Origin of the sequence: Sulfitobacter sp. AS92, assembly GCF_038900015.1 — a bacterium.
In the GTDB taxonomy this organism is placed as follows: domain Bacteria; phylum Pseudomonadota; class Alphaproteobacteria; order Rhodobacterales; family Rhodobacteraceae; genus Sulfitobacter.
Map to the genome: position 1 here is coordinate 282,300 of NZ_JBBMQL010000001.1, position 114,784 is coordinate 397,083.

Below are 114,784 nucleotides of genomic sequence, written 5' to 3' on the forward strand. Positions count from 1 at the left end.
AGACTACGGTCGCGCTTGGGCGGCGTGGGAGAATGCGCTGGCCTCGGTCCAGTCTGACGGTGTGTCACATGGCGGTCCTTCGGCCTATGCGCGGGCATTTTCACGGTTGGAGAACCATTATTTCACCAACAACGGCTTTCTGGAGTTCGACGGTCAGATCCTCGAACATATGGGCCGCATCGCGCATATCCCCGGCGTTATTGTGCAGGGGCGCTATGACATGATCTGCCCCCCTGCAGGCGCTTATGCGCTGGCCGAACGCTGGCCGAATGCTGACCTGCGTATGATCCGCGACGCGGGTCATGCGCTGTCAGAGCCGGGGATCAGCGCGGAGTTGGTGCGCACGATGGACAGGATTGGTCAGCGATGAGCGCGCGTAACTCTCTTCTGGATCGCCGGGCGCTGTTCACCACCGGTGCAGCGGCGGCATTGCTGGCCGCAACGGGCGCTGGCGCGGGAGAGCCGCCGCGACGTGGTGGCCGTCTGCGGCTCGCGCTTTCCGGCGCGACGCGGCAGGACGATTGGCTGCAAGGTGCCGGGCTTTTCATGCAGGTCGCGCGGCAGGGGCTGATCTTTGACACACTGACCGAAGTAGCGGGCAACGGCATTCTGAAGGGTGAGTTGGCGTCGGGCTGGCAAGCAAGCGAGGGCGCGCGGCAGTGGCAGTTTGATCTACGGCCCGATGTGCGGTTTCACGACGGCAGCGCGCTGACCGCAAGCGATGTGGTGGCGAGTCTGCAAAGAGTACTGCCTCAAGCTGAGATTTCCGCGCGCGGTGCCCTTCAAGTGCAGATCACATTACTTCAAGCGAATCCTGGTCTGCCGCTGCTGTTGTCAGAGCCGCATTTTGTGATCCGCCCTGCCCATGCACCCGAGGCAGGGATCGGCACCGGGCTCTACCGTCTGCGGCGCTTTTCCGCCGGGCGTCAGGTTTTGGCCGAGCGGGTAGAGACGCATTACAAAGACGGCACCGCCGGATGGTTCGATACGGTTGAGCTCGTCTCGATCCCGGCACGGGAGGTGCGCGCGCAGGCGTTGAGCGAAGGGCTTGTGGATGCAGCGGATTTGCCCGCGCGGCCCCGCTATCGCGAGCGGGGCGATGTGACGCTTCAGGCCGATAGCGCCGGTGGGGTCAGTGCCCTGTCGGGCGATCTGCGTCAGCCACCCAACACCGGACGCCAAGCCCCGATGGATAACCTGCGCGCGCCCGAGCGGTGGTGGTTCGGCTAACAGGGGTTGCAGTTTCAGGCTTTCCGGCCTATATCCCCTTTCAACAGCGGCGCTTTCGGGTCCAAACCGAAGGCTCCACCGATCTTGAACACGGGCCGCGCGCCCGTTTTTTTATGCCTGAGCGAAATTGCCAGATTCAAATTGGATGTCTCATGTCGAATGACCTGATTGCCAAAGCCGCCATTGACCGCCGTCTGGCCGAGATCATCACCCCGGTGATCGAGGACATGGGGTTTGAATTGGTGCGCGTCCGCCTGATGTCGGGCAAATCCACCATCCTGCAAGTCATGGCCGACCGGCCCGACGGCGGGATTGAAGTGGACGAATGCGCCAAGATCTCGCAGGCCATTGGCGCGGTCTTGGATGTCGAAGACCCGATCCTCGACGAATACGCGCTCGAAGTTTCCAGCCCGGGCATCGACCGCCCTTTGACACGGCTTAAGGATTTTGATGCTTTCGAAGGCTATGAGGCCAAGATCGAAACGACCGAGCTGATCGACGGCCGCCGCCGCTTTAAGGGCGAACTGGCTGGTGTCGAAGGCGGTGAAGTGTTGATCAACGTCGAAGAGGGCACCATCGGCCTGCAGTTCGACTGGCTCAGCGATGCCAAGCTGTTGCTGACCGACGACCTGATCAAAGAAATGCTCCGTCAGCGCAAAGCGTCTGGCGCGATCGACGAAAACGAATTTGATGATATCGAGACTGAAGAGTCTGCTGAGGGAGACACCTAATGGCCATTACATCTGCAAACCAGCTTGAGCTGTTGCAAACCGCCGAGGCAGTTGCGCGCGAAAAGATGATCGACCCCGGTCTGGTCGTCGAAGCGATGGAAGAATCCCTCGCCCGCGCCGCCAAGTCCCGCTACGGCGCCGAGATGGACATCCGGGTTGATATCAACCGCAAGACCGGCAAGGCGACATTCACCCGCGTCCGCACCGTGGTCGAGGATGAAGACCTTGAGAACTATCAGGCTGAGTTCACCGTGGACCAAGCCAAACAATACATGGCCGAGCCTAAGGTCGGTGATACCTACGTCGAAGAAGTTCCCCCAGTTGAGATGGGCCGGATCGCGGCGCAGTCGGCCAAGCAGGTGATTCTGCAGAAGGTCCGCGAAGCTGAGCGTGACCGCCAGTTCGAAGAGTTCAAAGACCGCGCCGGCACGATCATCAACGGTCTGGTCAAGCGCGAAGAATATGGCAACGTCATCGTCGATGTAGGCGCTGGCGAAGCGATCCTGCGTCGGAACGAGAAGATCGGCCGCGAAAGCTATCGCCCGAACGACCGTATCCGCGTTTACATCAAAGATGTGCGCCGCGAGCAGCGCGGCCCGCAGATTTTCCTGAGCCGTACCGCGCCCGAATTCATGGCCGAGCTGTTCAAGATGGAAGTGCCGGAGATCTATGACGGCATCATCGAGATCAAAGCGGTCGCCCGTGACCCGGGTTCGCGCGCCAAGATCGCTGTGATTTCCCATGACGGCTCCATCGACCCTGTCGGTGCCTGCGTTGGTATGCGCGGTAGCCGCGTGCAGGCCGTCGTGAACGAGCTTCAGGGCGAAAAGATCGACATCATTCCGTGGAATGAAGACCAGCCGACGTTCCTTGTGAACGCGCTGCAGCCTGCTGAAGTGTCGAAAGTGGTTCTGGACGAAGAAGCCGGCAAGATCGAAGTGGTCGTGCCCGAAGAGCAGCTGTCGCTGGCGATTGGCCGTCGTGGTCAAAACGTGCGTTTGGCCAGCCAGCTGACCGGCCTCGATATCGACATCATGACAGAAGAGCAGGAAAGCCAGCGCCGTCAGGCCGAGTTTGAACTGCGCACAAAGCTGTTCATGGACAACCTTGATCTGGACGAATTCTTCGCCCAGCTTCTGGTTTCCGAAGGCTTCTCCAACCTCGAAGAAGTTGCCTATGTCGAAGTCGACGAGCTGCTGGTCATCGACGGTGTGGACGAAGACACCGCTGGCGAGTTGCAGGCCCGTGCCCGTGACGTGCTTGAAGCGCAGAACAAAGCGGCGCTTGATAATGCCCGTGCCTTGGGTGTCGAAGACAGCTTGGTTGAATTTGAGGGTCTGACCCCCCAAATGTTAGAAGCGCTGGCCAAAGACGACGTAAAGACCCTGGAAGATTTTGCCACCTGTGCCGATTGGGAACTGGCTGGCGGTTGGACCACGGTCAACGGTGAGCGTGTTAAGGACGATGGCGCGCTTGAGCCCTTTGAGGTCAGCCTTGAAGATGCGCAGGCTATGATCATGACCGCCCGCGTCATGCTGGGCTGGGTCGACCCGACCGAGCTTGAAGGCGGCGCGGATGAAGACGACGTAGAAACAGACGGCGAGACCGCCGAGGAGGCCGAGGCCTAATCGGGCCTCGGGGGTTGCACATGGGACGCGGTGGCGCTTCGAACGACCAGCAAGATGGTCCAGAACGCAAGTGCATTGCCACGGGCGATGTGCAGCCAAAACACGGGTTGATCCGCTTTGTGATCGGTCCGGACAATCAAGTTTACCCCGATATTCTGGGTAAACTGCCGGGCCGGGGCATCTATGTCTCGGCTGACCGTGCCGCGCTGGAACTTGCGGTAAAGAAAAAGGCCTTTGCTCGGTCGGCGAAACAGCCGGTCACGCTGCCAGACGGGTTGGTCGACGAAGTCGAACAGCAATTGGCGCGCCGGGTGGTGGACTTGATCTCGCTCCAGCGCAAAGCAGGCAAGGCGGTCGCCGGCTACGAAAAGGTCAAGGGTTGGTTGCAATCCGAAGAGGCCGAAGTATTGATACAGGCTGTAGACGGGTCAGGGCGCGGTAAGTCCAAGCTGAGCACCCCACACTATGGTCATTACATCGGCTGGTTAACCGCCGATGAATTGGGTTTGGCATTCGGTCGCCAAACTGTGATACATGGGGCGCTCGCCTCTGGCGGACTCACGCAACGTGTTGTAGAGGAAGCCGGACGACTTAAAGGCGTGCGCGTAAACGAGGGTGGCAGCGGCCATCCGAAAGGATAGACGAGCTTCATGAGCGATAGTGACGGCAAGAAAACATTGGGTCTGCGCGGCGGCGCACGTCCGGGGAATGTAAAGCAAAGCTTTAGCCACGGGCGGACCAAAAACGTTGTGGTCGAAACCAAGCGCAAGCGTGTTGTGGTGCCCAAGCCGGGTGGCCAGAAACCAACCGGGCCGGGTGCCGGGCCGATTGGAGATCCTAAGAAACGTCCCGCAGGCATCACCGATGCCGAGATGGAGCGTCGTCTGAAGGCTGTTCAGGCCGCCAAAGCCCGCGAGGTTGAGGAAGCCGCAGCACGTGAGGCCGAAGAAAAGGCCCGCGCAGAAGATCGTGAGCGCCGTCGGGCCGAGATCGAAGCCAAAGAACGCGAAGAGCGTGAGCGCGAGGAAAGCCTCAAGGCGAAAGCCGAGGAAGACGCGCGCCGCAAGGCCGAGAAAGCAGAAGCCGAAGCGGCTGCTGCTGCCCCCGCGCCTGAGCCTGCCGCCGCGCGCGAGCAGAGCAATAAGCCTTTGCCCGCCGCAACGCCGCGCAAAACGACAGATCGTGACCGCGACGAGACCAAAAAGCGCAGCAAGGGTGGCGATAGCCGCCGTTCTGGCAAGCTGACCGTGAACCAAGCCCTCACCGGTGGTGAAGGTGGCCGTCAGCGTTCCATGGCGCAGATGAAGCGTAAGCAGGAGCGTGCGCGTCAAAAGGCGATGGGTGGTCAGGTCGAGCGTGAAAAGATCGTGCGCAACGTCAATCTGCCCCCGGCGATTGTCGTGTCCGAGCTTGCCAACCGTATGGCCGAAAAGACCGGCGCCGTTGTGAAAGCGTTGATGCAAAGCGGCCTGATGGTTACGCAGAACGAATCCATCGACGCGGATACTGCAGAACTCATCATCGAAGAGTTCGGCCACAAGGTTGTGCGCGTCAGCGACTCTGACGTTGAAGACGTGATTAAAGAGATCGTAGATAAGCCCGAAGATCTGCAGGGTCGTCCGCCCGTCATCACGATCATGGGCCACGTTGACCACGGTAAAACATCGCTGCTTGATGCGATCCGGAATGCGAAAGTTGTTGCTGGCGAAGCCGGTGGCATCACCCAGCACATCGGTGCCTATCAGGTCACGACCGACACTGGCGCGGTTCTGTCCTTCCTCGACACACCCGGCCACGCGGCCTTTACCTCCATGCGTTCGCGCGGTGCTCAGGTAACGGATATTGTGGTTCTGGTGGTCGCGGCGGATGACGCCGTGATGCCGCAGACGATCGAAGCGATCGCCCACGCGAAAGCGGCGAAAGTGCCGATGATCGTGGCGATCAACAAGATCGATAAACCTGCTGCGAACCCTGATAAGGTCCGTACAGACTTGCTGCAGCACGAAGTTATCGTCGAAAAGATGTCTGGCGATGTGCAGGACGTCGAAGTTTCGGCGGCCACGGGCCAAGGTCTCGACGAACTGCTCGAAGCGATTGCGCTGCAGTCTGAAATCCTCGAACTGAAAGCGAACCCAGATCGGGCCGCTATTGGTGCGGTGATCGAAGCGCAGCTTGACGTGGGCCGCGGTCCTGTTGCGACTGTTCTGGTTCAGAACGGCACGCTGCGTCAGGGCGATATCTTTGTTGTGGGTGAGCAGTACGGTAAGGTTCGTGCGCTGATCAACGACCAAGGCGAGCGCGTCAAAGAAGCCGGGCCATCGGTGCCGGTTGAGGTGCTTGGCATCAACGGCACGCCAGAGGCCGGGGACGTATTGAACGTGACCGAAACCGAAGCGCAGGCCCGTGAGATCGCTGAATATCGCGCCAATGCCGCCAAGGACAAACGTGCTGCTGCCGGTGCTGCCACGACGCTGGAACAGCTTATGGCCAACGCCAAAGCGAACGAAGACGTCAGCGAGCTGCCGATCTTGGTCAAAGCCGACGTGCAAGGTTCTGCCGAAGCGATCGTTCAGGCGATGGAGAAAATCGGCAACGACGAAGTCCGCGTTCGGGTTCTGCACTCCGGTGTGGGCGCGATCACCGAGACGGATGTCGGTCTGGCAGAAGCCTCCGGCGCCCCGATCATGGGCTTCAACGTGCGTGCCAATGCTTCGGCGCGGAACACTGCGAACCAAAAGGGCGTGGAAATCCGCTACTACTCGGTCATCTATGACCTTGTGGATGACGTGAAAGCGGCTGCTTCCGGTCTGCTCAGCAACGAGATCAAAGAGAACTTCATCGGGTATGCGAATATCAAGGAAGTCTTCAAGGTCACGGGCGTTGGCAAGGTTGCGGGCTGCTTGGTTACCGAAGGTGTGGCACGCCGCTCCGCCGGTGTCCGTCTGCTGCGCGACAACGTGGTGATCCACGAAGGCACGCTGAAAACGCTCAAGCGCTTCAAAGACGAAGTGCCCGAGGTTCAGTCCGGTCAGGAATGCGGTATGGCGTTTGAAAACTACGATGACATCCGTCCTGACGATGTGATCGAGATTTTCGAGCGCGAAGAAGTGACCCGCACCTTGGCCTAAGCCAATCGCTTAGACTACGAATTCCCCAGAGGCCCGGTCAAATTGCCGGGCCTCTGCTTTTGTGAAAGCTCCTTTTGCATCGTCAAAGCTGATCCGGGAAAGATTGACGTGGAGGGGCGAAATATCGATCAAGTTGAAATCATTCGGTTCCCCCCTCTGGCGGGAGGAAAGGCTGGTGCCCGCGTGCAACTGAATCGCGAGATGCCCGTCATGCTCAGGCGCTGGATGTGCGAAGGTCCCTGCGTGCCAAATGTGCAAATGACCCGATAAAATGAGATCAGCACCGCAGTCGAGCAGGCGGCGCAATGCGCGCTTGGCACCGGGAATAGGGCGTTTCTGTGTTTCCGTGGGGTGGTCCAAAGGGTGATGACAGACCGCAATCCGCAATGTGCTCTCGCCACCTCCTGAAAGGGCGCGGCATGCGCGCCGTAAACGGCGAAGACCCAGTTTGCCTGTCTGCCATTTAAATCGGTCCACCGTGTTTATCCCGACAGCGATAAAATCCGGACCCTTGTGGACTGGGGTCAGATCACGATCAATCCAGTGCCGATAATAGCGCCACGGCGTCAGAAACCGCGTAAAAGGCCGATGCAGTGGGATGTCATGGTTGCCTGGGACGCTAAGAACCGGCGCATTGATCCGGTCAATAAACGCCCGCGCCGCGCGGTATTCTTTCTCACGTGCGCGTTGAGTGAGATCGCCTGAAATGATCACCAGATCAGGGTCATAGCCGTTCACAGCACTGAGTAGAGGAGCCAGAAGATCAGGCCGGTCTTTACCAAAGTGGAGGTCAGAAAGGTGGATTAAACGGCTCATCTCACGTTCTCCTTCGCAGCATCCGGTACGAAAATATGGATGGGAGATGTTGCACGGGAAAGCCGGTAGGGGCCGGCCATCACGGCAACTTCTCCGTCCCGTGCGACATAGCGTTTACGCTGTTTCATACGGATCTCGATTTCGGACCCACAGAGCATTTCGTAGTCGGTATGAGGTTTGGCCGTGCCGATCGCCAGTGCCACGGCATGGCGCAGCAAGCCAAAACGGTAGGTGTCAGGGGCGACAAGCAACACCATGTCGCCACGGGCGATGCAGTCTTGCCCATCCAAGCCCATCTGGTCGAGTTGAAAGGCATTGTTCACCGCAAAGACGAGCGGCGTATGTAAGGTGCTTACTTTACCATCCACCGCGATGGTCAGCTTGAGTGTCGTCCGAAACCCAATGAGCGCTTTGATGACGGACCAATAGGCCGCAATCCTGCTGCGGCCCCAACGTCGATAGATCCCTTCGCGTGTTTTCAAGATCGCGGGATACGCGCCAATGCTTGCGTTATTGAGAAACGTCTCACCGTTGATGGTGGCCACATGTATCGGACGGCTTTGGCCCGTAGCGATCAGGTCTACCGCCTTTTCAAGGTCCTCGGGGATGCCCATTGAACGCGCGAAGTAATTAAAAGTGCCCTGAGGGATAATCCCAAGCGGCCGATCTTGGCCTACCATAGCCGAAGACACTCCCGAGATCGTGCCATCTCCGCCAGCCACAGCAATTAGGCCATCGCCCGCCGACAAGGCCTCCCGCGCGGCATTTGCGGGGTCATTGCGTTTGTCGATGTAAATAAATTTTGCCGTTACCCCGTGCCGCGCAAAGGCGTTTCGGATGGTGGCTTCAGCTTGTTCACCGTCTTGGCGGCCTGAACCATGGTTCAGGATGACGATTGCGCGTTTCGGTGACATAATATTCCCTACCAAATGGTATGGGAAAACGCGCCGGAACGCCTAATTGTTCACATAAATAGGCGTTCCGCCAAGATTTTCTTAGACTGGTTTGCCTTCGAAAATCTTACCGTCAACTTGAACGGCCATGCGGCCACCGGCCAACATTTTTACAAAAATACCCTGAACGTAGATGGAACTTCCGATCGTGATGGTTCTCAGCATGTCGGCACCCTTTCATACAGATGTTACAACTCTGCCTCAGGATGATGCGCTAATGGTTAAATTATACGCAAGATGCTGAGCGTTTGCCGATAACTAGTGCAGTTTTGCCACTGTGCGCTAGAGCCAATCACGTAAAATTGAAATGAGTGGCACATCTGCTTCGGGCATCGGATAGGCGCGCATTTCGTTTGGACGCACCCATTTCAGCGTCTGCCTCTCACGCGACACCGGGGTGCCGCCCCATTTGCGACAGGCGAAGAGCGGCATCAGCAGATGAAAATCGCTGTAGCTGTGGCTGGCAAAGGTCAGTGGGGCGAGACAGGATTCCCATGTCTCGATCCCCAGCTCTTCGTGCAGCTCACGGATCAACGCCTGCTCTGGCGTTTCTCCGGGTTCGATTTTGCCGCCCGGAAATTCCCATAGGCCAGCCATTGCCTTGCCCTCTGGCCGCTGCGCCAGAAGTACGCGACCGTCGATATCGATCAACGCAGCGGCAGACACGAGCACTGTCTTCATAAGATCAGGACCGATAGTCGGCGTTGATGTCGATGTAGCCGTGGGTGAGGTCACAGGTCCAAACCGTGCATGCGCCGTCACCGAGGCCAAGATCAACACCAATGACGATGTTCTGGCCTTTCATATGCGCGGCTGCGGCGTCCTCAGAATAGTCCGGGCTGCGCCAGCCATCGCGGGCAACTTCGACATCGCCAAACCGGATCGACAGGCGGTCTCGGTCTGCTGCGGCGCCGGATTTGCCGATCGCCATAACGACGCGGCCCCAGTTCGGGTCTTGGCCTGCGATGGCGGTTTTGATCAGTGGCGAATTGGCGATAGCCATGGCATGAACCTTGGCTTCGGTATCGTTTGAGGCACCAGTCACCGCTACTTCGACGAATTTCTGTGCGCCTTCGCCGTCTTTGACGACCTGATGCGCCAGATCGAGCATGAGATCGCGCAGGGCTTCGTCGAAGGCTTCGTTGTCGGACACATCGACCCCAGAGGCACCCGTCGCGGCCATGATCAGCGCGTCCGAGGTGGAAGTGTCGCTATCCACGGTAATGCAGTTGAACGTCGTCTCTGTATGGGTCGACAGGCGCTGCTGCAGCTTGTCTTGCGCAATGACGGCATCGGTGAAGATATAGACCAGCATCGTCGCCATATCAGGTGCGATCATGCCGGACCCTTTGGCGATACCGGCGATAGAGACGGTTTTGCCGTCGATTTCCACCGTCGCGCTGGCGCCTTTGGGAAAGGTGTCCGTCGTCATGATCGCCCGTGCGGCGTCTTCGATGCCCGCAGGGTCTAGCTTTCCGTTTAAATCGCCAAGTACAGCGGTGATGCGCTCATGGGGCAGCGGTTCGCCGATAACCCCAGTGGAGGAGGTGAACACCCGCGACTGTGGCACGCCGCAGGTCTCGGCAGCGGCGGCGGTGATTGCCTCAACCGCGTCGGTGCCGCCACGCCCAGTAAAGGCGTTGGCATTGCCGGAGTTCACGACAATGGCGGCGCCCTCATCCGAGGCGCCGCCGATTTTTGCCTGGCAGTCCAGCACCGGGGCCGCGCGGGTGGCAGAGCGTGTGAACGCCCCCGCCACAGCGCTGCCCGGTGCCAGCTTCGCCAACATCACGTCAGTGCGGCCTTGATAGCGCACACCAGCGGCGATGGTGGCGAATGTCACGCCGTCGATAACCGGAAGGTCGGGAAAACGGGCCGGGGCGAGCGGCGAGACAGCCAGTGATTTACCCATAGATCAGTTCAGCCATTCGGTGTTTTTGAGAACAGTTGGGTCGATGCCTTCGGCGGCGCTGCGGTCAACCTTGGCGGCCTCTGTCAGGCTTTCGATGGCTGTCTGCACCTTGGTTTGGCGCACTTGGGTCTCAAGCTCTTCGCGCACGTCTTCAAGCGCGGGCGCTTCGCCGGTGCGGGTCTCGTTCAGCTTGATAACATGCCAACCGAACTGAGTTTCCACCGGCTCAGACACGCCACCTGCTTCCATGCCGGCGACGGCTTCTTCAAACTCGGGGACCATCATGCCGGGGCCAAACCAACCCAAGGAACCGCCACCGGGGCCGGAGGGGCCGGTCGATTTTTCTTTGGCAACTTCGGCAAAGTCCGCACCGCCGTCGAGTTCAACCTTGATCGCGTCGGCCTCTTCCTTGGTCTCAACAAGGATATGCGAGGCGTTAAATTCCTGCTCAGGCTCGGCGTCTTTGTACTGCGCGTCATAGGCGGCTTGCAGCTCTTTATCGCTGACATCTTCAGCCATAACGCCTTCGATCGCTTCACCCGCGGTGAGCGAGCGTGTTTCGTTTTCGATCGACAGTGTCACGCGCGGCGGCAATTCGCCGGTAAAGCTGTCAGCTAGGGCAGTCTGCTGCACAAGCTGATCAAGGATGCCTTGGAACAGCACGTCATCTGGCAATTGCTGGTACTGCTGAGGCAGGGTGGCACGCGCCACGAGCATATGCCCAAGCGTAATTTCAGTGTCGTTGACTGTGGCAACAACCGTGTCGACACCCGGTTCGTCTTGGGCAGTTACAGGCAGCGCCACAGCGGCGGCAAGCGCCAAAGACGACAGAAATGTGAGGGGTTTTTGCATGGTTGGGGTCCAATCGCTTCGTTCGTAGCAAGGCTGCTACATTGACAGTGTATGGCACGCCCCTTACATCGCCTTATGGCGCTAAGAGGCGCGGGCTCATCCACTATCTATGGGCTGCTATGGCGCTCGGCAAGCAGGTCGGCGCAAGACATCATAACTTCGGCGGGAGATTACATGCTGGGTATCGGAACAATCGCCAAAAAGGTCTTTGGCACGCCAAACGACCGGAAGATCAAGGCGACCCGTCCACTTGTGGCACAGATCAATGCGCTGGAGCCCGAGTTCGAAAAGCTGAGCGATGACGAGATCAAGATGCGCACTGCCGAGCTTGGCAAGCGCGCCGATGCGGGCGAAAGCCTTGATGATCTGCTGCCCGAAGCTTTTGCAAACTGCCGCGAAGCTGCGCGCCGAACATTGGGCCTGCGGGCCTTTGACACGCAGCTATTGGGCGGGATTTTCCTGCATCAGGGCAATATCGCCGAACAGAAAACCGGTGAGGGCAAGACGCTGACCGCGACCTTTGCCGCCTATCTGAATGGGCTGACGCATAAGGGCGTGCATATTGTCACTGTCAACGAATACCTCGCCCAGCGTGACGCTGAGTGGATGGGCAAAGTCTTTGGCGCTTTGGGTCTGACCACCGGCGTTGCCTATTCCGGCATGCCCGAAGACCAAAAACGCGCGGCATATGCTTGCGACATCACCTATGCCACCAACAACGAGTTGGGTTTCGACTATCTGCGCGACAACATGAAGTCGAGCCTGTCGGATATGCTGCAACGCGGGCATAACTTTGCAGTTGTGGACGAAGTTGACAGCATCCTGATCGATGAGGCGCGGACGCCGTTGATCATCTCCGGTCCGTCGCAGGACCGTTCCGAGATGTATCAGATCATCGACACGCTGATCCCCTCGTTGACCGAAGAGCATTACGAGCTCGACGAGAAGACCCGCAACGTCACCTTCACCGATGACGGCAACGAGTTCCTTGAAGAGCAGTTGCGCGCCCGTGATCTGATCGAAGAGGGCATGACCCTTTATGATCCCGAAAGCACGACCATCGTGCACCACGTCAACCAAGGTCTGCGCGCACATAAGCTGTTCCAGCGCGACAAGGATTACATCGTTCGCGATGGTTCCGTCACGTTGATTGACGAATTTACGGGCCGCATGATGCCGGGCCGCCGTCTTTCGGACGGCCTGCACCAGGCGATCGAGGCCAAAGAAGGCGTCGAGATCCAGCCAGAGAACATCACGCTCGCCTCTGTCACCTTCCAAAACTACTTCCGCCTTTACGACAAGCTGGGCGGCATGACCGGCACGGCCCTGACCGAAGCCGAAGAGTTTGCCGAGATTTACGGCCTTGGCGTGGTCGAAGTGCCAACCAACGTGCCAATTGCCCGTGTGGACGAGGACGATGCCGTCTACCGCACCGCGCGTGAAAAATACGAGGCGATGATCGAAAAGGTGAAGGAAGCCCACGCCAAGGGCCAGCCTTGCCTTGTCGGCACCACTTCAATCGAAAAGTCCGAACAGCTGAGCACCATGCTGAACGCCGATGGGGTCGCGCATAACGTGCTCAACGCCCGTCAGCACGAGCAAGAAGCCCAGATCATCGCCGATGCTGGCAAGTTGGGTGCCGTGACCATCGCCACCAACATGGCGGGCCGTGGCACCGACATTCAGCTGGGCGGCAATGTTGAGTTGAAAGTGCTTGAAGCACTGGACGCCGACCCAGATGCAGACCCGGCGAACATCCGTGCGCAGATCGAAGCACAGCACGCCGAGGAAAAGCAAAAGGTGCTAGAGGCCGGTGGTCTTTATGTTCTGGCGTCTGAGCGTCACGAGAGCCGCCGGATCGACAACCAGCTGCGCGGCCGTTCGGGCCGTCAGGGTGATCCGGGGCGCACCTCTTTCTTCCTGTCGCTTGAAGACGACCTGATGCGCATCTTTGGCTCTGAACGGCTGGAAAAGGTGCTGACTACGCTGGGCCTGAAGGAAGGCGAAGCGATTGTGCACCCTTGGGTGAATAAGTCGCTGGAGCGCGCGCAGGCGAAGGTCGAGGGCCGTAACTTTGACATTCGTAAGCAGCTGTTGAAATTCGACGACGTGATGAATGAGCAGCGCAAAGTGATCTTTGGCCAGCGCCGCGAGATCATGGAAGCCGACAACCTTAATGAGATCGTCACCGACATGCGCGAGCAGGTGATCGACGATCTAATCGACACCTACATGCCGCCCAAGACCTATGCCGATCAGTGGGACACCCAAGGGTTTTATGCTGCGGTGATTGAGCAGTTGAACGTCGACGTGCCGATCATCGCGTGGTGCGAAGAAGACGGCGTGGATGATGAGGTAGTCCGCGAACGTCTGATGAAGGCCACGGATGAGCTTATGGCCAAAAAGGCCGCGGCTTTCGGCGAAGAGAACATGCGCAACATCGAAAAGCAGCTGTTGTTGCAGGCCATCGATACCAAATGGCGCGACCACCTGCTGACGTTGGAACATCTGCGGTCGGTCGTCGGGTTCCGCAGCTACGCGCAGCGTGATCCGCTGAACGAGTACAAGAACGAAGCCTTCCAGCTTTTTGAGACAATGCTTGATAGCCTGCGGCAGGACGTGACCCAAAAGCTGGGCCAGATCCAACCGATGAGCGAAGAGCAGCGCCGCGAGATGATGCAGGAAATGGCCGACCGTCAGGCCGCCATGCAAGCTGCTGCGACCGAGGCTGCCGATGAGGCCTCTGAGCAGGCCGAAGCCGCTGCGCCGGGCTTTGATGAGAACGACCCCGCCACTTGGGGCAACCCAGGGCGGAACGATCTCTGCCCCTGTGGCTCTGGCAAAAAGTTCAAACATTGCCACGGCGAGATCAAATAAGCGGCGCCACCTTTTCGCCCATAACTTGGCTTTTCAGGGCCATACCCCGGCCCTGATCTCCGCGCATAAAGTCTCCAACGAATCCGTTGAAGGGGACTTGTCATGCGGCGCACTAAAGAAATTCTGACGGCTGTCGGCACTTTGGCCTGTGCCGTGGGCATCGGCTTTGTCATGCAAAGCTCTAACTCGGCGCAACAACGCTATGGATCGGCTGAGGCGAGACACCCCGTGGCCGACAACGGCGCTTTGTTGGAGGTTGAGGGCATCACCCTGACCTCGGCAGCATTCGACAGTCCCATTGCACTTCCCGCGCTGGATAATCAGGTGATCAAGGCCGCGGCGCCACAAAGCCTGCCGCCCGCGCCAGATAGCCACAGCGTCGCAATCACCGCGGCTTGCGATATCACTGCCGAGGCCGAAGCCGTGGCTGCAGCGATGGTAAAACTGACGCTAGACGCCGCGTGCCTGCCCAACGAGCGGCTGACCGTGCATCATAACGGGATGATCTTTACCGAAGTGACCGACGACAAAGGCCAGTTGCGTGTCACCGTGCCCGCCTTGTCAGAAGAAGCTGTCTTCATCCTTGCCTTTGGCAACGGCGACGGCGCTGTGGCGCAAACTTCGGTGTCAGAATTGTCTGGCTTCAACCGTATCGTGCTGCAGTGGAAAGGCGCGGCGGGCTTTGAGCTTCATGCCCGTGAATTCGGCGCGGATTACGGGGATGCGGGCCATGTCTGGTCCGGCGCGCCGCGCGATATGACCGCGGCTGTGCTTGGCGAGGGTGGCTTCATGACGCGTAACGGCGACACCAACACCTCCGACCCTCTGATGGCCGAGGTCTATAGCTTCCCGGTCGCCACAGCGGCGCAGGAAGGCGATGTCGCGTTGAGTGTTGAGGCTGAGGTCAGCGAGGCCAATTGCGGCCTTGAGATCGAAGCGCAAGCGCTGGAATTGCGCGGCAGCGACCAGGTGAAAACCCAAAACCTGACCTTCGCCGTGCCGGACTGTGATGCGGTTGGCAACTTTCTGGTGTTGAATAATTTGCTCCAAGACCTGAAAGTCGCGCAGAACTAACGCAACCGGGTAGGTCTTGATGAACGGGTTAAAACGTGCGGCGATCAGCGCCGCACTTTTGCTTTTTACTGCGGGAACGCTGGCGGCACAGGATGTCGCACTCACCTCACGCGATGGCAGTGTCGAGATTAGCGGCACTATGCTGGGCTTTGATGGCGAATTCTATCGGGTCGACACCGACTATGGCGAGCTAACCGTCGACAGCAGTGGCGTGTCCTGCACCGGGCCGGGATGCCCCAACCTCGAGGACTTCGTCGCCGAAGTACGCTTTTCGGGCTCTGCCACCATGGGGGCCCTGTTGATGCCCGCGCTGATCGACGCCTTCGCAGAGCGGCAGGGCTATGCAGTCGGCCGCGAAGAGGGTGAAGGCGGGCGTTTCGCGCTGCTGCTTACGCGTAAGGACGACAGCAAGCTGGCTGCACGTTTTGATTTTCGGGCGACCAACACCAACGAGGGTTTTGCCGATCTTTTGGCGGACGAAGCTGATGTGGTTATGGCCTTGCGCGAGGTGCGCCGGGAAGAGCGGATCAACGCGCGTGAGGCTGGTTTGGGCGATTTGACAGGGGCCAACCGCAGCCGGGTTCTGGCCTTGGATGCCGTGGTACCCGTGGTGGCACCGTCCAATCCGGTAAAACAAATTTCCCCGCTCACTTTGGCGCGGGTGTTTGCGGGGGAGATTAAGAATTGGCAGCGCCTTGGTGGGCCGGATGCCCCTATTGAGCTACACATGCCGACAGCGAATGGCGGGCTCAGCCAAGCCATCGTTGATCAGGTGTTGACCCCTGCGGGACTGGAACTGAGCGCCGATGTAATCCGTCATGCGATGCCCGAAAGCCTTGCCGATGCCGTGGCGCGGGATGTCTTTGCCCTAGGCATCACCAGCTATGCCGAGCAGGGCGGGACAGAGGTGCTGACCCTCGGCGGCAACTGCGGCTTTGCGCTCGATGCCGCCCGGCGTACGATCAAGACCGAAGATTACCCGCTGACCGCGCCGATGTTCCTTTACTTCCCCGCCCGCCGATTGCCCCTCATCACGCGAGAGTTTCTGGCCTTTACCCGCAGTCCTTCGGCCCAGATCGTTATTCGGCGTGCCGGTTTTGTGGATCAAACACCTGAAGAAATACCGGTTGAGGAACAGGGCAACCGCTTTGCCAATGCGATTATCACCGCCGGTATCGAAACGCCGTTAGGAGAGTTGCAGCGCATGACGGCGACGTTGGTGCCCATGGCGCGGCTAACGACTTCGTTTCGGTTCGAGGCAGGCTCTATCCGGCTGGATGCGCAGTCACGGTCCAACGTCCAGCAGTTGGCGCGGGCGATGGAGCAGGGGCAGTATGACGCACGGCGGTTGATGTTTGTGGGCTTTAGCGATGGTGAAGGCGCAGCAAGGACCAATCGCGAGATCGCCCTGCGCCGGGCTGAGGCTGTGCAACGCGCTGTCAGCGCAGCAGCAGTTACCGCCAATCTGTCGCGCATCGATCTGCGGGTGGATGCCTTTGGTGAGGCCATGCCGATTGCCTGTGATGACAGTGAGTGGGGCCGCCAGGCCAACCGTCGGGTAGAGGTTTGGGTGCGATAAGGGGATGCAGCGCGCCGTCCTAAAGATGACCCTCGTTCCGGAAACTCAATTCGCGTGATTTGCCGATGATTAGGTGATCATGCAAGGTCAGCCCCAGTGCGTCGCAGGCGGTGGCGACCTGATTTGTCATGTCGATATCCGAACGTGACGGGCTGGGATCCCCAGACGGGTGGTTGTGCACGAGGATAATCGCGCTGGCATTCAATTCTAGCGCGCGTTTGGCAACTTCGCGGGGGTAGACCGGCACATGGTCGACCGTGCCTTTGGCTTGTTCTTCATCCGCGATGAGAATGTTTTTCCGGTCGAGATATAGAACGCGAAACTGCTCTGTTTCCAGATGGGCCATGGTGGTGTGACAGTAGTCCAGCAAGGCGTCCCAAGAGGCCACGACATGCCGCTTGAGAACCTTGGCGCGGGCCAGCCTTTGGGCTGCTGCCTCAACGATCTTAAGCTCGACGATTACCGCTTCTCCGATGCCTTTGACATCGCGCAAGCGGGCGGCGGGGGCTGTGATAACGCGGTTAAAATCGCCGAATCTGTCCAGCAATTCGCGCGCCAGCGGTTTGACGTCCCGGCGCGGAATCGCGCGGAAAAGAACGAGTTCCAGCATCTCATAATCCGGCATAGCCGCTGCGCCGCCGTCGATGAAACGGCTGCGCAAACGCTGTCGGTGATCTGCGATATAAGAGGGTTGCTTGCCCGTGTTGGACGGCGGTTTGCGCGCTTCGTCCATGAGGAAGGGAAGGGGCTGATCAGCAAGGGTTCTCGGGATACGGGTCATGCCCAGAATTTTGCGCGAAGGTGGTTAGGATTCGGTTAACAGCGTTTTCACGTGCTATTTAACTTCTACATCTAGGGTTGCGGGCAAGGCGCGACACGCCTCGCCCGACAGATTTAACCCTTCATCGAATCCCAAAAGGATTTGACAGAAGAGAAGAAATTGCTGCTTTCGGGATTGTTGTTCTGGGCTTCGCCCGCAAACTCCTGAAGCAGTTCTTTCTGACGGCTGGTCAAGTTGACTGGGGTTTCAACCGCAAGTTCGATGATCATATCACCGACGCCACCGCCCCTCAGCGGGGGCATGCCCTTGCCACGCAGGCGCATCTGGCGACCCGATTGGCTGCCTGCCGGGATCTGCACGCGGCCACGGCCACCGTCGATGGTGGGCACTTCGATATTACCCCCCAAAGCGGCGGTGCTCATCGACACGGGGACACGGCAGAACAGGTTCGGCCCGTCACGCTCAAAGAGCTCATGATCGGCCACCTCGATAAAGATATAGAGGTCACCCGACGGTCCGCCGCGCATGCCCGCTTCGCCCTCACCGGCAAGCCGGATACGGGTGCCGGTTTCAACGCCTGCGGGGATGTTGACCGAGAGCGTGCGCTCTTTCTCAACACGGCCCGCGCCGCGGCATTTCTTGCAAGGATTCTTGACGATCTGACCCATGCCGGAACAGGTGGGACAGGTGCGTTCAACAGTGAAGAAACCCTGTTGTGCGCGCACCTTGCCCATGCCCGAACAGGTCGGACAGGTCGAAGGCTCTGCGCCGCCCTCGGCACCGCTGCCGTCACATGAATCGCACTGGACAGAGGCCGGAACGGTGATCGACTTTTGCATGCCCGAAAAGGCATCTTCGAGCGAGATGCGCAGATTATAGCGCAAATCGGCCCCGCGCGCGGCGCGACGGCCACCGCCGCCACCCCCACGCTGACCCATAAAGTCACCGAAGAGATCGTCGAATACATCGGAAAAGGCCGAAGAGAAGTCGCCCTGACCGCCGCCCATGCCGCCGCCGGGACGACCGCCACCCATGCCACCTTCAAAGGCGGCGTGGCCGTAGCGATCATAGGCCGCTTTCTTGTCGTCGGTTTTCAGCACGTCATACGCTTCGCCCACTTCTTTGAACTGGGCTTCGGCGTTTGGGTTGTCTTTGTTGCGGTCGGGGTGAAGGTCTTTGACCTTGCTGCGGTAGGCCTTCTTGATCTCGTCGGCAGAGGCCCCTTTGGCAACGCCAAGCACCTCGTAGTAGTCACGTTTTGCCATGGGTTATCATGCTCCTGCGCTGGAACGTGATGGGCCGGCCCGTCTGACGGACCGGCCCTTTCACAGGTTCCGTTTCACGCTTACGCGCGCTTGTCGTCGTCCAGATCTTCGAACTCGGCGTCAAGGATGTCGTCGTCGCCACCCTGCGATTGCTGAGCGTCCGAAGGCCGTGCGGTGTCGTCGTTGCCTTCTTCCTGAGCGTTTTTGTAGATCGCTTCGCCCAGTTTCATGGCCGCTTCGGTGACGTTCTGGATGCCGGATTTGATCTTGTCGGCGTTGTCTGTCTCCAGCTCGTCCTTCAGCGCGGCAATGGCCAGCTCGATCGCTTCGACGGTGGTTGGGTCAACCTTGTCGGAATGCTCTTCCAGCGACTTTTCGGTCGAGTGGATCAGCGATTCCGCCTGGTTTTTCGCTTCGATCAGCTCGCGACGGGACTTGTCCGCCTCGGCATTCTCTTCCGCGTCCTTGACCATCTTGTCGATATCCGCATCCGACAGACCACCCGACGCTTGGATCGTGATCTTTTGCTCTTTGCCGGTGCCTTTGTCGAGCGCGCCCACTGACACGATGCCGTTGGCGTCGATGTCAAAGGTCACTTCGATCTGCGGCATGCCGCGTGGGGCAGGCGGGATGTTTTCAAGGTTGAAGGCACCGAGCATCTTGTTGTCGGCTGCCATCTCACGCTCACCTTGGAAAACCCGAATGGTCACAGCGTTCTGGTTGTCTTCGGCGGTCGAGAAGACCTGAGACTTCTTCGTCGGGATCGTGGTGTTACGGTCGATCAGGCGGGTGAAGACGCCACCAAGGGTTTCAATGCCCAAGGACAGCGGGGTCACGTCCAGCAGAACCACGTCCTTGACGTCGCCTTGCAGAACACCGGCCTGAATGGCGGCACCAAGGGCCACAACTTCGTCAGGGTTCACACCCTTGTGCGGCTCTTTACCGAAGAACTTCGTCACTTCTTCTGCGACTTTCGGCATACGGGTCATACCACCGACCAGCACGACTTCGTCGATGTCGGAAGCCGAGAGGCCCGCATCCTTCAGCGCTGCGGCGCAGGGCTTCATCGACGCTTTGATCAGGTCGCCAACGAGGCTTTCCAGCTTGGCGCGGGTCAGCTTCATGACCATGTGCAGCGGCGAGCCGTCCTTGCCCATCGAGATGAAGGGCTGGTTGATCTCGGTCTGGCTGGAGGAGGAAAGCTCAATCTTGGCTTTCTCGGCAGCTTCTTTCAGACGCTGCAGCGCCATCTTGTCTTGCGTCAGGTCAACGCCGTTGGCCTTTTTGAACTCATCCGCAAGGTAGTTGACGATGCGCATGTCAAAGTCTTCACCGCCGAGGAACGTGTCGCCGTTGGTGGATTTCACTTCGAACAGGCCGTCGTCGATCTCAAGGATGGTCACGTCGAATGTACCGCCGCCAAGGTCATAGACCGCGATGGTTTGCGTGTTCTCTTTGTCGAGGCCGTAGGCCAGCGCGGCTGCTGTCGGCTCGTTAATGATCCGCAGCACTTCGAGACCGGCAATTTTACCGGCGTCTTTGGTTGCCTGACGCTGGGCGTCGTTGAAGTAAGCGGGCACGGTGATAACGGCCTGCGTGACTTCCTCACCCAGATAGCTCTCTGCGGTTTCTTTCATCTTACCAAGGATGAAGGCCGAGATTTGGCTGGGGGAGTATTTCTCACCACGGGCTTGCACCCATGCGTCGCCGTTGCCGCCATCGATGACGTTGAACGGCATGTTCTTTTTGTCTTTGGCCAGATCCGCATCGTCGTTGCGGCGGCCGATCAGGCGCTTGACGCCGAAGACAGTGTTTTCTGGGTTGGTGACCGCCTGGCGCTTCGCCGGCTGGCCGACAAGGCGCTCATCGTCGGTGAAGGCAACGATGGACGGCGTGGTGCGCGCGCCTTCAGCGTTTTCGATCACACGAGGCTGACTGCCATCCATGATGGCGATACAGCTGTTGGTGGTGCCAAGGTCAATACCGATTACTTTGGACATGTTTCGATCCCTCTTTGAATCTAAGGCGATGACACGAGGCGCGGACCCGTTTCGGCATCCTGCCCCGATCTGATGACATCGAAGACCACGTGCCTTCGACGGTTCGGAGCGTATATAGGGAGGGTATTTGCACCCTGCAACCATTGGCTGGTCAGGATGGTCGCGATTCCGTGATGTTTTTGCCAAACGAGTGAGGAAGAACGAAGAATGACTGCTTTGCGCCTGCGCGGCTTTGATATTCACAAGGAGTTTCTGGGAAGGGCCGCCCAGCAGGAGGTGCTGGAGGCGGTGCGCGGCGTGGTGCGTCAAGCGCCGTTCTTTCGCCCTGAGGTGCCGCGCGGTGGGCGTATGTCTGTCCGTATGACAGCCGCCGGGCGCTATGGCTGGTTTTCGGACCGGCGCGGCTATCGCTATGTTACCGAACACCCGGACGGTCAGGCTTGGCCAGAGATCCCCGCGCCGATACTGGCAATCTGGGATCAATTGACGGGGCTAGAGCGGCGGCCTGAATGTTGCTTGATAAACTACTATGACGCAGATGCGCGCATGGGGCTGCATCAGGACCGGGATGAGGCCGATTTTCAGTGGCCCGTGGTGTCGGTGTCGTTAGGGGACGACGGGCTGTTCCGCATTGGCAACCTAACGCGCGGCGGCAAGACGGAATCGATCTGGCTGCAATCGGGGGATGTGGTGGTGATGGGCGGTGACGCGCGGCTGACCTATCATGGGGTGGACCGGATCAAGCCCGGCACATCGACGCTGCTGCCCAAAGGCGGGCGGATCAATCTGACGCTGCGGGTGGTGGAGTGACGTTTTCTTTAAAAGAAAACGGTTACGGACTTTTTTAAAAAGTCCGGGCATTAGCGGCCGAGCGAACAGCACCCCGTCTGATGTTGCCAACCGTCACCCCCCTGCAAAAGGAGATCGACCGCCAACCCATAGGCTCGGTCTGACATGCCATCGCTACAGGCGCGGGCCGACACTGTGGCGATGGCCGTGCCGTTTGGTCCCTCTGCAATCAAGTGAAAACTGTCCCGCCGCCCTTGTGCGGGACCGGATTGCGTAAGGCGATAGTCTCGCGCACTATCAGAAATCGCGGTATAGATCAGCGCCTCACCCTCCACGTTCAGCGACCAAAACGGCTCTGTCCCGGCGCATCGTGCCACTGCAGGCATCGCGCCCTGCCATTGGCCGGGGGCCCGCGCCAGATAACGCAGAGAGACCCATCCGCTGCCCTTACCGGTGTTCACCAGTCCCCAGACATGACGGTCATCAGGGCGGATCACTTCGATGTCTTCGGCATCAGGCGCAAGGCTGCCAATGATTGGCGCGCCGGCATCGGGGGCTTGGCGAATGTTCAGTACATCATCAGTCGCCACATTGCTTACGTCATAAAGTGCGGGCCATGCATCCTGTGTCGCGAAAGCGGGAAGCGCCCAGAAACAAAAAAGGACTGCCAGCAGCCTCAACGCCGAGCATTCCAACTGATAGAGGCATGACGGCGGGTATAGAATTCACCCATCAGCCCGATCATCAGCAGGACAAGCCCCACCCAAAGTGGATACTCCCAATTGCTGTAGCGTGGGTTGTAGTTGATGAAGGCAAAGCCGCGCGCTTGGTCAATGCTGTGAAACAGCGGATTCCAGTCGAACATCGCCAGCATGTAGCCCGGCAGTGAGTTGGCCAGAAACATCTTGCCCGAGGCGATCATATTGGCCCGCTGATAGATTGTCGAAAAAATCGTCACGAAAGAGGGAAACCACGGTTTAATCGCCAGCATCACCAGCCCAAGCGCGCAACCGGTAAACCACGCCGTCAGCAACATGCCAAAGGCAGCAATTGGCTGGTCAATGGTTATCGGGGTGACAGCGACATGGTAGATGAAAAGGATCGCAAAGAGCGACAGCACCTGAATATAAAGCGACCCAACCGCTGCCGAGGCGATGGCGATGATCGTATTCATAGGCGCGTGCTGCATCATCGGGCTTGCCGGCCCTTCTGAAGCTGCAACCGCGCCCAGGGCTTTCACATGCGTCAGATAGAGGAAGATCCCCGACATCAGATAAACAAGGAAATCACCCCGTACGGCAGACCCGCGCATACCAAGGATTGAAAACATCACATAGAAAGCGACCACAAACATCACCGTCTGCAACATGTTCATGGCGATGGCGATAAGAGCATTGTTGTGCTGCTTGCGCACATTGCGCACGACGGAGTGATAGATAAGCTCCGCCATAGCAATGGCGGTCCCGATGCCGGATTTCGGTTTTCTATTAGATTGGAACATGCGCGCGTCCTCGACGAAGCCCTAACGTGGCACGGAATTCTTGCTGTTCCGTTAGCTGCAAAGCATAAGGGAAATGATTAATCGAAGCAACGACAGCCCGCAGGGCCGGAGGCGAAATGAATTACGAGAACTTGGTCGTAGAAATGCGGCGGCTGGCATTGGAAGCCGGGGACAAGATCATGGAGATCTACGGTCAGGACGATTTTGAGGTGAAATCAAAGTCTGACGACAGCCCCGTTACTGCTGCTGACGAAGCTGCCGACGCGATCATTTCCGAAGGACTTCGCGCCGCATTCCCCGACATGATGTTGGTGACAGAAGAACAATCTGCGACCCATTCTGCCAAGGGCGACACATTCCTGATCGTCGATCCGTTGGACGGGACGAAAGAGTTTGTCCACCGCCGGGGTGATTTCACGGTGAACATTGCGCTAATTGAGAAGGGCATACCGACCCGCGGTGTTGTCTACGCACCGGCCAAATCGCGGATGTTCTTTACCCAAGCCGATGGTCAATCGGTCGAAGAAATTGGCAATTTCGCCAAGGATCAGCTGGGTGAGACTAAGACGATTTCTGTCTCTAACCCAGACAATTCAGCCCTTATGGTTGTCGCCTCCAAATCGCACCGCGATCAGGCGACCGACGATTACATTGGCAAATACGGCGTCCGCGACATGACCTCCGCAGGGTCTTCGCTGAAGTTCTGTCTTGTGGCCACGGGCGAGGCTGATCTCTACCCGCGTCTGGGCCGCACGATGGAATGGGACACTGCCGCAGGTCATGCCGTATTGAATGGCGCTGGGGGCGCGGTGGTGCGTTTTGACGACCTTACACCGCTGACCTACGGCAAAGAAGATTTCGCCAATCCTTTCTTTATCGCCCATGCGCCCGGCGTTGATCTGAAGGTGGGCTGATGTCTGTCCTCATCGTCATCCCCGCCCGCTACGCCTCGACCCGCTATCCGGGCAAACCGCTCGTTGCACTCACTGGTGCCTCGGGTAAAAAACAGTCTCTGATTGAGCGAAGCTGGCGCGCGGCCTGCGCCGTATCTGGCGTGGACCGCGTTGTTGTGGCCACCGATGACGCCCGCATCCGCGAAGCCGCCGAAGGTTTTGGCGCCGAGGTGGTGATGACTTCGGAAGCCTGCGCCAATGGCACAGAGCGCTGCGCTGAGGCTCATGCCGCGCTGGGCGGGGGGTATGACATTGTGGTGAACCTGCAAGGCGACGCACCGCTGACACCGCATTGGTTTGTCGAAGGGTTGGTACAGGGGCTAAATGACATGCCCGAAGCCGAGATCGCCACCCCGGTGCTGCGCTGCGATGGTGCTACGCTGAACAGTCTGTTGGGCGACCGCAAAGCGGGCCGGGTCGGTGGCACAACGGCGGTCTTCGGTGCCGACAATCAGGCGCTCTATTTCTCGAAAGAGGTCGTTCCCTACACTGGCAAGGCCTATGCAGAAACAGATGCGACCCCGGTTTTCCACCACGTCGGTGTCTATGCCTATCGCCCCGAAGCCTTGGCGCAATATCCAAGCTGGCCTGTGGGCCCGCTGGAGCAGCTAGAAGGATTGGAGCAGCTGCGCTTCCTTGAGAATGGCCGTTCGGTTCTCTGTGCCGAAGTTGAAGCCAAGGGGCGCGAATTCTGGGAGCTGAACAACCCCGAAGACGTTCCAAAGCTCGAAGCTATGATGGCGAAAATGGGATTGGAATGACAGCCACCCCCGATAGTGCGGCACCGCAAAGCGCTGCACTGGAAAGCGGCGTGCCTGTAAGCATCGTGATTGTCAGCCGAAATCGGCCTGAAGCATTGCGGCGTTGCCTGACGGGGGTGGGACAGCTTCAATATGCACCCTTTGAGGTCATCGTCGTGGCCGATCCTGCGGGGGCTACTGTGGCGCGCGACTTGCCTTTTGCGAATGCATTGAAATTGGTGGCGTTTGACAGGCCCAATATCTCTGCCGCGCGCAACCTTGGGGTCGCTCAGGCTGCGGGAGAGGTGGTGGCCTTCATCGACGATGATGCGGTGCCAGAGCCGCAGTGGTTGCGCCATTTAACGGCGCCAGCGCGGCAGCCCGAAGTCGCCGCCATGACCGGTTTTGTCCGGGGGCGGAACGGAATATCCTTCCAGTATCGCGCGCGTCAACTAAACGCACAAGGTACGCCGGAAGAGTTGGACGTTGACCCAGAAAACTTCAGCGTTCTGCTGCCCCCGCAAGGCGGAGCGATCAAGACTGAAGGCACGAACATGGCCTTTCGCCGTGAGGTCTTGGTCGCTCTAGGCGGCTTTGATCCTGCCTTTCACTACTACTTAGACGAGACCGATTTAAACATGCGTCTCGCGCGGGCGGGCCATGCTACCGCGATTGCCCCCTTGGCCGAGGTCCACCATGGCTTTGCCGCCAACCACATGCGCAGTGCCAACCGGATCCCCCGTGACCTTTTTGACATCGGCGCCAGTTGGGCGGTGTTTCACCGCAAACATTTGCCCCAGTCAGAGCGCGCTTCCCAGTGGGCGCGTTTGCGCGCAGATGAACGCCGACGGTTATTGCGTCATATGGTGAGTGGCGGACTGGAGCCGCGTGATGTTGCCCGGCTGCTGCACAGGCTAGATCAGGGGCATACAGAAGGGGTTGAGCGCCCCATCAGCGCTGGAATGATCGCGCAAGAACCTGCCAGTGCATTTCGCATATTTCCGGCCCGTCCGCGCCGCAGCGTGGCGATGTTCACGCGGCCCATAAAGCTGGCCAAAGACCGCGCCATTGCTGCAAAGCGCGTCGATTCCGGCGAAATCGTAACTTTAATCAGTCTTTCGCCTACGGCTTTGTATCACCATGTTGCCTTCGACCCCGCTGACGCTATCTGGCTGCAAACCGGTGGAATATATGGAAAATCTGCGCGGAATGAGGCGGTTTTTCGCTTAAATCGGCGGCGGGATAGGCTGAAAAACGAAGTCAGGCGAGTTGCCAGTCAGCGTGGTTTCAGCGATGATCGTTAGCGGTAGAAAAGCGTCGGTAAGATTGACCGTGGCGCTCTGTATATTTCGAATAAGTTGTAAGGATTAACATGCGCAAGAAGGTAACAAAGGCGATCTTCCCCGTTGCTGGAATGGGAACACGCTTTCTGCCTGCCACCAAGTCGGTGCCGAAGGAGATTATGACCCTCGTAGATCGGCCGCTGGTTCAATATGCAATTGACGAAGCGCGGGCCGCTGGGATCAAAGAATTCATTTTTGTGACCTCACGCGGCAAAGGCGCGTTGGAGGATTATTTCGACCATGCGCCGCAGCTTGAACAGGAGTTGCGCAAGAAGGGGAAAACCGAGCTTCTTCAGATCCTACAAGACACCAATATGGACAGTGGTGCGATTGCCTATATCCGTCAGCACAAAGCACTTGGACTTGGCCACGCAGTTTGGTGCGCCCGCCGTCTAATCGGCAACGAACCCTTTGCGGTGATGCTGCCTGATGACGTTATCGCGGCTGAGAAACCCTGCTTGCAGCAGATGGTCGAAGCCTATGAGGAAACCGGCGGCAGCATGGTCGCCGCGATGGAGGTTGAACCGTCTCGTGCCTCCTCCTACGGCATCCTCGATACAAGTGAAGAGCGCGGCGATCTGGTGAAGGTTAAAGGCATGGTTGAGAAACCCGCCGCTGATGAGGCACCTTCGAACCTTGCGGTGATCGGGCGTTATATTCTGTCGCCAAATGTTCTGAAAAATCTCAATAAGCTGAAATCTGGCTCCGGTGGAGAGATCCAGCTGACCGATGCGATTGCCCAAGAAATTGAGCAAGACCGCGAGGTTTATGGATTCCGCTTCCGTGGTCAACGGTTTGATTGCGGCTCTAAAGCTGGATTTTTGCAGGCGACTGTGGCCTTCGGTCTTGCCCGTGAGGACCTGCGTGACGACCTATCGGCCTACCTGCAAAGCATCGCTCAAATCGATCGGGCGGCGCAGTAAGTTCAGGAAGGCGCGACATGGAAAACGTACTGGTAACCGGGGGTGCGGGCTATATCGGCTCGCATGCCTGTAAGGCGTTGAAAGCGGCGGGGTTCACACCCGTGACTTTCGATAATCTTGCGACCGGCTGGCGCGATGCGGTTAAATTCGGCCCATTTGAGCAAGGCGATTTGCAAGATCGGGCGCGGCTTGATGAGGTCTTTGACAAATATCGTCCCATCGCCGTCATGCATTTCGCGGCGCTCAGCCAAGTGGGTGAGAGCATGGCAGAGCCTGGTCTCTACTGGCGCAACAACGTCGGCGGTTCACTTACCCTCATTGAGGCGGCGGTGGATGCAGGCTGCAAGCGGTTCGTCTTCTCGTCCACCTGCGCGACCTACGGTGATCAGGACAATGTTGTTTTAGACGAGAGCAGCGCGCAATATCCAATCAATGCCTATGGGGCATCCAAGCGTGCGATCGAAGACATTCTGCGCGATTTCGAAGCAGCGCACGGTCTGCAGCACGTCATTTTCCGCTATTTCAACGTGGCTGGTGCAGATCCTGAAGGCGAGGTGGGCGAATTCCATCAACCAGAAACGCATTTGATCCCCCTCATGCTTGACGCCATATCCGGGAAACGGGCGGCGCTGACCGTCTTTGGCGATGACTATGACACGCCCGATGGCACCTGTATTCGTGACTATGTGCATGTATGTGACTTGGTCGATGCCCACGTCTTGGGCCTAAAATGGCTTCAAGATGGTAAAGGGAGCCGAGTGTTCAATCTTGGCACAGGGAGCGGCTTTTCGGTGCGTGAAGTGTTGGATCATAGCCGCGCGGTAACCAATCAGACCGTGCCACATCAGATCGGCGCGCGCCGTCCGGGGGACTGCACCAAGCTGGTTTCCGGCTCTTCCCGCGCGATTGAGGAATTGGGCTGGCAGCCCGAACGCTCGACCTTGGACAAGATGATTTCGGATGCCTGGCATTGGCACCAAACCGGACATTACGATGCCTGAACCCGCTGCACGGTTGCTTGACCTGACGCGCTCTTTGCGCCGGGTTGGGCGGACCGCTACAGGGGTTGATCGGGTTGAGCTTGCGTATCTCTCAGAACTGTTAAGGCGAGACGCGCCGCTCTTTGGAATGGCGCGAACCGCTTTGGGCTATGTCCTGCTGGATCGCGCGGGGATGCAAGCGTTTCATGATCGGCTCATGGGGCATGTGCCATGGGGGCGGGCTAACCTAATGTCGCGGCTGCCACGGGGTCGCAATGTGGCCCTAATACAGGCGGAAAGCGATTTGCGGCGCTTGGCGTTGACGCGATGCCTGCCCGCTTTCTTGCCGCGCATGCTCAGGCGCAATCTGCCGCCGGGCTTTGCTTATCTTAACGTAGGTCATAGTAATCTTACCGATCGCGTTTTCGGGGCAATGAAAGAAGCGAAGGCACAGGTTGCGGTTCTAATCCACGACGTGATCCCGCTGGAGTATCCCGCCTATCAACGTCCCGGCACGGTTGCGCCCTTTCGGGCCAAGATTGACCGGGTAAGCGCGCAAGCCGATCTGGTGATCTATAATTCGCAAGACACACAACGCCGCAGCGAAGCGCAGATGCGCGGGCGGATACCGCCTGCCGTGGTTGCGCATCTGGGGGTCGATGCGCCCTCCCCCGATGTCGGGGAACTGCCTGCCGGACTGCTCCCCAAGCGAGCCTATTTCGTCATCGTGGGCACGATAGAGCCGCGCAAGAATCACGGTTTCTTACTCGACCTATGGCAATCCAAGGGCCCGACCGCCCCACCGCTGCTGATTTGCGGCAGCCGGGGGTGGAACAACTCTGCCGTTTTCGACCGGCTTGACCAATTGCCACCCGATGGCGCCGTGCAGGAAATAGCAGGCCTTAGCGACAATGCGCTCGCGGCCTTGGTGCAGGGGGCGGCGGGGATGCTCTTTCCAAGCTACGCCGAAGGCTTTGGCCTGCCCCCGGCCGAGGCGCTAAGCCTTGGAACGCGTGTTTTATGCAACGATTTACCGGTCTTGCACGAGGTCTTGGGCGACAAAGCCGTTTACGCGGCCCTGACCGAGCCCTATTCATGGATCAGAACAATCGAAGATTGGGCCGAAACTCCGCCAGACCAGCGCCCTGCGACGACTTTTATCGCGCCAACTTGGGCCGAGCACTTCAAGACCGTGTTAAAGTCGACGTGATAGCGCAGTAAAAGAGCGGTCAGGTCCGAGAGGTAAGGGGCGGTTTGGGCTTAATTCAGTCATATCGGTTACGGCTGCAACGCAAGCGCTGGCGCATCCGCGCCTTCCGTAAGCGGCGTGAGCTGGCCCGCGTGGCGAACCGTACCGCACAGATCAAACGCGACGACATCCTTGTTTTCTGCACGCAGCGCAACGAACGCATCCGGTTGCCCTATTTCCTGAAATACTACCGCGAGATGGGCGTGGGGCATTTCTTCTTCGTCGATAATGACAGCACGGATGGCTCGCTTGAATACCTTGCCGACCAACCTGATGTATCGGTCTGGAGCGCCGAGGCCAGCTATAAGCGTTCGCGTTTTGGGGTGGATTGGCTGAATTGGCTGCAGACGAAATATGCCCATGGCCATTGGGCGCTGACGGTCGATCCGGATGAGTTTCTGGTCTACCCATTCTGTGACACCCGGCCTTTGCGGGCGTTGACCGATTGGCTTGATGCGTCGTCGATCAAAAGCTTTTCCGCGATGTTGCTGGACATGTACCCCAAAGGGCGGCTGGACGAGGAACCTTACCAAGCGGGGCAGAACCCGATTGAGATTGCCTCGTGGTTCGACAGTGGCAATTACACCATTTCGCGCAATCGGCGGTTTGGGAACCTCTGGATACAGGGCGGCCCACGGGCGCGGGTATTTTTCCCCGACATGCCTGCAAAGGCACCGGCGCTGAACAAGGTGCCGCTGGTCAAATGGGACCGGCGCTATGCCTATGTCAGCTCGACCCATATGCTGCTGCCGCGCGGGTTAAATCAGGTCTATGATGAATGGGGCGGAGAGAAAGCCTCAGGCGTGCTGCTGCATGCCAAGTTCCTCGACACTTTTGGCGCAAAAGCGGCAGAGGAGTTGGAGCGCAGTGAGCATTACGCGGCTTCAGTTGAATACAAAGCCTATGCTGACCGGTTAAAGGACGACCCCCAACTGTGGTGCAAATGGTCGGAGCGGTACATCAACTGGCGCCAGCTTGAGATTCTCGGGCTTATGTCCAAGGGGAACTGGGCATGAGCATCGGGATCGTCATGTTGGTTCACAACGCATGGGACCGCGCCGAGCAGGTCGCCCGGCATTGGGCCGCGGCGGGCTGCCCGGTGGTGATCCATATCGACAAGGCCGTGCCCCGGCGCGCGCATGACGCTTTCGTGGCGGCACTCTCTGACCTGAAGGATGTGCATTTCAGCCCGCGCAAGCGTTGCGAGTGGGGCACTTGGGGCATAGTCGCCGCCTCACAAGGCGCGGCGGAGGTAATGCTGTCGAGCTTTCCCAAAGTGCGCCATGTCTATTTGGCCTCCGGCTCTTGTCTGCCGCTGCGCCCGGTGCAGGAATTGATCGATTATCTTGAGGCGCGCCCCCAGACCGATTTCATCGAAAGCGCCACCACGGGAGATGTACCTTGGACCGTAGGCGGGCTGGATGAAGAGCGGTTCACCCTGCGCTTCCCTTTCTCGTGGCGGCGCAATCGCTATTTGTTTGACCGCGCGGTAGAGGTACAGCGCCTGCTGCCCCTTAAACGCCGAATGCCGCGGGGAATTGTGCCGCATATGGGGTCGCAGTGGTGGTGCCTGACCCGGCGCACCCTGTCGGCAATCCTGCAAGACCCTGACCGGCCAACATATGACAAGTTCTTTCGCCGTGTCTGGATTCCTGATGAGAGCTATTTCCAGACCCTTGCGCGGCTCTATTCCAGCAAGATCGAAAGCCGGTCGCTGACCCTATCGAAGTTCGATTTTCAAGGTAAACCGCATATCTTTTACGACGACCACCTCCAGGTTTTGCGCCGCTCAGACTGTTTTGTGGCACGCAAGATTTGGCCGCATGCAGACCGGCTTTATCATGCGTTTTTGACTGACTCTGCCGGTGCGATGAAAAGGACCGAACCGAACCCCGGTAAGATCGACCGCATCTTTTCCAAGGCGGTGGAACGGCGGACCCGTGGCCGGGCTGGGCTCTATATGCAAAGCCGCTTTCCCAATGAAGATTGGGAGAATGGTGTCACCGCCGCGCCCTATTCGATGTTTCAGGGCTTTGCCGAGATTTTTGAAGATTTCGAGCATTGGCTGAGCCGCGCCACCGAGGCGCGGGTGCATGGCCATCTCTTTGCGTCCGATCGTGCGCATTTCGCTGATGGGCAGACGGCGTTGAGCGGGGCGCTGTCGGATAATCCGGTGCTGCGGGATCATAATAGCAGCGCATTTCTGGCCAATCTGATCTGGAACACGCGCGGCGAGCGTCAGTGTTTTCAATTCGGCCCGATGGACAATCAAGACATCAACTGGCGTGTCGCCAAAGACCCTAATGCGCAGATTTCGGTCATCACTGGCGCTTGGGCGGTGCCGCTGTTCCGCTCAAACCTCGATTTTGCCGATATCCGCCGCCGGGCCGCAAAACTGCAGCAGGTTGAAAGCAAGCATATGGATATTCTGCGGTCACCCTTTGCCAAGGCGCGGGTGCGGATCTGGTCCATGGCCGAATTTATCGAAGCACCGATGGAGCCTTTGCAGTTAATATTGGATGAGATTGGCCGCACCCGCCTGCGCCGCCTGTCAGAGGCGCCGCGCATGGTGGACCTGAACGGGTTCGGCCAATTTCTGCAAAACCTCAAGAACCAAGGCATGCATCCCTATCTGATGGGTGATTTTCCGGTCGCCCAAGGTGTGACTGGTGATGCCAAGCCTTCCCCGAAACCCTATCTGGTAAAATAACCCATGAGCGATAAATTCGACAGTTTCGTGGTCTTCGCCGAGATGCGGACCGGGTCTAACTTTCTTGAAGCGAACCTGAATGCTTTCGCGGGGATCGCCTGTCATGGAGAGGCGTTTAACCCCTTCTTCATGGGCTACCCCAAGAGCGAACCGATCCTTGGCGTCGATCAGGCGACGCGGGACGAAAACCCCAAAAAGCTGCTGTCTGCAATCCGGGGGCAGCGGGATGCCTTGGGCGGTTTTCGCTATTTCCACGATCATGATCCGCGCGTTTTTGATACCATCATCAAGGACCAGCGCTGCGCCAAGATCGTGCTCACGCGTAATCCGGTCGACAGCTACGTCAGCTGGAAAATCGCGCAGGCGACGGGCCAGTGGAAGCTGACCGATATGAAAGCGCAGAAAGTGGCGCAGGCGGTTTTTAACGCTGATGAGTTTAGCGCGCATTTGGACGCCTTGCAGCGCTTTCAGATCACCCTGCTTAACCGTTTACAGACCTCGGGCCAGACGGCATTTTATGTGGCTTACGAAGACCTGCAAAGCGTTGAGGTGATGAACGGCCTTGCGCGCTATCTTGGTGTGGATGAGCAGTTAGAGGCGCTGGATAAGAACCTTAAGAAACAGAACCCCAGCCCGATCTCGGCCAAAGTCAGCAACTATGACGAGATGTTGGAGGCGCTGGCCCGGCTGGACCGCTTCGACCTGACCCGAACCCCTAATTTTGAGCCGCGGCGCGGGCCGAATGTGCCCTCCTATGTGGCCGCCGCGACGAGTGGCTTAATCTATCTACCGATCAAATCCGGGCCGCAGGATCAGGTGCTGGATTGGCTCGCCGCCCTCGATGGGGTGCCACGCGAAGCCCTGCGCGATAAGATGACCCAAAAGGAATTGCGGCAGTGGAAACGCAAAGCGCCCGGCCATCGCGGCTTTACCGTGCTGCGCCATCCGGTGTTGCGGGCGCATGACGCTTTCTGCCGCCATATCCTAACGACGGGCGAGGGCAGCTATCGTCAGTTGCGCAACACGCTGATCCGCCGTTACAAGATGCCGCTGCCGAAGGACGGGCCCGACGCGGGGTATGACCGTGCCGCGCATCGCACCGCCTTTGTGGCCTTTCTGAAGTTTCTCAAAGGCAACCTGGCCGGCCAAACCTCAATCCGGGTGGATGCGGCATGGTGTTCTCAGGCACAAGCGATCGCGGGGTTTGGAGAGTTCTGCCTGCCGGATCGCATCATCCGCGAAGAGGATTTGTCCGCTGAGTTGACTGCACTGGCCGCGACCCAAGGGCACGCAACCAGCCCTGCTGTGTCAGCGGGCTCAGAACCCGGGCCTTTCACGCTCAACGAGATTTATGACGATGAGATCGAAGCCCTCGCCGCGGATGCCTATCAGAAAGATTACATGACTTTCGGTTTCTCCCGTTGGCGCTGAGCCTGTGGGTGGATTGACCTTGCCGGGTCTGGCGTAAACTGGAACAACAACACATCTAGATTGCATTGCCAGAGGTCGCGCCCCGTGAGTTTTCTGTCTGTCACCTCTGTCCCCACTCTGCGGTGGAGTTCGCCCAAGGCGTTCACCCTCAAGCCGCCCTTTGCTTCGATGATGTTTTTGATCCTCGGGTTGGTCATGTTCGGCTTGGGCGAAGCGCTTTTGGTCAATGCTGGCGTGGGTGTCAGCCCTTGGACCGTCTTTGCCGAAGGCGTGACCAAGATCACAGGGTGGAGCCTTGGGCTTGCGACTTTTCTGATCAGTGCGACGGTGCTGCTGCTGTGGATCCCGCTGCGCCAGACGCCGGGTATTGGCACCATCCTCAACGCGGTGATCGTGGCGCTGGTGCTGGAATACGCATTGCCGATCCTGCCACGGTTTGACAGCTATCTGGCGAATGCCCTGCTGGCGTTGACAGGAGTCTTCGTGACAGGTTTTGGCGGCGCGATCTATCTTGTGGCAAACCTCGGCCCCGGCCCGCGGGATGGGCTGATGACGGGGCTGCAGCGGGTCACGGGCAAACCCATCGCGCTGGTGCGTATGAGCATTGAGTTGACCGTGGTCGCGATTGGCTGGGCGTTGGGGGGCACCTTGGGCCTTGGCACGTTATTGTTCGCGGTGGGCATTGGCCCGGCCATGGCAATTGGGATGCAGATTCTACAACTGCGCAGCGTGACCCGCTAAAGAAAGCGCTGCCCTTCCCGGTCGCACCGCCTGCCCGAAGGCTAAAATCCGCTAGATCACTACATTTTCCCGGGCCGACCCCACCGCATACTGCGGTATACCGTCGACCTTCGCTGTCTCTTCAGCTATCAGGGCAGCAAATGCAGCAATTTGGAGCATATCATGTCCGACATCATTTACACTAAAGTTGACGAAGCGCCGGAGCTGGCCTCTGCGTCCGTGTTGCCGATCATCCAGAAATTCGCCAAAGCCGCTGGTGTGAGCGTTGGTACGAAAGACATCAGCCTTGCCGGACGTATTCTGGCAACCTTCCCGGAGCACCTGAGCGCAGATCAGCGCCAGTCCGACGATCTGGCCGAGCTGGGCCGTCTGGTAAAGACGCCCGAGGCGAATGTGATCAAGCTGCCCAACATCTCAGCCTCTGTGCCGCAATTGGTCGGTGCCATCAAAGAACTGCAATCCCAAGGCTTTGCCCTGCCTGATTATCCAGATTCCCCCAGCACCGACGAAGAGAAAGCCGTTCGTGCCAAGTATGACACCATCAAAGGCTCGGCTGTGAACCCGGTTCTGCGCGAAGGCAACTCTGACCGCCGCGCCGCGAAAGCCGTGAAAAGCTTTGCGCAATCGAACCCGCACCGCATGGGCGATTGGGCATCCGACAGCAAGACGCATGTGTCGTCAATGTCTGGCAACGACTTCTTCTCGAACGAAGTTTCGGCCACGCTCGACAAAGCTTCTGGCGCGAAAATCGTGGTAGAGACCGCAGATGGTGAAAAAGTGCTGAAAGACGGCCTTGATTACCCCGCAGGCACTGTCGTTGACGCGACCTTCATGAGCGCTGCGGCCCTTAAAGAATTCCTCGCCACTCAGATCGAAAAGAGCAAAGAAGACGGCATCCTCTTCTCGCTGCACCTCAAAGCGACGATGATGAAGGTCTCTGACCCGATCCTTTTTGGCCACGCGGTCGAAGCCTTCCTGCAGCCCGTATTTGAAAAGCACGGTGAGACGCTGAAAGAGCTGGGTGTGAACCCCAACTCCGGCCTCGGCGATCTGCTGGAGCGTGTGAAGGGCAATGACGAGATCATGGCCGACATCAACGCCTGCATGGACGCGCGTCCGCCGATGTATATGGTCGATTCCGACAAGGGCATCACCAACCTGCATGTTTCCTCGGACGTGATCATCGACGCCTCTATGCCCGCGCTGATCCGCGCTGGCGGCAAGGGCTGGGGGCCGGATGGCAAAGAGCATGACGCGAATTGCGTGATCCCCGATAATTCCTATGCGCCGGTTTATGACGAGGCGATTAACTTCTTCAAAGAGAACGGCAAGTTGAACCCGGCGACCGCAGGCACCGTGCAAAACATCGGTCTGATGGCGCAAAAGGCCGAGGAATACGGCTCCCACCCGACTACATTTGAAATGTCGCAGGCGGGCACCGTTAAGATGATCCTCGACGACGGGACCGTGCTCCACCAGCACAAGGTCGAAGCCGGCGATATCTGGCGGTCGTCCTCAGCGCGCAAAGCGCCGATTGAGGATTGGGTCAACCTCGCCATCTCGCGTCAAAAGGCCGAAGGCTGCCGCGCGATTTTCTGGCTCGACGAAACCCGCGCCCATGACGCCGAGCTGATCTCTTATGTGAAGCCGATTTTGGAGGCCGAAGGCGTGGCCGACAAGTTCGAGATCATGGCCCCCCGCGAAGCTACACGCGCCTCGCTAGAGACCATCACCAAGGGCGAGAACACCATCGCCATCACCGGCAACGTGCTGCGCGATTATCTCACCGATCTTTTCCCGATTCTCGAACTGGCGACCTCTGCCAAAATGCTGTCGATCGTCAAGCTGATGAACGGCGGCGGTCTTTTTGAAACAGGTGCGGGCGGTTCGGCGCCAAAGCACGTGCAGCAGCTGGTCGAGCAGAACCACCTGCGGTGGGACAGCCTTGGGGAATTCTGCGCGCTTGGGGAAAGCCTGATGTTCTTGGCCGATGCCAAGGGCAACGAAAAGGCCCGTATCTTGGGCGAAGCGGTTGAGGTGGCAACGCAGGGCATTCTCGACAATGGCCGTTCCCCCTCGCGTAAAGTGAGTGAGCCGGACAACCGCGACAGCCACTATTGGTTCGCGCGCTATTGGGCCGAAGCGGTCGCCGCTCAAGGCAAAGATGCAGAGCTTGCCGCTCAGTTTGCCCCGATTGCAGAAGCACTGGCGACCAACGAAGCGGACATCCTTGCCGAGCTTGCTGCGGTTCAGGGCCCTGCGGCTGATCTGGGCGGTTACTATCGCACGGATGAGGCCAAGACAGACGCCGTGATGCGCCCGTCTAAAACGCTGAATAGCATTATTGGCTAAACTGCCGAATATGCATCGATACGCCGCGTAGGTATTCCAGCTACGCGGCGTATTTTGTCCTGCGTATTGGGGCGATCAAACCAGCGCAGAAGCGGAATAGTTCGCGACCTCTTGAGGTTTAGTTGGTGGCGATCAAAAGGCTTTGGCATTCCAGAACCCGTCTCGACAAGCGGAGGGAAGCTGAATGCAGAAACGTCTTCAGGTTGATACAAAGACCGACGCGCGGCGAATGCTTCGCGTCACGGCCGTCTGGCAGTTAAGCGCTCAATCGCGTGATGACCCGCACCCCGTCCAACAACCTTGGGCGTGGCGCTCACTGCCCCTCGCGTCATAAACTGCTGTTGGTCTCGTCCTTTGCAATTAAGGTGCGCAGATCGTCTATGATCAAACTCGTCGCATAGGGCTTGGCATAGAATTTCGATCCTTCGGGCATTTCCTCATCCCCGACACCGATTACACCTGATGCGATCAATATTTTCACCGAAGGCCACCCGGTGCGCACATATTCGGCAAGCTTTAGTCCGTCCATCGATCCCGGCATGTCGATGTCAGTAAATAGAATGCCGATGTCATCATGAGAGCCGATGATTTCTATCGCGGCATCGGCAGAGGGGGCGTCGTAGGTCTTGAACCCAGCGTCTTGTATCATGTCGACAGCATCCATGCGCAACAACGGCTCGTCTTCGACGATCAGAACGGCGGGCCTTTTGGTGTCTTTGGCGTGCATATCAATGCGCTTTCATTGAATAAAAGAGAGGGTGTCAGGCCGTTTCAAAGCAGACCGGACATGGGTGCATTAAGTGTGAAACACAAACCTTTCGGCTTGAACGATAGCTCTACGTTCCCGTGGAAATAGCTGGCCAGTGCCTGTTCGATCATTCGACTGCCAAATCCACGCCTTGTGGGGGCATCGACCGGAGGACCGCCGGTTTCCTCCCATGTGAAAGTAAAGGTATCGTCGGTGACACCCCAGCGGATGCGAACCTTTCCCGCATTGTTCGATAACGCACCGTATTTCGCGGCGTTTGTCGACAACTCATGAAGGGCCATCGTGACCGCGAGGGCCTGTTTCGATCCCACCTCTACCTTTGGCCCATCAATGATAAAACGGCTCTCGCCAGTGCGGTGCGGCGCCAGTGCAGCGTCAACCACAGCCGGCATTTGGGCCTCGGCCCAAGATGCCGCGATCAGCCGATCATGGGCTTGCGCCATCATAGCAATGCGCGATTGCAGCGCGGTTTGTGCGTCAGGCAGATTGTCTGCCAGTCGCAGCGTTTGCGAGACCATGACGTTCACCATAGCCAGCGTGTTCTTTACCCGGTGGTTCATTTCGCCCAGCATCAGCTGGCGCTGTTCTTGGGCAACTTTGATCTCGTGGATATCCGTGCAACTGCCATACCAGCGCAGAATGGTGCCAGACCTGTCCAGCACCGGCTGTGCCCGCCCCAAGACCCATCTGTAGTCGCCCGAATGATGACGCAGACGGTATTCAATTTCGTAAATTTCGCCGGTCGTAAGGCTGTGAGACCAGAGCTCCCAAGCCCGTGCTTGATCATCTGGATGGAACACACCGTTCCACGATTCACCATCGGTGCTGCCGTGCGGCACGCCGGTAAACTCGTACCAGCGGTTGTTGTAATAATCGTGGTACCCATCTGGCAAAGTCGACCAGATCATCTGATCCACCGAATTCGCGATTGCCTGAAACTTCGCTTCGCTTTCGAACAACTGCCGTTCCCGCCGCTGAAGTTCCTCAAGCTGCTTGCGGGCTTCATGCTGCCGAACGCGGGCAGCAAGGGCTGATCGGACCGCGCGGATAAGCTCTTCGGCGTGCAGGGGGCGCGAGAGCAAGACGGCGTTGCTCAGCGTATCGATCTTCTGGGTGGCGCGCTCGCTGCGGTCGCGTGACGTGCCATTTGCCAAGACGATGAACGGCACGTCCGACCAAGCCGCCTGAGACGCCAGCACATGAGCGAGTTCTTGGGACCCCGCGCTGTTCAGCGCTTCTTCGGTAATGAGCACGGCCCCGACATGCTGCGCGATGAGGTCCGATAGTGTCTTGAGCGTTGGCGCGGAAACAGTCGCGATCCCGTCCTTCGCCAAAAGCTGACGTGCGACTGCGTCGTCGCGCCCACGCGGTGCCACCACTGCGACGGCTGACAAGATATCTGTCCCAGGTCCTGTCGTGGTGTCAGCAAGTGCGGCGAGGCCAGTCACGATTGGCGATCCTCAGCAGGATCCGCGGACAATGGCATCAGATCACCGTTAGACGGCGTATAAATCGGACTGCCCGAAAGAATAGCAGAGAAATTGCGAATTGGCTCGCCGACAGTCAAGCCGTCCCGATCAATCTTGAACTCGCGAATGCTGCGCTCGTGGTCAGAGGTCCGTGTTTTAATGACCGAGATGGATTTGCGGATTTCCCCTTCGGCTTCAAAGAACCGAAGCATCATCACGGTATCTGCGAGGTAACTGATGTCGATGTCTGAACGCAGCTCGCCGGTGATGCCGTGCTGACCGAGGACCATCATCGAAATCACACCCTGCTGTGACAGGTAGCTAAGCAACTCATGCATTTGCAGCACAAGGAAGTTGTCGCTGGGCATGGCGTGCAGATAAGCGTTTAGGCTGTCGATCACCACGACGCTTGCATCATCGTCCTCAACCGCATTGCGTACAGCATAGGCGAATTGACCGGGCGAGAGCTCGGCCGGGTCGATCTGGCGGATATGCAAAGAGCCATCGTCGATATAGGGTTGCAGGTCCATCCCAAGCGCCTTGGAGCGGATCATCAACGTCGCGAGCCGTTCGTCAAACAAGAAATACGCGGCTTTCTGACCCCGCTCGAGCGCTGCAATCATGCAACGTACCGCCGTCGTGGTTTTGCCCACGCCAGCGGGGCCAGCAAGCAGTGCGTTGGTTCCTGGGAACAGCCCATTGCCCAAAAGAGCGTCCAATTCCTTTAGGCCGGTGGTCACAGGTTCGGTGGAATGCACACGGTGATGCTCTGCCGCGATCAGGCGCGGGTAAACACAAATGCCGCCCTTTTCAATGGAAAAGTCATGATAGCCCCCGTGGTATTTCAAACCACGCATCTTGATCACCCTCAAACGCCGTCGCTCCGAACCGAAGTCATTCGCCAGATGCTCCAGAGAAATGACGCCATGCGCAATGGAATGGAGCTGCAGATCACCAGGCTCGGCGGTGCGGTCGTCCAGCATCAGCACAGTGCATTTGCGCCGCGCAAAAAAGTGTTTCAGGGCTAGGATCTGGCGGCGGTAGCGCAGGGGGTTCTGGGCCAAGAGGCGCAGTTCGGAGAGGCTGTCGAGCACGACCCGGTCGGGATTGGTTTTATCAACAAGCTCAATGATGCCGCGCACCGTTTCGCCCAGCTCAACCTCGCTGGGGTGTAGAAGGGACTGTTCGTGGTCGGCACTGAAATCGTCTTCGGCGACCATTTCGTACAAAGCGATGTCATTCAACGTCCAACCATGGGACTGGGCGACGGCGGTTAGCTCATTCACCGTCTCGGAAAGAGTGATGTAGAGCCCTTTGCTCCCTGCGGCGCGACCATCCATAAGGAACTTTAAAGCAAGCGTTGTCTTGCCCGAACCCGGCGTGCCTTCGACCAAATAAAGCCTTTCCGGCGTCAGGCCGCCACAGAGCACAGAGTCTAGACCTGATGTTCCGGTGGATATTCTTTGCGTTGCTTCAGTCGTGTTTGTTATATTCATTCTGGTTTCTTCGCTCGAAAAATCGTCGTTGAGGTAGTCCGAACGCAGAAGAAGTAAACGAGGTGCTTGGGATTTTCTTACCACGACGCAGGGTAGAATGCGGCGTCGAATATCAGCCGCAAGGGCTTTCGTATCACGAAACCTATCACACTATTCGCGGCACTAATGCCGCGAATAGTAGGCTAAAGGCAGCCGAACAAACCTTTAAAAATCGAGGTTCTCGACGCTCAATGCGTTTTGTTGGATGAACTCGCGCCGTGGTTCAACGACATCGCCCATCAGCTTGGTAAAGAGGTCATCCGCCTCGGCCATGTCCTCAACCCGGACCTGCAGCAGGGTACGCGCGTCGGGGTCGAGAGTGGTTTCCCAAAGCTGATCGGGGTTCATTTCTCCCAGACCTTTGTAGCGTTGCAACGACAGACCCTTTTCGCCTTCTGCAAATATCGCATCAAGCAGGTCCATTGGACCGTGGATCAGCTGGCTGCGGTCCTTGCGCACGAGGGTCGCGGGCTGGTCATAGACCTCTTGCAGGTGTTTGGTGAAGCTGCCGGATTTCCTGGCTTCGCCCGAACGCATCATGCGGCCATCCAGCGTGCGCACCTCTTCGACACCGCGCAGGATGCGGGCAAGGCGGATGCCGTGGTCTTGGGTGATGCGGCCCTGCCAACCGCGCTCATATTCCAGCGCGATCAAGTTCAGACGGTCGGCCACCTTGTCGGCCACGCCCTGCAGATCACTGTCCACCACGCCATCGACAAAGGCGCCAGCGATAGCGGCCTGCTCAACGATGTGGCGCGGGTAATGGGTCGGGAATGCCTCCAACACGCGGCGCAATTGACGGGCCATATCGACCACACGGGTCAGGTCTTGGCCGCTGATCTCTTCGCCGTTGCCTTGGCGCAGCATCGCGCCGTCGACACCCTGCTGAATCAGGTAGTCTTCCATCGCAGCTTGGTCTTTGAGGTAAACCTCGGACTTGCCACGCGACACTTTGTAGAGCGGCGGCTGTGCGATGTAGAGGTGCCCGTGCTCAATCAGCTCGGGCATCTGGCGGAAGAAGAAGGTCAGCAGCAGGGTACGGATGTGCGCCCCGTCGACGTCAGCGTCGGTCATGATGACGATCTTGTGGTAGCGCAGTTTGGAGAGATTGAATTCATCCCGCCCAATCCCGGTGCCAAGCGCCATAACGAGGTTGCCGATCTCTTGGCTTCCCAGCATCCGGTCAAACCGCGCGCGCTCGACGTTGAGGATCTTACCCTTCAGCGGCAAGATCGCCTGCGTCTGACGGTCGCGGCCCGTCTGGGCAGAGCCGCCAGCGCTGTCACCCTCGACGAGGAAGACTTCGGTCTTGGATGGGTCTTTTTCCGAGCAATCCTTAAGCTTACCAGCAAGGAAGTTCACATCCATCGCGGATTTGCGGCGGGTCAATTCCCGTGCCTTGCGGGCCGCTTCGCGGGCCTGCGCGGCCTCGACGATCTTGCCGACGATCTGCTTGGCCTCGGCGGGGTTCTCTTCGAACCATTCGGCTAGCTTCTCGTTCACCAGACCTTCGACTGCGGGGCGCACCTCTGAAGACACCAATTTGTCTTTGGTCTGCGAGGAGAACTTCGGATCCGGCACTTTGACCGAGAGCACGCAGGTCAGACCCTCACGGGCGTCATCCCCGGTGAAGTTGATCTTTTCCCGCTTCGCGATGCCGCTGGATTGCGCATAGCCGTTGATCGTGCGGGTCAGCGCGCCGCGGAAACCCGCCATATGGGTGCCGCCATCGCGCTGCGGGATGTTGTTGGTGAAGGGCAGTACGTTCTCGTGGTAGCTGTCGTTCCACCACATCGCCACTTCGATGCCGATATCATCACGTTCGCCGGTGATGAAGATCGGCTCGGGCATGACAGAGGTCTTGTGACGGTCGAGGTATTTGACGAATTCCTTCACCCCGCCGTCGTAGTAAAGCTCGGTCCGCAGCGGCTCAACAGGGCGTTCGTCAGTCAGGATGATCCGTACACCGGAGTTCAAGAAGGCCAGTTCGCGCAGGCGCTTCTCCAGCGTCTCAAAGATATATTCGCGGTTGGAAAAAGTGTCGGTTGAGGCCATGAAGCGGACCTCGGTGCCCGTGCGGTCAGTGTCGCCCAGCACTTCGAGGTGCTTGGTCGTAAAGCCGCCCTCAAACCGTGCGATATGCTCTTTCCCCTCGCGCCAGATGCGTAGTTCCAGCCAGTCAGACAGCGCGTTCACGACTGAAACGCCAACCCCGTGCAGACCGCCGGAGACCTTGTAGGAGTTGCTGTCGAACTTACCGCCCGCGTGTAGTTGGGTCATGATGACCTCGGCGGCAGAGACGCCCTCTTCCTCGTGGATGCCAACCGGAATCCCACGGCCATTGTCACTCACAGAAACTGAGGAATCTTCGTGGATCGTGACCGTAACCGCGTCAGCATGACCGGCCAGTGCCTCGTCAATGCCGTTGTCCACAACCTCATAGACCATATGGTGCAAGCCAGAGCCATCATCGGTGTCCCCGATATACATGCCGGGGCGTTTGCGAACAGCCTCCAACCCTTTGAGAACCTTGATGGAATCGGCACCGTATTCCTGTGGTGTCTGCGCGGTATCGGACATGCGGAAAAAACCCTTCTCGTTTGCCCGATTTATAGTGTTTTCGACCAGCATTGTCACGCGAATGACACAAGATTTTGTGTCAGGCGAAGGGGATCACAAGACCCACGAAAATCAGCAAGGCGCCAGAGATCAGATTGATCCGTCGCAGGGTGCGCGGGGCAGTGAGAAGGCCGCGGATATGGCCTACCAAAACTGCGATTGTGAGGTTCCCGATCAGTGGAACGATAACCGAGGCCGCAAGGATCAAGCCAATGTCAGGAGCGGTGACGGTACGCAGATCAAAGAACCCTGGTAGCACGCCGATATAGAACAGTACCGCTTTCGGATTGCCGAGGATCGCGATGATCCCTGCCGCGAAACCGGACCACATGCCGGGGCGGGTCAGGCGGCTGTCGGTGTTGATCTTCTCGTCCGCCTGCCGGATCAGAGCTACGCCCATCAGAATAAAAACCCCGCTGGCAATCCAGCGCAGCACCTCCATCATCGTGTCAAAGACCGAGAGGATCCATGTGATCCCCAGCACCGCCACGAGGGGCCAGAGCATATCCCCGATCGCCACGCCCAAGGCCAGCGGCCACGCGGCCTGAAACCCGCCCGACAGCGCGCGGGCCATCATCGCAAGCCAGACCGGGCCGGGGGTAAGGAACAAGATCAGCAAAGCGCCGCAGTAGAGCAGTAGATCGGCAGCGGTGATGGTCATGCGCTGGCCTTCACGCACGAAAGGCCGTCTTCTTCGGTCACTTCGACATATTGCGCGCGGTCGCCGAGGCTTTCAAACAGCTCTGGCCCGGTCCCGGTCATCCAAGCCTGCGCGCCAAGGGCGCAGATTTCATCGTAAAGCGCCGCGCGGCGGGTGGCATCAAGATGCGCTGCAACCTCGTCGAGCAGTAGCAGCGGCGGCGCCCCGAAATCTGCGGCAATGGCGCGGGCATTGGCGAGGATCAGTGAGACAAGAAGCGCCTTTTGCTCACCCGTAGAGCAGTCCCGCGCAGCCACGCCTTTGGCGGCGTAGGTGCCTTCCAGATCCGCGCGGTGTGGACCGATCAGCGTGCGCCCCGCGGAAAGGTCGCGCATGCGGTTGTCCGACAGCGCGCGGCGTAGGGCTTCGGCGTCACTCGGCATATCGCATTGCAATGCAAGCGTGGCGATGGGGAAGGCGGTCTGCGCCTCTTCCTGTGCGGCCGCCAGCGCCGCCAACGCCTGGATGCGGTTGGCGTGAATCTGCGCTCCGGTCTCGGCCATGCGGGCCTCTAATGCGGCGTACCACGCAGGTTCGCGCACCATATCCTTGAGCAGCCGATTGCGCTCGCGCATTGCTTTTTCATAGCTCAGCGACAGTTCGGCGTGGTCGGGCAACATGCTGAGCGTCACACGGTCCAGAAACCGCCGCCGCCCTTCGGCCCCCTCGATCCACAGCCTGTCCATCGCCGGGATCAGCCAGAGTACCCGCGCAATCCGGCCGAGCGCGGTCTGCGCCGTGGCCTTGCTGTCGATCTTCGTTTGCCGCGCGGCGCCTGCTTCGGACCAGATGTCGACTTCATGCAGCACCGACGGGCCGTGCAGTAGGCCGGTTACCTTCCAGCCCAAGGCTTCGGGCCTGCGCGCCATGTCCTGCGCGCTGGTGCGGCGCAGCCCACGGCCCGGAGAGAGCAACGAGATGGCTTCGATGATGTTGGTTTTGCCCGCGCCGTTCGGCCCATAGAGCGCCACAGGCCGCGCATCAACGTCAATCACCGCCCGCCTGTGCGAGCGGAAATGCGATAGGCCGAGGTTGGACAGATACAGCTGCGTCATGAAAAGTCGTTTTCTTTAAAAGAAAACGGTCCGGGAATTTTAAAAATTCCCGGCTGCGTCACACGCGCATCGGCATGACGACATAGACCGCCGAAGTGTCATTGCCTTCGCGCATCAGGGTCGGGTCGCCCGAGGAATTAAACAGGAACACAGCGTTCTCGCGGTCCACCTGGCTGGCAATCTCCAGCAGGTATTTCGCGTTAAAGCCGATCTCCAGCCGCTCATCGGCATAGGCCACGGCAAGCTCTTCTTCCGCTGCACCGCTGTCAGGCGCGTTGACCGACAGCACCAGACGGTCTTCGTCCAGTTGCAGTTTCACGGCGCGCGAACGCTCCGAAGAAACGGTCGCCACACGGTCCACTGCGCGGGCGAAATCGGCGGCGTCGACTTCCATTCTGCGGGTGTTTCCCTGCGGAATCACGCGGGTGTAGTCAGGGAAGGTGCCATCAATCACCTTTGAGGTCAGCGTGATGCCGGGGGTGGCGAAGCGGATTTTGGTTTCCGACACCGACACCGCAATTTCCATCTCGTCATCGTCCAACAGCTTGCGCAACTCGCCCACGGTTTTGCGCGGGACGATTACGCCGGGCATCTCGGCCGCGCCTTCGGGCATCTCGGCGTCGATCCGGGCGAGGCGGTGGCCATCTGTCGCAACGCAGCGCAGCGCCTTGCCGCCTTCGGCATCCGCGATATGCAGATAGACACCGTTGAGGTAATAGCGCGTCTCTTCTGTAGAAATCGCAAACTTCGACTTGTCGAACAAGCGGCGCAGCACCGGGGCAGGGGCCGAGAAGTTCGAGGCATATTCCGACGACGCCATTACCGGGAAGTCTTCCCGCGGCAGGGTCGCCAGCGAAAAGTTCGACCGGCCCGCTTCAACCGCGAGGCGGCCCGCGGCGGTGTCGGCGGTGAGGTTGATCAGCGCGCCATCGGGCAGCTTGCGCACAATCTCGTGCAGCAGCATGGCTGAAACGGTGGTGGCACCAGCGCGCTCAACCTGAGCGGCGACCTTGTCGACCACTTCGATATCCAGATCGGTCGCGCGGAAGGAGACATCGCTGCCTTCGGCCTCAATCAACACGTTGGCGAGGATCGGAATGGTGTTGCGGCGCTCGACCACGGATTGGGCTTGCGAAACGGCCTTGAGCAGTGCCGCGCGTTCGATGCTGAATTTCATATGCCTTCTCCCAATACCGATTGCCGGGAGAGGCAAACTACCCGGTTCCCACGCTTACACAAGAACTTTTGTGGCTTTGTTGCTGCGATTGCAAGAGGGGCGCAGGCCGCGCCCCTGATCGCTGTTTAACCGTGTCCTAAGGACAACCCTCAGGCGGTTATGCTTAGGATTCGAGCGCCCGGCGCAGCAGTTCCAGATCCTCGGCAATCTGACCGTCCGAAACCTTGAGCTCTTCGATCCGGCGCACGCCATGCATGACAGTGGTGTGGTCGCGCCCGCCAAAGCGGCGGCCGATTTCCGGCAAAGAGCGGCTGGTCATCTGCTTGCACAGATACATCGCCACCTGACGCGGGCGGGCATAGCTGCGCAAACGCTTGGGGCCGATCATATCGCTCAAGCGGATGTTGTAGTGATCCGACACTTTCCGCTGGATTTCCTCGACCGAGATCTTGCGTTCAGAGGCGCGCAGCACGTCCGCCAGACAGTCTTGCGTCAGACCCATGTCGATCTCACGGCCCACGAGAGAGGCGAAAGCGAATAGACGGGTCAGCGCGCCTTCGAGAACACGAACGTTCGAGGTGATGCGATGAGCGAGGAATTCCAGCACGCCATCGGCGACTTCAAGGTCGGGATAGGTCTTGCGCTGCACTTCGACTTTACTTTGTAGAATGCCGAGGCGGAGTTCATAGTCGGTCGGGTGCAGGTCGACGATCAACCCGCATTGCAGACGCGACTTCACGCGGTCTTCGAGATCCTTGATCTCGCCCGGCGCGCGGTCGGCAGAGATGATGATCTGTTTGTGCTGATCAACCAGCGCGTTGAATGTGTGGAAGAACTCTTCTTGGGTGGAATCCTTGCCCGCGATGAACTGAACGTCATCAACCATCAGCACGTCGACCGAACGGAAGATCTCTTTGAAGTCCATCATCTTGCGGTCGCGCAGGGCTTGGACGAAACGGTACATGAACTGCTCTGCCGAGAGGTAGAGCACATTCATCTCAGGCTTGCGCGCGTGCAGCTCACGCGCAATTGCGTGCATCAAGTGGGTCTTACCCAAACCAACGCCACCATAAAGGAACAGCGGGTTAAAGGTGACCGGACCACCTTCGGCGACACGGCGCGCGGCGGCATGGGCCAGTTCGTTGGGCTTACCAACGACGAAATTGTCAAAGCTAAAGCGCGGGTCGAGCGGGGCGGTGCTTAGCTGGCTGTTGGCGGTGGGTTTCACGGCAGCCGTGGTCTGACGCGCAGCCGGGGCGGGCTTGTCGGCGCCACTGGCTGGCTGCTGGTTCAGCGCAAAGTTCAGCCGCGTGGCATCGGTGCCGGCCGCGTTGATCTCATGCAGGATCAGATCCGAGAAATTCTGACTGACGTAATTGCCGAAGAAGTTCGTGGGCACTTTGAGTGTCATGATTCCGTCTTCGACATCGCCGGGCACAAGCGGCTCAATCCAGGTGGTGTAGTTGTTCTGCCCCACTGTTTTCAACAGCCGCTCTTTGATCTCGCCCCAGTGATCTAATGTCATCGTGCCTAACGTCCCGCTTTGCTTTTCGCACAGGGGCCGAGTGAATCCCGGCCCTAAATATTCGTTTCACCCGGCAACAGATCATCCACCCGGTCCCACGCGGGTAACCGACCTGTGTCCTTCGGACTTTCAAAGAATGGCCTGCCCATGAGCCTATCGCACCGTAAACCGGCGCAAGAGGCGCTGAACGAACCGTTCGTGTTCTCATCGACAGGGTAAACGTGCTGGCAGCAGCATTCACGACAGTGCTTCGGGCCGTATCTCAACGGTCATCCGCACCCCCCTGAAGTTGGCATTCTGCCAATTGGCTGACGCCGCGTTCAGGGCCTGTCCCCCCAAGCGAAGTGAATCGCTGGACCTTTGGTAGCAACTGTTTCAGGTCCGCTTCAACACATCTTCAATCTTGACTCATGTATTGTCTGAAAAGAATCTTAGCCGTGGTTTTCCCGCTGCACTTGCACGAAAAAAGGCGCCGCAGTGCGGCGCCTCTTGTCTTTCAAAGGGTTGGCTGTGGAGCCAGATTAACCCAGTGCTTTAACCCGTGCGGACAGGCGCGACATCTTACGCGAAGCAGTGTTTTTGTGGAATACGCCTTTGGTAACACCGCGCATCAGCTCGGGCTGGGCGGTCTTTAGCGCAGCAGTTGCCGCTTCTTTGTCACCGGAGGCAATCGCCTCTTCGACCTTACGGATGTAGGTACGGATGCGCGAACGGCGTGCTTTGTTGATCGCAAAACGCTTTTCGTTTTGACGTGCGCGCTTTGCGGATTGTGTTGTATTTGCCATGAGTATCAGCCTTCGGGTTCATTTTGTTGCGTAGCAATGCGTGACGCCAACCCTACCGGAAATCCGGGCCCCCAAAGGGCAGGTGATTCTAGCCAGAGCGGGCTGCACGCGCATGTATTGGGGCTGCCTATAAGACAGCAGGCGCGGCAATGCAAGCCGCGCCCCTAGAATCGCTTACTTGTCGCGGAACTGCGCTTCGCGTTTCTCGATAAAGGCAGACATACCTTCTTTCTGGTCTTCGGTGTTGAACAGCGAATGGAACATGCGGCGTTCAAACAGCAGGCCTTCGCTCAGCGGCACCTCATAGGCGCGGTTCACACATTCCTTGACCACGGTGGCCGAAATCATCGATTTCTCGGCAATCTTGCCAGCGGCGGCCATGGCTTCTTCCATCAGCTTTTTCACCGGCACCACGCGGGACACGAGGCCCGAGCGTTCGGCTTCGTCGGCGTCCATGAAACGGCCCGTCAGGTTCATATCCATCGCTTTGGACTTGCCCACCAGACGCGTCAAACGCTGGGTGCCGCCGATACCAGCCACAACGCCAAGGTTGATCTCGGGCTGGCCGAACTTGGCGCTTTCCGAACAGATGATGAAGTCGCACATCATCGCCAGTTCGCAGCCGCCGCCCAAGGCGTAGCCTGACACGGCAGCGATGATCGGCTTGCGGACGCGCAAAATCTGATCGGTTTCCGGTGTGAAGAGATCGCCCATGAAGACGTCGACAAAGCTTTTGTCGCGCATCATTGCGATGTCAGCCCCGGCGGCGAATGCCTTTTCCGACCCGGTGATGACGATGCAGCGCACCTTGTCGTTTTCCTGCGCGCCCTTCAGCGCTTTGGCCAACTCACCCAGCAACGCATCGTTGAGCGCATTCAGCGCATCCGGGCGGTTGAGGGTGATCAGGGCTACATGGTTGTCCACGTCCACGGTGATCGTTTCGTAAGCCATCAAGAATGCTCTTTGTTGTTGCGCTCAGGGGACTGTGCATACCACGGCCCCCCTATGTTTCAAGTTATCTTTGGCAGCGCGGGCAATAGAAGGAAGACCGCCCGCCCTGAACAATGCGGCCAATGGTGCCGTCACAACCCGGCCGGCGGCAGGCTTTGCCCTCTCGGCCATAGACATCAAAGCTGTGTTGGAAGTAGCCCAATTCGCCGTCGGCTTGGCGGAAGTCCTTAAGCGACGATCCCCCCGCTGTGATGGCATCGGCCAGCACCTGACGGATGATCGGCACCAGCCCGGCAATGCGGCTTGCAGAGATGCGCCCGGCCTTGCGCGCCGGATGGATGCCCGCCCGGTAAAGCGCTTCACAGACATAGATATTTCCCAAACCCGCGACGATCCGTTGATCCAGCAGCGCCGATTTGATTGGCATGTTGCGTCCCTTCAGCGCGGCCACCAGATGCGCTTCGTGAAAGTCGTTTCCCAAGGGTTCCGGTCCAAGCGAGGCAAGCAGCTTATGCGCCTTGGCGCTCGCGGTGTTCAGCAGGTCCATCGCACCAAAGCGGCGCGGGTCGTTAAAGGTGATCCGCGCACCGTTACCCATATGCAACACGACATGATCATGTTTCTCGGGCGCCGGGTGGTTGTGCTGAAACTGCCCCAATGGGTCGCCCGAAACCAGCATCCGCCCAGACATCCCCAGATGCACCAGCAGCGATTCCCCACCTTCCAGATCAGCCAAAATGTACTTTGACCGCCGCCGCAGCAGCGATACCCGCTGCCCGGTCAACCGCTCAGCCATGCGGTCGGGGAAGGGCCAGCGCAGGTCGGGGCGGTTTACCTCGGCGCGGGCGATCACCTGTCCTTCCATCGCGGGGGCCAGCCCCCGGCGGACGGTTTCGACCTCTGGCAGTTCCGGCATCTCGGTTTCCCCTCTCGCTTGCCTGTGACAAAAGGCACGCATTGTCCCCAGCCTACGGCACCCTATAACAAGGGACTGAACCAGAGGATCGCAAGAGCAGATGACCCAGGACGCCGACAAAACCACCCATTTCGGGTTCGAGACCGTTCCCGAACATGAAAAAGCAGGTCGCGTGCAGGGTGTGTTCAACTCCGTCGCCAGTAAATACGACATCATGAACGATGTGATGAGCATGGGCATCCACCGCGTCTGGAAAGAAGCGATGATGGATTGGCTCGCCCCACGCCCCGGTCAGAAGTTGCTGGACGTGGCGGGCGGCACTGGCGATGTGTCATTCAAATTTCTAGGCCGCGCGGGCCATGGTCATGCCACCGTGCTTGACCTGACCGAGCCGATGTTGGTCGAAGGCCGCAAGCGTGCGGAGGCCGACAGCCTGACCGGCAGCCTCGATTGGGTGGTGGGTGACGCGATGGCGCTGCCGTTTCCTGACAATACCTTTGATGTCTACACGATCAGCTTCGGCATCCGAAACGTGACCCGCCCCCAAGAAGCGCTGAACGAGGCTTACCGCGTTCTGCGCCCCGGTGGCCGTCTGATGGTGCTGGAGTTCAGCCAGCTGCCCAACCCCGCGATGCAGAAAGCCTATGACCTCTACAGCTTCAACGTGATTCCGCGCATGGGCCAAGCCATTGCCGGGGACCGCGACAGCTATCAATATCTGGTCGAATCGATCCGTAACTTCCCTGATCAGGAAACCTTCTTGTCGATGGTGCGGGCGGCTGGCTTCGGGCAGGCGAAATACCGCAACCTCACCATGGGGATCGCGGCGCTGCATTCGGGCTGGAAAATCTGATGCGCGGACCTCACAACATTTGGCGGCTGATCCGCACCGGCGCGACGTTGGAGCGCGCGGGCGCGATGAATGTGGTGCTGGATGCTTTTGATGCCTCCCCGCCGCTGCGTTTCGTGGCCCGGGCGCTTGGCCTGCCGTTCAAATGGCTGGGCTACAAAGGCGACCCGACCATGCCCCCCGCCACCCGCGCGCTGACGGCGCTTGGCCCCGCCTACATTAAATTCGGTCAGGTGCTGTCGACCCGGCCCGACGTGGTGGGCGATGATCTGGCCGTGCAACTGCGCGTGTTGCAGGACAAACTGCCGCCTTTTGATACTGCCCTTGCGCGCAAGGCGGTTGAGCAGGAACTGGGCCAGCCCGTCAGCGCTATTTTCTCGGAATTCAGCGAACCCGTCGCCGCCGCCTCCATCGCGCAGGTTCACTACGCGCGCATGGTTGAAACAGGCGAAGAGGTTGCCGTTAAAGTGCTGCGCCCGGGGATCGAAAAGGCGTTCCGCAAGGATATCGACGCTTTCTACCTCGCCGCGCGCATGGCCGAAATCTTCTCTCCCGGATCGCGCCGCTTGCGCCCGATGGAGGTGATTGAGCATTTCGACGGCGTCGTGCGCGGTGAATTGGACCTGCGGTTGGAAAGCTCTGCCGCGTCGGAATTCGCGGCCAATACCAAGGACGATGCCGGTTTCCAACTGCCTGAGATCAAGTGGAATTATTCGGCCCGTCGCGTGATGACGCTGGGCTGGGCCGATGGCCTGCCGCTGGGGGATAACGCCGCGCTCGACGCCGCTGGCCATGACCGCGTGGCGCTGTCAGAGCGGGTGCTGCAACTCTTTTTGCAACACGCCCTGCGGGATGGCTATTTCCACGCCGACATGCACCAAGGCAACCTAAAGGTCGCCGCCAATGGCGATATCATCGCCTATGACTTCGGCATCATGGGCCATATCGACAGCTATACCCGACGGGTCTACGCCGAGATCCTCTACGGCTTCATTCGCCGCGATTACCTGCGCGTGGCCAAAGTGCATTTCGAGGCCGGCTACGTGCCTGCCGACAAAGATGTCGATGAATTTGCCCGCGCCCTGCGCGCGGTGGGGGAGCCGATTTTTGGTATGGACGCTACCGGCATTTCCATGGCGCGGCTGCTGACTTACCTGTTCGAAGTGACTGAGCGTTTCGGCATGGAAACCCGGACCGAGCTGATCTTGCTGCAACGTACCATGGTTGTGGTCGAAGGGGTCGCACGGTCACTCAACCCGCATATAAACATCTGGGAAGTCGCGAGCCCGATTGTGACGGATTACATCACCAAATCGCTCGGCCCGCGTGCCATGCTGTCGGACCTGCGCGATACCGCTATGGTCATGGCCCGCTTTGGCCCGCGTCTGCCGGGGTTGGTCGAACAAGCATTGAACCGTCAGACCGAAGAACAGCCGCTGCGCCGCCCGCGCTTCTGGCGCTATATCGCGGCGACAGCGGTAATGTCGGGTATCGCGGGGGCGACGACAATCGCCCTGATTGGCGCGCTGCTTTAAGGTAAGGGGGCCACGCGGCCCCCTGTCTTTCCTTAGGCGATACGTTCAATCGCAAGCGCGATGCCCTGTCCGCCGCCGATGCACATAGTGATCAACGCCTTCGAACCGCCGATCCGTTCTAGCTCGTGAAGTGCCTTCACGGTGATGATCGCGCCCGTCGCGCCGACAGGGTGGCCAAGCGCAATTGCTCCACCATTCGGGTTCACCTTCGCGGGGTCGAAGCCCAGTTCCTTGCTCACGGCCAGCGCTTGGCTGGCGAAGGCTTCGTTGCTCTCGATCACGTCGAAATCACTGACCTTCAACCCCGTGCGCTTCAGCAGGTTCTGCACGGCAGGGATCGGCCCGATGCCCATCACCTCAGGCCGCACACCGGCATGGGCATAGCCCAAAATCCGCGCGCGGGGTTTCAACCCGGCGGCCTCAGCCGCTTCGGCACGGGCCAAGACCAGCGCCGCAGCACCATCGTTGATGCCGCTGGCATTGCCTGCCGTGACGCGCCCGTCCTTCTGGAAAACGGGGCGCAGCCCGGCCAGCGCTTCGGCGGTGGTCGCCTTGGGGTGCTCATCGGTGTCAAACGGCACCATGTCGCGCTTTACCTTCACCTCGACCGGCACGATCTGATCTTTGAAATGTCCCGCCGCAATCGCCGCCGCTGCGCGCTCTTGGCTTTGCAGGGCAAAGGCGTCCATTTCCTCGCGCGTGATGGTATGTTCATCGGCCACGTTTTCCGCCGTCACGCCCATGTGGCCCGTTCCAAAGGGGCAATTCAGGGTGCCGAGCAGCATATCAAGGCTGCGTACATCGCCCATTTTCTGGCCCCAGCGGGCATCAGGCAGGATGTAAGGCGCGCGGGACATGCTCTCGGCACCCCCGGCAAGGGCGAAATCCGCGTCGCCCAGCATCAGGCTCTGCGCTGCCGAAACCAACGCTTGCACGCCCGACCCGCACAGGCGGTTCACGTTCATCGCGGGCACCTCATCTGGCACGCCAGCCTCCCGCGCGGCGACGCGGCTGAGGTACATGTCGCGCGGTTCAGTGTTGATGACATTGCCGAACATCACATGGCCGATCTGGGCCGGATCGACGCCTGCACGCTCCATCGCGGCGCGTGCGACGATGCTGCCCAATGTGCTGGGCGGGGTCGCGGCCAATGCGCCGCCGAAGGTGCCGATGGCAGTGCGGGCGCCGCCCAAGATGACGATATCGTTTGACATGAAGCTCTCCTCTATCCGTTGGCGGCACTATGAGGCGAAGATGACCCATTGTCAGGCGAAACGTCCCGTCAAAGCGCCGCTTGACAGGGGCAGTGCGCCGCGCGACATATCCGCCATGACGGAAAATAATGACAAGATCCTGACGCAACTGCCCGCCCGCCTGAAAGAAGCGCGGCAGGGGCAGGGGCTGTCGCTTGATGCCGTGGCCAAGCTATCGGGCGTGTCACGCTCTATGGTGAGCCAGATTGAGCGCGGGGAATCGAGCCCGACCATCGCCACGCTGTGGAACCTGACCCGGGCCTTGCAGGTGGATTTCGCGGGGCTTTTAGATGGCGCGCCAACCGAAGCGCAGATTGAAGTGCTGCGCAGTGCGGCAGTGCCAACGATCAACAACCTTGGCTCCGGCTGTCGCATCCGCATTCTATCCCCGCCCGAAGAAGCCGGGCATCATGAGGTGTATGAACTGCTCATCGCCGAGGGCGGCATGTTGGACAGCGCCCCGCATACCCGTGGTGCCCGCGAGCATCTGAGCGTTTTTGAAGGGGCTGTCGAGGTCACCAGCGGCGCGGGGACCGAGCAATTGCAGGCCGGAGACACCGCGCGCTACGCCGCCGACGTGCCCCACGCCATCCGCGCTACGGCAGGGCAGGTGCGGGCCTTCTTGGTCGTGCAGGACGCCTGATATCCGGTATACCGGAAAAAATCCGCTATTCAAGAAATCCTCTATTTCGGAATAGCTTCCGCTATGGTAGATGAGCCTCAAAATGGAGAGACTCATGACCAAAGCATTTCTGGACCACATCACCGACACCCTGGCCGAGATCGACGCCGAGGGCATGATGAAACGCGAGCGGCTGATTACCACGCCGCAGGGCGGGGAGATTGAGGTCGGCACTCGCGAGGTGATTAACCTTTGCGCCAACAACTATCTCGGGCTGGCCGACCATCCCGACCTGATTGCGACGGCAAAACAGGCGATGGACGACAAGGGCTTCGGCATGGCCTCAGTCCGCTTCATCTGCGGCACGCAGGACATTCACCGCGAGCTTGAGCAGAAGCTGGCGAACTTCCTAGGCCATGACGATTCGATCCTCTTCGCCGCCTGTTTTGATGCCAATGGCGGGCTGTTCGAGCCGCTGCTGGGGCCGGAGGATGCGGTGATCTCGGACGCGCTGAACCATGCGTCGATCATCGATGGCATTCGTCTGTGCAAGGCAAAGCGCTATCGCTACGCCAACAGCGACATGGACGATCTTGAGGCCAAGCTGAAACAGGCCCGCGAGGACGGCGCGCGGTTCATCATGATCGCCACGGACGGCGTATTCTCTATGGATGGCTACCTCGCCAACCTGCCCGATATCGTGGCGCTGGCCGAGAAATACGAGGCGCTGGTCATGGTGGATGATTGCCATTCCACCGGCTTTATGGGGCCGAAGGGTGAAGGCACGCCGGCGCACCACGGGGTAAAGGTCGATATCGTGACCGGCACGCTGGGCAAGGCGCTTGGCGGGGCGATCGGCGGCTATATCGCCGGGCCGCAGGCGGTGATCGACCTGCTGCGCCAACGCGCGCGCCCCTATCTGTTTTCCAATTCGCTGCCTTCGTCGATCGTGATGGCAGGCATGCGCGCGCTGGAACTGGTTGAGCAGGGCGACGACCTGCGCGCCCGCCTGTTTGAGAACACCACCTATTGGCGCGCGGGGCTGGAAAAGTTGGGTTTTGATCTGCTGCCCGGTGAGCATCCCATCGTTCCGGTCATGTTGGGCGAGGCGCAACTGGCGCAGAACATGGCGGCGAAGCTTTTTGACGAGGGGGTCTATGTCTCCGGTTTCTTCTTCCCGGTGGTGCCACGCGGGCAGGCGCGGATTCGCACGCAGATGAATGCAGCCCTTACCCGCGAGCAGCTGGACCGGGCGCTGAAAGCCTTTGAATTGGCGGGCAAAGCCTGTGGGGTGCTGAAATGACCACCAATGAAATGAAGGCGCTTTCCAAGCTGCATGCCCGCGAGGGGCTGTGGATGACCCACGCCCCGGTGCCGGAAATCGGCCCCGATGACGTGCTGATTAAGATCAACAAAACTGGCATCTGCGGCACCGATATTCACATCTGGAACTGGGACGATTGGGCCGCGCAGACCGTGCCGGTGCCGATGATAACCGGGCATGAGTTCGCGGGCGAGATTGTGGAACTGGGCCGCAATGTCGAAGGGCTGGAGATCGGTCAGCGCTGCTCTGGCGAGGGGCATCTGATCGGCAAACAGTCGCGGCAAAGCCGGGCAGGCAAGTTCCACCTCGATCCCGCAACGCGGGGCATCGGGGTGAATGAGCAGGGGGCTTTTGCGCAATATCTCAAGCTGCCCGCCTTTAACGTGGTGCCGCTGCCGGATGAGATTTCTGACGACATCGGCGTGATCCTCGACCCTTTGGGTAACGCGGTGCATACGGCGCTTAGTTTTGATCTGGTGGGGGAGGATGTGCTCATCACGGGCGCCGGCCCCATCGGCATCATGGCCGCCGCCGTGGCGCGGCATGTGGGCGCGCGGCATGTTGTGATCACGGATGTGAACCCCGCGAGGCTGGCGCTGGCTGAAAAGGTCGCTGATGTGGTGCCAGTCAACGTCGCCAAGGAGGATCTGGCCGATGTGATTCCGCGTCTAAAGATGAAGCAAGGCTTCGACGTGGGGCTAGAGATGTCTGGCAACCAGCAGGCGCTGGATCAGATGGTCGAGGCGATGACCATGGGGGGGCGGATCGCGATGCTGGGCATCCCCCCGGGCAAGTCTCCGGTCGATTGGAGCCGCATCGTCTTTAAGGCGATCACCATCAAAGGCGTCTATGGCCGAGAGATATTCGAGACCTGGTACAAAATGATTGCCATGCTGGAAAACGGGCTCGATGTGTCAGGCATCATCACCCATCGCTTTGGGGTGGACGACTTCGAGCAGGGCTTTGCCGCGATGAAGTCGGGGCAGTCGGGTAAGGTGGTGCTCGACTGGACCTGAACCAATCAGGGGCGCAGGCGATTGCGCCCTTGTTGCGTTAGCACCCAAGCCTGGTCGCCCTCAAACACCGCGGCGCAAAGCGGCTTGCCGTAGCCCGCCCCGGTATCGAGGTTCACGCGGTTGCCGTAATGCGTGGCGCTGTCCACGGGCGTGTGGCCATGCACGATCAGCTTTGGGTGTGCTGCGGTGAACTCATGAAACCCTTTGCGGATCCACAGCAAATCATCCTCGCGCTGCGCGTCCAGTGGTACACCGGGGCGGACGCCTGCATGGGCAAAGAAGTGCTCAGGCGTTTGATGGGACAGCCCGAGGCTTTTTAAGAAGTCTACATGCGCCTGCGGCACCGCTTCACGGGCTTTCGCATGAATGTCTGACATCCGGTCGCGCCCGCTAACCGATACCCCGTAGGAGCCGAGCGTCGTGTCGCCCCCCAAACGCGGGTTCAGCCAATTAAGCTCAACCAGCAGAAGCGGATCGTGGCGGGGGAAATCCTCCATAAACCAGCTGAACATGCGGTCATGGTTGCCCATCAAGAAGGTCCAGTTGCGGCCCTCGGCCTTGCCGCTTGCCAGCCGCTCAATCACCGCGCTGCTGTCGGGGCCGCGGTCGGTGTAATCGCCGAGGAAGACGATGCGCGCGTCATGCCCGCCGTCTTCTTCGATCAAAACCAACACGCGCTCAAGCTCGGCGGCGTAACCGTGGATGTCTCCGATGGCATAGATGGGGCTGGGCATAATCTTTTTTGTCCTTCTGCGCCCCCACGTGATGCCGCAATGCGACGCGAAAGGGAAGGCTCAGCCGGGCAGGCCGGCTTCATCTGTGTTCAGGGGCAACATCAGCGTGGCAATCTGCTCACGCAGCCAGCGGTGCGCGGGGGCGTTGGTGGCGCGCTTGTGCCAATACATACCGATCAGGGGCGTGGGCATCGGGAAAGGCGTGGCATAGACGTCGATCTGCAATTTGCCTGCCAAGCGGTGCGCCATTTGTTGCGGCACGAAAGCCACATGGTCACTGCCCGCCACCGCGCTGAAGACCCCGTAGAAGACCGGCAGGGTCATAACCACGCGACGTTGCCGGCCCACGCGCGCCAGTGCTGCGTCACCCATTGCGGCAGTCTGGCCTTCGGGAGAGAATAGGATGTGGCCCAGATCGCATAGCAGATCGAGCGGGATCGCATTGCCCGGCGCAAGGCCCGCGGCGGTGAGGCGGGGATGCCCACGGCGGGCAATAACGGCGAAGCTGGAGTTGAACAGCGGCTGATAATCGACCCACCCGGGGTACTCCAATTGCGGGATTAGGGCCAAATCAACTTCGTGGGTTCTCAGCGGCGCGATGTAGTTATCCGGCACCAGATCGACCAGTTGCAACAGAATGCCGGGGGCCAGTTTAGCCAGATGGTCGCCCAAGGGCGGCATCAGCATTTCTGCAAAGAAATCACTGCCAGAAAGAACGAACCGGTCCACCGCGGAGGCGGGATCGAACTGCGGTGGGCCAGCAAGCAGGAATTCCACCTCATCCAGCGCCCGACGCAGAGGCTCTGCCAGACCTATGGCGAATTGGGTTGGCTCCAACCGTTGCCCTACGCGCACGAATAGCGGATCGGCTAGTGCCACGCGCAGCCGTCCCAGTGCGGCAGAGACAGCCGGTTGGGACAACCCGATGCGCCGGCCCGCTGCGACGGTCGAATTCTCACGCAGCAGCGCGTCCAGCACCCGTAAGAGATTGAGGTCGAAGCCGGATAAATTCATGCCATCAATAGTAGGAATAAGATCTATGAGTTTCCAGAATTAAACGCGGCATGAGACCCTTACTGTCATAGCGCAAACAGATGGAGGGTCAGAAATGAAGAGCAATGCAAAGGAGATGGCGCCGGTTGAATGGCTTGGTACGACCTATGAAATCATTCTCTCGAAAGAGGCCAGCGGCGGGGCAATGTCCATTGTCCGCGCGGAAGCACCCCCCGATAGCGGCCCGCCGTTGCATGTGCATCAGGACGCGGATGAGACCTTTGTAATTCTGAGCGGGAGGTCGGAATTCCTGCTTAACGGCAATCGGTCGATCTTAGGCGCGGGCGAGACAGTCTTTGTCCCGCGCGGGTCTGAGCATACCTTTCGCGTGGTGGGGGATGAACCGGCCCTGCATCTGGTGATCCTGACGCCCGGCGGTTTCGAGGGCTTCTTTGTCGAGATGGGGCGCGATCAATTGGCGATCCCAGATGACATGGAAGAGATTACCAAGCGCGCCGCGCAGTACCATCTGGCCTTTACCGGCCCACCATTGGCAGCAGCCTAAGAGGGAGAAGAACAGTGCGTGGACTTTCATTCGCATTTTTGATCTGCGGTACGGTGGCTGTGCTGACCGGCATGGCTTGGGGCATTCAGATGTCGGCAAGCGGGGACCATTCCCTATCACCGGCCCATGCGCACCTTAACCTGTTGGGCTGGGTCACTTTTGCAATCTACGGATTTTATTACCACCTCGTGCCGCGCGCCGCGGCGAGCCGTCTAGCGTGGCCGCATTTCGGTGTGGCGGTGGTGGGGTTGGTAATCCTTGTCCCTGGGATCGTCATGGCCCTGACCGGCGCAGGGGAGACGTTGGCCAAACTGGGGTCACTGCTGACCATTCTGTCTGCTTTGATTTTCATTGTGGTTCTCATTCGGAGCCGAGAACCGTCACCGTAACGAAAAAAGCGCCCCCGCGAGGGAGCGCTTTTACGTGTACTGGCCAAAGCTTAAATCAGGCGACGTCGAATTGCAGCGGCTTGATCTGGCGGAACATGCCGGTGTCGCGCAGCTTGCCGATCACCGCCTCGGGCACCTGATCATCGACATAGAGCAGGGCAATCGCCTCGCCCTTCGCCGTGTGGCGGCCAAGGGTAAAGTTAGCGATGTTCACGCCGTTCTCGCCCATTGTCTGACCCAAGGTGCCGATAATGCCCGGCACGTCTTCGTTGGTGGTGTAGAGCATATGCTCACCGATCTCGGCGTCGATGGTGATGCCTTTGATCTGGATGAAGCGCGGCTTGCCATCAGAGAAGACGGTGCCCGCGATGGAGCGTTCGCGTTTCTCGGTCACCACGGTCACTTTGACATAGCCGTCGAACACGCCGGATTTGTCTTGGTTGGTGGTGCTGATCTGGATGCCTTTTTCGCGGGCAACCACGGGGGCGGAGACCATGTTCACATCCGGGTTGGCGCGTTTCATGATGCCCGCCACGACACCACAGTTCAGCGCCTTGAGGTTCATCTGGCCGACGGAACCGTCATAGAGGATGTTGATCGCCTTGATCGGCTCATCGGTCATCTGACCGATAAATGCGCCAAGATGCCCGGCCAGCTTGACCCATGGGCCCATGACTTTGGCTTCTTCGGCGGTGACCGATGGCATGTTCAGCGCGTTGGTCACGGCACCGGTCAGCAGGTAATCTGACATCTGCTCGGCCACTTGAAGCGCCACGTTTTCTTGCGCTTCGGTGGTGGCGGCGCCGAGGTGGGGCGTGCAGACAACGTTGGGCAGGTTGAACAGCGGGTTTTCCTTTGCCGGTTCTTCGGCGAAGACGTCAAAGGCAGCGCCAGCCACATGGCCGGATTTCAGCATTTCGGCCAGTGCTTCTTCGTCAACCAGACCGCCACGGGCGCAGTTGATGATGCGCACGCCGGGCTTGGTTTTGGCAAGGTTTTCGCGGCCCAGAATGTTTGCCGTTTGATCGGTGTAGGGCACATGCAGCGTGATGAAATCAGCGCGCTTGAGCAGATCTTCGAGCTCAACCTTCTCAACGCCCATCTCTTCGGCTTTTTCTTCGCCCAAGAAGGGGTCATAGGCCACGACTTTCATCTTCAGCCCGCGCGCACGGTCGCAAACGATGCCACCGATGTTGCCCGCGCCGATCACGCCCAAGGTCTTGCCGGTCAGCTCAACGCCCATGAACTTGGACTTTTCCCATTTGCCGGCGTGGGTGGAGGCCGACGCTTCGGGGATTTGACGCGCCACGGCGAACATCATTGCGATGGCATGTTCGGCGGTGGTGATCATGTTGCCGAAGGGTGTGTTCATTACGATCACACCCTGTTTCGACGCGGCTTCTTTGTCGATGTTGTCGGTGCCGATGCCCGCGCGACCAATGACCTTGAGGTTCGGCGCAGCGGCGAGGATCTTTTCGGTCACCTTGGTCGCAGAGCGGATTGCGAGGCCATCGTAGTTGCCGATGATTTCGGCGAGCTTGTCTTTGTCCTTGCCCAAATCAGGCTGGAAATCGACATCGATGCCACGGTCGCGGAAGATTTGAACAGCGGCTTCGCTGAGGCTGTCGGAGATGAGTACTTTGGGAGCCATGTTTGTGGTCCTTTTTAAAAATATGGGGCAGGGGCGGCGCGTGGGGGTACGCGCCTGCCGGAATGCTTTAGGCGTTGATTTCAGTCTCGAAAGCCCATTCGAGCCACGGCAGCATCGCTTCGATATCGGCCGTCTCAACCGTGCCGCCACACCAGATGCGCAGGCCCGGAGGGGCATCGCGGTAGGCGCCAATGTCGAGTGCTGCGCCCTCGGTTTCCAACCGCTTGGCCACGGCCTTGGCAAAGGCTGCGCCGTCCTGAATGCGGTCATCGGTGAACTTCAGGCAGACCGACGTGTTGGACCGTGTCGCCGGATCGGTGGCGAGGAAATCAATCCAGTCATGCGCGTCAACGAAATCGGCAATCGCCTTGGTATTGGCATCGGCCCGCGCGATCAGCCCTTTGAGGCCACCCACGGATTTCGCCCAGTCCAGCGCCAGCAGGTAATCTTCGACGCAAAGCATGGAAGGCGTGTTGATTGTCTCGCCCTTGAAGATGCCCTCATTCAACTTACCGCCCTTGGTCAGGCGGAAGATTTTCGGCAGGGGCCATGCGGGGGTGTAATTCTCCAGCCGCTTAACAGCGCGGGGTGACAGGATCAGCATGCCGTGCGCCGCTTCGCCGCCCAGCACCTTCTGCCAAGAGAAGGTCGTCACATCCAGCTTGTCCCACGGCAGGTCCATTGCAAAGGCCGACGAAGTGGCATCGCAAAGCGTCAGACCCGCGCGGTCCGCGGGGATCGCGTCGCCGTTCGCCATCCGCACGCCGGAGGTGGTGCCGTTCCAAGTGAAGCAGACGTCATTGTCATAATTCAGCGCGGCCATGTCTACGATCTCGCCATACTCGGCGGTGTGAACCTGCGCTTCGATTTTCAGCTGTTTGACGACATCGGTAACCCAGCCTGCGCCGAAGCTTTCCCATGCGACCATCTCAGCCGGGCGTTCGCCCAAGAGCGACCACATGGCCATCTCGAATGCGCCGGTGTCAGAGGCGGGCACGATGCCGATGCGGTAGTCCGCAGGCACGCCGAGTACTTCGCGGGTGGTCTCGATTGCCTCCAGCAGTTTGGCCTTGCCGGGTGCTGCACGGTGGCTGCGGCCCAGCGGTGCGTCCGCCAGCTTGGTCAGGTCGAATGTGGGGATTTTGGCGCAGGGGCCGGATGAGAAACGTGGGTTCGCCGGTACGGCAACGGGTTTCGTGTCCGGGCGCGATGCCGGTTGTGTAATAGCCATTTATGCTACCCTCTCAGATAATCGCCCTTCGTTGGGGAAGGGTGTCCCACTTGTCGGCATACGCGGGGAAGCCGGACTGGCGCAAGTCGCAAAATGGCGCTAGGACGCCGGTCATGTCGCTTTGCGCGGCGCGAATGATGCGGATCGGAAACTTATGTTCACGGCAATCTTGTTGACCTCCCCCACCAATCCCACGCTTGACCCGGCGCTGGTGGAAAGCCTGCGCAACGCTTGGGGCGGAGGCGATGTGATCTGGCTCGCGCCGGATGAGGCGGCGGAATTCCCGCTTGGACAGATGCCTGAAAATCGTTGGGATGTTTGGGAAAACTGCCAGTCGATGGGGGTCGATCTGGTGATCGTGCCCACCGAGGGGCGGCGCAAGAAGATGCTGCTGGCCGATATGGACAGCACGATGATTCAGCAAGAATGTATCGACGAATTGGCCGAAGAAGCAGGCGTTGGCGCGCATGTGAAAGAGATCACCGCCCGCGCCATGAACGGCGAGTTGGACTTTGACGGCGCGCTGCGCGAACGGGTCGGGCTGTTGAAAGGGTTAGAGGCCAGCGTAATCGACAAGGTGCTGGCCGAGCGCATCACCCTAATGCCCGGCGGCGGTGCGCTGCTGGGCACGATGAAGACCAATGGCGGCTATGCGGCGCTGGTCTCAGGCGGGTTCACGGCCTTCACCGCCAAAGTGGCCAAAATGCTGGGCTTTGACGAGAATCGCGCCAATACGCTGCTCGTCGACCAGGCCGCGCTGACTGGCGAAGTTGGCCTGCCAATCTTGGGGCGCGAGGCCAAGGTCACCGCGCTGGAAGAGATCACCGCGAAGCTGGGAATCACCGAAGATCAGGTTATCGCCGTTGGCGACGGGGCCAATGATCTGGGCATGTTAGGCCGCGCGGGCATGGGGGTGGCACTGCATGCGAAACCCTCAGTCGCGGCGGAGTGTGACATCCGAATTAACTATGGTGATCTGACTGCGCTGCTCTTTGTGCAGGGCTATGCGCGCACCGAATTTGCGGGCTGACACAAAAGCCTGATTTGACCTGACACAAAAGCCTGATTTGACTCGCAGCGCAGAAGTGGCGGTAATAGGGCATGGCACAGCTGGCCCGGCCCTGCCGCGCTGTTCGACATTTTGCCGTATGGTGGCATTCTCCTTGGCAGAGCCTGAGCACAGTTTTCCTGTGCCGCATTGCAATAGGGAGAAGAACGATGCCGGATTTTATTTTTGCGTATCACGGGGGCAAGACCCCGGAATCTCAGGAAGAGGGCGAGAAAGCCATGGCGGCATGGGGCGCTTGGTTTGAGGAAATGGGGGAGCATATCGTGAACCCCGGCAACCCAGTCGGCATGTCCAAAACGGTGAGTGCACAGGGCACGGCGGACGATGGCGGGGCCAATCCACTCTCGGGCTTCACGGTGGTACGGGCCGCCGACATGGATAGCGCCTGCAAGATGGCCCTGGGCTGTCCGATGGTCGCCGATGGCAGCGGGTCGGTTGAAGTCGCGCCTGTGATGGAAATGTAGGCGCGACCTCTGGGCGGGTCTATCTGGCCAGTTCAGCCGCTGGTTTCAGCATCCCGGTTTGAAGCCCGCGCCAGTTGGTGATCGGCGCGTTCATCCGCTTGAGCGCGGCGGGGTGGTTTGCATCCAATGCGCCCAGTTTGACCAGCAGCGCGGTGATCGCGCATTCGGCGGCGCGGGTCGTGCCGCAGGCGGCTTTGAGCGCGATGCCGAGTTTGCGTTCAGGCCAGATGGCGATGAAGAAACCTTCAGCCCCGGTTTTCAGCGCGACCTTACCGTCCATTGCGCGCATCAACTCGGTGCAAGCCCGGCCTTCGCCCGCCACAAGTTCGGGGTGCAGGCGCATGGCTTCGTGTAGGCGTGCTTCGGCGGAACCTTCGGGGGCGGCGGCGAAATGCGCCATCGCGCGCGCCATGCCGTGCAGGGTGCAAGCCGGGTTGGGGGCCGAACAGCCGTCGATGCCATAGCCGGGTGAGGTTTCCTGCGTGACCGTCTCAAACGCCTCAAGGCAGGCTTTTTGCACCGCGTGGTCGGGCTTTTCATAATCCGGCCCGGTGCCGAGATGTTTGTTCAGCGTCAGGAAGCCCGAGTGTTTGCCGGAGCAGTTGTTGTGGATCTGGCAGGGTTTCTCATGGGCGCGGATCAGCGCCTCCATGGCGTCGCGGTCATTGGGTTCCTGCGCGCCGCAGCGGAAATCACCGTCATTCAGCCCCAGTGTGTCGAGCCAGACGCCAACACGATCTGTGTGGATCGCTGCCCCTTGATGCGAGGCACAGGCGAGGGCGAGCTGTTCGGTGCTAAGGCCTGCCGCATCGGCAGCGCCGGAGTTGATCAGCGGCAGCGCTTGGATCATCTTGGACGAAGAGCGCGGCAGGATCACTTTCTCAGGATCGCCCCAAGCCTCAACAATCTGGCCGCTGTCGTCGCAGATCACCGCATGCCCGGAATGAACACTTTCCAGAAAGGGACCGCGCCAAATTTCTGCGAAGGGGGCTGCTTTGCTCATGGGAACTTCCTGATTCTGGGCGAAAACCTGCCAATCAGGGTTTCGTCGGTCGCGCGTTTGCCGTTTTTGTGGTTGGTGTCGAACAGATAGCAGACGCCCGCAAGAGAGCAACCCGCCCGAGGTTGCCTGATCGGGGTCTGTGGATGCGTTGAGGTCAAGGACGGCTGGAGGCTGGACAGATGGAAATGATGAAGACTTGTGGTCTTGCACTTGGGGCGCTCGCCCTTGTGGCAAGCGGCGCAGTGGCGCAGGAGCAGAGCACCAATCGGGTGGCTGCCAAGACCGACTGGAGCGTCTTTGTAGAAGATAACCCGACGGAATGCTGGGGTGTATCAACCCCGAAGGAAGTCGTGAACACCCGCGATGGTCGGGTTGTTGCGGTGAACCGGGGCCAGACGTTGTTGATGGTATTCTACCGACCGTCGGCTGAGGCCAAGGGTCAAGTTGCCTTTACCGGCGGTTATCCTTTTGCATCCGGCTCGACCGTGACGATGGATATCTCGGGCAATGTGTTTGAGTTGTTCACCGAAGGGGAGTGGGCATGGCCTGCGACCACGGCGGACGATGCCAAGATCATCGCGGCGATGAAACGTGGCGCGGACGCAAAGTTGATTGGTAGTTCTTCGCGCGGGACTCAGACGAGCGATTCTTTCTCGCTGCTGGGGTTCACAGCGGCGGTTGAGGATGCGGCGAAGCGCTGCGGCGGCTGATCTGCTACGGATTTGAATAGAAACGGCCTCGCGATTGCGGGGCCGTTTTTCGTTTGCGGGTCAGGGTGGCGGCCAAGCCCGGAATCAAGCCGCAGGCGCCGGGCCATCGTCTGCCCGCGCGTCATGCCAAAGGCATGCCTTATGCAGATTGGGCGCACCTTTGGTGCGACCGGGTAGGCGATTTGGCAAGGCTGGGAGCGACATTGCGAAGGCGCATCATTTTTGAGCCATAAAGTGGCATGAACCACGCTTAGATCGCCGACCCGCGGGCAGGCGCTGGCCCTCATTGTCAAACTTATATGGAAACAAAAAATCGCGGCCCCCTTTCGGAGGCCGCGACCTAATTTTGGTTTTATCTCAGGCAGCCCGCGATAGTGGCGTAGCGGCCTCTTCGATGAACGCTCCGTGAAGCGCCTTGATCACCGGCTGTAGCGACTCGCGTTCAACGATGAACTGCACATCCACACTGCGCGGCCCTTGGCTCGCCCCGATCGCCGTCTGACCGGCATCTGCGATGGCCACCAAGCCACGCTGGAGAACCGACAGACCGTTCAGGTCACGCCCAATGACCGAGGCCATCGATAGCGTGCGGGTTGTGATCTCAGCCGCAGGGTAAATCTGCGCCAGATCCTTCTCTACCCGGCGCATCGTCTTGAGCGAGGCATCCAGATAGTGTGTGATCGTGTTCGCATTCGAGACCTTGGAAACGATCCGAACATTGTGGCGCGTGAGCACCTCCAAAATCGCAGTGTCATAGCCTTTGACGCCGACCATATCCTGCTCGAACAACTCAAATGCCACGATATCTAGGCCGGTGACGATCTCCACCGCAGGCGTCTCTGCCTTGCGGTCGTCGATCAGCGTGCCGGGGTCTTCGGGCTCAAAGGCGTTGGTCACGCGCAACGGCACATCGGCCTGACGCAGGGTCTTAGCCGCTTTGGGGTGGATTGCTTCCATCCCCATGTTCGACAGCTGATCCGCCACGTCATAGTTCGTGCGGCCGATCTTTTTGACGGCATGTTCGCCGACCAGTTTTGGGTCGCAGGACGACAGATGAAATTCCTTGTGAATGATCGCCTCACGCGCGCCAGTGAGGGCGGCGAGCTTAGAGAAGGTCACCTCGGAATAGCCACGATCAAACTCACGCATCAGCCCTTCGGCGCATTGCGCATAGCCGGTTACGATGGGCATTTCGGTGTGCGGGTCGATGCCGTCCATCGCCTGCTCAATGCGCTCATCCAGCGTGACATTGCCCTCATCACGCCAACCCGAGAGGTCAACGAAACGGGCATTCACACCAGCGCGTTGCAGCATGATCGTGGTGACGAAAGCGGAATGCGCCTCGCCCAGACCGGAGAGCAACTCACGGATCTGCAACATGTGTTCCGACAGGCGGAAGTGGCCGTAGGCGCAAAGGCGTTGCAGGTCGATCAGGCAATTGCGAGCGCCATGGGTGCGCTCAGACACAAAGGCGTCGGCCTGCTCAATATCACCGGGATGCTCAAGCACTTCGCGGTGCACGCGCTGCATCTCGGCGGACACGCGGGTCAGCGCTTCGTGCCAGCCGTGATCATTGCTGGCGTTGGCCAGATGGGCATAGACGCCCGGCTCGCCGGATTTTTTATGCTCCAGCAGCAGGTTCGTGATCCCGCCAAAGGCGGAGACCACGAAGACGCGCCCGTAGATGTCCGCGCCCTTGCGGTCACTGACAAAGAGCGTATCCTTGAGCTGGTTCACGCGGGACATGGACGTCCCGCCGATTTTTTCGACAGTGTGGGACGGTTGGGTCATATAAGTTACGCTACCTCCTCGGCAGGCGCATAGGAGCCGTCTTCACGGTGCACTTCGTTGCCAGTGACTGGCGGGTTGAAGCAGCACGCCATGTGCAGTTCTTCCTCTGCGCGCAGGGTGTGTTTGTCGTTCAGGTCCAGCGCGTACATCACGCCGGGGGTGATCTCGTGGGTCTCGCCGGTGGCGAGATCGGTGATCGACCCCTTGCCCTTCATGCAATAGACGCTCTCAAAGTGGTGCTTGTAGTGGAACGTGTGTTCCGACCCGGCCTCAAGAACGGTGATGTGGAAAGAGAATCCCATCTTGTCATCAGCCAAAAGCAAGCGTGTGGACGTCCATTGAGCGTCACCAACGTGACGGTCTGTGCCCTGAAGTTTGTTAAAATCGCGTACAATCATCGGTATTACTCCGCTGCCAGTTTCATGTTGCCCGTCACATCGCGGGTCGCCTGCAGAAGGATATCAAACCCTTCGCGCATGACATTCTCTGGCGTGGTGAGCGGGGCAAGATATTTGACGATTTCGTCGTTCGCGCCCGATGTTTCGATCACGAGGCCCAATTCATAGGCACGCGCACAGATTGCACCGGCCAGTTCGCCCGAGCCTACGTCGACGCCCTGCATCAGGCCGCGGCCTTTCAGCGTGGCACCTTCGACCAGATCAGCGACATCCTTGAGCGCGGTGGTCAACACGACAGCTTTCTCGGCCAACGACTTTTCGAATTTGTCGTCGGACCAAAATTTCTCGATCGCGACGCGGGCGGTGACAAAGGCGTGGGTGTTGCCACGGAAGGTGCCGTTGTGCTCGGCTGGCTTCCAGATGTCATGCTCAGGCGCGATCAGCAGGGCCGCGAAAGGCAGGCCGAAACCGGAAAGCGATTTCGCTTGGGTGACCATGTCGGGCTTGATGCCGGACGCCTCAAACGAAAAGAAGCTGCCCGAACGGCCACAGCCCGCCTGAATGTCGTCGATGATCAGCAGCGCGCCATGCTTGCGGGCGATTTTCTCGATGCCCTGCATCCATGCGTCGGAGGCCGCGTTCAGACCGCCTTCGCCTTGGATCGGCTCAAAGATGAATGCCGCAGGCGCGTCGATGCCCGACGACGGGTTCGACAACATCGCATCGATCATTTCAAGCGTGTTGACGTTCTCGCCGAGCGATCCCTCGAAGGGCATATGCGTCACGTCGGCCAGCGAGCCACCGCCCGCGCCGCCGCGTTTGCCTTTGTTGCCGGTCAGCGCCAGCGCGCCCATGGTCATGCCATGGAAACCGTTGGTGAAGGAGATCACATTCGTGCGCCCCGTCACCTTGCGTGCAAGCTTGATCGCAGCCTCAACGGCGTTGGTGCCAGTCGGGCCGGTCATCATGATTTTATAGTCCATGCCGCGCGGCTTGAGGATGTTTTCCTCATAGGCGTTCAGGAAAGCGGCCTTGGTGTCACTGTGAAAGTCGAGACCATGGGCAATACCGTCCGCCGTGATGTGATCCACCAGCGCCGACTTCATATCAGGGTCGTTGTGGCCATAGTTCAACGAGGAACAGCCGGCGAGGAAGTCGATGTAGCGGTTGCCGTCTTCGTCAAACATCTCGGACCCGCTTGCGCGGGTGAAAACGGCGTTCATGCCACGGCAATAGGAGCGCGCTTCGCTCTCGCGGCGGGTAAAGATCGTTGTGTTCTGTGCCATGTCTTTGGGCATAGGAATATCCTTTCTCTTCAAGAGAGTCTGTCGTGTGAATTGTCAGCTGCGGTTTACGCGGCGCGTTTTAGCGGCGCAGTCTCGGGCAGCGTGATCGTCACCATATGTTCGGTGTCGTGCGCGCCATCGAAATGGGCGTCTTTGGTAAAGTGGGGCGCATCCGAAAGGTCGCCGCCGACGTGGTTCGCAAAGCTGCGGAACAGCCCCCAGGAGGCGTCATTGTCCCGGGTGATCGTAGTCTTGAGGGTTTTGGCGTCCTCAGTTTCATCGCGGTTCACGAGTTCCATCAGCATGGTTTTACCCAGACCAAGGCCACGGGCCTTGGGGCTAACGGCAACCTGCCAGACAAAGAAGGCGTCTTGCGCAGGGATCATATGGCCGGAGATCCAGCCAACGATGTCGCCGTCCATCTCAGCCACAACACAAGTGTCGCGGAAGTGGTCGGCCTGGATCAGGTTCGCGTAAAGCGAGTTCTCGTCGAGCGGCTTGCAGTCGCGAATCAACTGCCAAATGGCAGCTCCGTCCTCGGCATTGGGCTTGCGCAGTTTGGGTGTGCGGGCTTTTTTCATGTCGAGTTCATTCTGCATCCGTTCGGGGCTCCCTTATTGTTTCGATAAGCTAAGTAGGGCATGTGCAGTCATACTTCAACATTCAAAGCAAAATACCTCAAAATACGCTTATAGCGTTGTTTCAGGGCCATGCTCATGTGCATATTTGTTTCGTAAGGCTAACGAAATTGGCGCGTTTCGCTTAGCTATACTAAGCGTTCAGGGCAGTTGAGAGCGATTGCTGAAATCGTCCCCATTGTGCAATGATGCACCATGACGCAAAAACATCCCGACCGGGTCGACGAGAGTCTGATCGCTTTACGCCGCATTTTGCGCGCTACCGAACTCTATGCCCGCGATTTGGCGCAGGCCGCAGGGGTCACCCCGGCGCAACTGCGGGTTTTGCAGATCGTCGGAGAGAAGAAAGACCCCACAGCCAAGACCCTCGCCAATCAGATGGGCGTCAGCCAAGCGACCGTGACCGCGTTAGTCGATAAGTTGGTGGCGCGCAGTTTGGTCTCGCGGCAGCCCTCGGCGCAGGACCGTCGGCAAACCAACATCACCCTGACCACCCAAGGTGAGGATGTGTTGGAGGAAGCCCCCGATGCGTTGCAACAGCGCTACGTCCGCGCCTTTGCCGATCTCGCCGATTGGGAGCAGGCGCAGTTGGTGTCTTCGTTGGAGCGTGTGGCGGCGATGCTGAATGTAGACAGTTTGGATGCCGCGCCGGTTCTGGCGACCGGTGAATTGCGGATGAGCAAAAAGACCTATTAAGGTTGACCTCAAAAGCGCGGGCAGCCAAACCCTTTTGCAAATCGCGTCATTCCCTATATAGAGACCCATCCCTAGCCTGTGAGTCTTTAAAATGTCCGCTTCCGCGCCCATCACCCAAGACGTGATGACCCTTCCCCGCAAGTTGCCCGAGGGGCCGATCAACCTTGTCGGTCTGACCCGTGACGCTATGCGTGACGTGTTGATCGCAAACGGCACGCCCGAGAAACAGGCAAAGATGCGTGTGGGGCAAATCTGGCAGTGGATTTATCAGTGGGGTGTGCGTGATTTCGACTCCATGACCAATCTTGCCAAAGGCTACCGCGCTGAACTGGCAGAGAAATTCGTGATCGAAGTGCCTGAGGTCGTGACCCGGCAGGAAAGCGAAGACGGCACGCGAAAGTATCTGGTGCGGATCGCAGGCGGCCATGAAGTTGAGGTGGTCTATATCCCTGAAGAGGGCCGTGGCACGCTATGTGTGTCCAGCCAAGTGGGCTGCACGCTGACCTGTTCCTTCTGCCACACCGGCACGCAGAAACTGGTGCGTAACCTCACCGCCGCTGAGATCATTGGTCAGGTTATGGTGGCGCGCGACGATCTGGATGAATGGCCCGAGACCGGCACTCGGACCGAAGAGGCCCGTCTTTTGAGCAATATCGTGCTGATGGGCATGGGTGAGCCGCTTTATAACTTCGAGAACGTGCGCGATGCGATGAAGATCGCGATGGACCCTGAGGGGATTCAACTGTCGCGCCGTCGGATTACGCTCTCGACCTCTGGCGTCGTGCCCGAGATTCACCGCACCGCCGCCGAAATCGGCTGCCAGTTGGCCGTGTCGTTCCACGCCACCACCGATGAGGTGCGCAACAAGCTGGTGCCGATCAACAAGCGTTGGAATATCGAAGAACTGCTCGACGCCCTACGCGCCTATCCCAAGGTCAGCAATTCCGAGCGGATCACCTTTGAATATGTGATGCTGAAGGGCGTGAACGACAGCGACGAAGACGCGCATCGTTTGGTTGAACTGATCAAGGGCATCCCGGCCAAGATCAACCTGATCCCTTTCAACGAATGGCCCGGTTCGCCCTATGAGCGGTCGTCGAACAACCGCATTCGCGCGTTTGCGGATATTGTCTATAACGCGGGCTATGCCTCGCCCGTGCGTAAACCGCGTGGCGAAGACATCATGGCCGCCTGCGGTCAGCTGAAATCAGCGACAGAACGCGCGCGCAAGTCGCGCAAGCAGATCGAAGCCGAAGCTGGAATGGGCGGCTAAGCCAGCCCGGCCCGGCCCCTTGCAAGGGCGGACACAGTAACCCCCTCGGCGGCGATGTCGCCGGGGATATCTTCGCCCCGCACCAAAGCGGCGGCAGCGCGGGCCAGAGCAGGCGCGGTTTGAATGCCATAACCGCCTTGCCCCGCCAGCCAAAAGAACCCTTCTCCTTTAGGATCAAACCCCGCGACCGGGTCGCCATCGGGCACAAAGCTGCGCAGCCCCGCCCAACGGCTCTCAATCCGCCGCAGGCTGAGGTCAAAGGCAGTTTCGATCCGGTCAATACAGATCGCCACATCCAATTCCTCGGGCTGCGCGTCGCAGGGCGCGGAGGGGGTCGCGTCCGCTGGAGAGATCAGCAGCTTGCCCGCATCGGCCTTAAGGTAGAACTGCTCATCAATATCCACCACCATTGGCCAGCGGTCGGGCACCACGCCCTCGGGCGGGGCCACGGTCAGCGCAGTGCGGCGTTTGGGGGTAAGGCCCACGGGGGTAAGGCCTGCCATCGTCGCAATTTCATCCGCCCATGCGCCTGCGGCGTTGACGATGACAGGGGCGTGAAACTGGCCCTGCGGGGTATCAACCTGCCAATCGCCGTCTTTGCGCAGTGACAGCACCTCGGCCTTGGTCTGCAAGACGCCGCCTGCTGCACGAAAGGTCTTGAGGTAATGTTGGTGCAGCCCATTCACGTCGATATCTGCCGCCGACCCATCGCGCAGTCCGGCTGCGGCATAATCCTTGCGCAGCAGTGGCACGAGGGTTTCGATCTCCGCCCCGGTGAGCGGGGTGACATGCGGTCCTAACTCTTCGGCCATACGGGCGAGTGAGGCTCTCTGATCCTGCCGCGCGACAAAAACCGCCCCGCGCGGCTCCAACAGCGGGTGGTCCAGATACGGGCTGGTGGGATTTTTGAAGAACGCGGCAGAGGCACGAGACAAAGCACGGATCACCTCAGGCCCATAGGTCACGGTAAACAGCGCGGCGGACCGGCCCGTGGTGTGATAGCCGGGCTGGCTTTCCCGCTCCAGCAGCAACACGCGCCGATCACTGGCCAGTTCCGCCGCGACAGAGGCGCCAGCAATGCCCGCGCCGATGACAATGCAGTCAAAACCGGTGGTGGAGGTGTTCATAGTCGTCCCCTTTGCGCAAAGGCTAGCACCGCCCGCAACTGGGCAAAAGGGTGGATACAGGCGAATTCAAGGTTGGAAGCAGCAGCGGGAAAACCTGCCAGTATGTTGCAATTGCATGAAGTTTTCCGCCCGAGCCGCAAAGCCGTTGACCGGATGCCCTCGCCCGGCGCAGTCTGTTAAAAAGGGGCGCCCGGTCTGCCGGTTCGATTGATGCTCCTGCCAACAGGAGTGCTGCCCCATGTTTGACCTGCCCCTTACCAAAACCCTTCCCGCGCTGACACTGGCCTTTGGCCTCATGGCATCCGCCTCTGCCGCTGCTGAACTTGTCGTCGGCATGCAGCAAGAGCCGACCTCGCTTGATCCAACGGCGGATGCGACCGCCTCCATCGACAGTATGATGACGCAAAACGTCTTTGAATCGCTGACCACGGTGGCCGAGAATGGCGAAGTGCAGCCCAACCTTGCGACTAAGTGGGACGTGTCCGAAGACGGGCTGACCTATACTTTCCATCTGGCCGAGGGCGTGATGTTTCACGATGGCAGCGCACTGGACGCGGAGGATGTGGTCTTCTCCTTCGACCGCGCCATGGCCGAGGAGAGCGTGAACCCCTCCAAGGATATTTTCGAGCCGATCACGAGCGTCGAAGCCATTGATCCGCAAACAGTTGAGATCACGCTCAGCGGCAAGGATGCGTTTTTCCTGTTCAACATGGGGCAGGGCGACAGCGCCATCGTCGCTTCCGAAACTGCAGAGGGCAACAATGCCAACCCGGTGGGCTCCGGCCCCTTCAAGTTTGACAGCTGGACCCGTGGCGACCGCCTGACCTTGGTCAAGAACCCCGATCACCGCGATGCGGCTGATGTGGCGCTGGATAAGGTGGTGTTCCGCTTCATCTCTGACCCCGCTGCCGCCACCGCTGCGATGATGGCCGAAGAACTCGACGCCTTCCCTGGCTTCCCCGCGCCCGAGCTGCTGCCGCAATTCGAAGCCGACCCGCGCTTCCGCGTCAATGTCGGCTCAACCGAGGGCGAAGTGATCCTCGCCATGAACAATGCCAAGCCGCCGTTCGACAATGTCGAAGTGCGCCGCGCCGTGGCCACGGCCATCGACCGCGATGAAATCATCGAAGGCGCGATGTATGGCCAAGCCGTGCCCATTGGCAGCTTCTACCCCCCGCATGGCACCGCCTATGTCGACCTGACCGGCGCCTATCCGCATGACACCGAAAAAGCCAAGACGATGTTCGAGGATGCAGGCGTTGCAGGCCAGACCATGACCCTGCGCGTGCCGCCGTTCCCATATGCCACCCGCTCGGCAGAGATCATCCAGAATGAACTGGCCGAAGCCGGGATTGATGCCAAGGTAGAGAACGTCGAATGGGGTTTTTGGATCGATGAGGTCTATAAGAAGAAGAATTTCGACATGACCATCATCGCCCACACCAGCCCCAACGACATGGGCAATTTCGCCCGCGGGCCGGATTACTTCTATGGCTATGACAATGCTGAGATGACAGCGCTGTGGGAGCAGATCACGACAGAGGTCGACTCGGCTAAGCGCGACGAACTGCTCAAGCAGGGCCAGCAGATGCTGTCGGATCAATCGGTCCACGCATTTCTGTTCCAGCTGCCGCTTCTGGGTGTTTTCCGGGAGGGGGTCGAAGGCTACTGGGCCTCTTCGCCGGTGCTTTACATGCCGCTCAAAGGCGTCAGCGTCGCCAATTGACCTAAACCGGCTGCGGTGCCTTGCGTGCCGCAGTCATTGGACCTGATCCCGTGGCCTATTTCCTTTTCCGACGCACGCTTGGTTTCGTGCTGACCCTGCTGGCCGTGTCGCTTGTGGTTTTTGCCGTGATGAACGTGCTTCCCGGCGATCCGGCGCTGACGATCCTTGGGATGGATGCCTCGGACGATGCGTTGGCCGCACTGCGTGAGCAGTTGGGGCTGAACGAGCCTATAGTGTCGCGCTATCTATCTTGGGTCTGGAATGCCGTTCAGGGGGATTTCGGCCTCAGCCATTCCTTCCGCGTGCCCGTGTCTGAATTGATCTCTGAACGGCTGCCGATGACCATTTCGCTCGCCGTGGCGGGGATGTTGGTGACCTTGGTGCTGGCACTGAGCCTTGGCATCACCGCCGCAGCGCAGCACCGCCGCGCGGGCGATTGGGGGGTGATGTTCCTCAGCCAACTGGGCATCGCGGTGCCGGCCTTTTGGCTGTCGATCCTTTTGGTCATGCTCTTTGCTGTCAAACTGCGTTGGCTGCCGCCCGGTGGATTTGCAGGCTGGTCTGATCCGGTCGCGGCGATCCGGTCTTTGATCCTCCCAACGGTGGCGCTGGCGCTGGTGCAATCAGCGGTGCTGGCGCGGGTCACGCGGTCTTCGGCGTTGGAGGTGATGCGACAGGATTTCGTGCGCACCGCGCGGGCCAGCGGGTTGTCGCATCGGCGGGTGCTTTGGCGGCATGTGCTGCCCAATGCGCTGGTGCCGATCGTCACCATCGTCGGCATGCAATTTGCAGCACTGGTGACCGGGACGATTGTGATCGAGAATGTCTTTTACCTGCCCGGTCTTGGGCGGCTGATTTTTCAATCCATCGCCAACCGAGACCTACCCACCGTCCAAGCGCTGGTGATGCTCTTTGCGGCCATCGTGGTGACGGCGAACTTCGTGGTCGACCTGCTCTATGTCGTGATCGACCCACGGCTAAAGGCGCGGGCATGAGGGGGCTTCCGGCGAACTTTCTTCTGGGCGCGGTTCTGGTCAGCCTTGTCGTCGGCATCGCAGCCCTGTCGCTCATCTGGACCCCGCATGATCCACAGACCATGTCGATCTCGACCAAATTCGCGCCGCCCTCAATGGTGCATTTGCTGGGCACCGATCAACTGGGCCGTGATGTTGTGGCGCAACTCATGGCGGCGGCGCGCAATTCGATGACCGTGGCGCTGGTGGCAGTGCTTTTGGGCGGCAGCATTGGCGTAGCGCTGGGCCTCTTGGCCTCGGCGCTGGGCGGCTGGGTTGAGGACGGGGTGATGCGGCTGGCCGATCTCGGCTTTGCTTTCCCGGCGCTGTTGTTCGCGATCATGCTTGCGGCGGTTTTTGGTCCTTCGCTCACCAACGCGGTAATGGCGATCTCGTTCATCAATATCCCCATCTTCGCCCGCGTGACCCGCGCCTCCGCCAATCAAATCTGGACCCGCGACTATGTCGCCGCCGCGCGGGCTGCCGGGCGGGGCCGCTTTGCGATCAGCCGCGATCACATCTTGCCGAACATCGCCGCTGCAATCATCGTGCAGGCCACCATCGAGTTTGCCGTGGCGATTTTGGCCGAGGCGGCGCTGAGCTACCTCGGCCTTGGTGCGCAGCCGCCTGCGTCGAGCTGGGGGCGGATGTTGTCGGAGGCACAGACGCTGATGTATCTCGCGCCGCAATTGGCGATTTATCCGGGGCTTTGTATCGTAACGGCTGTACTGGGGTTCGGTCTGTTGGGCGATGGGCTGCGTGATATCACTGACCCAAGACTGGTGCGGGCGCGATGATCGAGCTTGCCAACCTCTCCGCCCATTTCGGCGAGGCAGCGGCCCTGCGTGACGCCAATCTGGTAATTCAGCGGGGCGACCGTTTGGGCATTGTGGGCGAAAGCGGTTCTGGCAAGACGCTTCTGGCGCTCTGCCTCATGGGCATGGCCCCCGACAGCGCGCGCCTGACTGGACGGCTCAGCATTGACGGGCAGGACATGGCCGGCGCGTCCGAGCGGGACTGGCAGCGCCTTCGCAGCCGCCGGGTGGCGATGGTGTTTCAAGAGCCGATGGCTGCGCTGAACCCGCTTAGACGCGTGGGCGATACGGTGATGGAGCCGATGTTGCTGCACGACGGTCTGACGCGCCGCGCGGCTCGGGTCCGGGCGCTGAGTCTGTTCGAAGAGGTGGGTATCCCGGACCCCGACCAACGGCTGCGGCAGTTCCCCCATGAGATGTCAGGGGGGCAGCGCCAGCGGGTGCTGATCGCGCTGGCCTTGGCCTGCAACCCGATGTTGCTGATCGCGGATGAGCCAACCACCGCACTGGATGCAAATGTTGCGTTGCGGATCACCGATCTGCTGCAACGGCTGGCGCGAGAGCGCGAGATGGCGCTGGTTTTTATTAGTCATGACCTTGCCGCCGTGGCGCGTGCCACCCAAGATATCGTGGTGATGTATGCCGGCGATATGGTGGAGCGCGGCCCGACGGCAGAGGTGCTCTCCGCCCCGGCGCATCCATATACCAAGGGTCTGCTGGGCGCGCGGCCTGATGCCAGTGTGGCGGGGCGGGACGCCAATGGGAAGCGGCGGCGCCTACCAACCATTCCGGGCTCTGTGCCGCCCCTCCAGGGTCTGCCCGAAGGCTGCCGTTTCTCGGGGCGCTGTCCGGTCGAACTGCCCCAATGCGCCACGCAGCGCCCGGTCTTTACGCAGACCGACGCGGTGCGCGGTGCTGCCTGTCACTTATTGACGGAGGCACGCCATGACTGACGTGCCGCTTTTGGAAGTCCGCAACCTCACCCGTCGCTACAAGCTGCCGCGGCAAAGCCTGCTGCGCCGGGCACCCGTGCTGACGGCGTTGGAGGGGGCCGCATTTTCCCTGCGCGCCGGAGAGACCTTGGGCGTGGTTGGCGAAAGCGGTTCGGGCAAATCGACCTTGGCGCGGCTCATCATGGCGTTTGAGGCTCCGGACGCGGGGGAGGTGCTGTTTCAGGGCCGCGATCTGCACGGCTTGACCGCAGAGGAATTGCGTAAGCTGCGACGCGGCTTTCAGATGGTATTTCAAGACCCTTTCGGCTCGCTCAACCCGCGCCGCCGCATTGGATGGTCTATTGCAGAGCCGCTGCGCGCCAATGGCGAGACGGAGAATATAAGCCTCCGCGTAGCCGAAGCCTTGGAACAGGTCGGGCTGCACCCTGCCGACGCGGGCAAATATCCGCATGAGTTCTCGGGCGGGCAGCGTCAGCGCATCGCCATTGCCCGCGCCATCATCACCCGCCCCGCGCTGCTGGTCGCGGATGAGGCGGTTTCGGCCCTTGATGTCTCGGTTCAAGCGCAGATCCTCAACCTTTTGATGGACCTGCAAGATGATCTGGGCCTTGGCATGGTGTTTATCAGCCATGACCTCGCGGTGGTCGGCTCAATCTGTGACCGGGTGCTGGTGCTGCAGCACGGCAAAACGCTGGAGAGCGGTGCGGCGGTTGATGTGTTGCGCGCGCCTAAGCACCCTTATACGAAAACCCTGCTGAAAGCCGCAGGAGTACGCCCATGACCCGCTTTGTCCACCTGACCGACCTGCATATCTCGCACCCCGATTTGAACGATCCGCATCTGCAAAGCGACACGCCCGCCACGTTGCGCCGCGTGGTCGAAGTGATCAACGCGATGGAGAAGCAGCCCGATTTCGTGGTGGCCAGCGGTGATCTGACCAATCAGGGCGATCAGCAAAGTTATGAACTGGTGCGCGACATCCTTAGCACCCTGCGCGCGCTCTTGGTGATGGCGCTTGGCAATCACGACAAGCGCGCCGGGTTCAACGCGGTCTTCGCGCCGGGGCTGGCGGATGCGCCCTATTTTCACGATGCGCCACAGGGCGATCTGCATGTCATCACGCTGGATAGCAGCGTGCCGGGCAAGGTGGCCGGAGCGCTGGATGACGCGCAGTTTGAATTCCTCGGGGCTGCGCTACAGCGTCACCCCGAGCTGGCGAAACTCTTGGTGATCCACCACCCGCCCCGCATCGATCCTGGCGCGCTTGCGTGGGGCAGCCTTGATGAGGCCAGCAGTGCTCGATTAGCTGAAATGCTGACAGGCCAACGCGTCGCGGGGATCCTCTCGGGTCATGTTCACGTGAACCGGGTCAGTCATTGGCATGGCATACCTGTAGTGATCTCTAACGGGCTGCACTCCACCATTGATCTGACCGAGACGCGCGATCTGCGCATCGTTGAGGGCACCGGATTCGGGCTGTGTGACTGGCTTCCAAGCGGCCTAAGCGTTTCTTTCGCCCCGCTTGACCCGACGGCGCGTGAATTGGCGCGGATTGATGAGGCCCAGCTAAAATCCTTTGAGTAGAACGACATCCACTGCCTGCAGCCGCAGCATTTGTCTCATGCCGCGCCGCAGTAAAAAAATTATTGTTGACCCTCAACCTTTTTAATCTCACACAACGGTACAAGAAAAAGTGATATCCGGCGCAAGATCGGATTGCTGTTCACGGGGAGGGTGAATTTGCCGACTGCCAATGGCGATAGTGTATCCACGCTTGGCGCGCGCATGCGCAAGCAGCGCCACCGGTTGTCCCTGACATTGCAGCAGTTGGGCGAAGCCTCTGGCGTGTCGGTCGGCTATCTGAGCCAAGTTGAGCGTGGACTGGCCACGCCATCGTTGGGTACCCTGTCGCAGATTGCGGTCGCGCTTCAGGTCGAAGTTGGCTTTTTCATCCATACCCCCAAGACCCAAGACAGCCTGACCCGCGCGGATGAGCGTCCACGCTTTGCCGTGTCGGGGTCTTCGATCGAATATGAAAAGCTTGGCGCGGATTTTCCCGGTCATGAGCTGTCGTCTTACATCATGAACGTGCCACCGGGCTATGCCTCCGAAGAGGTCGTGCATGAGGGCGAAGAGGTGATCTATATCCTTGAAGGAGAGATCGCGCAGGTCGTCGATGGGGGGGAGCATATCATGCGGCCCGGCGACAGCCTGCATTACCTCGGCAGCAGCCCGCATTCTTGGTCCAACAAAACCGACAAGCCCGCGCGCGTTCTTTGGGTGGGCCGGATGCAATACGAACAGGCCGCTGGCGCCAATAGAATACGTCCGAATGAAGGGGCAATCGCCACCGCATTCGCGTCGTCTCGCCCGTAAGGGCGTATCACCTGCGGCGGACAAACCGCTGCCAAAAAACAAACCAATCAGGAGAGAGAGAATTATGTCTTTTACAACCAAACTGGCCACCGGCGCCATGCTGGCGGCACTGGGTGCCACAGCCGCCTCGGCCCAATCGCTGGTCTATTGCTCCGAAGGCTCGCCCGAGGGTTTTGACCCCGCGCTTTACACTGCTGGTACCACCTTCGACGCCTCCAGCCACCCGATCTACAACCGTCTGGCCGAGTTCAAAGTCGGCACGACCGAAGTTGTGCCTGCACTGGCAGAAAGCTGGGAAGTCAGCGAAGACGGCATGAAGGTGACCTTCAAGCTGCGCGAAGGGGTGAAGTTCCACTCCAACGACCAGTTCACGCCGACACGCGACTTCAACGCCGATGACGTGATCTTTAGCTTTGACCGTCAGGGCAATGAAGAGAACCCCTACAACCAGGTTTCGGGCGGCACGTGGGAATACTACGGCGGCATGTCCATGCCCGACCTGATCGAGAGCATCGAGAAAGTTGACGATTACACCGTCGTCTTCAACCTGACCCGTCCCGAAGCGCCCTTCATCGCGAACATGGCGATGGATTTCGCCTCGATCGTGTCTAAGGAATATGCCGACGCGATGCTCGAAGCTGGCACGCCCGAGATGCTGAACCAAGCACCTATCGGCACTGGCCCATTCCAGTTCCAAGCCTACCAGAAAGACGCGGTCATCCGTTACCTGCGGAACGACGAATACTGGGGCGACCCGGCCAAAGTTGAAAGCCTGATCTTCGCGATCACGCCTGACGCTTCGGTCCGCTACCAAAAGGTGCAGGCGGGTGAGTGCCACGTGACGGCATATCCGAACCCTGCCGATGTTCAGGCGATGAAAGACGCCGAAGACATCGTCGTGATGGAGCAGGAAGGTCTGAACGTGGGCTATTTGGCTTACAACACGCAGGTCGCGCCTTTTGACAACGCCAATGTCCGCAAGGCGCTGAACATGGCGATCGACAAGCAGGCGATCATCGACGTGGTGTTCCAAGGGTCCGGCGAAATCGCCAAGAACCCGATCCCGCCGACCATGTGGTCCTACAACGACGCCATCGAAGACGACAACTATGACCCCGAGGCCGCCAAGACGATGCTCGAGGAAGAAGGCGTCACCGACCTGTCCATGAAGATCTGGGCGATGCCGGTTCAGCGTCCCTACAACCCCAACGCCCGCCGTATGGCCGAGCTGATGCAGGAAGACTTCTCCAAAGTTGGCGTCGATGTTGAAATCGTCTCCTACGAATGGGGTGAGTACCTTGAGCGCTCCAAGTCGAAAGACCGTGACGGTGCCGTGCTGCTGGGTTGGACCGGCGACAACGGCGATCCAGACAACTTCCTCGCGGTTCTGCTGGGCTGTGACGGTGTCGAGAAATCCAACCGCGCCCAGTGGTGCAACGAGGAATTCGACGCGCTGATCCAGAAAGCCAAGGTTCTGCCGACCCAAGAAGAGCGTGCGCCGCTGTACGAAGAAGCGCAGCAGATCTTCAAGGATCAAGCGCCTTGGGCCACCATCGCGCATTCGGTCGTCTACATGACCATGCGTCCCGAAGTTGAAGGCTATGTCGTGCACCCGCTGGGTGGCCACATCTTCAACCAAGTTGGCCTGAAGCAGTAACCCTGCCGCTATGATCAATGGGGGCGGCATTCTGTGCCGTCCCCATTTTATTAACCTCACCCGCCGGGAAGCCTTACCTTGTCCAATTCTCTGAATGATCGCCTGTCGGCCTATGCCGATATCGCCGCTGACCTATCGGTGGACGCCGTGGCGCTGGTGCCCGGCCCGAATTTCACCCGCGCTGTCGACCATGCCTTCATGAGCCACGAGCGCCCCTTTGTTCTGGTGATCCCCGCGCGCGGCCCCGCCGCCGCACTGGTGCCGAACCTAGAGTTGGGCAGCTGGGACTTGGTCGGCTTTGACGGCGCCGTTTTTGATTGGCGCGATCAAACCGGCTATGACGAAGCCTTCGCCGCGCTGACGCAGCACCTGAACATCACCTCGCTGGCCGTTGAGGGCCAAGTGATGCGCGTCTTCGTGCATCACGCGCTAAAGAAAGCGCAGCCCGACCTGCGGATCATCGACGCCGAGCGTGAAATCTCCGCCCCGCGCATGATCAAGACCGAGGCCGAGGTCGCCGCCCTGCAAGAGGCGATTAACATTTCCGAACGCGCCCTGCGCGCCACGCTCGACTCTGTGAAGCTCGGCCAGACCGAGAAAGAGATCGAACAGAAACTGGTGCAGATGGTTTTTGCCGAAGGGGCGGATGATCTGTCCTTTGCGCCGATCGTCGCGGCGGGGGACGGTTCAGCCCGCCCCCATGCCAAAGCGCGCGAAGATTACCGCGTCAAAGCGGGCGATGCGCTGCTGATCGACTTCGGTGCGCGCAAGAACGGCTTTGCCGCTGACATCACCCGCACCGTTTTCCTTGGCCATGTCAGCGATGAGGGGCGCGAGGTCTACGACACCGTGTTGCGCGCCAACCTCGCCGGGCTGGACGCCACCCGCGCCGGTGTCACCGCGCATGAGATCGACGATGTGGTGACCTCCGTCCTCGAAGCCTCGCCCTACGCCGACCGCATTCGCACCAAAACGGGCCACGGCCTTGGCCGCGATGTGCATGAAGCGCCTTATATTATGCGCGGCAACCACATGACTTTACCCGCCGGAACGGTGTACACCAACGAACCCGGTCTCTATGAGATCGGCAACTTTGGGGTGCGCATCGAAGATGACGTGCTGATCACCGAAGATGGCTACAAATCCCTGACCAACTTTCCGAAGGAACTGATGGTGCTACCGTGCTGAAATATGTTTTGTCGCGCCTCGCGACCTTCATCCCGACCTTTATCGGCGTCACGCTGATATCATTTGCCTTCATCCGCATGCTGCCGGGCGACCCTATCGTCGTCATGGCAGGCGAGCGGGGCATCTCAGAAGAACGCTACTTTGAACTGCAACAGCAGTTCGGCTTTGACCGCCCGATCTATGTGCAGTTCTGGGAGTACTTTACCGGGGTTCTACAGGGCGATCTGGGCAACTCTTTCGTGACCAAACGACCCGTCTGGGATGAGTTCTTCTCGCTTTTCCCAGCCACGCTGGAACTGTCGGTCTGCGCGATGATCTTTGCCGTTGCCTTGGGCCTGCCTGCAGGGGTGATTGCCGCCGTGAACCGGGGTAAGTTCTTTGATCGGGCGCTGATGTCCACCGCCCTCGTGGGCTATTCAATGCCGATCTTCTGGTGGGCGCTGCTGCTGATCATCGTCTTCTCGGGCAATTTGGGCTGGACGCCAGTCTCGGGCCGGATTGATCTGCTTTATTACTTCCCCAATGCGACGGGATTCATGCTGATCGACAGTATCGCGTCGGGGCAGGACGGGGCGTTTACCTCGGCGCTGAGGCACCTGCTGCTGCCGACCATCGTGCTGGGCACCATCCCGCTGGCCGTGATCGCGCGGCAGACCCGCTCGGCCATGCTTGAAGTGCTGGGCGAAGACTACATCCGCACCGCGCGCGCCAAGGGCATGTCGCCGGGCCGGATCAACGGCATCCACGCCCTGCGCAACGCGCTTATCCCCGTCATTACCGTGATTGGCCTGTCGGTCGGCACGCTGCTGGCGGGCGCAATTCTGACCGAGACGATCTTTAGCTGGCCGGGCATCGGCAAGTGGATGGTCGACAGCATTTTCCGCCGCGACTACCCGGTGGTGCAGGGTGGCCTGCTGCTGATCGCCGTCATGGTCATGGTCGTGAACCTCACCGTTGATATGCTTTACGGCATCATCAACCCCAAGATCAGGAAACGCTAATGGACGACGCACTCTCTGCCGAAGCCGAAATGGTACACGCGCGCCCCGGGCGCCTGCGCGAATTCTGGTTCTATTTCCGCGAAAACCGTGGGGCCGTGATTGGCCTGTGGATCTTTGCCGTCTTCGCCTTTCTGGCGCTGTTCGGTCCATGGATCGCGCCGCATGACGCCACCCAACAGTTCCGCGCAGCCACGCTGCAGCCCCCTGTCTGGCAGGACGGTGGCACTTGGAGCCACATCCTTGGCACCGATCCCTTGGGCCGTGACATGCTCTCGCGCCTGATTGTCGGTGCGCGCTATTCGTTCTTTGTTGGCATCGTCGTGGTCTCTATCGCCGCCTCTGGCGGGATCATTGTCGGCCTGATCTCGGGCTTTGCGCCCAAGTGGCTCGACACGATCATCATGAGGATCATGGACATCATCTTGGCCTTCCCCTCGCTGCTGCTGGCGCTGGTGCTGGTCGCCATCCTTGGGCCGTCCCTGACCAATGCGATGATCGCCATCGCCATCGTGCTTCAGCCGCATTACGTGCGTCTGACCCGTGCGAGTGTGCTGTCGGAGCGGCAGAAGGACTACGTCACCTCGGCCCGCGTTGTCGGTGCTGGCACGCTGCGGCTGATGGTCGTGACCGTGCTGCCCAACTGCCTTGCGCCGATCATCGTGCAGGCCGCGCTGTCGTTTTCGACCGCGATCCTTGATGCCGCCGCGCTTGGCTTCCTCGGCATGGGGGCGCAGCCGCCCACGCCGGAATGGGGCACCATGCTGGCCGAAGCGCGTGAGTTCATTCTGCGGGCGTGGTGGGTCGTGACCTTCCCCGGCCTTGCGATCCTCGTCACCGTGCTGGCGATCAACCTCATGGGTGACGGTCTGCGCGACGCCCTTGATCCGAAACTGAAGCGGAGCTGATTGATGTCTCTTCTGCGTATCCGCAACCTCTCGGTCGATTTCGCCACCGCCTCGGGCAAGTTCCGCGCCGTGGACTCGGTTGACCAAGATGTCGACACGGGCGAAATCCTCGCCATTGTCGGCGAAAGTGGCTCGGGCAAGTCGGTGTCGATGTTGGCGCTGATGGGCCTGCTGCCTTGGACGGCGGCTGTCACGGCTGATGAATTGACCTTTGACGGCAAAGATCTGCTCAAAATGAGCAACCGGGACCGGCGCAAGATCGTCGGTAATGACCTTGCCATGATCTTCCAAGAGCCGATGTCCTCGCTCAATCCCTGTTTTCCGGTGGGCTGGCAGATCAAGGAATCCCTGCGCTTTCACCTTGGCATGAACCGGGCCGAGCGGCACAAGCGGGCGATTGAACTCTTTGAGCAAGTCGGCATCCCGGACCCGGAAAAACGCCTGTCGGTCTTCCCGCACCAGATGTCTGGCGGGATGAACCAGCGTGTGATGATCGCCATGGCGATTGCCTGCAAGCCGAAGCTTCTGATCGCGGATGAGCCGACAACCGCGCTCGACGTGACCATTCAGGCGCAGATCCTCGACCTGCTGACCTCGCTTCGCGAAGAGACCGGCATGGGGCTGGTGCTGATCACCCACGACATGGGTGTGGTCGCCGAAACCGCCGAGCGTGTGAGCGTGCAATACGCGGGCCAGAAGATAGAAGAGCAGCAGGTGTTGCCGCTGTTCCGCCAGCCGCACCATCCTTACACGGCGGCGTTGCTGGATGCGCTGCCGGAGCGTGCCACCGAAAAGCGCTTGCCGACGATCCCCGGCGTTGTGCCAGGCCAGTTCGACCGGCCTGCCGGGTGCCTGTTCTCGCCGCGCTGCAAGTTCGCCAATGACAAATGCCGCAACCAGAACCCGCCACCGCTGAGCGAGGAACTGGGCAAGGCCCGTTGTTTCTATCCGCTGAATACCGATGAAAGGGTCGCGTCATGACTGCCCCCGTAATGACCGCCGACGCGCTAGAGCGTCACTATCAGGTTGGTGGCGGCTTCCTGCGCAAGACCCAGACGCTCAAGGCCGTCGCGGGCCTCGATTTCCAACTGCACCCCGGCAAGACGCTGGCCGTTGTGGGCGAGAGCGGCTGCGGCAAGTCCACACTGGCACGCATGGTCACGATGATCGAAGAGCCGACCGCCGGGTCGCTCACGCTCGACGGCAAACAGGTACGGCCTGAGGATTGGGCCGACCTGCGCCAGCATGTGCAGATCGTGTTTCAAGACCCCTACGGCTCGCTCAACCCGCGCCAGCAGATCGGCACGATCCTGCAAGAGCCGCTGGTGATCAACCGGAAGGACATGTCGAAGAAAGAGCGTGAAGAGAAGGCGCGCGAGATGCTGCGCCTCGTCGGTCTGCGGCCTGAGCATTACGACCGCTACCCGCATATGTTCTCCGGCGGCCAACGCCAGCGGATCGCGGTGGCGCGGGCGTTGATGCTGGACCCGAAGGTGCTGGTGCTGGACGAGCCGGTTTCGGCGCTTGATCTGTCGATCCAATCGGCGATCCTGAACCTGTTGGTCGACCTGCAGGAAAAGATGCAGCTGGCGTATCTGTTCATCAGCCACGACCTTTCTGTCGTGCGCCATGTGGCTGACGATGTGATCGTCATGTATCTGGGCCGCGCGGTCGAGAAGGGGCCGAAGGACGAAGTCTTTGAGAATCCGCGGCACCCTTACACCGCAGCACTGCTGTCCGCGACGCCACGTGCCGACCCCGAAGGCGGCAAAGAACGCATCAAGCTGCAAGGCGAATTGCCCTCGCCGCTGGCGATCCCCGAGGGCTGCCCCTTTGCCCCGCGCTGCTGGAAGGTGCAGGACGTCTGCCGGAAAGAGCGGCCCGTTCTCGAAGGCACGCCCCATCCGGCGGCTTGTTACTTCCCAGTTAACGAGTGAGGTGTTGCAGGTGGGTCAGACCACCTGCGCCACCACGCCGATGCAATCGCCCATCTTGACCAGCCCCGGCACATGCCGGGCGGTCAGGATGCCGCTGAGCTGCGCATGCGCCGTGAGCGCGGGCTGACCACTGCGGTCACTGGGCCAGAGCCGGGCGATGGGCTGGCCTTCGGTCACTTCATCCCCCAGATCGACCAGCGGCTCTAGCAGCGCATTCGTCTCGCTAAAGGTGAAGCAGCGCCCGTCTGGCATATCAAGCATGACTGTCTTTGCCATCTCAGGGTCGCCCTCCAAAATCCCTGCATGGATCAACAGATTGCGCGCGCCTTTGCGGGCGACGGCAACGCTCTTGGCCGTCGACGTGCCCGCGCCGCCGAGCTCGGTGGTGACAAAGACCTTGCCCTGCTCCTCCACTTCCGTGTCGAACATGCCGCGGTTGTCGATCTCCAGCATCTTCATCGAATAGGGCGCGTTGAACGCCTCCATGGCGGCCATACAGGCGGCCTCTTGTTTCTTGTCGGGCAGGATATGCGCGGCCGCGAAGGGCAGGAAATCAAGCGTGCGCCCGCCGGAATGGAAATCAAGTACCACATCCGCAAGCGGCACCAATTCAGTCGCAATGTAATGCGCGATCTTTTGGGTCACCGTGCCATCGGGGCGGCCCGGAAAACTGCGGTTCATATTGCCGCCGTCGATGGGCGAACAGCGGCGGCCAGCGGCAAAGGCGGGTTGGTTCATCATCGGCAAGATGATGACGCGGCCCGATACCTCTGCCGGGTCCAGCGTCGCGGCGAATTCTTGCAAAGCAATCGGCCCTTCGTATTCATCGCCATGGTTGCCGCCCGAGAATAGCGCGGTCGGCCCGTCGCCGCCATTGATGACGGTGATCGGAATCATAACCGACCCCCACGCGCTGTCATCGCGGCTGTAGGGCAGGCGCAAGAAACCGTGGTGCGCGCCGGGTTGGTCAAGCGGGATGGTCGGGGTGATGGGGGATTTAATCATGCGGAAACAAACAACTTTCGCGGTGTGGTGCAGAAACATTCATGGCCGGTCTCGGTGATGCGGATCGGCTCGGTGATTTCGAGCCCGCCATCATCCAGCCAGAGCGCGGGCATGAAATGGAAGGTCATGTTCGGCTCAAGGATCGTCGTATCGCCCCGGCGGAAAGAGATCGTGCGCTCGCCCCAGTCGGGGGGATAGCTGATGCCGATGGCATAGCCGCAGCGGCTGTCCTTCTCAAACCCGGCCTTGTTGAGCGTCTTGTTGAATGCATTGGCGATGTCCTCGGCCTTATTGCCCGGCTTGGCCTGTTCCAGCCCCGCGTCGATGGCCTCTAGCACCGCCTGTTCGGCGTCGCGGTATTTTTGCGGGACATCCCCGAAAAACAGCGTGCGCGATTGCGGGCACTGATAACGCCGGTGGGCACCTGCGATCTCAAAGAAGGTCGCTTCATTGGGCTGCATGGGCCGGTCGTCCCACGTCAGATGCGGGGCGGTGGCGTCCATGCCGGAGGGGGCCATGGGCACGATGGCCGGATAGTCGCCCCAGAAGCCCTGCGCGCCGCGAATGCCGGTGGCGTAGATTTCGGCGACCAGATCGTTCTTGCGCATCCCCGGCACGGCGACTTCGAGGATGCGGACGTGCATCTCTTCGACGATCCGCGCGGCGCGCTCCATATATTCGATCTCGCGCTCGGATTTCACGGCGCGTTCCCAGTTCACCAATGCCGTGGCGTCCATGAAGGTCGCCTTGGGCAGTTTGGTCTTTAGCGTGTCGTGGGCGCGGGCGGAGTAATAGTAGTTGTCCATCTCCACGCCGATGCGCGCGTTCTCGAGGCCCATTTCGCTCAAGAGGCTTGAGAGGTCTTCCATCGGATGCTTCTCGGGGTTCTGGACGTAGCTGTCGTCGTAGCCACGAATGCAGTCATCCTCCATGAAGACCGTCCGCCGGGCGCCGAGCGCATCCATGCCGCGGCCCCACCAGACGGGCTCGCCCTCATGTGTCACGATCACCGCTTGGTAGACGTAGAACGACCAGCCATCATAGCCCGACAGCCACGACATATTCGACGGGTCGCTGACCACGATCGCATCCATGTTGCGCGCGGCCATGACCTTTCGCGTTCGGTCAACCCGGCGCTGGTACTCGCTGTTGGTAAAATTCGCCTCATACGTGGTCATTGGCCAGCCCCTTTCATGTCTGGTTACCCGAATATTGCGATCCGGCCAGAGGGGCCGGGATCACGGAATGATGCCTTGTGCGTGGGCGCTTGGCATGTCGCAGTCGAACAGACGGCCATAGCCATCGGGGCGGCCCGACAGCCCGCCCATTCGTTGCAACGCCCAGCACAGCGCTTGGTTGGAGGTCACGACCGGTTTGCCCAAGGCGGCTTCGATCCGATCAATCACGTCGACACCGCGCAGGGACGTGCAGGAGAGGAAAAATGCCTCTACCTCTGGTCCGTCCAGTGCTGTGGCACCGTTGATGATGCTCTCGTCGTCGATCCGCGCCATGTCGCGGTCGTCTTCCAGCCCGAAGGCGCCGTTGCGCATGACCTTGAGGCCCTGTTCTTCGAAATAGGCGGCGAGGGGGGCGGCGGTGTCGGGCAAATAGGGGGTCAACATCGCCACACGCTTCACGCCAAGGGCGGCAAAGCCCGCGATGGCGGCAGAGGCGGGGGTGATGACCGGAACACCGGGAAGCCCTTCGCCGATCGCCGCGCGCACTGCCGGGTTGCCGATGGCGACAGAGGCGGAAGTGCAGCAAAACGCCACCGCCGAGAGTTTTACCCCCGGCACCAGCAGCGATGCAGTGCGGGCCAGATCGGGGGTCATGGCGCGTAGGCGGTCGGGCGTTGTGGGGTTTTCAAAGGCGATGCGGGCCGCATGCAGCGCGGCCTGCGCGGGGTCGATCAACCGCGCGGCATCGCGCTCGAATGTCATGTCGGTCGACAACAGGATCGCGCCGAGGCGCACCGGATCATCCTCACGCAAACGGCACTCAAGCGTTTCGCTTTGCACAGGGGGTGTCACCTGAATATTCCTTTACGCTAGACAACAAGCACGGGGCATTTCGCGAGCCCCGTGACTTTGTGTGACACTGAACCCAAAAGATAGCTATCGCCTGTCGCGCCCAACCCGCGCGAGCCGATGACAATCAGATCAGCATCATGTTTCTTGGCAAATTCGGTAACGGCGCGCGCAGGCCGGCCCGAGCGGACAAAGGCGCGGACATTCTCAACGCCAGCGTCTTTCATCAACTGTTTGCCGTGGTTGATGATCTCAGTCGCGTGGGCCTGCATCGCGTCGTCGATATTGCCGGGATCGTTGACCCGCACCATCGACAGCGACGCCTCTAGCATTGAGTGATGCCGATAAATCGTCAGCAAGGTTACCTTCGCCCCGGTCAGTTTGGACAGCTCAGCCGCTTTCATCAGCGCCCGATCCGCATTGATCGAGCCGTCATAGGGGGCGAGGATATGAGTGAACATGACGCTCTCCTCTTATTTCGCAAAGGCCAGATCGCGCAGGAACAGGGCAATCTGTGGGAAGAAGATCAGCGCGACAGACACGCTCAGCAGCATCACGATGAAGGGCGGGGTGCCGCGGATAACCTCCATATAGGGCCGTTTGAAGACCGCGATGGCGGTGAAGATATCACAGCCAAAGGGCGGCGTGGCCGAGCCGATGGCGACCTGCAAAGTGATGACCGTCCCGACCAGCACCGGGTCAAGGCCCACGGAATCGACCACCGGCGCAAAGATCGGCACGAGGACAAGGATCACCACAATCGGGTCCACGAACATACAGCCGATGAAAAAGGCGATGGAGATCACGAACAGAACGCCAATCGGCCCCATGCTGTCGATCCCGATGCCCGCCAAGATCGCCTGCGGGATCTGCGCGAAAGATATCACCCAAGAGAAGGCCGCGCCCGCCGCAACGAGGATGAAGACCACGGCGGTGATAAGGCCCGTGGACTTGGCCGTCTCATATATGCCCGCCAAGTCGATCTCGCGGAAGACGATCATCTCAAGGAAGATGGCATAGAGCACACAGGCCGCCGCCGCCTCGGTCGGAGAGAAGACGCCGCCGTAGATGCCGCCGATGATGATCGCCGGGAAACCCAGCGGCCAAAGCGCTTGGCGTACGGCGCGGGCGCGCTCGGCCCATGTGGCTTTCTCTTCGGTGGGGACGTTGTGGCGATAGGCGTAGATCACCGAATAGATCGAAAACAGCGCAAGGATCAGCAACCCTGGCCCAATGCCCGCGATGAACAGTTCGGCGATCGAGGTATTGGATACCACGCCGTAGATGATCATGCCGATGGAGGGCGGGATCAGGAAGGCGATGTCAGAAGAGTTCACGATCAACGCCAGCACAAAGCTGTCTTTGTACCCAGCCTTTAGCATCCGGGGCCGCAGAGGAGAACCGACCGCAACCACTGTCGCCTGCGTGGAGCCCGAGACCGCGCCGAACATGGTACAGGCCGCCGCCGTGGCAACTGCAAGCCCGCCTTTCATGTGACCCACGAATGACATCACCATGTCGATCAGCCGACCCGCAGATTGGCCCCGCGTCATAATGTCAGCGGCAAAGATGAACATCGGCACCGCAATCAGCGACGCAGGGCGAACGCCCGCCATCATCTGCTGCACCATCGTCTCTAACTGGCCGAAGCCGCCGAAGAGAGAGTAAAAACCGACAAACGCACCGACGATCAGCGGGATCATCATGGGAAAGCCCAGCAGCAGCAGGACAACCATGATGGAGAAAATGGTCATGCCCATCGTTTAGACCTCCCGTTCGTTGTCGTCGTAGCCTTCAAGAACGCTGGTCGACAGGTAAATATCCGGCTCAATGATGTTTTTGATCGCGGTCAAAAGATATTGCAGCCCGGTCATGAAGAATCCGACGGGCACCCAGACCAGCGTCCACCAGACCGGCACCTGCAGGGCGGGCAGCAGGCGGCCCCGTCCGGCCTGGGTCATGATGTATTGCAGCGCGTACCACGCGAGGCCGAACATGAAGACGGCGGTGACGAAGGCGATGAAGATCATCAGCACTTTGCGGGGGCGCGGGGGCAGGGCGTCGAAAATCGCCGACATGCGGATATGTCGCCCGTGCCGCGCGGCATAGGAAATGCCCGCGAAGGTGATGAGAATGATGAGGATGCTGTTCAGCTCTTCAGAAAAGAAGATCGAGCTTTGGAAGACGAAACGGCCCACCACATTGGCAATCGTATTGGCCGCCATCAACAAAACACCAGCGGCGAGCATCACAGACTCGAGCCAGCTGATCGCGTTGTCGATTGTACCCAAAGGGCCGGGGAGAGTGGATTTATAGGGGCCCACAGGGGCGTCATCGGTGCCGGTGGTGTCTGTCTGCGATTGCAGTTGCGAACTGTGGTTGTCTTCCGTCACCGGCGTCATCCCGTGAATGGTTCAAAATGGATCGCGTATAAATAAAGTCACCCCCCGGCAGTGGGCCGGAGGGTGAAAGGGCGCGTTTACTTGACGGCTTCGAGGTCGGCCTTAAATTGCTCAAGGATCTCTTTGCCGCTGTCGCCTGTCATCTCGATGAAGGCGGCTTCGACCGATGCAGCCTTATCCTTGAAGGGCTGGCGCTCTTCTTCGGACAGGATGTTGATCTGCATGTCGGGCTTCGCCGCTGCGATGTTTTCCAGCGACTTTTCCTGCAGGCCGGACTGGTATTCGAGGATATAGTCGAACGCCGCGTCGGATGCGTTTTCCACAACCTCTTTGTCCTCATCGGACAGGCCGTCATAGAAATCCTTGTTGGCCATCACAGCAGTGGTGAAGTTGTTGTGGCCGATGCAGGTGATGACCTCGGTCACCTCATACATCTTGGTGGATTCCAGATAGAAGCCTGGGTTTTCTTGGCCTTGGATGATGCCGGTCTGCATCGCGCCGTAAACCTCGCCCCATGGCAGCGGAGTCGGCGTCGCGCCGAAGGCTTTGTAGCTTTCCACCAAGAGCGGGTTGGTCATGACGCGGAATTTGACCTCATTGAGGTCTTCGGGCGTTTTGACTGGCTCTTGCGTGGTCATGCAGACCTCGCCTTCGGGGAACATGGTCAGCAGTTCCAACCCCTGATCAGCATAAAGCTTGGGGAACATCTCGTTGATGGCCTTGGAGGTGCGGAAGAACTCGTTGAGTTGCTCACCATCCTGCGGCAGCAGGTAAGGCACGAAAAAGACCTGCGCTTCGGGGATCAGCGCGCCGGTAAAGCCGGGGGATTGGTCGACGAACTGAAGGATGCCGGCCTGCGCCTGCTCCATCGTGTCGACGGATTCACCCAAGGTGCCGTATGGGAAAAGCTGAACTTCGTGGTCGGAGTTCGCTTCGACCTCTTCTTTGAACTTTTGGGCGTATTTACCCTGCACCTCGTCGAGCGCTTCTTCGAAAGCATAGCGCCATGTATCTGCCGAGGCCGCGCCTGCGACACTCGTCACGGCTGCGAGGATACCCCCGGTGATAACAGTTTTGAAAATAGCCATATTACTCCCTTTCATTTATTGTCCGCGCAGCCCAAAGGCCGCAGCGAAACTAATGTCCTGACTGTTAGATCATTTAAACCGATCCCAATCATGTCAATGTGAATATTGATCCATGACAATTTGCGCCGCTCTTACAGTCCCGCGCGTCTGGCCCTGTTGCGTAAATTTGCATCGATCATGCGAATCCCACGGGCAAATTCAGGAAAGGATTGCCCCCCAATGGCCAGGCGCAGTCCCGGATGTCGGTCCGGGGGACCGATGGCAAAACTGGCGCCACTCGCCACAGCAATCCCGATTTCGTGCAGCGATTTGACCAGTGCGGCTTCCTCATAGATATCGCTACAGGGCAACCAAAGGTGCAGGCCATTGGGACTGGTCCGCATGTCGAGGCCGCGAAAGACATTGGCGGCAAAATCGGCCCGGTCGCGCAGGGCAAGCTGTTGGCGGTTCAAGAGGGTATTGGCGGTCCCGTCTTCGATCCAATGGGATGCGATTTCTGTCATGAGGTTGGTTGCCATCCAGTTGGTCGCCATATGCCGGTTCCCGGCAGAGGCGCTTAGATGATCAGGCACCACAAGATAGCCGACCCGCAGCCCCGGCATCAGACATTTGGTAAGGCTGGTAAAATAGAGCACCCGTTCGGGTGCCATCATCGCCATAGGAGGGGGCGGGGCGTCTTGCAGCGGGCCCCATGACTGATTTTCGATGATCAGCACATCATGGCGCCGCGCGACCTCAATCACGGCGGCGCGGCGGCTTTCGGTCATGGTAAAGGCGAGTGGGTTGGCTCCGTTGGGGATAAGGTAGACGGCCTTGACGGGCTCTTTCGCGCAGACCCGCTCCAGCGCCTCGGGGCAGATGCCGCCCGCGTCGACAGTGACACCTTGCAGACGGATGCCAAGGAAGCGCGCCAGTGGGCGCAGGGTATGATGGCCGATGTCTTCGCTGACGATCAGATCGCCGGGCTGGGCCGCTGTCATGATCGCTATGGTCATGGCGCTGGTGCTGCCGTTGGTAGGGATCACCGCCATACCTTCCAGATCAAGCCCGCAAAGCGACAGCCAGCGTCGCACCGAACTGCTGCCGTCACCGGCGCGCAGGTCTTGGCGAAAGTCGCCCATCACGGCGCGGGGTAAAGAGCGCGCCAACGCGCGGAGTGTCTTTTGCATCGCTTCTTCATGGGCGTGGTCGAGCACCGGCTTCAGGATCGACATATCCAGCAACCGCCCGGCAGTCTTGCGGCTGACGAAGGGCATGGAGATATCATCGCTCGCCGCCCGCACAAAAGTGCCGCGCCCGACCTCGCCGACGATCTTGCCCGCCTCAACCAGCTTGTCATAGGCACGGCTCACGGTCTGGACGCTGAGCGACAGGTCAAAGGCCATTTGGCGCTGCGTCGGCATCCGGTCGCCGGGTTTGAGCGCCCCATGCTGAATCGCCGTTTCAATCGCCTGAACGAGTGATCGATAGGCAGGTCGGGTCAGGGATCCGGGGTCTGGGCGCCATTTTGTCATGATCGGGATGATCACCACAATCATGACAATTGACAAGTCTGACCTGCGCTCGCATGAAACTGCCATGAGCTTTGTCAAACTGGATAAACGCGATATCGCGGTGCTGTCGATCCTCTCTCGCGAGGGGCGCATCGCCAAATCTGCGCTTGCCGACAAGGTTAATCTCAGCGCCACCGCCTGCGGCGAACGGCTGGCGCGGCTGGAGTCTGCGGGGATCATCACCGGCTATCAGGCCCATGTCGCCCTGCGCCGCATCGCCCCGCATGTCACCGTCTTTGTGCAAGCCGAACTGGGCAACCACCGGGCCGAGGCGTTTCAGCGGTTCGAAGCGGTCATCGCGCAACATGATGAGATCGTGCAGTGCTGGGCCTTGGGCGGCGGTTTTGACTATCTGATGCAGGTCGTCACCCGCGACATCGACAGCTACCAGCGGTTGATGGACGCCCTGTTGGATCAGCAGGCCGGCCTGACGCGCTATTTCACCTATATCGTGACCAAATCCGTCAAATCCGCGCCGCTGCCGCTTTCAATGCTGCTGCCGGATGGCGATGACTGAGCAACCGTAGTTTTTCCGGTCGCAGGCCGTTCGCGCCGCAGAACCTCCGGCGTGGTCTGCTAAATTCAGTCAAACCCGCGCCAATCTCCGCCGTACCTTCGGGGAAATTCATCCCAAAGGAGGCGCGCCATGACCAAGATGACCCCAACCCCCGCAAACGGACTGCCTGCGCTGGAGCGTGGCGAGCTGGCCCGCCATTTCGCCTATGTCGGTGGCGCATGGGTCGCCGGGGCGCAGAGCGACGCGTTCGATGTGACCGATCCCGCGAGCGGTGCGGTGTTGGGGGCGGTGGCCAAGCTGAACGGCGACGACAGCCGCGCTGCCGTTGACGCCGCACACGCCGCCTTCCCCCATTGGGCGGGCCTGCTGCCGCAAGAGCGCGGCGCGATCCTGCGGCGCTGGCGTGACCTGATGCTGGAGAACCGTGAAGACTTGGCGCGGATCATGACCGCAGAGCAGGGCAAACCTATCTCGGAATCGCGCGGCGAGATCGACTATGCCGCGTCTTTCTTTGAATTCTACGCCGAAGAGGCGCGCCGCCCGAACATCGAAGGCGTCACCTCACACCTGCCCGACGCCGAAGTGGAAATCTGGCGTGAGCCGGTGGGCGTAGCGGCCCTCATCACCCCGTGGAACTTCCCTTCGGCCATGCTGACCCGCAAGGCGGGGGCTGCACTGGCGGCGGGCTGCACCGCGGTGGCGCATCCTTCGGCTGAGACTCCATTCTCGGCGCTGGCACTGGCCGAGTTGGGCGAACAGGCGGGGCTGCCCAAGGGGGTCTTTAACGTCGTGACCGGTGAGGCACCCGAGATCGTGAAACCGTGGATGGAGGACAACCGCGTCCGCGCCATTTCCTTCACCGGGTCCACAGAGATTGGCAAACTGCTTTACCGTCAGGCGTCGGATAGTGTGAAACGACTGGTGCTCGAACTCGGCGGCCATGCGCCGTTCATTATGTTCGACGATGCCGACATGGACCGTGCGGTAGAGGAAGCGATCAAGGCTAAATTCGTGACCTCAGGGCAAGATTGCCTCGGCGCGAACCGGTTCTTCATCGCCCGCGACAGCTATGCCACCTTCTGCACGCGCTTCACTGCAGCTACGCAGGCACTGACCGTGGGGATCGGCTCAGACGATCCGGACATCGGGCCGCTGATGAACGAGAAAGCCGTCGCCAAACAAGAGGAACACGTCAAAGATGCGCTTGACCGCGGGGCGCGGCTGCTTTGTGGTGGCAAACGGCACGCGATGGGGCCGCTGTTCTTTGAGCCGACGGTGCTGGCCGACGTGCCAGCCGACGCGCTGATCATGCGCGAAGAGACCTTTGGCCCCGTGGCCGCGATCGCGGCCTTCGACAGTGAGGATGAGGCGATCACACGGGCCAATGACACGGAATACGGGCTGGTGGCCTATGTCCACAGCCAAGACCCACGCCGCATCTACCGCGCCAGCCGTGCGCTGTGTTTCGGCATGGTGGCGGTCAACCGCACCAAGGTGACCGGCGCGCCGATCCCCTTTGGTGGGACAAAACAATCGGGCATCGGCCGCGAAGGATCGCGGCTGGGGCTCGAAGCTTTCACGGAAATCAAATACGTCTGCCGTGACTGGGCCTGAGATTTAAGAACACGGCGCAAAGACGCGCCGGAAGAAAGGAAAGACCAATGCTGAAGAACGATATGCTCGAACAATGGGACCGTGAAAATTTCTTTCACCCCTCCACCCATCTGGCGCAGCACGCGCGCGGCGAAAGCCCGACCCGTGTGATCAAGACCGCCAAGGGCAGCCATATCACCGACCGCGACGGCAATCAGTTTCTAGATGCTTTTGCCGGGCTCTACTGCGTCAACGTCGGCTATGGCCGCACAGAGATCGCCGAGGCGATTGCCGAGCAGGCGCATGAGCTGGCCTATTACCACTCCTATGTCGGGCATGGCACCGAGGCGAGCATCACGCTCAGCAAGATGATCCTCGACCGCGCGCCCGAAGGCATGAGCAAGGTCTATTTCGGCCTTGGCGGGTCGGACGCGAATGAGACGAACGTCAAGCTGATCTGGTACTACAACAACATCCTTGGCCGTCCTGAGAAGAAGAAGATCATCTCGCGCTGGCGTGGCTATCACGGTTCGGGTCTGGTGACGGGCTCGCTGACCGGGCTGGAGCTGTTTCACAAGAAGTTCGACCTGCCGCTGGCGCAAGTGGTGCATACCGACGCGCCCTATTACTACCGCCGCCCCGACGCCAACATGAGCGAAGCGGCGTTCACCGCGCATCTCGTGGGCGAGCTCGAAGCGCTGATCGAGCGTGAGGGTGCCGACACCATCGCCGCCTTCATCGGTGAGCCGGTTCTGGGCACCGGGGGCATCGTGCCACCGCCCGAAGGCTATTGGGCTGCCGTGCAAGAGGTGCTGAACAAGCACGACATCCTGCTGGTCGCGGATGAGGTCGTTACCGGCTTTGGCCGTCTGGGGTCGATGTTCGGCTCTGAGCACTACGGGATGAAGCCTGATCTGATCACCATCGCCAAGGGTCTGACTTCGGCCTATGCGCCGCTGTCGGGCTCTATCGTCGGCGATAAGATGTGGAAAGTGCTGGAGCAGGGCACCGATGAGAATGGCCCCATCGGCCACGGCTGGACCTATTCGGCGCATCCTATCGGCGCGGCTGCGGGAATCGCGAACCTCAAGCTGATCGACGATCTGAAGCTGATCGAGAATGCCTCGGACGTGGGCGGTTACCTCAATGCGCAGATGAAAGCCGCATTGGGCGATCACCCCAAGGTGGGCGACATTCGCGGCGAAGGGATGCTCTGCGCTGTGGAATTGGTCGAAGACCGTGAAGGCCGCACGCAGTTTGATCCATCGCGCAAAGTGGTGCCGACCATCGTGGGCGATATGCTCAAGGCTGGCGTCATCGCCCGCGCCATGCCCCAAGGCGACATCATCGGCTTCGCGCCACCCTTCTGCCTGACGCGTGAAGAAGCGGATAAGGTTGTGGGGGTCACTGCCGATGCGATCAAGGCAAGCTTGGGATAAGTTCTCAAGACGCTGAAATGAGAACGGCCCGGCGGAAACGTCGGGCCGCTTTCGTTTAGGGAATCGCATATGAGAGACAAGCGACCCGTAAGACCGACGAAGAATGAATAATCGGTTAAGACGCCCGTTCTGCGGGGTGAATCGGCCCAAAAACGGAAACAGTGCCCCGGTTTGTCGCCTATTTACTAAAAATTCGCCCAAATTAGGCCACACTTAACAGGGAAATTAGAAGCAAGCGGCGGCCCGTCCAGTTTGAGGGCAAAAGAATTTATCTGTGGAGAGATGTGATGAGAATTTTGGCGGTGGATGACGATCCGATTATCCTCGAATTGCTTGGGCAATTTGTAGAGATCATCGGCGCGCATGAACTGACGACCGCCCCGTCGGCTCTGCACGCGGTTGATATGCTGGGTGATCCGAACCTTGGCCCAGTTGACTGCTTCATGCTTGATATTCAGATGCCGGGCATGGATGGGATCGAACTGGCCCAACACATCCGCAACTCCTCGCGCCATGCAGATACGCCGATCCTGATGCTGACCGCGATGTCCGATAAACGCTATATCGACGGGGCCTTTGCTGCCGGGGCCACCGACTATGTAACCAAGCCGTTTGAGATTGCCGAGCTGAAGTCCCGCATCGGTCTGGTCGAAGGCATGGTAAAAGAGCGCCAGCAGCGGACCAAGAAAATCTTTGCAGCCAAGACCATCGCCGATCAAGCCACGCATATGGAGTTGTTCGAGCCGGTCCCGATCTATGATGTGGACAACGTCATCGACTATACCGCGATGGAGAACTACGTCGCACAGCTGTCGCGCAGCGCGCTGTTCGGCTCTACTGCTTTTGCCTTTGCTATTCGCGAAGTTGACGCTTTCCACGCGACGATGACGTCGTTCGAGTTCTATAGCCTTGTGTCAGATGTGGCTGAGATTTTGTCGGATACGCTTGTGGACCATCAGGTGCTGATGTCCTACGCGGGCAACGGTACATTTGTTTGCGTCACGGAAAGCGGATGGCGTCCGAATATGGGCGGGCTGATGGATGCGGTTAACTTTGAGTTGTCTCAGACCGAATTATTCGACAATTATGGCGAGCGTGTTTACCCACGCGTCAGTGCGGGCGAAGCAGTTCGGCTGATTTGGAAAAGCGGCAACTCCGTCATGGACGCGCTGGCGCAGGCTCATGCAAGTGCAGAGTCCGCCAGTGTGGCGCATACGAGATCGCTCAATGACTTTTGGCAGAATGATCAACAGGCATGACTAAAATGTTAGCTGAACTTCCCGGCATCGAGCGCATTCGCAAGCGCTTTGTCGATATGCTGGCCGAGCGTCAGACACAGATCGCCAGCCATGGTCTGGCCGCGTGGGACGCAACGACCGTTGAAGAGATTAAAGGCAATCTGGCGAGCGCGCAGGCCATTCTGCACCAGATCGCGGGCAGCGCTGGATCACTGGGGTTCGAAGAGCTTGGCCGTATGGCGCGCAAATGTGAAACGCAGATTGTCGACCATTTGGCCGGATCAACTGCCAATCGGGCGGAATGCCCCATCGAAATCATCTCGGAACTGGACGGGTTCGTCGCACAGTGCCGTCAGGAAATCGACGCGCACGCTTAATGGCGTGGCAGCCTTGCCTTGCTTGGCACGTCCCCACTCAGTCAAGTTCATACCGATGCCGCCCAATGGGCAAACTGACGGGACGCTGGCCTATGCGGCCTGCATCGCGGCTTTGACCTGATCGGCCAAGGCAATGGGGTCAAACGGTTTGCTGATCACATCAGCCGCCCCCAGATCGCGCAGCTCTTCAATCTCGTTATGTTGGGCGCGTGCGGTCATAAAGATCGCCGGCACGTCGCGCAGGCTGTCCATTTCACGCATCTTTTCCAGGGTCTGGCGACCTGTCATGCCCGGCATCATCATGTCGAGCAGGATAACATCGGGCGTGTAGGACTGAACCTGTTTCAGCGCCGCTTCTCCGGTCTCACATTGGACGACATCGAAATCGCCGCTTAGCTCAAGCGCCATCAGCGCGATTTCCCGAATATCCGCGTCATCCTCGACGTGCAGCAGTTTGATCATTCCATACTCTCTCTAGGAGGCTTCACGTAGCAACGAAGCCGGTTCCTCTGCCGCTACCTGAGAATTTTTCTTCGGCAGGGTAAAGTAAAATGTCGTACCAAATCCCTCGCGGCTGTCAAAACCTATTTTACCGCCAAGGTTCTCGACAATGGCCTTGCAGACGCTAAGGCCAAGGCCGGTGCCGCCTTTTTCAGCACGTTTGGAGTTGGACAGATCAGCGAAACGCTGGAACACTTTATGTTCTTCAGACGCCGGAATGCCCTGGCCGCGGTCTGATACGGAGATGCGCAGCTCATCGTCATTCTCTTCGGCACGAATGGTGATCCGCTCCCCAGGTTTCGAGAATTTGGCCGCGTTGGACAGGAAGTTTGTCAGCACTTGAATAACCCGGTTTGGGTCTGTGGTGACTTGCATCGGGGTGTCCGTGGTTTCAACCTGAATGCGCACACCATGGCGCTGTTCAAGCGAGGAATTGGCAGCACTTGTTTCCCGAAGAAGTTCAGCGATATCGGTTTCTTCTAGATTAAATTCTAGTTGCCCCGTGGAGATTTTTTCGAGATCAAGAATGTCATTGATGATCAGCACCAAACGGTCGGCATTGCGGTGCGAAATCTCCAGCAGAGCGCGCGCTTTGCTGGGCAGTTCGCCCGCCGCGCGCGACAAAAGCAGCCCCATCGATCCTTTGATTGAGGTGAGCGGCGAGCGCAGTTCGTGGCTTACCATCGAAATGAACTCAGACTTCATCCGCTCTTCGTTGATGATGTCGGAAATGTCGTTAAGCATGATCAGGAAACGCCCCGCCTTGCCACCAATGGGCAACAGCTTGACCGTCACCTGAAAGTGACTGCCAAACATTTCCGTGTCGAACTGGGACATTGCCTTGCCCGAGGCGGCAAGAGATTTACAGACCTCAAGAATGGCGTGACTACCGCTTTTCTCGCCGAGGTCCTCAAGCGTGCGTTCCGAATAAGGTTCAGCGCGCCAGCCTGTACGGCTCATTGCGACGCGATTCATATAGCTAAAGCGGTGCGTCTCAGCGTCGACGATCCAAATGTCATCGCGCAACTCATATAGCGTCTCAGCTGTGTCTCGCTCGGCCAACAGCTCATTGGCGTGAGTCACATCTGTGCGGGCTGAGATTGACCCGGTCCAATCCCCGTTTTTGTTAAAGAGAGGCATAACAGTGCATTGCGTTTGAATAACGCGGCCGTCGGCACAGCGCAGTGGGGTTTCACCCTGCCATGTCTTGCCCTGCTTCAAAGCGGCCCGCATTTCTGCAGCAATTTCGCAAGATTGTTCATTGTAGAGCATCGAAACAGGCTGACCGATCAGTTGGTCGCGGGTGTAGCCCGTCAGTTCGGTAAAGCGGTCGTTGACTTGTTTTAGAACTCCGCTTGTATCGAGAATGTTCACGATAGCATGACTGTCAAAGGCTCTAAGTCTTTGTGCCATATCGTGATTGTCCAGCGAGCCATTGCCCCCCGGTCGCAGTGCGTTCACCCCAAAAGGGGTTAGCCCCGCCAGAACGATCGCGCCAACCACAGGAATAATTTCCCCGGTCAGAAGTGCAGAAGTTGCGGTGTACCAGCTGCCGGAAATGGCAGTGCCCAGAAAAAAGGTGGCGGCGGTACGTTTGTTAAATGACTTTGACGACACTCGTAAATCCTCGCCCAGAAACGGTCTTGCTGTAGCTCGTAGCATAACTTTTAAATTTTAGTTTAATCAGAATGCCGAACCAAGTTGGCAATAATATGGCATGTCGCACTTTAGCGTCACTTCCCTGAGGCACTTGTTTTTTTAAGACGCGCGTGCGGTGGCTCCGGTAATCGAATTCACCACCGAACTGATCCCACTCCGTGATTTGATGAGGTTTATCCCCACACGCGGGTCAGGCTCGCGATTGTTGTCGGCAGAGAGGCTGATAATCTTGGCGGTGGGATGTAGCCGGGTGATGTCCCCCAGCAAGGTTCGTGCATCCCCGTCAGGCAAAGACCAGTCTAGGATCACAACATCAAGCTCGTCTTGGCCGATCAATTGCCGCGCCTGCGCAAGGTTGGTGACATTGGTTACATCTGCAACACTGTCCAGCCCGGTGCGGATCACCTCAGCAAAGTCCAGATCGTCTTCGATGTGTAGGACCCGCAGCTTTGCATGCCGCTCGCCAATTTTTGCATCCGGTAGGGTCGGGGCCTGAATGGTCTTGGCCTCGGCGATAGGGCAGGTGAACCAAAAAACGGTGACGCCATTCGGGATGCTTTCAAAGCCGATGGTGCCGCCCTGACGTTTGATGATCTGCCGGGTAATGTTCAGCCCCAGCCCGGTGCCGCCCTTGGCGCGGGTGTCCGATCCATCCGCCTGAGAGAAAGCCTGAAAGATCCGCGGGCGGAAGTTTTCGGGCACGCCGGGGCCGGTGTTTTGGATAAAGACGATCGCGCGATCGCCCAACTGTTCTGCACGGATCTGCACCTCGGACTTTGCGTCGGAATATTTGCAGGCATTCGAAATCAAGTTGGCCAGAACCTGCCGGGTTCGGCTTTCGTCGACACGGACCATCAGCGGGTCGTCAGGCAGTTGCACGCCTAAGGTGTTGTTGTGGGTCGTCGCAAAGGGCGACATCTCGTTCATGGAATCTCTGATGACGCTGTTCAGATCAGCATCATGGAAATCAAACATCACTTCACCGGAAGAGATTTTCTCAAGATCAAGGATATCATTCACGATATGCGACAGCCGGTCGGCATTGCTGCGCGCGATGTCGATCAGACGAATATGGGCGGGCAGCAGGCGGGTATTGTCCGTGGTGTCGATCAGTCCCAACGCCCCTTTGATCGAGGTCAATGGCGTGCGCAATTCATGGCTGACAGTAGAGACAAACTCACTTTTGATCTGCTCAAGCTTCTTTTGATCCGTGATGTCGTTGATCTGCACGATAAAGACATAGCCGCGGGTGTTTTTGTCGAAGGTCCACGAGACATTGAACAAGCCCCAGCGTTCAAAACCTTGCTTATGCGTGATGCGGTATTCGGCTTGATAGTTCTGCGAGCTGCGCGATTTGACCAGCCCCCGGACCTCTGCGTAGAGCTTGGTCAGGTCGTCTTCGGGCATCATATCGCCAAGCTTGGTGTTCGATAGCAACTCGTCTTCGCTGTAGCCACAGAGCCTACACAGCGCGCTATTGACGCTGTTGAAAACGCCGCCCTCGCCCAGGATGGCCATGCCAACCGGCGCTGCAGCAAGCACCTGACGAAAACGCCGCTCGCTGGTTTCAAGCGCATTCCGCGCGTGAACGATATCGGTCACATCGGTCTGGGTGCCAACCATTCGCAGGGCAATGCCATCTTCGTCGCGCTCAGTCACCACCGCGTCAGAGCGCATCCAGCGCCACTCTCCGGTGCCGATCTTCATCCGGTATTCGGTCACCGACCGTTCTTGCTGTCCTGAAATACAGGCCTGATCGGTCTGAGTGAGCAGGGACAGGTCATCGGGATGAACGCGTTTGAGGAATTCCCCCTGCGGGTCGGAAAGCCGCTCGTAATCGGCCATCCCCAAGATGCGGCGCCATGTCGAAGACACCTCAGATTTTCCGCTGCGCAAATCAATGTCGAAAACGCCAATTTGCGCGCCTTCAAGTGCGAGATCATAGAGCGCTTTGTTGCGTGCCAGTTCATCTTGCACCGCAAGCTCTGAGGTGAGATCCCGCACAATCGCAGTCAAACGCCGCTCTCCGGTGTATGTGGTCCAATCGTTGCGTTGCAGATCAAGCTTCAGTTCTTGGCCAAAGCATGTCTTTCCTGTCGCATTGACCTGATCATGGTCATGATCTTCGATCACATCGGTGACGAGATCAGCAAAATCCATGTCCTTGAGCGCCTCGCGCCCATAGCCAAAGCAGACCAGCGCGGCCTGATTGGCAAACAGCACGCGGTCACTGCTGTCGAGCAGGAAAACAGGCGTTACGGCGTTTTCAATGACCGAACGATTTTCTTCTTCATGGGCGTCGATTTGCCGTTCGCGTAGGGCGGCAAGCTCGCTGAGTGCGGCGCTGCGTTGGCGCATACTGCGGAAGGCCACAAAGAAGAGGATTGCCAGCAACAAACCGGAAATGAGCAGGAGTTCCGGCACGGCGCTGTGCATGGCGCTGTCGAAACCTACGGTGCTGACATGAACCAAGGTCCAAGGCCGGCCAAAGCGTTCGATCGTTTGGGTAATGCTGTGGCGCCCAACCTCGGCGCTCTCCCCGGTGCTGTCGAAAATCAGGTTTTCTGGTGCAGTGGTTAGCCCATCAAAGACTTTGATGGCATAAGATGCGCCCTGCGCCGGGGTCAGCCCGTTCAAAAGGTTCGCGCCGACAAAAGGGGCATAGACCCAGCCGATAAAATCCGCTGTGTCCTGCGCGGCGCTGTCGGCGGCGGCAAAAACCGGACGAAGCAGCAAGAAACCCGGCTGCCGGGTTTTATCCTGCACCAAGAGGATACGGGAGGTTAACTGCGGCTCTCCGGTTTCGCGGGCACGTAGGGCGGCGCGGCGGCGGTCTTCGTTAAAGCTAATGTCGAGGCCCACGGCCTCTGCATTTGGCCCTTGAGGGTAGATATATTGGATCACCATCTTTTCGGCATTGCCGGTGTTGGGGTGAATGCTGAAATCATCGATGCCAAGAGCAGTGACCTGTTCGACGAAAGCGTCCTCTGTTCCCCTGGCCACCGAAGCGACAAAGCCGATGCCGTTGATCCCAGGCAAAAAGCTCTCGATTTGAAGCGCGTCAACGTAATGACCAAAGTCGCGGGCGGTCACCTCGTCAGAGGACTTCATGAAGGCGGCGATACCGTTGAGACTTTGCAGATAGGTATGCATTCTCGTATCGAGGCTTTGTAGGCTCTCTTCGGCGATGCGATCAAAAGCGCGTTCGGCGGCAGCATCGTTGCTGCGACTGCTGTAAAGAAACACCCCAAAAGTGATGGCGATACATCCGAGAAATAATATAAATTCGGGTCGCCGCAAAAATCTTAACCTTTGTATTTAGCTACCAAAAGGCGGTGGAGCTTTTTCCTTGAGGGAAAAATCTAGCGCCTCGGGGCAATATATCCAATCCGGCCATATTCACCGGTGTCCCCAAAAAAGCAACAAACGGATCCGCTTCTAACGCAAAGCATGGCACATGTGGCTTTGGCGCAAAATGCCTGCGGAATGGGGCAGGTTCCCAAATTTGCCGGAGGGATTGTGACCCGTCGCCGGGCGCTCTACCACTATCGGGCCAAGAGGCGGGGCAGGAATTTGCGAGGGGGCCACTATGAATGATGAAGCACAGCTAGAAGGGCGCTATGACTATATCATTGTCGGTGCGGGCACTGCGGGCTGTGTATTGGCCAACCGTCTCAGCGCTGATCCTGCCAATAACGTTCTGCTTCTCGAAGCCGGAGGGAACGACAATTACCACTGGGTCAAAGTGCCTGTGGGCTATCTCTATTGCATCGGAAATCCGCGCACTGATTGGATGATGAAGACCGCCCCCGAACCGGGGTTGAACGGGCGCAGCTTGGCCTATCCGCGCGGCAAGGTGTTGGGCGGCTGCTCTTCGGTGAACGGTATGATCTACATGCGCGGGCAGGCGGCGGATTATGATCATTGGCGGCAGCTTGGGAACACCGGGTGGAGCTGGGATGACGTGCTGCCCTATTTCCTGAAGTCCGAAGATCACCACGCTGGTGGCACCGACATGCACCGGTCAGGTGGCGAGTGGAAGGTCAGCAAGCAACGACTGCGGTGGGACATTCTAGAGGCCGTACAGAAAGGCGCGCGCGAGTTTGGGATCGAGCCGCGTGCCGACTTCAATGACGGCGATAACGAAGGATCGGGCTTTTTCGAGGTCAACCAACATGGCGGTGTGCGCTGGAACACGGCGCGTGGTTTTCTCCGACCGGCGATGAAGCGGCCCAACTTGCGGGTGATGACTCACGCCCATACCGAGGGTCTGATCCTTGAAGGCAAGCGCGTGACAGGCGTGCGTTTCACCCATGAAGGCCGTGCCTTGCGGGCCTTGGCCGAGGGTGAGGTGATACTGGCGGCAGGGGCGATCAACTCTCCCAAAATCCTAGAACTGTCTGGCATCGGGCAAAGCGAGCTTCTGGGCGGTATGGGGATCACCACCCTGCACGACCTGCCCGGCGTGGGTGAAAACCTGCAAGACCATCTGCAAATCCGCACCGTCTATAAGGTGCAGAATACCAAGACTCTCAACACGATGACCCATTCGCTTTGGGGCAAGGGGCGGATGGGGCTGGAATACCTCATGCGGCGCAGCGGTCCGTTGGCCATGGCGCCCAGCCAATTTGGGATGTTTACCAAGTCCGACCCGGCGTTGGAAACGCCCGATCTGGAATATCACGTGCAGCCCCTCTCAACCGATAAACTGGGCGATCCGCTCCACCGTTTCCCGGCGATCACCGTATCGGTGTGTAATCTACGGCCCGAGAGTATCGGTTCTTGCCACCTGACCAGCCGTGACAGCGCCGTGCAGCCGGACATCCGCCTCAACTACCTCTCTACTGAGAGCGACAAGCGCGTGGCGATCAAATCGCTGAAACAGGCGCGGCACATCATGACGGCGAAAGCACTGCACCCCTACGCGCCCGAAGAAATCTTGCCCGGCCCCGCCGTGCAGAGCGACGAAGACTTGCTGTCCAAAGCGCGGGATATTGCCACGACGATCTTTCACCCCGTCGGCACCTGCAAGATGGGCAACGACCCGATGGCCGTGGTCGATACCGACCTGCGGGTTCATGGGCTCAGCGGGCTGCGGGTGGTCGATGCGTCGATTATGCCCAAGATCGTCTCGGGCAACACGGCATCGCCCACGGTGATGATTGCCGAAAAAGCCGCCGACGCGATTTTGGCGGGGCGGTGATGGTATGTTAAGTACGCGGCTGACTGAGCGGTTGGGGATCAGCCACCCCATCATTCAAGCGCCGATGGCCTTTGCGGCGGGCGGGCGGCTGGCGGCTGCGGTCTCAGGCGCCGGGGGCTTGGGCATGATCGGCGGCGCTTACGACGCGGGCGAGTGGATCGCCGAGCAACAGGATCTGGCGGGCAATCAATCCGTTGGCTGCGGCTTTATCACTTGGAAGCTGCGCGAGCATCCGCAGGCGTTGGAGCAGGTGCTTGCCCGCGACCCGGCGGCGGTTTTTCTGTCTTTCGGCGATCCGGCAGAGTTCGTCCCTGCGATCAGCGATGCGCAGGTGCCGCTGATATGCCAGGTGCAAACCCTGCGCGATGCGGCCCATGCGATTGACCTGGGGGCCGAGATCATCGTCGCGCAAGGTTCCGAGGCCGGTGGGCACGGTGAGAAGCGCGCGACCTTTACGTTGGTGCCGGAAATCGCCGATCACATCGCCCGTCACGCGCCTGACACGCTGCTCTGCGCCGCAGGTGGTGTGGGTGATGGGCGCGGGCTGGCTGCAGCGTTGATGCTCGGGGCCGATGGGGTGGTCATCGGCTCGCGGTTCTGGGCGTCGGAAGAGGCGCTGGTCCATCCCGCAATGCTTGAGGCTGCGATTAAGGCCAGCGGCGATGACACGCTGCGCAGCACCGTCACCGATATTATGCGCGGTTATGACTGGCCCAAACGCTACACGGGCCGCGTGTTGCGCAATGATTTCACCGACCGATGGCATGATGACCCCGCGGGGCTGCGCGCCGCTCTGGCGCAGGAGTTGCCCCGGTGGCAGGCGGCGGTGGCGGAGGGCGACGCCCGCACCGCCAACGCGTTCGTCGGGGAGGTTGCGGGGCTGATCCGTGATGTGAAACCCGCCGCAGAGATCCTGCGAGATATCGTTGAAGGGGCAGAGGCCGCATTGGCGCAGAAATTCGCCCAATAGCCGGTCGATGCCAATAACATCGACCGGCTGAATGGGCCGAGCAGAAGCTTCTTATCCTTGGTCTTCCACTTCTTCCCGGCCCGGCACATGCTCGCGGGCGGGGGCGGTTTCCCAATTCTCGATGACCTCCATCGCCTCATCCGCGCTTTCGACAAAGCGGAACAGGCCAAGATCTTCGGCAGAGATCGTGCCCGCATCGGCCAGCGCGTCCCAATTGATGATCTTTTCCCAGAACTCACGCCCGAACAGCAAGAAGGGTACGCGGTTCATGCGGCCCGTCTGGATCAGGGTCAGCGCCTCGAACAATTCGTCCATCGTGCCGAAGCCACCGGGGAAGACGCAGATCGCGCGGGCGCGCATCAGAAAATGCATCTTGCGGATCGCGAAATAGTGGAAGTTAAAGCAAAGCTCTGGCGTGACATATTCGTTGGGTGCCTGCTCAAACGGCAGCACAATATTAAGGCCAATGGAATGCCCGCCAGCATCCAGCGCGCCACGGTTGCCCGCCTCCATCACGCCTGGTCCACCGCCGGTGACGATGACGTTCTCCACGCCGCCGGTTTCCATCGACTTTTCGGTCATCAGCCGGGCGAAGGTGCGAGTCTCATCGTAAAAGCGCGACAGATCGGCCAGCGTCTTGGTGCGGGCGGTGTGTTTCTGCGCCGGTTCGGGAATGCGTGCGCCGCCGAACAGCACAATGGTGGATTGGATGCCATGCGCATCCAGAAGCAGCTCGGGCTTAAGCAATTCCAGTTGCAGGCGTACCGGGCGCAACTCTTCGCGGCACATGAAGTCATTGTCGGTAAATGCTAAACGGTAGGCCGGTGCGCGGGTTTGTGGCGTGTCAGGCGCGTCTTCAGCCTTGGCGCGGTCGGCGGTGGCGCGGCGCAGGGGGTGGCGGTGTTCCTCGGTCATCCTCGGGTCTTTCTTTGGTCTAGGGCTTGGCTCAGGTGGCGCAATGGGTGTTCAGGTCAACATGCATTGTTGGCCGAAGAATGACCACGCCTCAGTTGGCCCGGCAATTGCACCCTTGGCGGTGCAAGGCTATAGCCCTCAAAAGGCCTTTTCATCATTCGGAGACTTTCCCCATGTCCAACGCCCAACTTGAAACCGCCATCGAAGCCGCTTGGGATACCCGCGACCAGATCACATCCGCCACCACCGGAGAGACCCGCGACGCCATCGAAGAGACGCTGAACGCGCTCGACAGCGGCAAACTCCGCGTGGCGGAAAAGCAGGAAGACGGCAATTGGAAGGTCAACCAATGGGCCAAGAAGGCCGTGCTGCTGGGGTTCCGCATCAAGGATATGGAACATCAAGAGGGCGGCCCGCAGGGCGCTGGCTGGTGGGACAAGGTCGACAGTAAGTTCAAAGGCTGGGGTGACGCCGAGTGGAAAGAGGCCGGTTTCCGCGCCGTGCCGAACTGCGTCGTGCGCCGCTCGGCCTTTATCGCGCCGGGTGTGGTGTTGATGCCGTCATTCGTGAACATCGGCGCCTATGTCGACAGCGGCACCATGGTTGACACATGGGCGACCGTCGGCTCCTGCGCCCAGATCGGTAAAAACGTGCACCTTTCGGGTGGCGTTGGCATCGGCGGCGTGTTGGAGCCGATGCAGGCCGGCCCGACCATTATTGAAGACAACTGCTTTATCGGCGCGCGTTCGGAAGTCGTCGAAGGCTGCATCGTGCGCGAAGGCTCGGTGCTGGGCATGGGCGTGTTCATCGGCCAGTCGACCAAGATCGTTGACCGTGAAACCGGCGAGATCATGTATGGCGAAGTGCCAGCTGGTTCTGTCGTCGTGGCGGGCTCCATGCCCTCCAAGAATAACGTGAACCTTTATTGCGCCGTGATCGTCAAACGGGTGGACGCCAAGACCCGCTCCAAGACCTCAATCAACGAGTTGCTGCGCGACTGATGGAACCAAATGCCCAGTCATGGCGTTGATCCCTGAATTTAAAGGAGATTAACGACATGACGGGTATCGGTTGGTTTGCAGCAATTATCGTAGGCGGCCTCGCAGGTTGGATCGCAGAAAAAATCATGAAATCGGACATGGGTCTGATCATGAACATCATCCTCGGCATCGTAGGTGCCTTGGTTGCGAACTGGCTCTTGGTTCTGATCGTCGGCAGCACGCTGGGTGGTTGGTTCGGTCAGCTTATCGTGGGCATTATTGGTGCCTGTCTGTTGATCTGGGTCGCACGGCTCGTACGCAGTAAGACCTAAGAGCGGGGGCCGCGGCCCCTTTCCAAGTCTAAGCGAAAAGGTTAGGGCTGCCGAAATCAATCGGCGGCCTTAATCATGTCTGAACCCAAAAAAACCAAAAAGCCATCGCGCCAACAGGTCTTTACCCTTTTGGTCCAGATCGGGCGCAAGGATGGCGATGGGCTGCCCGACAAGGCGACAGGTGCCGCGCTGATGTGTTTCGCCTCCGGCATTGATGAGGCGGAGGCCGTGCGTGAAACGGTGGCGATCCTTAAACAGGCAGATACCAATCCATTGGATGTGACCGGCTATGGCACGCTGGACGAGCGCGAGGCCGAGGGGCAAGAGATCGACGCCGAAGAGCGTGAGTTGATGCAACGCGCTTTGGAAGAAAACTCGGTCATCGTCGCACAGATGACCCCGTTTTTCGACTGACGACCGCCTAACACAGGGAATTGCATAGCGCCCCCTTGGCATTGGCGCGATTTGCCCACACAAGTTACCGGACAAGCGAAAACCCCTGAAAAGGAGCCGATATGTCCGGTCTCGACCCTGTTGATCTTACCGCAAAACTGGTGCGCTGCGCCTCTGTCACCCCAGTCAACGACGGTGCGCTGGAAGTGCTGGAAGAGGTGCTGGGCGCGGCGGGGTTTGACTGTACCCGCGTGGACCGGGGTGGTGTGTGCAACCTTTTCGCCCGCTGGGGCAACAAGGGCAACACCAAGTCCTTCGGCTTTAACGGTCATACCGACGTGGTCCCGATTGGGGATGAGGCTGACTGGACCATGCCGCCCTTCGGGGCCGAGATCAAAGACGGCATCATGTATGGCCGCGGCACCACGGATATGAAATCCGGCGTGGCAGCCTTTGTCGCGGCGGCAGTGGATTTCGTGAAAGACACACCCCCCGATGGCTCTATCGTACTGGCAATTACCGGTGACGAAGAGGGCGACGCGCTCGACGGGACAACAGCGCTTTTGGACTACATGGCCGAAAACGGCGAACGGATGGATGTTTGTCTAGTCGGCGAGCCGACCTGCCCTGAGACCATGGGCGACATGATAAAAATCGGGCGGCGCGGGTCGATGAATGCGCATTTTAAGGTGACCGGCAAACAGGGCCACGCGGCCTATCCGCACCGCGCCAACAATCCTTTGCCGGCAATGATGCGGCTGATGGACCGGCTGGCGAGCCAAGAATTGGATCAGGGCAGCGATCATTTTGATGCGTCCACATTGGCGGTGGTAACGGTCGACACCGGGAATAAGGCGACCAATGTGATCCCGGCGCAGTGTCGCGGTGCGGTGAATATCCGGTTCAACGATCACCACTCGGGCGCAGCGCTCAGCGATTGGCTGCGGGGTGAGGCCGACAAGATCGCCGGGGAATTCAGCGTCCAAGTGGATGTCGAAATCACCATCTCGGGCGAAAGCTTTATCACCCCGCCGGGTGCTTTGTCAGATCTCGTTTCGGGTGCTGTTGAGGCTGAGACAGGGGTGAAGCCGGAACTCTCGACCACAGGCGGCACCTCGGACGCGCGTTTCGTCAAGGCGCATTGCCCGGTGGTAGAGTTCGGTCTGGTGGGGCAGTCCATGCACCAAGTCGATGAACATGTGCGGGTCGAACATATCGGACAGCTCAAATCCATCTACACCCGAGTGCTGCGGAATTATTTCACGTGAAACCATCGCTCATCGTTATGGTGAAAGAACCACGTCCCGGTCGGGTGAAAACCCGGCTGGGCCGCGACATTGGCATGGTGGGCGCGGCGTGGTGGTTTCGCCATCAAACGCGCCGTCTTTTGCGGCGGATCGAAGACCCGCGCTGGCAGGTGGTGCTGGCCGTGGCCCCCGATATCGAAGGGCTGCAAAGCCGGGTTTGGCCCGCGCATTTGCCCCGCTGGCCGCAGGGCAAGGGCAATCTGGGCGACCGGATGGCACGGATGCTGCGCGCCGCTCCCGGCCCGGCCTGTGTGATTGGGGCGGATATTCCCGGTATCAACCGCAAAGAACTGGCGCGGGCCTTTGCAGCCCTTGGCGACCATGACGCGGTGTTTGGCCCCGCGCCGGATGGTGGCTACTGGCTCGTTGGCCTGAAACACCCCCGTCGCGCACCGCCCAGCCTGTTTGATGGTGTGCGCTGGTCCGGCCCGCACGCGCTGGCAGACAGCTGCGCGACACTGCCAGGCTACCGGATTGCGCAGGTTTCGACCCTGCGCGACGTGGATGAAATTCACGATTTGCCATGACGACAGGGAGGCTGCGTGCTACCTGCTGAAATATGAGCAAGATACCTAGCAAATCCGAGATCCTCGACTGGATCGAACAAAACCCCACGCTGACCGCCAAGCGCGACATCGCCAAAGCCTTTGGCATCAAAGGCGCGGCGCGGATCGACCTGAAGCGCGTGCTGAAAGAGCTTGAGGCCGAAGGCCATCTGGAAAAGCGCAAGCGCAGCTATCAGGATCCCGACCGCTTGCCGCCTGTCTCGGTGCTGCTGGTCACGGGGCCGGACAAGGATGGTGATCTGTTTGCCAAGCCGATGGAATGGCATGGAGAGGGCAACGAGCCCGTCGTTCTGCTGATCCCGCGCGACAGCGACCCGGCCCTAGGCGAGGGCGATCGGATACTGGCACGGTTGACGCTGGTGAAAGGCGAAGACCACCATTATGAGGCGCGGCTGATCCGCCGCATCGGCAGCAATCCGAAAAAGGTGCTGGGCATTTTCCGCAAAGCTACCGAGGGCGGGCGCATTGTCCCGATCGACAAGGGTGCAGACCGCGAATGGCGCGTCGGCGCGGACCATACCCACGGCGCCAAGGATGGTGAGTTGGTCGAAGCCGAGCAGGCCGGGCCAAAGGGACGCATGGGCTCCCCCCGTGCGCGTATTGTCGAACGTCTGGGCGACCCGTCAGAGCCGCGCGCCGTGTCGCTTATCGCGATTCACCAGCACGGCATCCCGGACGATTTCCCCGATGATGTGGTGGCCCAAGCCGACGCTGCCAAGCCGCAGGGCCTCAAGGGCCGCGAAGATCTGCGCGATCTGCCACTGGTCACCATCGATCCGTCGGATGCGCGTGACCATGATGATGCTTGCTATGCCCATGCCGACGAAGACCCCAAGAACGAGGGCGGCCATGTTGTCTGGGTCGCCATCGCGGATGTCGCTGCCTATGTGACGCCGGGCTCGGCGTTGGACATCGAGGCACGTAAGCGGGGCAATTCAACCTATTTCCCGGACCGTGTTGTGCCGATGTTGCCGGACCGGCTTTCGGGTGATCTGTGCTCTCTACACGAAGGGGTTCCGCGCGCCTGTATCGCCGTGCGGATGGTGCTGGATGCCAAGGGCAATAAACTTAGCCATACCTTCCACCGCGGGCTGATGCGCTCGCCCGCGTCGCTGCATTACGAAGAGGTGCAGGACGCCATCGACGGTAATCCCAATGACCGCACCGGGCCGCTGTTGGAACCTGTGTTAAAACCACTCTACGCCGCCTACGGCGCGCTGAAACTGGCGCGGGCGGAACGTCAGCCGCTGGAGCTGGACTTGCCCGAACGCCGCATCGAATTGGGCGATGACGGCAAGGTAAAATCGGTGAACTTCCGCGAACGGCTCGACGCGCACAAGCTGATCGAAGAGTTCATGGTGCTGGCCAATGTCGCTGCCGCTGAGACGCTGTTGAAAAAGAAAACCCCGCTGCTGTTCCGTATCCACGAAGAACCTTCGCCGGAGAAGCTGGAGAGCTTGCGCGAAACCGCGCAGGCCGCCGGGCTGACGCTGGCCAAGGGGCAGGTGTTGATGACCTCGCATCTGAACCGGCTGCTGGATCAGGCGGCGGGAACCGACGACGCCGAACTGATCAACATCAGCACCCTACGCTCGTTGACGCAGGCCTATTACGGCCCTGCGCACATCGCGCACTTTGGCCTCGCACTGCGGTCCTACGCGCATTTCACCTCGCCGATCCGACGCTATGCCGACCTTATCGTGCACCGCGCGTTGATCACGGCGCATGGCTGGGGCAAGGACGGGCTGACTCCGGAAGAGATTGAAGGGCTGGAACAGACCGGCGCGCATATTTCGGACACCGAGCGGCGCTCGATGGTGGCGGAGCGCGACACGACCGACCGCTACCTTGCGGCCTTCCTGTCGGAACGCGTGGGCAATGAGTTCACCGGTCGCATCAGCGGTATTGCGCGTTTCGGCGCTTTCGTGAAACTGGATGAGACCGGCGCGGATGGTTTGTTGCCGATGCGCTCTCTGGGACGCGAGTATTTTCATCACGATCCTGAGACACAAACTCTGATGGGGTCGGACACCGGCATGATCATCGGCATTGGCCAGCGGGTCACCGTGCGGCTGGCCGAAGCGGTGCCGGTGACCGGGGGCATCGCGTTGGAACTGCTTGAGATCGAAGACCAGAAGGTGAAGCAGGGCGGCAGCCGAAGCCCCGCCGGCCGCAACCCGCGCGGCAAGGCCGTCAAAGCCAAGCGCAAGAAGGACAAGATTAAGCGTAAAGTGACCCGCACCCGCCGCTGAGGCGGCAAACAAGCGGAGCTTCGCGGATGGCGATGCCCCTCCCTTCCCACCGGGGCGGGGGGCGCATAGGATTTATCGCAACTCTATGAGGTGAGGCGATTATGATCCGGCATTACGCGATGATTTCAAGCATTTTGGCGACCGCGGGTATGGGGGCTCCGGCCTTTGGGGCGGGTCCGGTAGAATCCACGCGGCCCGCACCGCGTGCGCCTGTGGCCGTGCTGGTTGCCTCGACCCCC

General features: G+C 59.6%; 105 protein-coding genes (2 of these 105 only partly in view). 60 read left to right on the forward strand and 45 right to left on the reverse strand.

Annotated features, from left to right (window positions below):
* From pip to infB, 6 genes are all read left to right on the forward strand, one after another.
* Positions 1-370 carry the 3' end of a prolyl aminopeptidase gene (gene pip / locus WNY61_RS01375; RefSeq protein ID WP_342849660.1) on the forward strand. The gene continues 602 nt to the left of window position 1, outside the view, so the window shows 370 of its 972 coding nt (coding positions 603-972); its start codon lies off the left edge, out of view; it ends in the stop codon at positions 368-370.
* Positions 367-1,230 carry an ABC transporter substrate-binding protein gene (locus tag WNY61_RS01380; protein ID WP_342849661.1) on the forward strand — a complete coding sequence of 288 codons (864 nt, stop codon included), beginning with the start codon at positions 367-369 and terminating at the stop codon, positions 1,228-1,230. The genes pip and WNY61_RS01380 overlap by 4 nt, the downstream gene beginning before the upstream one ends.
* 152 nt (positions 1,231-1,382) lie before the next feature.
* Positions 1,383-1,961, forward strand: a complete 579-nt coding sequence (gene rimP / locus WNY61_RS01385; RefSeq protein WP_007118369.1) for a ribosome maturation factor RimP — start codon at positions 1,383-1,385, stop codon at positions 1,959-1,961.
* On the forward strand, positions 1,961-3,589 hold the full coding sequence (gene nusA, locus WNY61_RS01390; RefSeq protein WP_342849662.1) for a transcription termination factor NusA: 1,629 nt from the start codon (positions 1,961-1,963) through the stop codon (positions 3,587-3,589). Before rimP ends, nusA begins: the two co-directional genes overlap by 1 nt.
* A gap of 20 nt (positions 3,590-3,609) precedes the next feature.
* A complete protein-coding gene (locus WNY61_RS01395) occupies positions 3,610-4,230 on the forward strand; it encodes an RNA-binding protein (RefSeq protein WP_007118367.1) in 621 nt (206 codons plus the stop codon).
* A gap of 9 nt (positions 4,231-4,239) precedes the next feature.
* Positions 4,240-6,717: a translation initiation factor IF-2 gene (infB, locus tag WNY61_RS01400; protein WP_342849663.1), complete on the forward strand. Its 2,478-nt coding sequence runs from the start codon at positions 4,240-4,242 to the stop codon at positions 6,715-6,717.
* Between the two features lie 9 nt (positions 6,718-6,726).
* Here the strand turns inward: infB and WNY61_RS01405 are convergent, their stop codons facing one another.
* From WNY61_RS01405 to WNY61_RS01430, 6 genes are all read right to left on the reverse strand, one after another.
* Positions 6,727-7,533, reverse strand: a complete 807-nt coding sequence (locus WNY61_RS01405) for a metallophosphoesterase (RefSeq protein WP_342849664.1) — start codon at positions 7,531-7,533, stop codon at positions 6,727-6,729.
* Positions 7,530-8,447, reverse strand: a complete 918-nt coding sequence (locus WNY61_RS01410) for a diacylglycerol kinase family protein (protein WP_342849665.1) — start codon at positions 8,445-8,447, stop codon at positions 7,530-7,532. Before WNY61_RS01410 ends, WNY61_RS01405 begins: the two co-directional genes overlap by 4 nt.
* A gap of 81 nt (positions 8,448-8,528) precedes the next feature.
* Positions 8,529-8,651: a hypothetical protein gene (locus WNY61_RS01415; RefSeq protein ID WP_342849667.1), complete on the reverse strand. Its 123-nt coding sequence runs from the start codon at positions 8,649-8,651 to the stop codon at positions 8,529-8,531.
* A 117-nt stretch (positions 8,652-8,768) separates the two neighbouring features.
* Positions 8,769-9,167, reverse strand: coding sequence for an 8-oxo-dGTP diphosphatase MutT (gene mutT, locus WNY61_RS01420; protein WP_342849668.1), 399 nt, complete (start codon positions 9,165-9,167; stop codon positions 8,769-8,771).
* A gap of 4 nt (positions 9,168-9,171) precedes the next feature.
* Complete coding sequence (gene argJ, locus WNY61_RS01425) at positions 9,172-10,398, reverse strand: bifunctional glutamate N-acetyltransferase/amino-acid acetyltransferase ArgJ (RefSeq protein WP_342849669.1); 1,227 nt, start codon at positions 10,396-10,398, stop codon at positions 9,172-9,174.
* A 3-nt stretch (positions 10,399-10,401) separates the two neighbouring features.
* A complete protein-coding gene (locus tag WNY61_RS01430) occupies positions 10,402-11,250 on the reverse strand; it encodes a peptidylprolyl isomerase (protein WP_342849670.1) in 849 nt (282 codons plus the stop codon).
* Positions 11,251-11,424: 174 nt separating this feature from the next.
* On the opposite strand from WNY61_RS01430, the gene secA reads away from it, so the two are divergent.
* From secA to WNY61_RS01445, 3 genes are all read left to right on the forward strand, one after another.
* On the forward strand, positions 11,425-14,127 hold the full coding sequence (gene secA, locus WNY61_RS01435; RefSeq protein ID WP_342849671.1) for a preprotein translocase subunit SecA: 2,703 nt from the start codon (positions 11,425-11,427) through the stop codon (positions 14,125-14,127).
* Positions 14,128-14,229: 102 nt separating this feature from the next.
* Positions 14,230-15,201 (forward strand): hypothetical protein, encoded by a 972-nt coding sequence (locus tag WNY61_RS01440; RefSeq protein ID WP_342849672.1) that lies wholly within the window; start codon positions 14,230-14,232, stop codon positions 15,199-15,201.
* 19 nt (positions 15,202-15,220) lie between these two features.
* Positions 15,221-16,780 carry a phosphate ABC transporter substrate-binding/OmpA family protein gene (locus WNY61_RS01445; RefSeq protein ID WP_342849673.1) on the forward strand — a complete coding sequence of 520 codons (1,560 nt, stop codon included), beginning with the start codon at positions 15,221-15,223 and terminating at the stop codon, positions 16,778-16,780.
* A 19-nt stretch (positions 16,781-16,799) separates the two neighbouring features.
* On the opposite strand, the gene radC is transcribed toward WNY61_RS01445, so the two are convergent.
* The 3 genes from radC to dnaK form a co-directional block, all read right to left on the reverse strand.
* Complete coding sequence (radC, locus tag WNY61_RS01450; RefSeq protein ID WP_342849986.1) at positions 16,800-17,513, reverse strand: DNA repair protein RadC; 714 nt, start codon at positions 17,511-17,513, stop codon at positions 16,800-16,802.
* Positions 17,514-17,674: 161 nt separating this feature from the next.
* The gene (gene dnaJ / locus WNY61_RS01455) at positions 17,675-18,826 is read right to left on the reverse strand and encodes a molecular chaperone DnaJ (RefSeq protein WP_007118355.1); all 1,152 of its coding nucleotides are present in this window, start codon (positions 18,824-18,826) and stop codon (positions 17,675-17,677) included.
* An 80-nt stretch (positions 18,827-18,906) separates the two neighbouring features.
* Positions 18,907-20,826, reverse strand: coding sequence for a molecular chaperone DnaK (dnaK, locus tag WNY61_RS01460; RefSeq protein ID WP_342849674.1), 1,920 nt, complete (start codon positions 20,824-20,826; stop codon positions 18,907-18,909).
* Positions 20,827-21,033: 207 nt separating this feature from the next.
* Here dnaK and WNY61_RS01465 point away from each other — a divergent pair, with 207 nt between their 5' ends.
* A complete protein-coding gene (locus WNY61_RS01465) occupies positions 21,034-21,636 on the forward strand; it encodes an alpha-ketoglutarate-dependent dioxygenase AlkB (protein WP_342849675.1) in 603 nt (200 codons plus the stop codon).
* A 50-nt stretch (positions 21,637-21,686) separates the two neighbouring features.
* Here WNY61_RS01465 and WNY61_RS01470 read toward each other — a convergent pair whose 3' ends face one another.
* Together WNY61_RS01470 and WNY61_RS01475 are read right to left on the reverse strand one after the other, a co-directional pair.
* Positions 21,687-22,205, reverse strand: coding sequence for an SH3 domain-containing protein (locus WNY61_RS01470; protein WP_342849676.1), 519 nt, complete (start codon positions 22,203-22,205; stop codon positions 21,687-21,689).
* 86 nt (positions 22,206-22,291) lie between these two features.
* Positions 22,292-23,116: an ABC transporter permease gene (locus tag WNY61_RS01475; RefSeq protein WP_342849677.1), complete on the reverse strand. Its 825-nt coding sequence runs from the start codon at positions 23,114-23,116 to the stop codon at positions 22,292-22,294.
* 116 nt (positions 23,117-23,232) lie between these two features.
* On the opposite strand from WNY61_RS01475, the gene cysQ reads away from it, so the two are divergent.
* The 11 genes from cysQ to WNY61_RS01530 all read left to right on the forward strand — a co-directional run bounded on the left by cysQ (position 23,233) and on the right by WNY61_RS01530 (position 36,538).
* Positions 23,233-24,030, forward strand: a complete 798-nt coding sequence (gene cysQ, locus WNY61_RS01480) for a 3'(2'),5'-bisphosphate nucleotidase CysQ (RefSeq protein WP_342849678.1) — start codon at positions 23,233-23,235, stop codon at positions 24,028-24,030.
* Entirely contained in the window at positions 24,030-24,830 is an 801-nt protein-coding gene (locus WNY61_RS01485) for a manno-octulosonate cytidylyltransferase (protein WP_342849679.1), read from the forward strand. The genes cysQ and WNY61_RS01485 overlap by 1 nt, the downstream gene beginning before the upstream one ends.
* Positions 24,827-26,113, forward strand: a complete 1,287-nt coding sequence (locus tag WNY61_RS01490; protein WP_342849680.1) for a glycosyltransferase — start codon at positions 24,827-24,829, stop codon at positions 26,111-26,113. The genes WNY61_RS01485 and WNY61_RS01490 overlap by 4 nt, the downstream gene beginning before the upstream one ends.
* Positions 26,114-26,181: 68 nt before the next feature.
* A complete protein-coding gene (gene galU / locus WNY61_RS01495; RefSeq protein WP_342849681.1) occupies positions 26,182-27,075 on the forward strand; it encodes a UTP--glucose-1-phosphate uridylyltransferase GalU in 894 nt (297 codons plus the stop codon).
* 17 nt (positions 27,076-27,092) lie between these two features.
* Complete coding sequence (gene galE, locus WNY61_RS01500) at positions 27,093-28,076, forward strand: UDP-glucose 4-epimerase GalE (RefSeq protein ID WP_342849682.1); 984 nt, start codon at positions 27,093-27,095, stop codon at positions 28,074-28,076.
* Complete coding sequence (locus WNY61_RS01505; RefSeq protein WP_342849683.1) at positions 28,069-29,265, forward strand: glycosyltransferase family 1 protein; 1,197 nt, start codon at positions 28,069-28,071, stop codon at positions 29,263-29,265. Before galE ends, WNY61_RS01505 begins: the two co-directional genes overlap by 8 nt.
* A gap of 44 nt (positions 29,266-29,309) precedes the next feature.
* Complete coding sequence (locus WNY61_RS01510; RefSeq protein ID WP_342849684.1) at positions 29,310-30,320, forward strand: glycosyltransferase family 2 protein; 1,011 nt, start codon at positions 29,310-29,312, stop codon at positions 30,318-30,320.
* Complete coding sequence (locus WNY61_RS01515) at positions 30,317-32,014, forward strand: beta-1,6-N-acetylglucosaminyltransferase (protein ID WP_342849685.1); 1,698 nt, start codon at positions 30,317-30,319, stop codon at positions 32,012-32,014. Before WNY61_RS01510 ends, WNY61_RS01515 begins: the two co-directional genes overlap by 4 nt.
* A gap of 3 nt (positions 32,015-32,017) precedes the next feature.
* Positions 32,018-33,445: a nodulation protein NodH gene (locus tag WNY61_RS01520; RefSeq protein ID WP_342849686.1), complete on the forward strand. Its 1,428-nt coding sequence runs from the start codon at positions 32,018-32,020 to the stop codon at positions 33,443-33,445.
* 84 nt (positions 33,446-33,529) lie between these two features.
* Complete coding sequence (locus tag WNY61_RS01525; protein ID WP_007118341.1) at positions 33,530-34,186, forward strand: membrane protein; 657 nt, start codon at positions 33,530-33,532, stop codon at positions 34,184-34,186.
* 162 nt (positions 34,187-34,348) lie between these two features.
* Positions 34,349-36,538, forward strand: coding sequence for an NADP-dependent isocitrate dehydrogenase (locus WNY61_RS01530; protein WP_342849687.1), 2,190 nt, complete (start codon positions 34,349-34,351; stop codon positions 36,536-36,538).
* Between the two features lie 328 nt (positions 36,539-36,866).
* Here the strand turns inward: WNY61_RS01530 and WNY61_RS01535 are convergent, their stop codons facing one another.
* The 11 genes from WNY61_RS01535 to mutM all read right to left on the reverse strand — a co-directional run bounded on the left by WNY61_RS01535 (position 36,867) and on the right by mutM (position 50,039).
* Positions 36,867-37,265: a response regulator gene (locus WNY61_RS01535; RefSeq protein ID WP_342849688.1), complete on the reverse strand. Its 399-nt coding sequence runs from the start codon at positions 37,263-37,265 to the stop codon at positions 36,867-36,869.
* Positions 37,266-37,309: 44 nt separating this feature from the next.
* On the reverse strand, positions 37,310-38,755 hold the full coding sequence (locus WNY61_RS01540; RefSeq protein WP_342849689.1) for an HWE histidine kinase domain-containing protein: 1,446 nt from the start codon (positions 38,753-38,755) through the stop codon (positions 37,310-37,312).
* A complete protein-coding gene (locus WNY61_RS01545) occupies positions 38,752-40,272 on the reverse strand; it encodes an ATPase domain-containing protein (RefSeq protein WP_342849690.1) in 1,521 nt (506 codons plus the stop codon). Before WNY61_RS01545 ends, WNY61_RS01540 begins: the two co-directional genes overlap by 4 nt.
* Before the next feature lie 204 nt (positions 40,273-40,476).
* A complete protein-coding gene (gene gyrB / locus WNY61_RS01550; RefSeq protein ID WP_342849691.1) occupies positions 40,477-42,891 on the reverse strand; it encodes a DNA topoisomerase (ATP-hydrolyzing) subunit B in 2,415 nt (804 codons plus the stop codon).
* 79 nt (positions 42,892-42,970) lie between these two features.
* The gene (locus tag WNY61_RS01555) at positions 42,971-43,591 is read right to left on the reverse strand and encodes a LysE family translocator (protein WP_342849692.1); all 621 of its coding nucleotides are present in this window, start codon (positions 43,589-43,591) and stop codon (positions 42,971-42,973) included.
* A complete protein-coding gene (gene recF / locus WNY61_RS01560) occupies positions 43,588-44,685 on the reverse strand; it encodes a DNA replication/repair protein RecF (RefSeq protein WP_342849693.1) in 1,098 nt (365 codons plus the stop codon). Before recF ends, WNY61_RS01555 begins: the two co-directional genes overlap by 4 nt.
* Positions 44,686-44,743: 58 nt before the next feature.
* The gene (gene dnaN, locus WNY61_RS01565) at positions 44,744-45,862 is read right to left on the reverse strand and encodes a DNA polymerase III subunit beta (protein ID WP_342849694.1); all 1,119 of its coding nucleotides are present in this window, start codon (positions 45,860-45,862) and stop codon (positions 44,744-44,746) included.
* A gap of 163 nt (positions 45,863-46,025) precedes the next feature.
* Positions 46,026-47,387 carry a chromosomal replication initiator protein DnaA gene (gene dnaA, locus WNY61_RS01570; protein WP_342849695.1) on the reverse strand — a complete coding sequence of 454 codons (1,362 nt, stop codon included), beginning with the start codon at positions 47,385-47,387 and terminating at the stop codon, positions 46,026-46,028.
* A 521-nt stretch (positions 47,388-47,908) separates the two neighbouring features.
* Positions 47,909-48,172 (reverse strand): 30S ribosomal protein S20, encoded by a 264-nt coding sequence (rpsT, locus tag WNY61_RS01575; protein ID WP_342849696.1) that lies wholly within the window; start codon positions 48,170-48,172, stop codon positions 47,909-47,911.
* Between the two features lie 174 nt (positions 48,173-48,346).
* On the reverse strand, positions 48,347-49,123 hold the full coding sequence (locus WNY61_RS01580; protein ID WP_342849697.1) for an enoyl-CoA hydratase: 777 nt from the start codon (positions 49,121-49,123) through the stop codon (positions 48,347-48,349).
* Positions 49,124-49,187: 64 nt separating this feature from the next.
* Complete coding sequence (gene mutM / locus WNY61_RS01585; protein WP_342849698.1) at positions 49,188-50,039, reverse strand: bifunctional DNA-formamidopyrimidine glycosylase/DNA-(apurinic or apyrimidinic site) lyase; 852 nt, start codon at positions 50,037-50,039, stop codon at positions 49,188-49,190.
* A gap of 100 nt (positions 50,040-50,139) precedes the next feature.
* Here mutM and ubiE point away from each other — a divergent pair, with 100 nt between their 5' ends.
* Positions 50,140-50,892 (forward strand): bifunctional demethylmenaquinone methyltransferase/2-methoxy-6-polyprenyl-1,4-benzoquinol methylase UbiE, encoded by a 753-nt coding sequence (gene ubiE / locus WNY61_RS01590; RefSeq protein WP_342849699.1) that lies wholly within the window; start codon positions 50,140-50,142, stop codon positions 50,890-50,892.
* The gene (gene ubiB, locus WNY61_RS01595) at positions 50,892-52,424 is read left to right on the forward strand and encodes a 2-polyprenylphenol 6-hydroxylase (RefSeq protein WP_342849701.1); all 1,533 of its coding nucleotides are present in this window, start codon (positions 50,892-50,894) and stop codon (positions 52,422-52,424) included. The genes ubiE and ubiB overlap by 1 nt, the downstream gene beginning before the upstream one ends.
* Positions 52,425-52,456: 32 nt before the next feature.
* Here the strand turns inward: ubiB and WNY61_RS01600 are convergent, their stop codons facing one another.
* On the reverse strand, positions 52,457-53,638 hold the full coding sequence (locus tag WNY61_RS01600) for an acetyl-CoA C-acyltransferase family protein (RefSeq protein ID WP_342849703.1): 1,182 nt from the start codon (positions 53,636-53,638) through the stop codon (positions 52,457-52,459).
* Between the two features lie 115 nt (positions 53,639-53,753).
* Here WNY61_RS01600 and WNY61_RS01605 point away from each other — a divergent pair, with 115 nt between their 5' ends.
* The 3 genes from WNY61_RS01605 to tdh all read left to right on the forward strand — a co-directional run bounded on the left by WNY61_RS01605 (position 53,754) and on the right by tdh (position 56,639).
* Positions 53,754-54,320, forward strand: a complete 567-nt coding sequence (locus WNY61_RS01605; RefSeq protein ID WP_342849987.1) for a helix-turn-helix domain-containing protein — start codon at positions 53,754-53,756, stop codon at positions 54,318-54,320.
* A gap of 94 nt (positions 54,321-54,414) precedes the next feature.
* A complete protein-coding gene (locus tag WNY61_RS01610) occupies positions 54,415-55,602 on the forward strand; it encodes a glycine C-acetyltransferase (protein WP_342849704.1) in 1,188 nt (395 codons plus the stop codon).
* Positions 55,599-56,639, forward strand: coding sequence for an L-threonine 3-dehydrogenase (gene tdh, locus WNY61_RS01615; protein WP_342849705.1), 1,041 nt, complete (start codon positions 55,599-55,601; stop codon positions 56,637-56,639). Before WNY61_RS01610 ends, tdh begins: the two co-directional genes overlap by 4 nt.
* Before the next feature lie 5 nt (positions 56,640-56,644).
* On the opposite strand, the gene WNY61_RS01620 is transcribed toward tdh, so the two are convergent.
* Together WNY61_RS01620 and WNY61_RS01625 are read right to left on the reverse strand one after the other, a co-directional pair.
* The gene (locus tag WNY61_RS01620; protein WP_342849706.1) at positions 56,645-57,373 is read right to left on the reverse strand and encodes a metallophosphoesterase; all 729 of its coding nucleotides are present in this window, start codon (positions 57,371-57,373) and stop codon (positions 56,645-56,647) included.
* A 60-nt stretch (positions 57,374-57,433) separates the two neighbouring features.
* Positions 57,434-58,387, reverse strand: coding sequence for a LysR family transcriptional regulator (locus tag WNY61_RS01625; protein ID WP_342849707.1), 954 nt, complete (start codon positions 58,385-58,387; stop codon positions 57,434-57,436).
* 94 nt (positions 58,388-58,481) lie between these two features.
* Between WNY61_RS01625 and WNY61_RS01630 the strand changes: the two genes are divergently transcribed.
* Both WNY61_RS01630 and WNY61_RS01635 read left to right on the forward strand, forming a co-directional pair.
* On the forward strand, positions 58,482-58,931 hold the full coding sequence (locus tag WNY61_RS01630) for a cupin domain-containing protein (RefSeq protein ID WP_342849708.1): 450 nt from the start codon (positions 58,482-58,484) through the stop codon (positions 58,929-58,931).
* 14 nt (positions 58,932-58,945) lie between these two features.
* Positions 58,946-59,320, forward strand: a complete 375-nt coding sequence (locus WNY61_RS01635; protein WP_342849709.1) for a hypothetical protein — start codon at positions 58,946-58,948, stop codon at positions 59,318-59,320.
* A 55-nt stretch (positions 59,321-59,375) separates the two neighbouring features.
* Here WNY61_RS01635 and serA read toward each other — a convergent pair whose 3' ends face one another.
* Both serA and WNY61_RS01645 read right to left on the reverse strand, forming a co-directional pair.
* A complete protein-coding gene (gene serA / locus WNY61_RS01640) occupies positions 59,376-60,971 on the reverse strand; it encodes a phosphoglycerate dehydrogenase (RefSeq protein ID WP_342849710.1) in 1,596 nt (531 codons plus the stop codon).
* Between the two features lie 67 nt (positions 60,972-61,038).
* Positions 61,039-62,202: a phosphoserine transaminase gene (locus WNY61_RS01645; RefSeq protein ID WP_342849711.1), complete on the reverse strand. Its 1,164-nt coding sequence runs from the start codon at positions 62,200-62,202 to the stop codon at positions 61,039-61,041.
* 154 nt (positions 62,203-62,356) lie between these two features.
* On the opposite strand from WNY61_RS01645, the gene serB reads away from it, so the two are divergent.
* Both serB and WNY61_RS01655 read left to right on the forward strand, forming a co-directional pair.
* Entirely contained in the window at positions 62,357-63,232 is an 876-nt protein-coding gene (serB, locus tag WNY61_RS01650; RefSeq protein WP_342849712.1) for a phosphoserine phosphatase SerB, read from the forward strand.
* Positions 63,233-63,420: 188 nt separating this feature from the next.
* Positions 63,421-63,735, forward strand: coding sequence for a YciI family protein (locus WNY61_RS01655; protein ID WP_342849714.1), 315 nt, complete (start codon positions 63,421-63,423; stop codon positions 63,733-63,735).
* Between the two features lie 19 nt (positions 63,736-63,754).
* Here WNY61_RS01655 and WNY61_RS01660 read toward each other — a convergent pair whose 3' ends face one another.
* The gene (locus WNY61_RS01660) at positions 63,755-64,738 is read right to left on the reverse strand and encodes an asparaginase (protein ID WP_342849715.1); all 984 of its coding nucleotides are present in this window, start codon (positions 64,736-64,738) and stop codon (positions 63,755-63,757) included.
* A 188-nt stretch (positions 64,739-64,926) separates the two neighbouring features.
* Between WNY61_RS01660 and WNY61_RS01665 the strand changes: the two genes are divergently transcribed.
* Entirely contained in the window at positions 64,927-65,448 is a 522-nt protein-coding gene (locus WNY61_RS01665; protein WP_342849988.1) for an invasion associated locus B family protein, read from the forward strand.
* Positions 65,449-65,805: 357 nt separating this feature from the next.
* Here WNY61_RS01665 and WNY61_RS01670 read toward each other — a convergent pair whose 3' ends face one another.
* The 4 genes from WNY61_RS01670 to ectA are packed head-to-tail and all read right to left on the reverse strand — an operon-like array spanning position 65,806 to position 69,522.
* On the reverse strand, positions 65,806-67,239 hold the full coding sequence (locus WNY61_RS01670; protein WP_342849716.1) for an aspartate kinase: 1,434 nt from the start codon (positions 67,237-67,239) through the stop codon (positions 65,806-65,808).
* A 5-nt stretch (positions 67,240-67,244) separates the two neighbouring features.
* Positions 67,245-67,637, reverse strand: a complete 393-nt coding sequence (locus tag WNY61_RS01675) for an ectoine synthase (RefSeq protein ID WP_342849717.1) — start codon at positions 67,635-67,637, stop codon at positions 67,245-67,247.
* A gap of 5 nt (positions 67,638-67,642) precedes the next feature.
* Positions 67,643-68,935 (reverse strand): diaminobutyrate--2-oxoglutarate transaminase, encoded by a 1,293-nt coding sequence (gene ectB / locus WNY61_RS01680; RefSeq protein ID WP_342849718.1) that lies wholly within the window; start codon positions 68,933-68,935, stop codon positions 67,643-67,645.
* Between the two features lie 53 nt (positions 68,936-68,988).
* Complete coding sequence (ectA, locus tag WNY61_RS01685; protein WP_120352083.1) at positions 68,989-69,522, reverse strand: diaminobutyrate acetyltransferase; 534 nt, start codon at positions 69,520-69,522, stop codon at positions 68,989-68,991.
* 234 nt (positions 69,523-69,756) lie between these two features.
* Here ectA and WNY61_RS01690 point away from each other — a divergent pair, with 234 nt between their 5' ends.
* On the forward strand, positions 69,757-70,257 hold the full coding sequence (locus WNY61_RS01690) for a MarR family transcriptional regulator (RefSeq protein ID WP_120352082.1): 501 nt from the start codon (positions 69,757-69,759) through the stop codon (positions 70,255-70,257).
* A 91-nt stretch (positions 70,258-70,348) separates the two neighbouring features.
* Complete coding sequence (gene rlmN / locus WNY61_RS01695) at positions 70,349-71,530, forward strand: 23S rRNA (adenine(2503)-C(2))-methyltransferase RlmN (protein ID WP_342849719.1); 1,182 nt, start codon at positions 70,349-70,351, stop codon at positions 71,528-71,530.
* Here the strand turns inward: rlmN and WNY61_RS01700 are convergent.
* On the reverse strand, positions 71,527-72,657 hold the full coding sequence (locus tag WNY61_RS01700) for an FAD-dependent oxidoreductase (protein ID WP_342849720.1): 1,131 nt from the start codon (positions 72,655-72,657) through the stop codon (positions 71,527-71,529). The genes rlmN and WNY61_RS01700 overlap by 4 nt on opposite strands.
* A 238-nt stretch (positions 72,658-72,895) precedes the next feature.
* Between WNY61_RS01700 and WNY61_RS01705 the strand changes: the two genes are divergently transcribed.
* The 13 genes from WNY61_RS01705 to WNY61_RS01765 all read left to right on the forward strand — a co-directional run bounded on the left by WNY61_RS01705 (position 72,896) and on the right by WNY61_RS01765 (position 86,228).
* Positions 72,896-74,383 carry an ABC transporter substrate-binding protein gene (locus tag WNY61_RS01705; protein ID WP_342849721.1) on the forward strand — a complete coding sequence of 496 codons (1,488 nt, stop codon included), beginning with the start codon at positions 72,896-72,898 and terminating at the stop codon, positions 74,381-74,383.
* A gap of 50 nt (positions 74,384-74,433) precedes the next feature.
* On the forward strand, positions 74,434-75,378 hold the full coding sequence (locus WNY61_RS01710; protein ID WP_342849722.1) for an ABC transporter permease: 945 nt from the start codon (positions 74,434-74,436) through the stop codon (positions 75,376-75,378).
* A complete protein-coding gene (locus tag WNY61_RS01715; protein WP_342849724.1) occupies positions 75,375-76,193 on the forward strand; it encodes an ABC transporter permease in 819 nt (272 codons plus the stop codon). The genes WNY61_RS01710 and WNY61_RS01715 overlap by 4 nt, the downstream gene beginning before the upstream one ends.
* Entirely contained in the window at positions 76,190-77,164 is a 975-nt protein-coding gene (locus tag WNY61_RS01720; RefSeq protein ID WP_342849725.1) for an ABC transporter ATP-binding protein, read from the forward strand. Before WNY61_RS01715 ends, WNY61_RS01720 begins: the two co-directional genes overlap by 4 nt.
* Complete coding sequence (locus WNY61_RS01725; protein WP_342849726.1) at positions 77,157-77,945, forward strand: ATP-binding cassette domain-containing protein; 789 nt, start codon at positions 77,157-77,159, stop codon at positions 77,943-77,945. The genes WNY61_RS01720 and WNY61_RS01725 overlap by 8 nt, the downstream gene beginning before the upstream one ends.
* Positions 77,942-78,748 (forward strand): metallophosphoesterase, encoded by an 807-nt coding sequence (locus WNY61_RS01730; protein ID WP_342849727.1) that lies wholly within the window; start codon positions 77,942-77,944, stop codon positions 78,746-78,748. Before WNY61_RS01725 ends, WNY61_RS01730 begins: the two co-directional genes overlap by 4 nt.
* Positions 78,749-78,949: 201 nt before the next feature.
* Positions 78,950-79,540, forward strand: a complete 591-nt coding sequence (locus tag WNY61_RS01735) for an XRE family transcriptional regulator (protein WP_342849989.1) — start codon at positions 78,950-78,952, stop codon at positions 79,538-79,540.
* Between the two features lie 64 nt (positions 79,541-79,604).
* A complete protein-coding gene (locus WNY61_RS01740; RefSeq protein ID WP_342849728.1) occupies positions 79,605-81,197 on the forward strand; it encodes an ABC transporter substrate-binding protein in 1,593 nt (530 codons plus the stop codon).
* 78 nt (positions 81,198-81,275) lie between these two features.
* Positions 81,276-82,385 (forward strand): Xaa-Pro peptidase family protein, encoded by a 1,110-nt coding sequence (locus WNY61_RS01745; protein WP_342849729.1) that lies wholly within the window; start codon positions 81,276-81,278, stop codon positions 82,383-82,385.
* Entirely contained in the window at positions 82,379-83,386 is a 1,008-nt protein-coding gene (locus tag WNY61_RS01750; protein WP_342849730.1) for an ABC transporter permease subunit, read from the forward strand. The genes WNY61_RS01745 and WNY61_RS01750 overlap by 7 nt, the downstream gene beginning before the upstream one ends.
* On the forward strand, positions 83,386-84,291 hold the full coding sequence (locus WNY61_RS01755) for an ABC transporter permease subunit (RefSeq protein WP_342849731.1): 906 nt from the start codon (positions 83,386-83,388) through the stop codon (positions 84,289-84,291). The genes WNY61_RS01750 and WNY61_RS01755 overlap by 1 nt, the downstream gene beginning before the upstream one ends.
* A gap of 3 nt (positions 84,292-84,294) precedes the next feature.
* Positions 84,295-85,272, forward strand: coding sequence for an ABC transporter ATP-binding protein (locus WNY61_RS01760; protein WP_342849732.1), 978 nt, complete (start codon positions 84,295-84,297; stop codon positions 85,270-85,272).
* Positions 85,269-86,228, forward strand: coding sequence for a dipeptide ABC transporter ATP-binding protein (locus tag WNY61_RS01765; RefSeq protein WP_342849733.1), 960 nt, complete (start codon positions 85,269-85,271; stop codon positions 86,226-86,228). Before WNY61_RS01760 ends, WNY61_RS01765 begins: the two co-directional genes overlap by 4 nt.
* Before the next feature lie 15 nt (positions 86,229-86,243).
* On the opposite strand, the gene doeB is transcribed toward WNY61_RS01765, so the two are convergent.
* The 8 genes from doeB to WNY61_RS01805 all read right to left on the reverse strand — a co-directional run bounded on the left by doeB (position 86,244) and on the right by WNY61_RS01805 (position 94,264).
* Positions 86,244-87,233: a N(2)-acetyl-L-2,4-diaminobutanoate deacetylase DoeB gene (gene doeB, locus WNY61_RS01770; RefSeq protein WP_342849734.1), complete on the reverse strand. Its 990-nt coding sequence runs from the start codon at positions 87,231-87,233 to the stop codon at positions 86,244-86,246.
* Positions 87,230-88,411, reverse strand: a complete 1,182-nt coding sequence (gene doeA / locus WNY61_RS01775) for an ectoine hydrolase DoeA (RefSeq protein WP_342849735.1) — start codon at positions 88,409-88,411, stop codon at positions 87,230-87,232. Before doeA ends, doeB begins: the two co-directional genes overlap by 4 nt.
* A gap of 60 nt (positions 88,412-88,471) precedes the next feature.
* Complete coding sequence (locus WNY61_RS01780; protein ID WP_342849737.1) at positions 88,472-89,263, reverse strand: aspartate/glutamate racemase family protein; 792 nt, start codon at positions 89,261-89,263, stop codon at positions 88,472-88,474.
* A 17-nt stretch (positions 89,264-89,280) separates the two neighbouring features.
* The gene (locus WNY61_RS01785; protein WP_342849738.1) at positions 89,281-89,721 is read right to left on the reverse strand and encodes a universal stress protein; all 441 of its coding nucleotides are present in this window, start codon (positions 89,719-89,721) and stop codon (positions 89,281-89,283) included.
* 12 nt (positions 89,722-89,733) lie between these two features.
* The gene (locus tag WNY61_RS01790) at positions 89,734-91,020 is read right to left on the reverse strand and encodes a TRAP transporter large permease (RefSeq protein ID WP_342849739.1); all 1,287 of its coding nucleotides are present in this window, start codon (positions 91,018-91,020) and stop codon (positions 89,734-89,736) included.
* A 3-nt stretch (positions 91,021-91,023) separates the two neighbouring features.
* Positions 91,024-91,662: a TRAP transporter small permease gene (locus WNY61_RS01795; RefSeq protein WP_007118289.1), complete on the reverse strand. Its 639-nt coding sequence runs from the start codon at positions 91,660-91,662 to the stop codon at positions 91,024-91,026.
* Positions 91,663-91,739: 77 nt separating this feature from the next.
* Entirely contained in the window at positions 91,740-92,750 is a 1,011-nt protein-coding gene (gene dctP / locus WNY61_RS01800) for a TRAP transporter substrate-binding protein DctP (RefSeq protein WP_342849740.1), read from the reverse strand.
* Between the two features lie 131 nt (positions 92,751-92,881).
* Positions 92,882-94,264: a PLP-dependent aminotransferase family protein gene (locus WNY61_RS01805; protein WP_342849741.1), complete on the reverse strand. Its 1,383-nt coding sequence runs from the start codon at positions 94,262-94,264 to the stop codon at positions 92,882-92,884.
* Positions 94,265-94,271: 7 nt separating this feature from the next.
* Between WNY61_RS01805 and WNY61_RS01810 the strand changes: the two genes are divergently transcribed.
* The 5 genes from WNY61_RS01810 to WNY61_RS01830 all read left to right on the forward strand — a co-directional run bounded on the left by WNY61_RS01810 (position 94,272) and on the right by WNY61_RS01830 (position 99,467).
* Complete coding sequence (locus WNY61_RS01810; protein ID WP_342849742.1) at positions 94,272-94,820, forward strand: Lrp/AsnC family transcriptional regulator; 549 nt, start codon at positions 94,272-94,274, stop codon at positions 94,818-94,820.
* A 129-nt stretch (positions 94,821-94,949) separates the two neighbouring features.
* Positions 94,950-96,434, forward strand: coding sequence for an NAD-dependent succinate-semialdehyde dehydrogenase (locus tag WNY61_RS01815; protein ID WP_342849743.1), 1,485 nt, complete (start codon positions 94,950-94,952; stop codon positions 96,432-96,434).
* Positions 96,435-96,481: 47 nt separating this feature from the next.
* Entirely contained in the window at positions 96,482-97,852 is a 1,371-nt protein-coding gene (locus WNY61_RS01820) for an aspartate aminotransferase family protein (RefSeq protein WP_342849744.1), read from the forward strand.
* Positions 97,853-98,139: 287 nt separating this feature from the next.
* The gene (locus WNY61_RS01825; RefSeq protein ID WP_342849746.1) at positions 98,140-99,111 is read left to right on the forward strand and encodes a response regulator; all 972 of its coding nucleotides are present in this window, start codon (positions 98,140-98,142) and stop codon (positions 99,109-99,111) included.
* Positions 99,108-99,467, forward strand: a complete 360-nt coding sequence (locus tag WNY61_RS01830) for an Hpt domain-containing protein (protein WP_342849747.1) — start codon at positions 99,108-99,110, stop codon at positions 99,465-99,467. The genes WNY61_RS01825 and WNY61_RS01830 overlap by 4 nt, the downstream gene beginning before the upstream one ends.
* A 90-nt stretch (positions 99,468-99,557) precedes the next feature.
* Here the strand turns inward: WNY61_RS01830 and WNY61_RS01835 are convergent, their stop codons facing one another.
* The 3 genes from WNY61_RS01835 to WNY61_RS01845 form a co-directional block, all read right to left on the reverse strand.
* Positions 99,558-99,929 carry a response regulator gene (locus WNY61_RS01835; protein WP_007118281.1) on the reverse strand — a complete coding sequence of 124 codons (372 nt, stop codon included), beginning with the start codon at positions 99,927-99,929 and terminating at the stop codon, positions 99,558-99,560.
* Positions 99,930-99,941: 12 nt separating this feature from the next.
* Entirely contained in the window at positions 99,942-101,585 is a 1,644-nt protein-coding gene (locus WNY61_RS01840) for a PAS domain-containing sensor histidine kinase (RefSeq protein ID WP_342849748.1), read from the reverse strand.
* Positions 101,586-101,726: 141 nt separating this feature from the next.
* Entirely contained in the window at positions 101,727-104,927 is a 3,201-nt protein-coding gene (locus WNY61_RS01845; protein ID WP_342849749.1) for a CHASE domain-containing protein, read from the reverse strand.
* 289 nt (positions 104,928-105,216) lie between these two features.
* Here WNY61_RS01845 and WNY61_RS01850 point away from each other — a divergent pair, with 289 nt between their 5' ends.
* On the forward strand, positions 105,217-106,830 hold the full coding sequence (locus WNY61_RS01850) for a GMC family oxidoreductase N-terminal domain-containing protein (protein WP_342849750.1): 1,614 nt from the start codon (positions 105,217-105,219) through the stop codon (positions 106,828-106,830).
* Between the two features lie 4 nt (positions 106,831-106,834).
* The gene (locus tag WNY61_RS01855; RefSeq protein WP_342849751.1) at positions 106,835-107,800 is read left to right on the forward strand and encodes a nitronate monooxygenase; all 966 of its coding nucleotides are present in this window, start codon (positions 106,835-106,837) and stop codon (positions 107,798-107,800) included.
* A gap of 51 nt (positions 107,801-107,851) precedes the next feature.
* Here the strand turns inward: WNY61_RS01855 and WNY61_RS01860 are convergent, their stop codons facing one another.
* Entirely contained in the window at positions 107,852-108,715 is an 864-nt protein-coding gene (locus WNY61_RS01860) for an LOG family protein (protein ID WP_342849752.1), read from the reverse strand.
* 173 nt (positions 108,716-108,888) lie between these two features.
* Here WNY61_RS01860 and dapD point away from each other — a divergent pair, with 173 nt between their 5' ends.
* The 7 genes from dapD to WNY61_RS01895 form a co-directional block, all read left to right on the forward strand.
* Positions 108,889-109,716, forward strand: a complete 828-nt coding sequence (dapD, locus tag WNY61_RS01865; protein WP_342849753.1) for a 2,3,4,5-tetrahydropyridine-2,6-dicarboxylate N-succinyltransferase — start codon at positions 108,889-108,891, stop codon at positions 109,714-109,716.
* A gap of 56 nt (positions 109,717-109,772) precedes the next feature.
* The gene (locus WNY61_RS01870) at positions 109,773-110,027 is read left to right on the forward strand and encodes a GlsB/YeaQ/YmgE family stress response membrane protein (protein WP_342849754.1); all 255 of its coding nucleotides are present in this window, start codon (positions 109,773-109,775) and stop codon (positions 110,025-110,027) included.
* Between the two features lie 75 nt (positions 110,028-110,102).
* Entirely contained in the window at positions 110,103-110,441 is a 339-nt protein-coding gene (locus WNY61_RS01875) for a hypothetical protein (protein WP_342849755.1), read from the forward strand.
* Between the two features lie 101 nt (positions 110,442-110,542).
* A complete protein-coding gene (gene dapE / locus WNY61_RS01880; RefSeq protein WP_342849756.1) occupies positions 110,543-111,688 on the forward strand; it encodes a succinyl-diaminopimelate desuccinylase in 1,146 nt (381 codons plus the stop codon).
* Positions 111,685-112,254: a TIGR04282 family arsenosugar biosynthesis glycosyltransferase gene (locus WNY61_RS01885; RefSeq protein ID WP_342849757.1), complete on the forward strand. Its 570-nt coding sequence runs from the start codon at positions 111,685-111,687 to the stop codon at positions 112,252-112,254. Before dapE ends, WNY61_RS01885 begins: the two co-directional genes overlap by 4 nt.
* A 32-nt stretch (positions 112,255-112,286) precedes the next feature.
* Complete coding sequence (rnr, locus tag WNY61_RS01890) at positions 112,287-114,545, forward strand: ribonuclease R (protein WP_342849758.1); 2,259 nt, start codon at positions 112,287-112,289, stop codon at positions 114,543-114,545.
* A gap of 101 nt (positions 114,546-114,646) precedes the next feature.
* Positions 114,647-114,784, forward strand: the 5' end (the start) of a protein-coding gene (locus WNY61_RS01895) for a lytic murein transglycosylase (RefSeq protein ID WP_342849759.1). It continues 1,161 nt past the right edge of the window; the window shows 138 of its 1,299 coding nt (coding positions 1-138); the start codon lies at positions 114,647-114,649; its stop codon lies off the right edge, out of view.

What these genes read in the sequence shown, in the direction of transcription:
- WNY61_RS01835 (WP_007118281.1), bottom strand. Translation starts at nt 99,929, where the DNA reads ATGATCAAACTGCTGCACGTCGAGGATGACGCGGATATTCGGGAAATC.
- rlmN (WP_342849719.1), top strand. Translation starts at nt 70,349, where the DNA reads ATGTCCGCTTCCGCGCCCATCACCCAAGACGTGATGACCCTTCCCCGC.
- galE (WP_342849682.1), top strand. Translation starts at nt 27,093, where the DNA reads ATGGAAAACGTACTGGTAACCGGGGGTGCGGGCTATATCGGCTCGCAT.
- WNY61_RS01825 (WP_342849746.1), top strand. Translation starts at nt 98,140, where the DNA reads ATGAGAATTTTGGCGGTGGATGACGATCCGATTATCCTCGAATTGCTT.
- WNY61_RS01405 (WP_342849664.1), bottom strand. Translation starts at nt 7,533, where the DNA reads ATGAGCCGTTTAATCCACCTTTCTGACCTCCACTTTGGTAAAGACCGG.
- galU (WP_342849681.1), top strand. Translation starts at nt 26,182, where the DNA reads ATGCGCAAGAAGGTAACAAAGGCGATCTTCCCCGTTGCTGGAATGGGA.
- WNY61_RS01790 (WP_342849739.1), bottom strand. Translation starts at nt 91,020, where the DNA reads ATGGGCATGACCATTTTCTCCATCATGGTTGTCCTGCTGCTGCTGGGC.
- WNY61_RS01415 (WP_342849667.1), bottom strand. Translation starts at nt 8,651, where the DNA reads ATGCTGAGAACCATCACGATCGGAAGTTCCATCTACGTTCAGGGTATT.
- WNY61_RS01600 (WP_342849703.1), bottom strand. Translation starts at nt 53,638, where the DNA reads ATGTCAAACGATATCGTCATCTTGGGCGGCGCCCGCACTGCCATCGGC.
- WNY61_RS01430 (WP_342849670.1), bottom strand. Translation starts at nt 11,250, where the DNA reads ATGCAAAAACCCCTCACATTTCTGTCGTCTTTGGCGCTTGCCGCCGCT.
- WNY61_RS01505 (WP_342849683.1), top strand. Translation starts at nt 28,069, where the DNA reads ATGCCTGAACCCGCTGCACGGTTGCTTGACCTGACGCGCTCTTTGCGC.
- WNY61_RS01755 (WP_342849731.1), top strand. Translation starts at nt 83,386, where the DNA reads ATGGACGACGCACTCTCTGCCGAAGCCGAAATGGTACACGCGCGCCCC.
- WNY61_RS01660 (WP_342849715.1), bottom strand. Translation starts at nt 64,738, where the DNA reads ATGAGCAAAGCAGCCCCCTTCGCAGAAATTTGGCGCGGTCCCTTTCTG.
- WNY61_RS01395 (WP_007118367.1), top strand. Translation starts at nt 3,610, where the DNA reads ATGGGACGCGGTGGCGCTTCGAACGACCAGCAAGATGGTCCAGAACGC.
- WNY61_RS01795 (WP_007118289.1), bottom strand. Translation starts at nt 91,662, where the DNA reads ATGACGCCGGTGACGGAAGACAACCACAGTTCGCAACTGCAATCGCAG.
- dnaK (WP_342849674.1), bottom strand. Translation starts at nt 20,826, where the DNA reads ATGTCCAAAGTAATCGGTATTGACCTTGGCACCACCAACAGCTGTATC.
- WNY61_RS01875 (WP_342849755.1), top strand. Translation starts at nt 110,103, where the DNA reads ATGTCTGAACCCAAAAAAACCAAAAAGCCATCGCGCCAACAGGTCTTT.
- dnaJ (WP_007118355.1), bottom strand. Translation starts at nt 18,826, where the DNA reads ATGGCAAAACGTGACTACTACGAGGTGCTTGGCGTTGCCAAAGGGGCC.
- WNY61_RS01645 (WP_342849711.1), bottom strand. Translation starts at nt 62,202, where the DNA reads ATGGCTATTACACAACCGGCATCGCGCCCGGACACGAAACCCGTTGCC.
- WNY61_RS01725 (WP_342849726.1), top strand. Translation starts at nt 77,157, where the DNA reads ATGACTGACGTGCCGCTTTTGGAAGTCCGCAACCTCACCCGTCGCTAC.
- WNY61_RS01855 (WP_342849751.1), top strand. Translation starts at nt 106,835, where the DNA reads ATGTTAAGTACGCGGCTGACTGAGCGGTTGGGGATCAGCCACCCCATC.
- serA (WP_342849710.1), bottom strand. Translation starts at nt 60,971, where the DNA reads ATGGCTCCCAAAGTACTCATCTCCGACAGCCTCAGCGAAGCCGCTGTT.
- WNY61_RS01850 (WP_342849750.1), top strand. Translation starts at nt 105,217, where the DNA reads ATGAATGATGAAGCACAGCTAGAAGGGCGCTATGACTATATCATTGTC.
- WNY61_RS01620 (WP_342849706.1), bottom strand. Translation starts at nt 57,373, where the DNA reads ATGCCCAGCCCCATCTATGCCATCGGAGACATCCACGGTTACGCCGCC.
- WNY61_RS01655 (WP_342849714.1), top strand. Translation starts at nt 63,421, where the DNA reads ATGCCGGATTTTATTTTTGCGTATCACGGGGGCAAGACCCCGGAATCT.
- ectA (WP_120352083.1), bottom strand. Translation starts at nt 69,522, where the DNA reads ATGCAGAATGAACTCGACATGAAAAAAGCCCGCACACCCAAACTGCGC.
- WNY61_RS01665 (WP_342849988.1), top strand. Translation starts at nt 64,927, where the DNA reads ATGAAGACTTGTGGTCTTGCACTTGGGGCGCTCGCCCTTGTGGCAAGC.
- WNY61_RS01765 (WP_342849733.1), top strand. Translation starts at nt 85,269, where the DNA reads ATGACTGCCCCCGTAATGACCGCCGACGCGCTAGAGCGTCACTATCAG.
- WNY61_RS01605 (WP_342849987.1), top strand. Translation starts at nt 53,754, where the DNA reads ATGACGGAAAATAATGACAAGATCCTGACGCAACTGCCCGCCCGCCTG.
- WNY61_RS01675 (WP_342849717.1), bottom strand. Translation starts at nt 67,637, where the DNA reads ATGATTGTACGCGATTTTAACAAACTTCAGGGCACAGACCGTCACGTT.
- WNY61_RS01820 (WP_342849744.1), top strand. Translation starts at nt 96,482, where the DNA reads ATGCTGAAGAACGATATGCTCGAACAATGGGACCGTGAAAATTTCTTT.
- gyrB (WP_342849691.1), bottom strand. Translation starts at nt 42,891, where the DNA reads ATGTCCGATACCGCGCAGACACCACAGGAATACGGTGCCGATTCCATC.
- cysQ (WP_342849678.1), top strand. Translation starts at nt 23,233, where the DNA reads ATGAATTACGAGAACTTGGTCGTAGAAATGCGGCGGCTGGCATTGGAA.
- WNY61_RS01535 (WP_342849688.1), bottom strand. Translation starts at nt 37,265, where the DNA reads ATGCACGCCAAAGACACCAAAAGGCCCGCCGTTCTGATCGTCGAAGAC.
- infB (WP_342849663.1), top strand. Translation starts at nt 4,240, where the DNA reads ATGAGCGATAGTGACGGCAAGAAAACATTGGGTCTGCGCGGCGGCGCA.
- WNY61_RS01815 (WP_342849743.1), top strand. Translation starts at nt 94,950, where the DNA reads ATGACCAAGATGACCCCAACCCCCGCAAACGGACTGCCTGCGCTGGAG.
- rnr (WP_342849758.1), top strand. Translation starts at nt 112,287, where the DNA reads ATGAGCAAGATACCTAGCAAATCCGAGATCCTCGACTGGATCGAACAA.
- WNY61_RS01485 (WP_342849679.1), top strand. Translation starts at nt 24,030, where the DNA reads ATGTCTGTCCTCATCGTCATCCCCGCCCGCTACGCCTCGACCCGCTAT.
- WNY61_RS01720 (WP_342849725.1), top strand. Translation starts at nt 76,190, where the DNA reads ATGATCGAGCTTGCCAACCTCTCCGCCCATTTCGGCGAGGCAGCGGCC.
- WNY61_RS01625 (WP_342849707.1), bottom strand. Translation starts at nt 58,387, where the DNA reads ATGAATTTATCCGGCTTCGACCTCAATCTCTTACGGGTGCTGGACGCG.
- nusA (WP_342849662.1), top strand. Translation starts at nt 1,961, where the DNA reads ATGGCCATTACATCTGCAAACCAGCTTGAGCTGTTGCAAACCGCCGAG.
- tdh (WP_342849705.1), top strand. Translation starts at nt 55,599, where the DNA reads ATGACCACCAATGAAATGAAGGCGCTTTCCAAGCTGCATGCCCGCGAG.
- mutM (WP_342849698.1), bottom strand. Translation starts at nt 50,039, where the DNA reads ATGCCGGAACTGCCAGAGGTCGAAACCGTCCGCCGGGGGCTGGCCCCC.
- WNY61_RS01715 (WP_342849724.1), top strand. Translation starts at nt 75,375, where the DNA reads ATGAGGGGGCTTCCGGCGAACTTTCTTCTGGGCGCGGTTCTGGTCAGC.
- WNY61_RS01830 (WP_342849747.1), top strand. Translation starts at nt 99,108, where the DNA reads ATGACTAAAATGTTAGCTGAACTTCCCGGCATCGAGCGCATTCGCAAG.
- WNY61_RS01610 (WP_342849704.1), top strand. Translation starts at nt 54,415, where the DNA reads ATGACCAAAGCATTTCTGGACCACATCACCGACACCCTGGCCGAGATC.
- WNY61_RS01730 (WP_342849727.1), top strand. Translation starts at nt 77,942, where the DNA reads ATGACCCGCTTTGTCCACCTGACCGACCTGCATATCTCGCACCCCGAT.
- WNY61_RS01410 (WP_342849665.1), bottom strand. Translation starts at nt 8,447, where the DNA reads ATGTCACCGAAACGCGCAATCGTCATCCTGAACCATGGTTCAGGCCGC.
- WNY61_RS01690 (WP_120352082.1), top strand. Translation starts at nt 69,757, where the DNA reads ATGACGCAAAAACATCCCGACCGGGTCGACGAGAGTCTGATCGCTTTA.
- WNY61_RS01860 (WP_342849752.1), bottom strand. Translation starts at nt 108,715, where the DNA reads ATGACCGAGGAACACCGCCACCCCCTGCGCCGCGCCACCGCCGACCGC.
- WNY61_RS01705 (WP_342849721.1), top strand. Translation starts at nt 72,896, where the DNA reads ATGTTTGACCTGCCCCTTACCAAAACCCTTCCCGCGCTGACACTGGCC.
- WNY61_RS01735 (WP_342849989.1), top strand. Translation starts at nt 78,950, where the DNA reads ATGCGCAAGCAGCGCCACCGGTTGTCCCTGACATTGCAGCAGTTGGGC.
- WNY61_RS01545 (WP_342849690.1), bottom strand. Translation starts at nt 40,272, where the DNA reads ATGAATATAACAAACACGACTGAAGCAACGCAAAGAATATCCACCGGA.
- secA (WP_342849671.1), top strand. Translation starts at nt 11,425, where the DNA reads ATGCTGGGTATCGGAACAATCGCCAAAAAGGTCTTTGGCACGCCAAAC.
- WNY61_RS01440 (WP_342849672.1), top strand. Translation starts at nt 14,230, where the DNA reads ATGCGGCGCACTAAAGAAATTCTGACGGCTGTCGGCACTTTGGCCTGT.
- WNY61_RS01380 (WP_342849661.1), top strand. Translation starts at nt 367, where the DNA reads ATGAGCGCGCGTAACTCTCTTCTGGATCGCCGGGCGCTGTTCACCACC.
- mutT (WP_342849668.1), bottom strand. Translation starts at nt 9,167, where the DNA reads ATGAAGACAGTGCTCGTGTCTGCCGCTGCGTTGATCGATATCGACGGT.
- ubiB (WP_342849701.1), top strand. Translation starts at nt 50,892, where the DNA reads ATGCGCGGACCTCACAACATTTGGCGGCTGATCCGCACCGGCGCGACG.
- WNY61_RS01630 (WP_342849708.1), top strand. Translation starts at nt 58,482, where the DNA reads ATGAAGAGCAATGCAAAGGAGATGGCGCCGGTTGAATGGCTTGGTACG.
- recF (WP_342849693.1), bottom strand. Translation starts at nt 44,685, where the DNA reads ATGACGCAGCTGTATCTGTCCAACCTCGGCCTATCGCATTTCCGCTCG.
- doeB (WP_342849734.1), bottom strand. Translation starts at nt 87,233, where the DNA reads ATGATTAAATCCCCCATCACCCCGACCATCCCGCTTGACCAACCCGGC.
- dapD (WP_342849753.1), top strand. Translation starts at nt 108,889, where the DNA reads ATGTCCAACGCCCAACTTGAAACCGCCATCGAAGCCGCTTGGGATACC.
- radC (WP_342849986.1), bottom strand. Translation starts at nt 17,513, where the DNA reads ATGGACGAAGCGCGCAAACCGCCGTCCAACACGGGCAAGCAACCCTCT.
- WNY61_RS01760 (WP_342849732.1), top strand. Translation starts at nt 84,295, where the DNA reads ATGTCTCTTCTGCGTATCCGCAACCTCTCGGTCGATTTCGCCACCGCC.
- ubiE (WP_342849699.1), top strand. Translation starts at nt 50,140, where the DNA reads ATGACCCAGGACGCCGACAAAACCACCCATTTCGGGTTCGAGACCGTT.
- WNY61_RS01515 (WP_342849685.1), top strand. Translation starts at nt 30,317, where the DNA reads ATGAGCATCGGGATCGTCATGTTGGTTCACAACGCATGGGACCGCGCC.
- WNY61_RS01520 (WP_342849686.1), top strand. Translation starts at nt 32,018, where the DNA reads ATGAGCGATAAATTCGACAGTTTCGTGGTCTTCGCCGAGATGCGGACC.
- WNY61_RS01530 (WP_342849687.1), top strand. Translation starts at nt 34,349, where the DNA reads ATGTCCGACATCATTTACACTAAAGTTGACGAAGCGCCGGAGCTGGCC.
- WNY61_RS01785 (WP_342849738.1), bottom strand. Translation starts at nt 89,721, where the DNA reads ATGTTCACTCATATCCTCGCCCCCTATGACGGCTCGATCAATGCGGAT.
- doeA (WP_342849735.1), bottom strand. Translation starts at nt 88,411, where the DNA reads ATGACCACGTATGAGGCGAATTTTACCAACAGCGAGTACCAGCGCCGG.
- rimP (WP_007118369.1), top strand. Translation starts at nt 1,383, where the DNA reads ATGTCGAATGACCTGATTGCCAAAGCCGCCATTGACCGCCGTCTGGCC.
- WNY61_RS01670 (WP_342849716.1), bottom strand. Translation starts at nt 67,239, where the DNA reads ATGACCCAACCGTCCCACACTGTCGAAAAAATCGGCGGGACGTCCATG.
- WNY61_RS01810 (WP_342849742.1), top strand. Translation starts at nt 94,272, where the DNA reads ATGATCACCACAATCATGACAATTGACAAGTCTGACCTGCGCTCGCAT.
- WNY61_RS01805 (WP_342849741.1), bottom strand. Translation starts at nt 94,264, where the DNA reads ATGACAAAATGGCGCCCAGACCCCGGATCCCTGACCCGACCTGCCTAT.
- WNY61_RS01870 (WP_342849754.1), top strand. Translation starts at nt 109,773, where the DNA reads ATGACGGGTATCGGTTGGTTTGCAGCAATTATCGTAGGCGGCCTCGCA.
- WNY61_RS01700 (WP_342849720.1), bottom strand. Translation starts at nt 72,657, where the DNA reads ATGAACACCTCCACCACCGGTTTTGACTGCATTGTCATCGGCGCGGGC.
- WNY61_RS01475 (WP_342849677.1), bottom strand. Translation starts at nt 23,116, where the DNA reads ATGTTCCAATCTAATAGAAAACCGAAATCCGGCATCGGGACCGCCATT.
- rpsT (WP_342849696.1), bottom strand. Translation starts at nt 48,172, where the DNA reads ATGGCAAATACAACACAATCCGCAAAGCGCGCACGTCAAAACGAAAAG.
- dapE (WP_342849756.1), top strand. Translation starts at nt 110,543, where the DNA reads ATGTCCGGTCTCGACCCTGTTGATCTTACCGCAAAACTGGTGCGCTGC.
- serB (WP_342849712.1), top strand. Translation starts at nt 62,357, where the DNA reads ATGTTCACGGCAATCTTGTTGACCTCCCCCACCAATCCCACGCTTGAC.
- dctP (WP_342849740.1), bottom strand. Translation starts at nt 92,750, where the DNA reads ATGGCTATTTTCAAAACTGTTATCACCGGGGGTATCCTCGCAGCCGTG.
- ectB (WP_342849718.1), bottom strand. Translation starts at nt 68,935, where the DNA reads ATGCCCAAAGACATGGCACAGAACACAACGATCTTTACCCGCCGCGAG.
- WNY61_RS01490 (WP_342849680.1), top strand. Translation starts at nt 24,827, where the DNA reads ATGACAGCCACCCCCGATAGTGCGGCACCGCAAAGCGCTGCACTGGAA.
- dnaA (WP_342849695.1), bottom strand. Translation starts at nt 47,387, where the DNA reads ATGACATTAGATCACTGGGGCGAGATCAAAGAGCGGCTGTTGAAAACA.
- WNY61_RS01465 (WP_342849675.1), top strand. Translation starts at nt 21,034, where the DNA reads ATGACTGCTTTGCGCCTGCGCGGCTTTGATATTCACAAGGAGTTTCTG.
- argJ (WP_342849669.1), bottom strand. Translation starts at nt 10,398, where the DNA reads ATGGGTAAATCACTGGCTGTCTCGCCGCTCGCCCCGGCCCGTTTTCCC.
- WNY61_RS01740 (WP_342849728.1), top strand. Translation starts at nt 79,605, where the DNA reads ATGTCTTTTACAACCAAACTGGCCACCGGCGCCATGCTGGCGGCACTG.
- WNY61_RS01580 (WP_342849697.1), bottom strand. Translation starts at nt 49,123, where the DNA reads ATGGCTTACGAAACGATCACCGTGGACGTGGACAACCATGTAGCCCTG.
- WNY61_RS01445 (WP_342849673.1), top strand. Translation starts at nt 15,221, where the DNA reads ATGAACGGGTTAAAACGTGCGGCGATCAGCGCCGCACTTTTGCTTTTT.
- WNY61_RS01555 (WP_342849692.1), bottom strand. Translation starts at nt 43,591, where the DNA reads ATGACCATCACCGCTGCCGATCTACTGCTCTACTGCGGCGCTTTGCTG.
- dnaN (WP_342849694.1), bottom strand. Translation starts at nt 45,862, where the DNA reads ATGAAATTCAGCATCGAACGCGCGGCACTGCTCAAGGCCGTTTCGCAA.